Source organism: Rhizobium leguminosarum bv. viciae (assembly GCF_012276115.1).
Lineage (GTDB): Bacteria > Pseudomonadota > Alphaproteobacteria > Rhizobiales > Rhizobiaceae > Rhizobium > Rhizobium leguminosarum_T.
Window position 1 is genome coordinate 54,476 of record NZ_WIEU01000012.1, and the last position, 112,714, is coordinate 167,189.

At 60.7% G+C, this 112,714-nt stretch carries 108 protein-coding genes, 2 tRNA genes and 5 pseudogenes (2 of these 115 cut by a window edge); 54 read left to right on the top strand and 61 right to left on the bottom strand.

The genetic code is table 11. The features are described 5' to 3' along the window. From GFM02_RS20760 to GFM02_RS20820, 13 genes are all read right to left on the bottom strand, one after another. Positions 1-494, bottom strand: partial view of a M23 family metallopeptidase gene (locus GFM02_RS20760; RefSeq protein ID WP_168322623.1) — the start only. Its footprint begins 1,108 nt before the window's first position; only the first 494 of its 1,602 coding nucleotides appear in the window; its start codon is at positions 492-494; its stop codon lies beyond the left edge, outside the window. Positions 495-736: 242 nt separating this feature from the next. Next, on the bottom strand, positions 737-1,390 hold the full coding sequence (locus GFM02_RS20765; protein ID WP_168322624.1) for a protein-L-isoaspartate(D-aspartate) O-methyltransferase: 654 nt from the start codon (positions 1,388-1,390) through the stop codon (positions 737-739). After that, positions 1,387-2,160 (bottom strand): 5'/3'-nucleotidase SurE, encoded by a 774-nt coding sequence (surE, locus tag GFM02_RS20770; protein ID WP_017991200.1) that lies wholly within the window; start codon positions 2,158-2,160, stop codon positions 1,387-1,389. The genes GFM02_RS20765 and surE overlap by 4 nt, the downstream gene beginning before the upstream one ends. A 4-nt stretch (positions 2,161-2,164) precedes the next feature. Then, positions 2,165-3,448: a serine--tRNA ligase gene (serS, locus tag GFM02_RS20775; protein ID WP_168322625.1), complete on the bottom strand. Its 1,284-nt coding sequence runs from the start codon at positions 3,446-3,448 to the stop codon at positions 2,165-2,167. 101 nt (positions 3,449-3,549) lie between these two features. After that, positions 3,550-4,377 carry a twin-arginine translocase subunit TatC gene (gene tatC / locus GFM02_RS20780; protein WP_168322626.1) on the bottom strand — a complete coding sequence of 276 codons (828 nt, stop codon included), beginning with the start codon at positions 4,375-4,377 and terminating at the stop codon, positions 3,550-3,552. After that, the gene (tatB, locus tag GFM02_RS20785) at positions 4,374-4,985 is read right to left on the bottom strand and encodes a Sec-independent protein translocase protein TatB (RefSeq protein ID WP_168270814.1); all 612 of its coding nucleotides are present in this window, start codon (positions 4,983-4,985) and stop codon (positions 4,374-4,376) included. Before tatB ends, tatC begins: the two co-directional genes overlap by 4 nt. Before the next feature lie 51 nt (positions 4,986-5,036). Beyond that, a complete protein-coding gene (locus GFM02_RS20790; protein WP_003538990.1) occupies positions 5,037-5,228 on the bottom strand; it encodes a twin-arginine translocase TatA/TatE family subunit in 192 nt (63 codons plus the stop codon). Between the two features lie 183 nt (positions 5,229-5,411). Further along, on the bottom strand, positions 5,412-6,128 hold the full coding sequence (gene scpB / locus GFM02_RS20795) for an SMC-Scp complex subunit ScpB (RefSeq protein WP_168322627.1): 717 nt from the start codon (positions 6,126-6,128) through the stop codon (positions 5,412-5,414). After that, a complete protein-coding gene (locus GFM02_RS20800) occupies positions 6,125-6,982 on the bottom strand; it encodes a segregation/condensation protein A (protein WP_168322628.1) in 858 nt (285 codons plus the stop codon). Before GFM02_RS20800 ends, scpB begins: the two co-directional genes overlap by 4 nt. A gap of 18 nt (positions 6,983-7,000) precedes the next feature. Next, the gene (nagZ, locus tag GFM02_RS20805) at positions 7,001-8,014 is read right to left on the bottom strand and encodes a beta-N-acetylhexosaminidase (RefSeq protein WP_168322629.1); all 1,014 of its coding nucleotides are present in this window, start codon (positions 8,012-8,014) and stop codon (positions 7,001-7,003) included. A gap of 109 nt (positions 8,015-8,123) precedes the next feature. Then, on the bottom strand, positions 8,124-11,381 hold the full coding sequence (locus tag GFM02_RS20810; protein WP_246792318.1) for an SPOR domain-containing protein: 3,258 nt from the start codon (positions 11,379-11,381) through the stop codon (positions 8,124-8,126). A gap of 62 nt (positions 11,382-11,443) precedes the next feature. After that, complete coding sequence (gene argS / locus GFM02_RS20815; protein WP_020049687.1) at positions 11,444-13,201, bottom strand: arginine--tRNA ligase; 1,758 nt, start codon at positions 13,199-13,201, stop codon at positions 11,444-11,446. 65 nt (positions 13,202-13,266) lie between these two features. Further along, entirely contained in the window at positions 13,267-14,484 is a 1,218-nt protein-coding gene (locus GFM02_RS20820) for a deoxyguanosinetriphosphate triphosphohydrolase (protein WP_168322631.1), read from the bottom strand. A 222-nt stretch (positions 14,485-14,706) separates the two neighbouring features. Between GFM02_RS20820 and erpA the strand changes: the two genes are divergently transcribed. Together erpA and xth are read left to right on the top strand one after the other, a co-directional pair. Then, complete coding sequence (gene erpA / locus GFM02_RS20825; RefSeq protein ID WP_003558866.1) at positions 14,707-15,039, top strand: iron-sulfur cluster insertion protein ErpA; 333 nt, start codon at positions 14,707-14,709, stop codon at positions 15,037-15,039. A gap of 122 nt (positions 15,040-15,161) precedes the next feature. Beyond that, positions 15,162-15,953 carry an exodeoxyribonuclease III gene (gene xth, locus GFM02_RS20830; protein WP_020049685.1) on the top strand — a complete coding sequence of 264 codons (792 nt, stop codon included), beginning with the start codon at positions 15,162-15,164 and terminating at the stop codon, positions 15,951-15,953. Between the two features lie 16 nt (positions 15,954-15,969). Here xth and exoR read toward each other — a convergent pair whose 3' ends face one another. From exoR to GFM02_RS20860, 6 genes are all read right to left on the bottom strand, one after another. Further along, the gene (gene exoR, locus GFM02_RS20835) at positions 15,970-16,767 is read right to left on the bottom strand and encodes an exopolysaccharide production regulator ExoR (RefSeq protein ID WP_131663877.1); all 798 of its coding nucleotides are present in this window, start codon (positions 16,765-16,767) and stop codon (positions 15,970-15,972) included. Positions 16,768-16,786: 19 nt separating this feature from the next. Beyond that, complete coding sequence (locus GFM02_RS20840; protein ID WP_168322632.1) at positions 16,787-17,257, bottom strand: hypothetical protein; 471 nt, start codon at positions 17,255-17,257, stop codon at positions 16,787-16,789. Between the two features lie 229 nt (positions 17,258-17,486). After that, entirely contained in the window at positions 17,487-18,767 is a 1,281-nt protein-coding gene (locus GFM02_RS20845) for an OmpP1/FadL family transporter (protein ID WP_168322633.1), read from the bottom strand. A gap of 397 nt (positions 18,768-19,164) precedes the next feature. Further along, on the bottom strand, positions 19,165-22,008 hold the full coding sequence (locus tag GFM02_RS20850; protein WP_168322634.1) for a valine--tRNA ligase: 2,844 nt from the start codon (positions 22,006-22,008) through the stop codon (positions 19,165-19,167). A gap of 115 nt (positions 22,009-22,123) precedes the next feature. Further along, a complete protein-coding gene (locus GFM02_RS20855; protein ID WP_168322635.1) occupies positions 22,124-22,993 on the bottom strand; it encodes a PopZ family protein in 870 nt (289 codons plus the stop codon). A gap of 332 nt (positions 22,994-23,325) precedes the next feature. Then, positions 23,326-23,991, bottom strand: coding sequence for a protein-L-isoaspartate O-methyltransferase family protein (locus GFM02_RS20860; protein ID WP_205930405.1), 666 nt, complete (start codon positions 23,989-23,991; stop codon positions 23,326-23,328). A 207-nt stretch (positions 23,992-24,198) separates the two neighbouring features. On the opposite strand from GFM02_RS20860, the gene GFM02_RS20865 reads away from it, so the two are divergent. Both GFM02_RS20865 and GFM02_RS35605 read left to right on the top strand, forming a co-directional pair. Next, entirely contained in the window at positions 24,199-24,339 is a 141-nt protein-coding gene (locus tag GFM02_RS20865) for a hypothetical protein (RefSeq protein WP_168322637.1), read from the top strand. A 203-nt stretch (positions 24,340-24,542) separates the two neighbouring features. Then, positions 24,543-24,737 (top strand): annotated as a pseudogene (locus GFM02_RS35605) (hypothetical protein); the annotation flags it as partial. A gap of 71 nt (positions 24,738-24,808) precedes the next feature. Here GFM02_RS35605 and GFM02_RS20875 read toward each other — a convergent pair. Then, a tRNA-Cys gene (locus GFM02_RS20875) sits at positions 24,809-24,882 on the bottom strand. A gap of 305 nt (positions 24,883-25,187) precedes the next feature. Between GFM02_RS20875 and GFM02_RS35195 the strand changes: the two genes are divergently transcribed. Continuing rightward, positions 25,188-25,505, top strand: coding sequence for a hypothetical protein (locus tag GFM02_RS35195; RefSeq protein ID WP_246792320.1), 318 nt, complete (start codon positions 25,188-25,190; stop codon positions 25,503-25,505). On the opposite strand, the pseudogene GFM02_RS20880 reads toward GFM02_RS35195, so the two are convergent. Both GFM02_RS20880 and GFM02_RS35200 read right to left on the bottom strand, forming a co-directional pair. Continuing rightward, positions 25,492-26,275: pseudogene (locus tag GFM02_RS20880) on the bottom strand (non-homologous end-joining DNA ligase). The gene GFM02_RS35195 and the pseudogene GFM02_RS20880 overlap by 14 nt on opposite strands. Then, positions 26,197-26,508 (bottom strand): putative metallopeptidase, encoded by a 312-nt coding sequence (locus GFM02_RS35200; RefSeq protein ID WP_306667931.1) that lies wholly within the window; start codon positions 26,506-26,508, stop codon positions 26,197-26,199. Before GFM02_RS35200 ends, GFM02_RS20880 begins: the two are co-directional and overlap by 79 nt. Before the next feature lie 913 nt (positions 26,509-27,421). On the opposite strand from GFM02_RS35200, the gene GFM02_RS20885 reads away from it, so the two are divergent. Together GFM02_RS20885 and GFM02_RS20890 are read left to right on the top strand one after the other, a co-directional pair. Next, positions 27,422-27,976: a hypothetical protein gene (locus GFM02_RS20885; protein ID WP_168322638.1), complete on the top strand. Its 555-nt coding sequence runs from the start codon at positions 27,422-27,424 to the stop codon at positions 27,974-27,976. A 387-nt stretch (positions 27,977-28,363) separates the two neighbouring features. Beyond that, entirely contained in the window at positions 28,364-28,702 is a 339-nt protein-coding gene (locus GFM02_RS20890) for a KTSC domain-containing protein (protein ID WP_131663871.1), read from the top strand. On the opposite strand, the gene GFM02_RS20895 is transcribed toward GFM02_RS20890, so the two are convergent. Next, entirely contained in the window at positions 28,699-29,079 is a 381-nt protein-coding gene (locus tag GFM02_RS20895) for a hypothetical protein (RefSeq protein WP_168281957.1), read from the bottom strand. The genes GFM02_RS20890 and GFM02_RS20895 overlap by 4 nt on opposite strands. 99 nt (positions 29,080-29,178) lie before the next feature. Beyond that, positions 29,179-29,496: a hypothetical protein gene (locus tag GFM02_RS20900; protein ID WP_168281731.1), complete on the bottom strand. Its 318-nt coding sequence runs from the start codon at positions 29,494-29,496 to the stop codon at positions 29,179-29,181. Between the two features lie 117 nt (positions 29,497-29,613). On the opposite strand from GFM02_RS20900, the gene GFM02_RS20905 reads away from it, so the two are divergent. Then, positions 29,614-29,688 (top strand) — tRNA-Asn (locus GFM02_RS20905). Between the two features lie 538 nt (positions 29,689-30,226). Here the strand turns inward: GFM02_RS20905 and GFM02_RS20910 are convergent. Beyond that, positions 30,227-30,541 carry a hypothetical protein gene (locus GFM02_RS20910; protein WP_077981185.1) on the bottom strand — a complete coding sequence of 105 codons (315 nt, stop codon included), beginning with the start codon at positions 30,539-30,541 and terminating at the stop codon, positions 30,227-30,229. A gap of 125 nt (positions 30,542-30,666) precedes the next feature. Here GFM02_RS20910 and GFM02_RS20915 point away from each other — a divergent pair, with 125 nt between their 5' ends. Continuing rightward, positions 30,667-30,918, top strand: coding sequence for a hypothetical protein (locus GFM02_RS20915; protein ID WP_168322639.1), 252 nt, complete (start codon positions 30,667-30,669; stop codon positions 30,916-30,918). A gap of 164 nt (positions 30,919-31,082) precedes the next feature. Here GFM02_RS20915 and GFM02_RS20920 read toward each other — a convergent pair whose 3' ends face one another. After that, positions 31,083-33,020, bottom strand: a complete 1,938-nt coding sequence (locus tag GFM02_RS20920; RefSeq protein WP_168322640.1) for a DUF4396 domain-containing protein — start codon at positions 33,018-33,020, stop codon at positions 31,083-31,085. Between the two features lie 256 nt (positions 33,021-33,276). On the opposite strand from GFM02_RS20920, the gene GFM02_RS20925 reads away from it, so the two are divergent. Together GFM02_RS20925 and GFM02_RS20930 are read left to right on the top strand one after the other, a co-directional pair. After that, on the top strand, positions 33,277-34,446 hold the full coding sequence (locus GFM02_RS20925) for an FAD-dependent monooxygenase (RefSeq protein WP_168322641.1): 1,170 nt from the start codon (positions 33,277-33,279) through the stop codon (positions 34,444-34,446). Positions 34,447-34,623: 177 nt separating this feature from the next. Continuing rightward, a complete protein-coding gene (locus GFM02_RS20930; protein WP_131663866.1) occupies positions 34,624-34,827 on the top strand; it encodes a hypothetical protein in 204 nt (67 codons plus the stop codon). Between the two features lie 220 nt (positions 34,828-35,047). Here the strand turns inward: GFM02_RS20930 and GFM02_RS35205 are convergent, their stop codons facing one another. Beyond that, on the bottom strand, positions 35,048-35,227 hold the full coding sequence (locus GFM02_RS35205) for a hypothetical protein (RefSeq protein ID WP_168322642.1): 180 nt from the start codon (positions 35,225-35,227) through the stop codon (positions 35,048-35,050). A gap of 310 nt (positions 35,228-35,537) precedes the next feature. Between GFM02_RS35205 and GFM02_RS20940 the strand changes: the two genes are divergently transcribed. The 5 genes and pseudogenes from GFM02_RS20940 (at position 35,538) to GFM02_RS20960 (ending at position 40,189) form a co-directional block, all read left to right on the top strand. Then, the gene (locus GFM02_RS20940; protein ID WP_168322643.1) at positions 35,538-35,774 is read left to right on the top strand and encodes a hypothetical protein; all 237 of its coding nucleotides are present in this window, start codon (positions 35,538-35,540) and stop codon (positions 35,772-35,774) included. Continuing rightward, entirely contained in the window at positions 35,771-36,040 is a 270-nt protein-coding gene (locus GFM02_RS20945) for a hypothetical protein (protein WP_020049665.1), read from the top strand. The genes GFM02_RS20940 and GFM02_RS20945 overlap by 4 nt, the downstream gene beginning before the upstream one ends. 88 nt (positions 36,041-36,128) lie before the next feature. After that, a pseudogene (locus GFM02_RS20950) lies at positions 36,129-36,557 on the top strand (hypothetical protein); the annotation flags it as partial. A 157-nt stretch (positions 36,558-36,714) separates the two neighbouring features. Next, positions 36,715-38,832 (top strand): catalase, encoded by a 2,118-nt coding sequence (locus tag GFM02_RS20955; protein WP_168322644.1) that lies wholly within the window; start codon positions 36,715-36,717, stop codon positions 38,830-38,832. A gap of 265 nt (positions 38,833-39,097) precedes the next feature. Further along, positions 39,098-40,189, top strand: a complete 1,092-nt coding sequence (locus tag GFM02_RS20960; RefSeq protein WP_168322716.1) for an extracellular catalytic domain type 1 short-chain-length polyhydroxyalkanoate depolymerase — start codon at positions 39,098-39,100, stop codon at positions 40,187-40,189. Between the two features lie 45 nt (positions 40,190-40,234). Here the strand turns inward: GFM02_RS20960 and GFM02_RS20965 are convergent, their stop codons facing one another. Both GFM02_RS20965 and GFM02_RS20970 read right to left on the bottom strand, forming a co-directional pair. Further along, the gene (locus GFM02_RS20965; protein ID WP_020049661.1) at positions 40,235-40,534 is read right to left on the bottom strand and encodes a DUF6074 family protein; all 300 of its coding nucleotides are present in this window, start codon (positions 40,532-40,534) and stop codon (positions 40,235-40,237) included. A gap of 109 nt (positions 40,535-40,643) precedes the next feature. Next, a complete protein-coding gene (locus tag GFM02_RS20970; protein WP_168322645.1) occupies positions 40,644-42,662 on the bottom strand; it encodes an adenine deaminase in 2,019 nt (672 codons plus the stop codon). Between the two features lie 73 nt (positions 42,663-42,735). Here GFM02_RS20970 and GFM02_RS20975 point away from each other — a divergent pair, with 73 nt between their 5' ends. From GFM02_RS20975 to GFM02_RS21000, 6 genes are all read left to right on the top strand, one after another. Next, a complete protein-coding gene (locus GFM02_RS20975; RefSeq protein ID WP_130815281.1) occupies positions 42,736-43,776 on the top strand; it encodes an ABC transporter substrate-binding protein in 1,041 nt (346 codons plus the stop codon). Between the two features lie 115 nt (positions 43,777-43,891). Continuing rightward, positions 43,892-44,716 carry an ABC transporter permease gene (locus GFM02_RS20980; RefSeq protein ID WP_168322646.1) on the top strand — a complete coding sequence of 275 codons (825 nt, stop codon included), beginning with the start codon at positions 43,892-43,894 and terminating at the stop codon, positions 44,714-44,716. Beyond that, positions 44,713-45,504, top strand: coding sequence for an ABC transporter permease subunit (locus GFM02_RS20985; RefSeq protein WP_168322647.1), 792 nt, complete (start codon positions 44,713-44,715; stop codon positions 45,502-45,504). The genes GFM02_RS20980 and GFM02_RS20985 overlap by 4 nt, the downstream gene beginning before the upstream one ends. Before the next feature lie 7 nt (positions 45,505-45,511). Continuing rightward, complete coding sequence (locus tag GFM02_RS20990) at positions 45,512-46,570, top strand: ABC transporter ATP-binding protein (protein ID WP_168322648.1); 1,059 nt, start codon at positions 45,512-45,514, stop codon at positions 46,568-46,570. A gap of 17 nt (positions 46,571-46,587) precedes the next feature. Further along, a complete protein-coding gene (locus GFM02_RS20995) occupies positions 46,588-47,985 on the top strand; it encodes a dipeptidase (RefSeq protein ID WP_168322649.1) in 1,398 nt (465 codons plus the stop codon). 139 nt (positions 47,986-48,124) lie between these two features. Beyond that, on the top strand, positions 48,125-49,390 hold the full coding sequence (locus GFM02_RS21000; RefSeq protein ID WP_168322650.1) for a glycerate kinase type-2 family protein: 1,266 nt from the start codon (positions 48,125-48,127) through the stop codon (positions 49,388-49,390). Positions 49,391-49,420: 30 nt separating this feature from the next. Here the strand turns inward: GFM02_RS21000 and GFM02_RS21005 are convergent, their stop codons facing one another. Together GFM02_RS21005 and GFM02_RS21010 are read right to left on the bottom strand one after the other, a co-directional pair. Continuing rightward, on the bottom strand, positions 49,421-50,377 hold the full coding sequence (locus GFM02_RS21005; protein ID WP_205930407.1) for an NAD-dependent epimerase/dehydratase family protein: 957 nt from the start codon (positions 50,375-50,377) through the stop codon (positions 49,421-49,423). 91 nt (positions 50,378-50,468) lie between these two features. Continuing rightward, positions 50,469-51,452 carry a lytic transglycosylase domain-containing protein gene (locus GFM02_RS21010; protein ID WP_205930408.1) on the bottom strand — a complete coding sequence of 328 codons (984 nt, stop codon included), beginning with the start codon at positions 51,450-51,452 and terminating at the stop codon, positions 50,469-50,471. Positions 51,453-51,648: 196 nt separating this feature from the next. On the opposite strand from GFM02_RS21010, the gene GFM02_RS21015 reads away from it, so the two are divergent. Beyond that, positions 51,649-52,371, top strand: a complete 723-nt coding sequence (locus GFM02_RS21015) for a glutathione binding-like protein (protein ID WP_168322653.1) — start codon at positions 51,649-51,651, stop codon at positions 52,369-52,371. 245 nt (positions 52,372-52,616) lie between these two features. After that, complete coding sequence (locus GFM02_RS21020; RefSeq protein WP_168322654.1) at positions 52,617-53,387, top strand: gamma-glutamyl-gamma-aminobutyrate hydrolase family protein; 771 nt, start codon at positions 52,617-52,619, stop codon at positions 53,385-53,387. Positions 53,388-53,454: 67 nt separating this feature from the next. Here the strand turns inward: GFM02_RS21020 and GFM02_RS21025 are convergent, their stop codons facing one another. The 9 genes and pseudogenes from GFM02_RS21025 to GFM02_RS21060 form a co-directional block, all read right to left on the bottom strand. Further along, entirely contained in the window at positions 53,455-54,114 is a 660-nt protein-coding gene (locus GFM02_RS21025; RefSeq protein WP_020049649.1) for a peroxiredoxin, read from the bottom strand. Continuing rightward, on the bottom strand, positions 54,111-54,365 hold the full coding sequence (locus GFM02_RS21030; RefSeq protein ID WP_246764365.1) for a hypothetical protein: 255 nt from the start codon (positions 54,363-54,365) through the stop codon (positions 54,111-54,113). Before GFM02_RS21030 ends, GFM02_RS21025 begins: the two co-directional genes overlap by 4 nt. Before the next feature lie 42 nt (positions 54,366-54,407). After that, on the bottom strand, positions 54,408-55,406 hold the full coding sequence (locus tag GFM02_RS21035; protein ID WP_168322655.1) for a TRAP transporter substrate-binding protein: 999 nt from the start codon (positions 55,404-55,406) through the stop codon (positions 54,408-54,410). Positions 55,407-55,419: 13 nt separating this feature from the next. Next, on the bottom strand, positions 55,420-57,252 hold the full coding sequence (locus tag GFM02_RS21040) for a TRAP transporter large permease subunit (protein WP_168322656.1): 1,833 nt from the start codon (positions 57,250-57,252) through the stop codon (positions 55,420-55,422). After that, positions 57,183-57,367, bottom strand: a pseudogene (locus tag GFM02_RS35735) (hypothetical protein); the annotation flags it as partial. The gene GFM02_RS21040 and the pseudogene GFM02_RS35735, both read right to left, overlap by 70 nt. 3 nt (positions 57,368-57,370) lie before the next feature. Beyond that, on the bottom strand, positions 57,371-58,354 hold the full coding sequence (locus tag GFM02_RS21045) for an ABC transporter permease (protein WP_094086163.1): 984 nt from the start codon (positions 58,352-58,354) through the stop codon (positions 57,371-57,373). After that, positions 58,351-59,346, bottom strand: a complete 996-nt coding sequence (locus GFM02_RS21050) for an ABC transporter permease (protein ID WP_168322657.1) — start codon at positions 59,344-59,346, stop codon at positions 58,351-58,353. The genes GFM02_RS21045 and GFM02_RS21050 overlap by 4 nt, the downstream gene beginning before the upstream one ends. After that, positions 59,343-60,881: a sugar ABC transporter ATP-binding protein gene (locus GFM02_RS21055; protein WP_168322658.1), complete on the bottom strand. Its 1,539-nt coding sequence runs from the start codon at positions 60,879-60,881 to the stop codon at positions 59,343-59,345. Before GFM02_RS21055 ends, GFM02_RS21050 begins: the two co-directional genes overlap by 4 nt. Before the next feature lie 77 nt (positions 60,882-60,958). Then, a complete protein-coding gene (locus tag GFM02_RS21060; protein WP_168322659.1) occupies positions 60,959-62,098 on the bottom strand; it encodes a sugar ABC transporter substrate-binding protein in 1,140 nt (379 codons plus the stop codon). Between the two features lie 229 nt (positions 62,099-62,327). Between GFM02_RS21060 and GFM02_RS21065 the strand changes: the two genes are divergently transcribed. The 7 genes from GFM02_RS21065 to GFM02_RS21095 all read left to right on the top strand — a co-directional run bounded on the left by GFM02_RS21065 (position 62,328) and on the right by GFM02_RS21095 (position 72,537). Beyond that, positions 62,328-63,332 carry a LacI family DNA-binding transcriptional regulator gene (locus tag GFM02_RS21065; protein WP_168322660.1) on the top strand — a complete coding sequence of 335 codons (1,005 nt, stop codon included), beginning with the start codon at positions 62,328-62,330 and terminating at the stop codon, positions 63,330-63,332. An 85-nt stretch (positions 63,333-63,417) separates the two neighbouring features. Beyond that, entirely contained in the window at positions 63,418-64,005 is a 588-nt protein-coding gene (locus tag GFM02_RS21070; protein WP_018241751.1) for an ANTAR domain-containing response regulator, read from the top strand. Between the two features lie 34 nt (positions 64,006-64,039). Further along, a complete protein-coding gene (locus GFM02_RS21075) occupies positions 64,040-65,320 on the top strand; it encodes a CmpA/NrtA family ABC transporter substrate-binding protein (protein ID WP_348643983.1) in 1,281 nt (426 codons plus the stop codon). A 482-nt stretch (positions 65,321-65,802) separates the two neighbouring features. Beyond that, positions 65,803-67,071, top strand: coding sequence for an MFS transporter (locus tag GFM02_RS21080; RefSeq protein ID WP_168322661.1), 1,269 nt, complete (start codon positions 65,803-65,805; stop codon positions 67,069-67,071). Positions 67,072-67,088: 17 nt separating this feature from the next. Further along, positions 67,089-69,539, top strand: a complete 2,451-nt coding sequence (gene nirB / locus GFM02_RS21085; protein ID WP_131629451.1) for a nitrite reductase large subunit NirB — start codon at positions 67,089-67,091, stop codon at positions 69,537-69,539. Between the two features lie 4 nt (positions 69,540-69,543). Then, positions 69,544-69,879 carry a nitrite reductase small subunit NirD gene (nirD, locus tag GFM02_RS21090; RefSeq protein WP_017960132.1) on the top strand — a complete coding sequence of 112 codons (336 nt, stop codon included), beginning with the start codon at positions 69,544-69,546 and terminating at the stop codon, positions 69,877-69,879. Beyond that, a complete protein-coding gene (locus GFM02_RS21095) occupies positions 69,880-72,537 on the top strand; it encodes a nitrate reductase (RefSeq protein ID WP_168322662.1) in 2,658 nt (885 codons plus the stop codon). 37 nt (positions 72,538-72,574) lie between these two features. Here GFM02_RS21095 and GFM02_RS21100 read toward each other — a convergent pair whose 3' ends face one another. Together GFM02_RS21100 and GFM02_RS21105 are read right to left on the bottom strand one after the other, a co-directional pair. After that, complete coding sequence (locus tag GFM02_RS21100) at positions 72,575-73,252, bottom strand: HAD family hydrolase (RefSeq protein ID WP_168322663.1); 678 nt, start codon at positions 73,250-73,252, stop codon at positions 72,575-72,577. A gap of 119 nt (positions 73,253-73,371) precedes the next feature. Beyond that, positions 73,372-73,791, bottom strand: coding sequence for a DUF2000 domain-containing protein (locus GFM02_RS21105; protein WP_168256542.1), 420 nt, complete (start codon positions 73,789-73,791; stop codon positions 73,372-73,374). Positions 73,792-73,927: 136 nt separating this feature from the next. On the opposite strand from GFM02_RS21105, the gene GFM02_RS21110 reads away from it, so the two are divergent. Then, the gene (locus tag GFM02_RS21110) at positions 73,928-74,413 is read left to right on the top strand and encodes an Lrp/AsnC family transcriptional regulator (RefSeq protein WP_020049637.1); all 486 of its coding nucleotides are present in this window, start codon (positions 73,928-73,930) and stop codon (positions 74,411-74,413) included. Positions 74,414-74,465: 52 nt separating this feature from the next. On the opposite strand, the gene GFM02_RS21115 is transcribed toward GFM02_RS21110, so the two are convergent. Then, positions 74,466-74,783, bottom strand: a complete 318-nt coding sequence (locus GFM02_RS21115) for a hypothetical protein (protein ID WP_020049636.1) — start codon at positions 74,781-74,783, stop codon at positions 74,466-74,468. Positions 74,784-74,994: 211 nt separating this feature from the next. Between GFM02_RS21115 and GFM02_RS21120 the strand changes: the two genes are divergently transcribed. From GFM02_RS21120 to GFM02_RS21130, 3 genes and pseudogenes are all read left to right on the top strand, one after another. Further along, positions 74,995-75,321 carry a hypothetical protein gene (locus GFM02_RS21120; protein ID WP_168322664.1) on the top strand — a complete coding sequence of 109 codons (327 nt, stop codon included), beginning with the start codon at positions 74,995-74,997 and terminating at the stop codon, positions 75,319-75,321. A gap of 153 nt (positions 75,322-75,474) precedes the next feature. Then, positions 75,475-75,585: pseudogene (locus GFM02_RS21125) on the top strand (deoxyribodipyrimidine photo-lyase); the annotation flags it as partial. 296 nt (positions 75,586-75,881) lie between these two features. Then, entirely contained in the window at positions 75,882-77,141 is a 1,260-nt protein-coding gene (locus GFM02_RS21130; RefSeq protein ID WP_168322665.1) for an SAM-dependent methyltransferase, read from the top strand. Here GFM02_RS21130 and GFM02_RS21135 read toward each other — a convergent pair whose 3' ends face one another. Both GFM02_RS21135 and GFM02_RS21140 read right to left on the bottom strand, forming a co-directional pair. Next, the gene (locus tag GFM02_RS21135; RefSeq protein WP_020049633.1) at positions 77,142-77,975 is read right to left on the bottom strand and encodes an SDR family NAD(P)-dependent oxidoreductase; all 834 of its coding nucleotides are present in this window, start codon (positions 77,973-77,975) and stop codon (positions 77,142-77,144) included. Between the two features lie 99 nt (positions 77,976-78,074). Further along, positions 78,075-78,734: a ChrR family anti-sigma-E factor gene (locus GFM02_RS21140; RefSeq protein WP_348643984.1), complete on the bottom strand. Its 660-nt coding sequence runs from the start codon at positions 78,732-78,734 to the stop codon at positions 78,075-78,077. A gap of 226 nt (positions 78,735-78,960) precedes the next feature. On the opposite strand from GFM02_RS21140, the gene GFM02_RS21145 reads away from it, so the two are divergent. Genes GFM02_RS21145 through GFM02_RS21160 form a run of 4 tightly spaced genes read left to right on the top strand, consistent with a single transcriptional unit; the run spans position 78,961 to position 82,196 of the window. Next, positions 78,961-79,998, top strand: coding sequence for a cysteine synthase A (locus GFM02_RS21145; RefSeq protein WP_168302831.1), 1,038 nt, complete (start codon positions 78,961-78,963; stop codon positions 79,996-79,998). Between the two features lie 6 nt (positions 79,999-80,004). Next, positions 80,005-80,742, top strand: coding sequence for an alanyl-tRNA editing protein (locus GFM02_RS21150; RefSeq protein ID WP_168322666.1), 738 nt, complete (start codon positions 80,005-80,007; stop codon positions 80,740-80,742). Positions 80,743-80,760: 18 nt separating this feature from the next. Continuing rightward, positions 80,761-81,630 (top strand): 3-mercaptopyruvate sulfurtransferase, encoded by an 870-nt coding sequence (sseA, locus tag GFM02_RS21155; protein WP_168322667.1) that lies wholly within the window; start codon positions 80,761-80,763, stop codon positions 81,628-81,630. A gap of 5 nt (positions 81,631-81,635) precedes the next feature. Continuing rightward, entirely contained in the window at positions 81,636-82,196 is a 561-nt protein-coding gene (locus tag GFM02_RS21160; protein ID WP_020049628.1) for a GNAT family N-acetyltransferase, read from the top strand. Between the two features lie 30 nt (positions 82,197-82,226). Here GFM02_RS21160 and GFM02_RS21165 read toward each other — a convergent pair whose 3' ends face one another. Then, positions 82,227-82,463, bottom strand: coding sequence for a hypothetical protein (locus GFM02_RS21165; RefSeq protein WP_168322668.1), 237 nt, complete (start codon positions 82,461-82,463; stop codon positions 82,227-82,229). Between the two features lie 78 nt (positions 82,464-82,541). On the opposite strand from GFM02_RS21165, the gene GFM02_RS21170 reads away from it, so the two are divergent. After that, complete coding sequence (locus tag GFM02_RS21170) at positions 82,542-83,045, top strand: DUF1203 domain-containing protein (protein ID WP_168322669.1); 504 nt, start codon at positions 82,542-82,544, stop codon at positions 83,043-83,045. Positions 83,046-83,061: 16 nt separating this feature from the next. On the opposite strand, the gene ald is transcribed toward GFM02_RS21170, so the two are convergent. Beyond that, entirely contained in the window at positions 83,062-84,180 is a 1,119-nt protein-coding gene (gene ald, locus GFM02_RS21175; RefSeq protein ID WP_018481271.1) for an alanine dehydrogenase, read from the bottom strand. 156 nt (positions 84,181-84,336) lie between these two features. Between ald and GFM02_RS21180 the strand changes: the two genes are divergently transcribed. The 3 genes from GFM02_RS21180 (at position 84,337) to GFM02_RS21190 (ending at position 86,348) form a co-directional block, all read left to right on the top strand. Further along, positions 84,337-84,798, top strand: a complete 462-nt coding sequence (locus tag GFM02_RS21180) for an Lrp/AsnC family transcriptional regulator (RefSeq protein WP_003538804.1) — start codon at positions 84,337-84,339, stop codon at positions 84,796-84,798. 179 nt (positions 84,799-84,977) lie between these two features. Next, on the top strand, positions 84,978-85,859 hold the full coding sequence (locus GFM02_RS21185) for a DMT family transporter (RefSeq protein WP_020049624.1): 882 nt from the start codon (positions 84,978-84,980) through the stop codon (positions 85,857-85,859). Positions 85,860-85,943: 84 nt separating this feature from the next. Next, complete coding sequence (locus GFM02_RS21190) at positions 85,944-86,348, top strand: PilZ domain-containing protein (protein ID WP_168270765.1); 405 nt, start codon at positions 85,944-85,946, stop codon at positions 86,346-86,348. Here the strand turns inward: GFM02_RS21190 and GFM02_RS21195 are convergent. After that, a complete protein-coding gene (locus tag GFM02_RS21195) occupies positions 86,318-87,040 on the bottom strand; it encodes a hypothetical protein (protein ID WP_168322670.1) in 723 nt (240 codons plus the stop codon). The two genes, GFM02_RS21190 and GFM02_RS21195, sit on opposite strands and share 31 nt — an antisense overlap. A gap of 176 nt (positions 87,041-87,216) precedes the next feature. Here GFM02_RS21195 and GFM02_RS21200 point away from each other — a divergent pair, with 176 nt between their 5' ends. Beyond that, on the top strand, positions 87,217-89,205 hold the full coding sequence (locus GFM02_RS21200; RefSeq protein ID WP_168322671.1) for a bifunctional 2',3'-cyclic-nucleotide 2'-phosphodiesterase/3'-nucleotidase: 1,989 nt from the start codon (positions 87,217-87,219) through the stop codon (positions 89,203-89,205). A 42-nt stretch (positions 89,206-89,247) separates the two neighbouring features. Here GFM02_RS21200 and GFM02_RS21205 read toward each other — a convergent pair whose 3' ends face one another. Beyond that, a complete protein-coding gene (locus tag GFM02_RS21205) occupies positions 89,248-90,216 on the bottom strand; it encodes a LysR family transcriptional regulator (RefSeq protein WP_168322672.1) in 969 nt (322 codons plus the stop codon). Between the two features lie 139 nt (positions 90,217-90,355). On the opposite strand from GFM02_RS21205, the gene GFM02_RS21210 reads away from it, so the two are divergent. Continuing rightward, entirely contained in the window at positions 90,356-90,970 is a 615-nt protein-coding gene (locus GFM02_RS21210) for an FMN-dependent NADH-azoreductase (protein WP_168322673.1), read from the top strand. Positions 90,971-91,018: 48 nt separating this feature from the next. Here the strand turns inward: GFM02_RS21210 and GFM02_RS21215 are convergent, their stop codons facing one another. Beyond that, positions 91,019-91,594, bottom strand: coding sequence for a TetR/AcrR family transcriptional regulator (locus GFM02_RS21215; protein ID WP_168322674.1), 576 nt, complete (start codon positions 91,592-91,594; stop codon positions 91,019-91,021). A 162-nt stretch (positions 91,595-91,756) separates the two neighbouring features. Between GFM02_RS21215 and GFM02_RS21220 the strand changes: the two genes are divergently transcribed. Beyond that, entirely contained in the window at positions 91,757-92,533 is a 777-nt protein-coding gene (locus GFM02_RS21220; RefSeq protein ID WP_020049619.1) for an SDR family oxidoreductase, read from the top strand. Positions 92,534-92,540: 7 nt separating this feature from the next. Here GFM02_RS21220 and GFM02_RS21225 read toward each other — a convergent pair whose 3' ends face one another. From GFM02_RS21225 to ilvA, 3 genes are all read right to left on the bottom strand, one after another. Beyond that, entirely contained in the window at positions 92,541-93,812 is a 1,272-nt protein-coding gene (locus GFM02_RS21225; RefSeq protein WP_168322675.1) for a GGDEF domain-containing protein, read from the bottom strand. A gap of 236 nt (positions 93,813-94,048) precedes the next feature. Further along, positions 94,049-94,375, bottom strand: a complete 327-nt coding sequence (locus tag GFM02_RS21230) for an HlyU family transcriptional regulator (protein ID WP_168322676.1) — start codon at positions 94,373-94,375, stop codon at positions 94,049-94,051. 37 nt (positions 94,376-94,412) lie between these two features. After that, positions 94,413-95,663, bottom strand: a complete 1,251-nt coding sequence (gene ilvA / locus GFM02_RS21235; RefSeq protein ID WP_168322677.1) for a threonine ammonia-lyase — start codon at positions 95,661-95,663, stop codon at positions 94,413-94,415. 183 nt (positions 95,664-95,846) lie between these two features. Here ilvA and GFM02_RS21240 point away from each other — a divergent pair, with 183 nt between their 5' ends. Next, complete coding sequence (locus tag GFM02_RS21240; protein WP_065279668.1) at positions 95,847-96,221, top strand: VanZ family protein; 375 nt, start codon at positions 95,847-95,849, stop codon at positions 96,219-96,221. Positions 96,222-96,762: 541 nt separating this feature from the next. Here the strand turns inward: GFM02_RS21240 and GFM02_RS21245 are convergent. The 3 genes from GFM02_RS21245 to wrbA form a co-directional block, all read right to left on the bottom strand. Further along, positions 96,763-97,089: a type II toxin-antitoxin system RelE/ParE family toxin gene (locus GFM02_RS21245; protein WP_168322678.1), complete on the bottom strand. Its 327-nt coding sequence runs from the start codon at positions 97,087-97,089 to the stop codon at positions 96,763-96,765. Then, positions 97,076-97,366, bottom strand: coding sequence for a ribbon-helix-helix domain-containing protein (locus GFM02_RS21250; RefSeq protein ID WP_026265193.1), 291 nt, complete (start codon positions 97,364-97,366; stop codon positions 97,076-97,078). Before GFM02_RS21250 ends, GFM02_RS21245 begins: the two co-directional genes overlap by 14 nt. 669 nt (positions 97,367-98,035) lie before the next feature. Continuing rightward, positions 98,036-98,632 carry an NAD(P)H:quinone oxidoreductase type IV gene (wrbA, locus tag GFM02_RS21255; protein ID WP_168322679.1) on the bottom strand — a complete coding sequence of 199 codons (597 nt, stop codon included), beginning with the start codon at positions 98,630-98,632 and terminating at the stop codon, positions 98,036-98,038. Between the two features lie 285 nt (positions 98,633-98,917). Between wrbA and GFM02_RS21260 the strand changes: the two genes are divergently transcribed. The 4 genes from GFM02_RS21260 (at position 98,918) to GFM02_RS21275 (ending at position 102,106) form a co-directional block, all read left to right on the top strand. Beyond that, complete coding sequence (locus GFM02_RS21260) at positions 98,918-99,694, top strand: competence/damage-inducible protein A (RefSeq protein WP_168322680.1); 777 nt, start codon at positions 98,918-98,920, stop codon at positions 99,692-99,694. 108 nt (positions 99,695-99,802) lie between these two features. Further along, positions 99,803-100,645 (top strand): universal stress protein, encoded by an 843-nt coding sequence (locus tag GFM02_RS21265; RefSeq protein WP_168302822.1) that lies wholly within the window; start codon positions 99,803-99,805, stop codon positions 100,643-100,645. 181 nt (positions 100,646-100,826) lie between these two features. After that, positions 100,827-101,321, top strand: a complete 495-nt coding sequence (gene gpt, locus GFM02_RS21270; RefSeq protein ID WP_011651569.1) for a xanthine phosphoribosyltransferase — start codon at positions 100,827-100,829, stop codon at positions 101,319-101,321. 194 nt (positions 101,322-101,515) lie between these two features. Further along, positions 101,516-102,106 (top strand): hypothetical protein, encoded by a 591-nt coding sequence (locus GFM02_RS21275; protein ID WP_168322681.1) that lies wholly within the window; start codon positions 101,516-101,518, stop codon positions 102,104-102,106. A gap of 235 nt (positions 102,107-102,341) precedes the next feature. Here the strand turns inward: GFM02_RS21275 and GFM02_RS21280 are convergent, their stop codons facing one another. Then, positions 102,342-102,623 carry a hypothetical protein gene (locus GFM02_RS21280; protein ID WP_168302820.1) on the bottom strand — a complete coding sequence of 94 codons (282 nt, stop codon included), beginning with the start codon at positions 102,621-102,623 and terminating at the stop codon, positions 102,342-102,344. 122 nt (positions 102,624-102,745) lie between these two features. Between GFM02_RS21280 and GFM02_RS21285 the strand changes: the two genes are divergently transcribed. Then, entirely contained in the window at positions 102,746-106,561 is a 3,816-nt protein-coding gene (locus GFM02_RS21285; protein WP_168322682.1) for a vitamin B12-dependent ribonucleotide reductase, read from the top strand. 279 nt (positions 106,562-106,840) lie between these two features. On the opposite strand, the gene GFM02_RS21290 is transcribed toward GFM02_RS21285, so the two are convergent. Further along, a complete protein-coding gene (locus GFM02_RS21290) occupies positions 106,841-107,506 on the bottom strand; it encodes a YceI family protein (RefSeq protein WP_246792325.1) in 666 nt (221 codons plus the stop codon). Continuing rightward, the gene (locus GFM02_RS21295) at positions 107,503-109,044 is read right to left on the bottom strand and encodes a flavin-containing monooxygenase (protein WP_168322683.1); all 1,542 of its coding nucleotides are present in this window, start codon (positions 109,042-109,044) and stop codon (positions 107,503-107,505) included. Before GFM02_RS21295 ends, GFM02_RS21290 begins: the two co-directional genes overlap by 4 nt. A 134-nt stretch (positions 109,045-109,178) precedes the next feature. Here GFM02_RS21295 and GFM02_RS21300 point away from each other — a divergent pair, with 134 nt between their 5' ends. Together GFM02_RS21300 and GFM02_RS21305 are read left to right on the top strand one after the other, a co-directional pair. Beyond that, positions 109,179-109,649 (top strand): pyridoxamine 5'-phosphate oxidase family protein, encoded by a 471-nt coding sequence (locus GFM02_RS21300; protein WP_168271701.1) that lies wholly within the window; start codon positions 109,179-109,181, stop codon positions 109,647-109,649. Positions 109,650-109,663: 14 nt separating this feature from the next. After that, a complete protein-coding gene (locus tag GFM02_RS21305; RefSeq protein WP_168322684.1) occupies positions 109,664-110,995 on the top strand; it encodes a GAF domain-containing protein in 1,332 nt (443 codons plus the stop codon). A gap of 354 nt (positions 110,996-111,349) precedes the next feature. Here GFM02_RS21305 and maiA read toward each other — a convergent pair whose 3' ends face one another. Together maiA and GFM02_RS21315 are read right to left on the bottom strand one after the other, a co-directional pair. Continuing rightward, positions 111,350-111,982, bottom strand: coding sequence for a maleylacetoacetate isomerase (gene maiA / locus GFM02_RS21310; protein ID WP_168271703.1), 633 nt, complete (start codon positions 111,980-111,982; stop codon positions 111,350-111,352). After that, a protein-coding gene (locus tag GFM02_RS21315; protein ID WP_168322685.1) for a fumarylacetoacetate hydrolase family protein crosses the window boundary here: on the bottom strand, positions 111,979-112,714 show its 3' portion. 290 nt of this gene lie beyond the right edge of the window; 736 of the gene's 1,026 nt are visible here — the last part of the coding sequence; its start codon lies off the right edge, out of view; the stop codon is at positions 111,979-111,981. Before GFM02_RS21315 ends, maiA begins: the two co-directional genes overlap by 4 nt.

Here is a 112,714-nt window from a genome sequence, read left to right on the forward strand (position 1 = left end):
GTCACCTTGGGTGCCGCCGGCGCCACCAATCGGGGCCTTTCGGCCTGCGGCGCAGTTGGGAAAGGCTGGGCGAGCGCAACTTCCTTTTCCCGCTGCCGGGAGGGTGCCGCCGCCGTCGGCGCGGCCAACTCTGAACGCTGCACCGAGACCGGCGCGGAAGCGAGACGTGCGCTCGAGCTCGACGTGCGGGTCGGATCGTAACCCGGGCTTGCCGGATAAGGCTGATTCTGTGCGTCATTGCCGCCGCCATAGCCTGACTGGCCGACAACGGCCGAACTGCTAAGATCGGCGCGCGGCACCGGATCGCCCTGAGAGCCGCTCATATTCCTGCGCGGCACTGAACCGGTAGTGATCTGGTCCTGCCCGGAGGAGGAAAACAAGCCGCCAAACCGTGTCACATCGGAACTGCAGCCCGTTGCGGCACTTGCCAGCAGGCTAACAACCAGAAGATTACCGGCCGACTTCCCGAACTTTGGCGAAAGACTGAAACGCATGACTCGACCCACTGAGAACACAACCATTTGTGAGTCTATTAAAACGCGTTAGTATTACCACGCAGTTAAGATGCTGGAATCAGTGCGATTTTTTTGAGAAGTTGATAACCATAGCTTACGGGTGAAAAATCGCAGTGTGCTGAGCGTGATGCCGAAAAGTCTCAGCGGTTCTCGGACGAGATCATGCGCGCTCTTTTCTGATGGTCAAATCTCAGGCCTATCCGGCCTGAAATCATCCACGTCTACAGCAGCGAGGCAAGACGCGGAACGATCGGCAGATAAGGCGCCTCGAATAATTCCTCGCGTTCGAAACGGCTGCCGGTTTTCGTCAGCCGCACCATGCGACACTCATTCTCGGAAATCATCAGCGGCGCGATCATCGAGCCACCGGAAACGAGCTGGTCTGTATAAAAGCGCGGCATCGCGTTGAACGCCGCCGTCACCAGGATGCGGTCGAAGGTGCCCTCACCCTGCATGCCGGCGCTGCCGTCGGCCTGACGGATGACGACACTGCGCAGACCAAGCGATTCAATGCGCCGCTGCGCGGCTGATGTCAGCGTCTTGTAGCGGTCGATGGACAGAACACGCTCGGCCAGGCGGCCCATCACGGCGGTGGAAAAGCCGCTTCCAGTGCCGATCTCCAGGACGCGCTGGCCGGGCTTGAGCTTCAGGTGATGCAGGATGCGGACGGCAAAATCGATGCCTTCGAGGAAGGAACCGCATTCGATCGGGATCGTCCGGCTCGAATAGGCGTCGTCGGCGAATTGCGGCGGCACGAACAACGAACGCTGCGTCTGCTCGACCGCCGTCAGCAGATCGAGGTCCGAGATGCCTTCGGCACGCAATCTGAGGACGAGCGCCGCAAAGCCCTCCTTCTCCGCCAGTCTTGCCGTCAAACTTGTGCTCCGTATCCCAAGGCCCGCGCCACGCGGTCCGTCACGGAATAATCGGTCAGATCCAGTTTCAAAGGCGTTACCGAAATCTTATTATGCTTCAGGGCGTGAATATCGGTGCCTTCAACGAAGGCGCCGGCGCGTTCGCCAAACTTCAGCCAGTAGTAAGGAAAGCCCCGGCCGTCGGAGCGGGCGTCGACCTGCAGATTGAAGGCGAGCTTGCCCTGCATCGTCACCTCGGCGCCGTCGACTTCGTCGGGCCGGCAGTTCGGGAAGTTGAGATTGAGGAACGTGCCCTCCGGCAGGTCCAAGACCATCAGCTTTTCCAGAAGAGCCGGGGCATGCGTCTCACAGACCTCCCAAGGCACGATGCGCGCGCCGTCCTCATAGAGATAGGCCTGGCTCAGCGCGAAGGAGCGCACGCCCTGCATGGTGCCCTCGATGGCGCCGGCAATCGTGCCGGAATAGGTCACGTCGTCGGCAACGTTCGAGCCTGAATTGACGCCGGACAGGACAAGGTCCGGCTTGATGTCCATCACCTGCCTGATGCCCATGATGACGCAATCGGTCGGCGTGCCGCGCAGGGCGAAATGCTTGTCGGAAATCTTGCGCAGCCGCAGAGGTTCGGAGAGGCTCAGCGAATGGGCCAGGCCGCTCTGGTCGGTCTCGGGCGCCACGATCCAGACATCGTCGGACAGCGTGCGCGCGATCCGCTCCAGCGCGGCAAGACCTTCGGCGTGAATGCCGTCGTCATTCGTAAGCAGGATGCGCATCGCCTCAAGCCGCCCGTTCGATTTTAGTCAATCCGCCCATATAAGGCAGCAAAACGTCCGGAATCGTGACCGAACCGTCCTCATTCAGATAATTTTCAAGGACGGCGATCAGGCAGCGGCCGACGGCCGTGCCGGAACCGTTCAGCGTGTGGACGAACCTGTTGCTCTTGTCTTCCTTGCCGCGATACCGCGCGTTCATTCGGCGGCCCTGAAAATCGCCGCAGACCGAGCAGGAGGAGATTTCACGGAAGGCATTCTGTCCCGGCAGCCAGACTTCGAGATCGTAGGTCTTGCGCGAGCCGAAGCCCATGTCGCCGGTGCAAAGCGTCATGGTGCGGAAATGCAGGCCGAGGCGCTTCAGCACTTCCTCGGCGCAGGCGGTCATCCGTTCATGCTCAGCAACGGCGTTCTCGGCATCGGTGATCGAGACGAGCTCGCATTTCCAGAACTGATGCTGGCGCAGCATGCCGCGCGTATCGCGGCCGGCAGAGCCTGCTTCCGAGCGGAAGGACGGCGTCAGCGCGGTGAAGCGGAGCGGCAGCTTTTCGTGATCGAGGATTTCCTCGCGCACCAGATTGGTCAGCGTCACTTCGGCCGTCGGAATCAACCAGCGTCCATCCGTCGTCCTGAAGAGATCTTCGGCGAATTTCGGCAGCTGGGCGGTGCCATAGACGGCCTCGTCGCGCACCATCAAGGGCGAGCTGACTTCGGTATAACCGTGCTCGCTGGTGTGGAGATCGATCATGAACTGGCCGAGCGCGCGCTCGAGCCTGGCGAGCGGCCCGGTCAGAACCGTGAAGCGCGAGCCGGAGAGCTTGGCAGCGCGCTCGAAATCCATATAGCCGAGCGCCTCGCCGATTTCGAAGTGCTCCTTCGGTGCGTGGTTCCAGCGCGGCTTTTCGCCGACGGTGCGGGTGACGACATTGTCATGCTCGTCCTTGCCGACCGGGACGTCGTCGAAGGGGATGTTCGGGATGCGCGAGAGCGCGTCGTTGAGTTCGGCCGTCAGTTGCCGGTCTTCTTCCTCGATCGCCGGCAGCAGGGTCTTGAGTTCAGAGACCTCCGCCTTCAGCTTCTCGGCAAGCTCGCCATTCTTCTGGGCCATCGCCGCGCCGATCTCCTTGGAGGCGAGGTTGCGGCGGGACAGCAAGTCCTGGGCCTTCTGCACGGCAGTGCGGCGCTTTTCATCGAGGGCGACGAGACTTTGGGCAAGAGGCTCGGCACCCCGCTTAGCGAGGGCGGCATCGAGCGCTTCGGGATTCTCACGGATCCATTTGATATCGAGCATCGTCGTTCCAGGTCGTTGCAACAGAAATGACCCGGCCAAAGCCTGATCGGGCCTCGACCGGATGTGAAACGGCGTTCACAAAGGGGGATTGGGATCGCCGCTCAGACGCTGTCCGTCTTGGCAACGTCCGCGGATCCGGTGTCCTTTTCGACCGCCTGCCGGGCACGCTGGCGCTCCACGAGTCGCGCCGCATAGATGGAAATCTCGTAGAGAAGGATCGTCGGTATCGCAAGGCCGATCTGGGACATCGGGTCCGGCGGCGTCAGCACGGCGGCGACGACGAAGGCAAGGACGATGGCAAACTTGCGCTTTTCGGCGAGCCATTGCGACGTCAGAAGACCGACACGGGCGAGCAGCGTGGTGATGACAGGCAGCTGGAAGACGAGGCCGAAGGAGAAGACCAGCGTCATGATCAGGCTCAGATATTCCGAGACCTTCGGCATCAGCGAGATCGCTATCTCGTCATGACCCGGCGCCTGCTGCATCGACAGGAAGAACCACATGACCATCGGTGTGAAGAAGAAATAGACGAGCGCGCCGCCCATCAGGAACAGGACCGGCGAGGCGATCAGGAACGGCAGGAAAGCCTGACGCTCGTTCTTGTAGAGGCCGGGCGCCACGAACTTGTAGACCTGGGCGGCGATGATCGGGAAAGCGACCACAAGGCCGCCGAACATCGCGACCTTGACCTGGGTGAAGAAGAATTCCTGCGGCGCGGTGTAGATGAGCTGGGCCTTCTCGACGTCGAGATTAGCCCATTGGACCGCTGTCTTGTATGGGATGACCAGATAATTGAAGAGATCCTTGGCAAAAAAGAAGCATGCGATGAAGGCGACGAAAAACGCGCCGATCGACCACATCAGCCGCGTGCGCAGCTCCATCAGGTGCTCGATCAACGGCTGCGGCTTGTCTTCGATATCACCGCTCATGCGTCGTCCTTCTTTGTCTGCGCAGGCTTCTTCGGCGTTGCAGGCTTCCTGACTGCCGTCGTGCGTTTCGGTTTTTCCACAGGCACGGCAACGGCGGACGCAGCATCGACCTTGTCGGCAGGCTTGACGCGCGGCTTGCGCACGGCCTTCGGCTTGGCGGCAACCGTATCGGCTTGCACAATCGCTGCGGCGACCGGTTCCGACGGCGCAGGTGTCGCCACCAACGGCGGCGTTTCCGGCAGGCTCATCGACGGCGTCGGGGCTGCGACAGCATCGGGCGGCACCTCGGTCTTGTTCTCCGTGACCGTTGTCGATTTCTGCAGGTCGGCCTTGATCTCGTTGCCCATCTGCCGGAGCGGGTTCATCGCCTCGCGCAGGCTGTTGACCGGGTTGAGCTTCTGGGCGTCGCTGATCGTCTGGCGGACATCGTCAAGCTCGGCTTCGCGCAACGCCTCATCGAACTGCGCACGGAAATCACCCGCCACCTTGCGGGCACGCTGCGTCATCTTGCCGAAAGCGCGCAGCATCGGCGGCAAATCCTTGGGACCGACGACCACGATCAGTACGACCGCGATGACCAAAAGCTCGGTCCAGCCAATATCGAACATGCAAGGCTCCTGGACGGGAAGCGCGGGGGCTGCGCTTTTTCCCGGACTTGGTTACTTCGTTTCGTCGGCCTTGTGATCGACGGTCTTTGCCGTATCCGGCGCGTCTTCGTCCGTCATGCCCTTCTTGAAGCTCTTGATGCCCTTGGCAACGTCGCCCATCAGTTCCGGGATCTTGCCGCGACCGAACAACAACAGCACGATGACCAGAACGATCAGCCAGTGCCACATGCTAAAAGAACCCATTACGCTAACTCCCTGTTTCTATGTTCCCACGATGTAAGGATTTCCCACACCGTTTCCAACACCAAGCCCTTTGGATTGAGCTTAATGTCACGGTATCGCCCTTTGTGACAAGCCGTTGACCCATCGAAAAGTGGTGGCCACCATTGTTTTCGCCATGCATGGCAAAAGCAAGACGCAGGCCCCTCAATCTTCGGAGGTGCCACGTGGCGCCAGCAACCCCAGTTCCTCGAGGTCCATCTGGGTGATCGGGTCTTCGTCCTCAGTCAGTTCGTCGTTCATCAACGGCGAGGGAATGTTGAAGTTCGCCGGAATGCGGCCCGACAGCAAGCCCGCTCCCTTCAACTCTTCGAGACCGGGCAGGTCACGCAGCTCTTCGAGACCGAAATGATCGAGGAAATCGCGTGTCGTGCCCAATGTCACCGGCCGGCCCGGCGTGCGCCGGCGGCCACGAAACCGAACCCAGCCAGCTTCCATCAGCACGTCAAGCGTGCCGCGCGAGGTCTGGACGCCGCGGATATCCTCGATTTCGGCGCGCGTCACCGGCTGGTGATAGGCGATGATCGCCAGCACCTCCAGTGCTGCGCGCGAAAGCTTCTTCACCTCATTGTCATCACGGCGGATGACGAAGGACAGGTCGGCGGCGGTGCGGAAGGCCCAGGCGCCTTCGACCTGCACGAGATTGACGCCGCGCGGCGCATATTGCTCCTTCAGGCGGAGCATGACCGCGTGCACGTCGGTCTTCTCAGGCAGGCGCTCGGCGAGGAAGCCTTCGGAGACCGGTTGCGAGGAGGCGAAGACCAGCGCCTCGGCGATGCGCTCGGCCTCGATCTCGGCCTGCAGCTCGCGGCTCCTGTCTTCGAAATTGCCTTCGAAATCCTCTTCGCCCTTCAGATCGATCAAGCCGGCCGCTCCTGTTCGACCACCTGCAGCGTGGCATGTTTCGGACCGCGGCGCATGTATATCGGCTGAAAGGCGCCGTCCTGGCGGATTTCGAGCTTGCCCTCGCGCACCAGCTCCAACGAGGCGGCAAAGGCGCTGGCGATTGCCGTGACGCGCTCTTCGGGCGCTGCGAGATAACGCAGCAGATAATGTTCCATCGCTGTCCAGTCGGCGACCTCGCCGATCATCTGGGTCAGCAGCTCACGGGCATCTGTCAGCGACCAGACGGTGCGCCGCTCGATCGTCACCTGGGTGACGGCATGGCGCTGGCGCAGCGCCGCATAGGCGGTCAGGAGATCATAAAGGCTCGCCGCATAAGCGGATTGCTGGCGATCGGGAATATGCTCGGGCGCGCCGCGCACGAAGATATCGCGGCCGAGGCGATTGCGGTTGACGAGGCCGTCTGCCGCCTGGCGCATGGCTTCGAGGCGTTTCAGGCGGAAGGCGAGCGTTGCCGCCAGTTCCTCGCCGGAAGGGCCGTCATCCTTGACCTGCTGGGGAATGAGCAGCTTCGATTTGAGATAGGCAAGCCAGGCCGCCATGACGAGGTAATCCGCGGCAAGCTCGATGCGGATACGCCGGGCGCTTTCGATGAACAACAGATATTGCTCGGCGAGCGCCAGCACCGAAATGCGCGACAGGTCGACCTTCTGGTTGCGGGCGAGATAGAGCAACAGGTCGAGCGGGCCTTCGAAGCCGGCGACGTCGATCACCAGCGCCGGCTCGTGGCTGGCGCGCTCGGCACCGTTATCCTGCCACAGCTTGTCCATCGGCGTTGCCGCCTGCGGACCTTCCGTGCCCTTGACCGTGTTCACCTAGCTGCTCCCTTACGATCAGACCGTCGCAAACATCGCCTCGAATTCCGCCCTCAATTCCGCTTCATCGGCGGTATCCGGCGCCGCGAAGCCCGCTTCCACCGCTTTTGCGCGGGCAAGCGATATGCCGGCGAGCGGCGGAACATTTGCCACAACCTCCCGCATCTCGTCCATATTGCCATTGCAATGCAGCACGATATCGCATCCGCCTGCAATGATATTCGCCGCGCGTTCACCGATCGTGCCGGAAAGAGCGTTCATCGAGCTGTCGTCGGAGAGCAGCAGACCGTTAAAGCCGATGTGCTCGCGGATGATGCCGTCGATCACCTTGCGCGAGGTCGTCGCCGGATTGTCCGGGTCGATGGCAGCGAAAACGACGTGGCAGGTCATGGCCATCAACTCGTCCTTCATCGCGACAAAGGGCGGGAAATCATGGAGCTCCAGCTCATCGCGCGGGACGGTGACGACAGGCAGTTCCAGATGTGAATCGGCAAAGCCGCGACCGTGGCCGGGCATATGCTTCATGACAGGCAACAGGCCACCGGCCTTCAGCCCCTCGGCAGCCGCCCGGCCCATCGCGATGACGGTCTGCGGCTCGCCGCCATAGGCGCGGTCGCCGATGACGTTGCTGCTGCCCGCGACCGGCACATCGAGCACCGGCAGGCAATCGACATCGATGCCGAGGCTCGAAAGATCGAACGCGTGCAGCCGCGACATCAGCCAGGCGGCGCGCAGGCCGAGTGCTGGGTCGCGGCGATAGAGATCGCCGAGCGCCTGGCCGGAAGGATAACGCGTGAGAATGGGAGGGCGAATGCGCTGGACGCGGCCGCCCTCCTGGTCGATCAGCACCGGCGCATGCCAGCCGACGCTGTCGCGCAGTTCGGCGACGAGATCGGCGATCTGCCGTGCTTCGGAGATGTTGCGCCCGAAGAGGATGAAGCCCCAGGGTCGTTCGCTCCGGTAAAAGGCTTTCTCTTCGGATGTGAGGGCAAGGCCGCTACAGCCAAGGATCATCGCTTTTGATTCGGTCATGCAAGAATCATAGACGGCGCCCGGCCAAATGCGAGCAAGGTCGGGCTCGATGCACAAAAAAGAGCGGCGGGCCGATCCGGCCCGCCGCTCTTATATTCAAGACGTGATCTTACCTGGAGATCAGGCAGCTTCCACCCGCCGCGCGATACTGTTCGCAGAGTGCTGCGGCCTCATCCTTGGAACCGGCCGGTATGCGGACACGGTAGAAAGTGCCCTTGCCGGCGATATCGGCCCTGCGGATCTCGTGGCTGCGGCCGCCAAGCACGCCGGCGAATTTCTTCGACAGGTTGGCATAGGATTTGGTCGCCTCGTCTTCCGAAGGCAGCGAGGCGATCTGGATGCCGTAGCCGCCGGGGGATGCGGCCTGTTGCGGCTTTGCAGCGACTGGTGCTGCGGCCGCGACCTCGGTCGTCTTCGGCTGCTGTGCGGTCGGGCGGACATTGCCCTTCTCGGTGACAGTGCCGACGACGTTGACGGGCTGGTCGGCCGGACGCGCTGTCGGAATGGGAGCGGTATCGGCAATCCCCGAGGTCTTGACAGGGCGCACCGGCGAAGCGACCGGAGCCGGGTTTGCGGCCTGCGCGTCGGCACTGCCGGCGAGCGGCGGCTGTACCGGCGCGGTTTCGACAGGGGCTGCAGAACGCGCATCGGCGGAAGCAACCTCGGCGCTTGCCGGGAAGCTTGCGGCCGTTCCACCGACGGGAGGTACAGGCGGGGTCGATTGCGCGGACGGGGTCGACGGAGCCGTCAACGCCGGCTGAGCAGGCGGCATCGGCTGGGCAGACGGCGTCGCCTGGGCAGACTGTGTCGCCCGGGCAGACGGCGTCGCCTGGGCAGACGGCGTCGGCTCGTCGACGGGCGCCGGTTCCTCGCGGGCGACCAACGTACCGTCAGGCTTGACGATCATCGTGCGGACCTTGCGCGGCGAAACGGATGGCGTCTTGTCAGTGTTGGTCGCCGAAGCGTTGTCGGCGTTGTCCTGGGTTGGCAGCAGACGCGGATCTTCCGTCTCACCGACCGCAGTCGGCGTGACCTGATCGTCGACGCTGGCGTTCTCGTCGTCCTCGGGCAGCGCTTCCGGTGTCAGCGTGCGCTGGACCACATCGACGGGCGCCTCATCGGAAGAAACGAGCGCCTTCTGCTTCGGCTCTTCGGCAGAACCCGCAACGCGGTCGTAGACGGCCTTATCCTGGTTCGGCACGGTCTTGCCGCCAGGATTTTCCGGAACGACCTTGACCGGTTCCTTGTCGGCGGTGATCACGCGCGGCTCGCCGATTGCTACAATGCCGAGCCCCTCGCCGTTCCAGACGGAGGAATAGACGCCATAACCGACGCCGGCAAAGACCACGAGCACGACGGCCCCGGCAAGCAGCTGGCGCATCGATCGGGCGCGGCTGAAATCAGCGGCGTGGCTTGCCGATTCGATACGGACCTCCGAGGTCTCGCGGCGCTCGACCGGCTCGCGCACGCTGCGGCGGAAATCTTCCTCCAGCGCCCGTTCGAAATCATCGAGGCCATCGGCGATGGTGGGCTTCACCGGCTGTGCAGCGGCGGCGGCCGTATCCCGGACCGGCGTCGGCGTCTGCCGCGGTTTGGCCGGTTCAAAGAAGCTGGCGATCTCGGCGTCGAGATCGAAATCGAAATCCGCAGATTTCGCGACCGGCGCGGGCTGCTCGACCGGCGGCAGCGCCGGCACGTGCATGTCGTCGACGGCCTCGGGGCGATCCTCCGGATCGGAGATCATCGCCGGATCGAATGGCAGATCTTCGGTCGATTCGGAGACAGGCGTCCAGTTGAAAGCCGGAGCCGGAGCCGGAGCTTGAGCTCGAGCCTGCGGCTCGGGAACGAAGGCCGGAGCGGACCGTGCAGGAGCGGCAGCAGCCTGCTCAAAAGCAGGAGCCGGCCGCTCAGGAGCAAAAACCGGAGCTGGGCGAGGAGCGACGGCAGCGGCCTGCTGGGGAGCAGGGGCTGGCGGCTCAGGCTGCGGTGCGGGCTCGGACGGCTCGGAGAAATCGAGATCGGTCAGTTCCAGCTCGATGCCGGCAAGATCCAGCTCGAAATCATGGCCGGCGAAGGGGTCGTCGGCTTCCGGTGCCGGCTGCGGCGTCGGCGAATATGCCGCTGCGGCAGGCTGAGGCGTACCGACCTCGGCAAGCTGCGGCGCGATCGGTCTTGCGGCTTCGGCCGCATAGACCGGAGCCGGCTCGACCGGAGCAGACCGGACGGTTGCTGCGGCGAGCGGTGCGGGCGCGATCACCTCGGACTGAACAGGTGCGGCGGCCACGGGAGCGGCCGCTGCCTCGATCGATGCGGGTTGCGGCGAGACGGGCGCCGGATTGGCACGTTGCGGGACCGGATAACGCGAGACGTCGGCGAGCAGATCGTCGAGATCGAATGTGCCGGCGGTGTGCGGAACATCAGGCACGACCTCGGTCAGCGCGGCATCGGCCTGGATCTCGCCTTCGACGGCGGCGGCGATGAGATCGAAACCGGCGTCGGACCCGAAATCCTCCAGCTCTTCCTCTACTTCGACGAATTCTTCGGCCTCGGCGGTCTCTTCCGGCGCGATCACCTCATCATGGCGATCGAGTTCGGCGGGAAAGCCAAGTGACGGAGAAGCGGATTCGAATTCTTCGGAAGGTTCGACAGCGGAGACAAGCGCCGACGGCTCGATGACAGGTTGAGGCTCGATCACAGGAAGATCGGCGGATGGCGCTTCAGCAACCGGTGCGGCGACCGTTTCGGCCACAGGCTCCGGCAAAACAACCGGTTCTTCGCGCCTCGGGGCATGGAAATTGGCAAGCGGCAGCCTGATGCTGGCAGCCGACCATTGCGGCGCCTTGGTGGGCTGCACCAGCGAAGAGACCGGTGCTGCGCCGATCGACAGTTCAAGCTCCTCGATCAGGTCGCGCGCCCCGCCGAAGGCCGATTGCACCGACGCGTCGGGCTCGGGAGAAAGCTGCTCCGCCCAGTCGGCGACAGATGCGTCCCCATTTCCTGCGGCGGGCAAAGCTTCGTCGGCCTCAACGGCAGCGACGGAAACCGGCTCAGGAGCCTCCGCATGTTCGGCAGCGGAAGAAACATCGAGAACGGGCTCGACGTAATCTTCAGGCGTGAGGTCATCAGAGATCGGTTCGGCGGGCCGGTCGAGCTCTGCAAGCGGACGTGGCGAATCGTAGCGGTCGAACTCGCGCCCAAGCTCGTCCTCGAGATCGAGGGCAGGCTCGCGGCGTGCGGTCTCCGTCACCGTATTCGCTGCAACACGCGGCTCGAAGCCGACGATACGGGCCAGTTCAGCCAACGGATCATCGTCGGCAAACAGATCGTTTTTTCCGCGCGTATCATACGCAAGTTGTTTATCAGCCATGCCTATTCCCACTCGCAAACGCCAACGCTCAAATGCCAGCGCATTGTGGGGAAATGGTGACGTTATCGCATTTCGTCCGGTGCGGCAGTGCCTGTAATGGCAAGTCCCGACTTCAAAACCGACGCGACGGCGTACACCAGCCCAAGTCTGGCAATACTTGATTCTCGGTTTTTATCATTAACAAATCGTAATTCCGGCTGATCTTTACCTTTGTTCCAGTGCGCGTGGAAGGAACTGGCGAGGTCGTAGAGGTAAAAAGCGATACGATGCGGCTCCTGCGACTGGGCCGCCGCCTCGACGATACGCGGGAATTCAGCAAGCTTGGCGACAAGCTGCAATTCGGCCGGATCGCCAATGCCTGCAACGGTTTTCGCCAGTTTCTCGTGGGAGACGTCGAGGTCGGGAAAAGCCTCCCTCGCCTGCCGGAAGACCGACATGCAGCGAGCATGCGCATACTGCACATAAAAAACAGGATTATCTTTCGACTGTTCGGTCACTTTGGCGAAATCGAAGTCGAGCGGCTCGGAATTCTTGCGGTAAAGCATCATAAACCGGACCGAATCACGGCCGACTTCTTCGACGACGTCCCGAAGCGTGACGAAATCGCCCGAGCGTTTCGACATCTTCACCGGCTCGCCGTTGCGATAGAGCTTGACGAGCTGGCAGAGCAGTACCGTCAGCTTCGCCTTACCATCCGAAACACCGCGTGCAACCGCTTCCAGGCGCTTGACGTAGCCGCCGTGGTCGGCGCCGAGCACATAGATCATCTCATCGAAACCGCGGTCGAACTTGTTCTTGAAGTAAGCGACGTCGGCGGCGAAATAGGTGTAGGAACCGTCCGACTTGATCAGCGGCCGGTCGATATCGTCACCCACCTCGGTCGAACGGAACAATGTCTGTTCGCGATCTTCCCAGTCCTCGGGAAGCTGGCCCTTCGGTGGCGGCAGCGTGCCCTTGTAGACATAGCCCTTGAAGGTCAGGTCGTTGATCGCCGTGCGGATCGCAGCTGCAACATTGGCATGCAGGGTGCGTTCGGAGAAGAAGACGTCGTGATGGACGTTCAGAGCTGCCAGATCCTCACGGATCATCACCATCATCGCATCGATGGTGCGATCCTTGACGATCGGCATCCATTGGTCTTCCGGCATGTTGTGCAGCCGCACGCCGTAATCGGCGGCGAGCGACTGGCCGACGGGCACGAGATAGTCGCCGGGATAGAGACCCGAGGGGATTTCGCCGATCTTTTCGCCGAGCGCTTCGCGATAGCGCAGGAAGACGGAACGGGCGAGCACGTCAATCTGCGAGCCGGCATCGTTGATGTAATATTCCTTCTCGACGCCGTAACCGGCAAAAGCGAGCAGGTTGGCGAGCGCGTCGCCGACGACGGCACCCCGGCAATGGCCGACATGCATAGGGCCGGTCGGATTGGCCGAGACATATTCGACATTGACCTTCTTGCCCTCGCCGAGCGTCGAGCGGCCGTAATCGGTGCCGTCGCCGATCATCGAGGCGAGCAACCGCTGCCAGTAACCGACGGCGAGACGGATGTTGATGAAGCCGGGACCCGCGACCGAGACATCGGCGACGTCGGCATCCTCCTTGAGCTTGGCGATGATGACGTCGGCCAGCGCGCGCGGATTGGTTCCGAGCGGTTTTGCCAGCACCATTGCGGCATTGGTCGCGACATCGCCATGGCTCGCGTCACGCGGCGGCTCGACGGTGATGCGGCCGAAATCGAGCTCGGATCGCTTTTCCCTGACCAGATCGATCTGTTCAAGGGCGGTTTTGATCCTGGCTTCGAAGTCGGTAAAAAGGTTCATCGCACTCTTCCATGCATAGGCTGTGCCAAAGGCTCAAATCGGCCCTCGGCGTGGGCGACCGCTGCCTATCGCAAATCCGGAGTGTGGTCAAACAACCGCCTGTGGGCGCTGATCGCATATGTGTCGGTCATGCCGGCGAGATAATCGCCGACATGGCGGGCCTTCGGCGCATCGGACAGGCCGGCGATATGATCGACCCAGTAATGGCTTTGCATCTCCTTGGGGTTGGCCATGTAGGCGGCAAAGAGATCGGTGACGATCTGGGCGGCACCGGCGCGGATGCGCATGATATCGGGATTGCGGTAGATGCGCTTGAAGAGCATCGCCTTGATCTGCCTGTCAGTCTCGGCCATTCCCTTGGAAAAGGTGGCGATAACCTGGTCGGCAGCGCGGATGTCGGCCGCATTCTCAGGGCGGAGCAGCGACAGGCGCTGCTGCGCCACGCCGATCACGTCTTCGACCATGCGGGTAATCTGGCGGCGCATGATCTCATGGGTGAAGCGGCTCGGCTCCAGATGCGGATATCGCGCCCTCACCTCGGCCATCAGCCCGGCAAGAAACGGGATTTCCTCCAGCATGTCGAAAGTCAGGTAACCGGAGCGCAGGCCGTCGTCGATATCGTGGGTATTATAGGCGATGTCGTCGGCAATCGCCGCGACCTGGGCCTCGAGGCTGGCATAGGTTGCAAGCTCGAGATCGTGCAGCTCGCAATAATCAAGGATCGGCTGCGGAACCGGACCGCGGGTACCGACACCATCAGCCGTCAGAAGCGGGCCATTGTGCTTGACGAGACCTTCGAGGCTTTCCCAGGTCAGGTTGATGCCGTCAAATTCGGCATAACGCCTCTCCAGTTTGGTCACGATGCGCAGCGATTGGGCATTGTGATCGAAGCCGCCATAGGGCAGCAGCACCTCGTGCAGCGCGTCCTCGCCGGTATGACCGAACGGCGTATGGCCGAAATCGTGCACGAGCGCCACGCCTTCGGCCAGATCCTCGTCGAGCATCAGGGCGCGGGCAAGTGCGCGGGCGATCTGGGCCACCTCGATCGTATGCGTCAGCCGGGTGCGGTAATGATCGCCGTCCTGGGCGATGAAGACCTGGGTCTTGTGCTTCAGCCGGCGGAAGGCGGTGGTGTGGACGATGCGGTCGCGGTCGCGCTGGAAATCGGAGCGCGTCGGGCTTCCGTCCTCCTGATAGAGCCGCCCGCGCGTCGTCCAGGGGTCGGCCGCATAGACCGCCCTATCGCTGCTGCCGAAACCCAAAGCGCGCGTATCGATCGTCATTCTTCACCGTCATCCTGCATGTTGCCGCATCTGCCCATTGACGCCGCCTAACGCTCTTCATACCTATAGCCCGATGAAACGGCAAAGAGGCGCTTTCCTAATCGCTTCAGCGCATCATCGCCTTTTCGCGAATATCATGGTAAGTTTCTTTGATATCAGGCATTTGAACATTCAAGTGTCAAAACCCATTCTCTCCGGAACTTGACCCCGGCAGGAGGAAACATGACGAATACGAGTGTAACCCTTTCAGATGCTGCGGCAAAGCGTATCGCTGCGATCGTCGGCGCCGAAGCCGGCAAGAGCGCTTTGCGCGTTTCCGTCGAAGGCGGCGGCTGTTCGGGCTTTTCCTACAAGTTCGATCTTGCCGACAGCGCTGACGACGACGACATCATCGTCGAAAAGAACGATGCCAAGGTGCTGATCGACAGCCTTTCCCTCGTCTATATGGCGGGCTCGGAAATCGACTTCGTCGACAATCTGCTTGGCCAATCCTTCCAGATCAAGAACCCGAATGCGGTGGCAAGCTGCGGTTGCGGCACCAGTTTCTCGATCTGAACGTCTAAACGCACATACTTCCCATCAAACCGGCCGAAGAATTCCTTCCGGCCGGTTTATCGTCTTGTCCGGCGGCGAAAGACCGCGATAAAAGAAGCGCACGAAGCGAACAGGGCGAAGAGATGAAGATCGCGACTTGGAACATCAACGGCGTCAAGGCGCGTATCGACAATCTCACGCAATGGCTGAAGGATTCCGATCCGGATATCGTCTGCCTGCAGGAGATCAAGACGGTTGACGAGGGTTTTCCGCGGCTGGAGATCGAGGCGCTCGGCTATCACGTCGAGACACACGGCCAGAAGGGCTTCAACGGCGTGGCGATCCTTTCCAAGAGTTCACCTTTCGAAGTGAACCGCGGCCTGCCCGGCGATCCGCTGGACGAACAGGCGCGTTTCCTCGAAGCGGCGTTCACGCTGTCCGACACGCGCATCCTACGCGTCTGCTGCATCTACCTGCCGAACGGCAATCCCGTCGAAACGGAGAAATATCCCTACAAGCTCGCCTGGATGGAGCGCCTACGGACGTTCGCCGCCGAACGGCTGGCCTATGAGGAAATGCTGGTCCTTGCCGGCGATTACAACGTCATCCCGGAACCGCACGACTGCTTCGATCCCAAGGTCTGGGAAAACGACGCGCTTTTTCTGCCGCAGACGCGGGAGGCTTTCCGCCGGCTTGAAAATCTCGGGCTGACGGATGCGGTGCGCGCCACGACGGACGCGACGCAGTTCTATTCCTTCTGGGATTATCAGGCCGGCGCCTGGCCGAAGAACAACGGCATCCGCATCGACCATCTGCTGCTGTCGCCGGAAGCTGCCGACCGGATGACGTCGGCTGCGATCGAAAAACACGTGCGGGCCTGGGAAAAACCGTCCGACCACGTGCCTGTCATCGCCTATTTCGATTTCGCGGGCTGAGGCCTTCCGCCCAGCCTCAGTCGTCGGAACCGCTCGCGATCGTGTGCGACAGCGATACCGCTGTGCGGCGGTCGGACTCGTTTGCAACCGAGAAGGCCTGCTCCTGCAGCGCTTCCATCCAGCCGCAATCCTTGGGCTTGCAGCGGTCGAGTGCTGCCGTCATCAGCGCCAGACCACGGGCCGTCTGGCCTTCATCGAAAAGAATATTGCCGAAGACCGCCATGGCGCCGGGATGGCCGCTCTTGCGGGCCTGGTTCAGCCATTTCTTCGCCTGCTGCGGGCTGGACTTGCCGCCCTCGCCGGCCAGCATCATCTGCGCCAGCTGGAACTGCGCCTCGGGCACGCCAAAGGTGGAAGCCACCTGAAAATAAAGCTGGCGCGCCTGGCTGAGGTCGGTCCTGACCGGACTGCCGGCGATGCCGTGCTTGTAATAGTTGGCGAGCGAGAGCAGCGCGTTGACGAAGAAGCCGGTATCTTCCGAGCCGGGTTCGACGCCCTGCTGGGCGATCTCGCTGTAGATCTTGAAGGCTTCGAAATCATCCTGCGTGACACCGTCGCCATCGGCATACATGTTGGCGAGCGCCCAGCGCGAGCCGGTATGCCCTTTTTCGGCGGCGTATTTATAGGCTTCGACCGCCTCTTCCTTCTGGCCGTTCTTATAGGCCTTGAAGCCGAACTTGAAGAGATCGAAGGGTCCGGATTCCTTGCTGACGCCACCTTTGATGTCGAATGCGCGGCACGGACCGGACAGCGCCAGCGCTATAGACATGCCCACCAGCATGAATTTGAACAGTTTGAACTCGGACGTCACCATTTCAACCGATTTCTTTCGTTCATCCCAGGCAGGCGGCAACGGCGCTCATGCCGTGCATCCCGCGGATGTATTTCTTCGAGGCGAGCGATCCCGCGGCGAGCTCCATGGCTCCTTTACCCGCGTCGCATTCAGCCCACTGGCCTTTTCTCAAAGGCGATATTCTCAGCCCATCCTTCAGAACCACCCGGCTCCCGGCATGGCTCGACTGCAATCTCTGTGGCTCTCTTTCGGCCGGTGCGGCATCCGCCTTCCCGCCTTTATCGCATTCGTAAACGGCAAATGTGACGAAAGCGGTATCGACATTTCCGGCAAAGCCGGGCTGCTCAGCTGAGCGGGTCGAAAATAACCACAATGCATGAACCGACGACCTCATCGCGAGGCCGGATCGGCGGCCGGAACGGCCTTGTTCGGAAAGCGAAACGACCGCAATCAAACGATTATCGCCAATCGCGCCGTACGACCTGATGTTAGCGGAAAAAAATCGACCCATACTACTATTTACACGCACCGTATGCCTGCCATTCCTCACCCGCAAATATCGCTGCGCCCTCTTTGTGGCGGGAAATGGACAAATTCGCGCCACCACGACCATACGCCAAACGTCGTAAAAATGTGTTGCTGAATCGTCACAAAACGGGACGGGGAAATGGCATGATTAACGGACGCGAATAAAGAAGAGCCCAGCACTGCCGGGCTCCTTAATTCTTCAGATCAGTGAATTAGAACTTGACCTTTAGGCTCGTCGACAGCGCGGCGACCAGATCGTTGCCAAAAGAATAGGAGACATCATCTCCAAACGTGACGCCGTTCTTGGTCACGACGCCGGACGAACCGCTCGTCAACACGCCCACGGCACCGGCGACGCGCCATTCGATATGTTCGGTCGGCGTGAAGGCTGCACCGAGCCCCAGCGTCCAGCTATCGGTCTGCGCGCCATAGCCCTGGCTGGTGCCGCGGTCCCAGGTGAGGCTGACTGCACCTGCCCACTGTTCGTTGAACTTGTGGCCGACACCACCGGAGATCGTCCAACCGTCCTGGTAAAGAAGATCGAGCGAGGTCAGCTCCGTCGCACCGCCGGAGGTGCAGGCGATTAAGCCTTTGGTCGACTTTGGGCAGAAAGGCACGGACTGCAGGACACTCCAGTTCGTCCACTTTACCGATCCGAATGCGAGCCAATCCGGAGCGATACCGCTTTGCAACTTAAGCTCAAGCGAATCCGGCGCTTCGGCAGAGCCGAAGACGTCGGTAACCCTTCCATAAGGAGCGCCATTTAGCGGTGCGAATGGTGCAGTCACCTGCGTCAGATCCACCGTACCGGTCAGATTGTCATATTTTACGCGGCTGTTATAGACGAGGCTCGCTCGCATTGCATATTCCGGAATCTCGTAGGCGAGACCGGCGCGCCAGCCCCAGCCACTATCTTCGAGATCGAGGCGGCCGACGCCGTTGCCGGTACCGACCAGAAGCGGAACCGTTGAAACCAGACGCTCCTTGAAGCCTTCGACTTCCTGATAGAAAGCGCCGCCGATGAAGCGAAGCTGCCCAGGGCCGACATCAAAGCGATAGGAACAGGTGCCGCCATAGTTGCGGGTTTTGATCTCTGTCTCAATGTTATTGTTGGCGCCGGCCCAGTTGAGACCGGGGTCGGTATGCCCGCCGAAGGGCTCCGAATAGTCGACCAGGCAGTCGATTGCATCGCCAAAACCAGCCTTAAAGCCAATATAGGGGATGGTGTAATTTGAGGTATCGTCAGCGGTGTTTGGACGGCTGTTCAGATTGCCACCGCCTGGAGATGTCGACGTGTCCGTGTCACGGACGTCCTTCAGTTTGCGCTGCGGCGTGACGTAGGTGACGCCCGATTGAAACGAGAAAGGCGACGTATCGAACAGCTGATCGATATTGTATCCGCCGCGCTCCAGACCGCCGGCGAAGGACGGTGATGCAAGCGACGAAAGAAGAACGAGCGATGTTATGCCCTTGGAAAACCTACGAGATGCCATTGTGTCTCCCCCACTCCAGCAATTGATGTGACCCCACTCTAGTAAGTGTTCGCGTGACATGGCAACGCGCGCCACGGCAGCGTTCCCAGGCATTGCAGCGGCTAACTTACGTAAAGAGATTGACGGACACGTCAAAAAACCTGGTTAATAAAATTTTATTCCAGACTTATCGAATTTCAGCTGGTCTTTTGGGTTTTCATTCCAACATTGTAGAAGCTGTATCAATCCGACAACAGTGGCGGTTTTCGCCCACTGGATGCCTGTTCAACCACAATCCACAGGCTCCGCGCCTGGAACCAGCCGTTTTCAGGGCCGAATCGCATGCGCCCAGAACGACAAAAAGACGCGCCGGCAGAGGCGCGTCTTTGAAATAACTTACCAAATGGGCCGGTGAAACTTACCCGGCTTCGCTCACCCTGGAAAGAGCGATCCTCAAGCTCGCAATCTGACCTTTCAGTTCCTCGAGGCGATCGCGCTCGGCATCGACGACTTCGGGATTGGCGTTGGCGACGAACTTCTCGTTGGAGAGCTTGCCGTCGATGCGGGAGATCTCGCTCTCCATCTTGGCAATCGCTTTTTCCAGACGAGCCTTTTCGGCGGAAAGGTCGATCAGATTGCCGAGCGGCAGGCAGATGGTGGCCTCGGCGATGACGATCTGAGCGGCACCCTTGGGCGCATCGTCAGCCAGCGATATCGCCTCGACGCGCGCAAGGCGCTTGATGGCGGCGTCGTGGCGGAACAGCCGTTCACGCGTCAGGTTGTTGGCCTTGACGACGACAAGCGGAGCTGTCGCCGATGGCGGCACATTCATTTCAGCGCGCACCGAGCGGATGCCGGAAACGAGGTCGATCAGCCAGTTGATTTCGTCGGCGGCCCCGTCATCGGCATAGGACGGCGCCGGCCATTCGGCGTGGCAGACCAATGTGTCGCGCTCTTTGCCTTCGCCTGCGGTATGGGCCCAAAGCTCTTCGGTCATGAAGGGCATGAAGGGATGCAGCAGCTTGTAGATCTCTTCGAGAATATAGGCGCTGCAGGCCTGGGCTTCCGCCTTGGCGCCCTCGTCCTCACCATTGAAGACCGGCTTCAACAGTTCGAGATACCAGTCGCAGACCTCGTTCCAGACGAAGCGGTAGAGCGCGCCGGCGGCATCGTTGAAGCGGAAGGCTTCGAGTGCTTCCGTAACGTCACGTTCCGTACGGGCAAGTTCCGTCAGGATCCAGCGATTGATGGTGAGCTCGGCGGCTTCGGGCACGAAATGCGGGTCGCTTTTTGCGCCGTTCATTTCGCCGAAGCGCGTGGCGTTCCAGAGCTTGGTGCCAAAATTGCGGTAGCCGGCGATGCGGGCCGGATCGAGCTTCACGTCGCGGCCCTGCGCCGCCATGATCGCCAGGGTAAACCGCAGCGCGTCGGCACCGTATTCGTCGATCAGTTCGAGGGGATCGATGACGTTGCCCTTCGATTTCGACATCTTCTGCCCATTCTTGTCGCGCACCAGCGCGTGGACATAGACGGTCTGGAAGGGCTCGACGGGTTCGCCGTCCTCATCCTTCATGAAGTGCAGGCCCATCATCATCATGCGGGCAACCCAGAAGAAGATGATATCGAAGCCGGTGACGAGAACGTTGGTTGGGTAATAACGCGCCAGTTCGGGCGTCTCGTCCGGCCAGCCGAGCGTCGAGAAAGGCCAGAGCGCTGAGGAGAACCACGTGTCGAGCACGTCCTCGTCACGCGTCAGGATCTCGCCCGGCTTGAAGTTTTCAAGCAGGTCCTCGACATAGGCCTTCATCGGCCCCTCGTGCGAAAGGTAATGCTGGATCGCCGCCTGCAGCGCCTCTTCCTCGGTCTTTTCGACGAAGACCTGGCCGTCCGGGCCGTACCAGGCGGGGATCTGATGACCCCACCAGAGCTGACGGGAGACACACCAAGGCTGGATGTTTTCCATCCATTCGTAATAGGTCTTGTCCCAGCTCTTCGGCACCATCCTGGTGCGACCTTCGCGGACCGATGCGATCGCCGGTTCGGCGAGCGTTTTTGCATCGACATACCATTGTTCGGTCAGCCGCGGTTCGATCGGCACGCCGCCGCGGTCGCCGTGCGGGACCATGTGCTTGTGCGGCTCGATCTTGTCGACGAGGCCCGCCTCTTCGAAAATCTCGACGATCACCTTGCGCGCATAGAAGCGGTCCTGCCCTTCCAGGCGGTCCCAGGCGCCGTGCAGCGCCGCCGGATTGTCGAGACCTTCAAGAAAGTCCTCATTGTCCTTGATGGTGATCGTGCCGTCGCCGTTCATGATATTGACGACGCGAAGACCTGCGCGCTTGCCGACGTCGAAGTCGTTGAAATCGTGCGCGGGCGTTATCTTCACCGCGCCGGTGCCGGCAGCCGGATCGGCATAATCGTCAGCAACGATCGGAATTCTGCGGCCGACGATCGGCAGAATGACATGCTTGCCGACAATGCCCTGATAGCGTTCGTCCTTCGGATTGACGGCAACACCGGTATCGCCCAGCATGGTCTCCGGTCGTGTCGTTGCGACGACCACATAATCGCGCGTCTCGAATTCGGTCGGCTTGCCTTCCTCATCGAATGCAATCGGGTATTGGTAGGTTACGCCCTTTTCCAGCGGATAGCGCAGGTGCCAGAGATTGCCCTTGACCTCGTGCTGCTCGACTTCGATATCTGAAATCGCCGTCAGCAGCTTCGGATCCCAATTGACCAGGCGCTTGTCCTTGTAGATCAGGCCTTCCTTGTAGAGGGTGACGAAAACCTCGAGAACCGCCTTCGACAGGCCTTCGTCCATGGTGAAACGTTCACGCGACCAGTCGCATGACGCACCAAGGCGCTTCAGCTGGTTGAAGATCAGGCCACCCGATTCCGCCTTCCACTCCCAAATCTTGTCGATGAAGGCTTCGCGGCCCATGTCGCGGCGGCCCGGCAGCTGCTGTTCCATCAGCTTGCGCTCGACGACCATCTGCGTGGCGATGCCGGCGTGGTCCATGCCCGGCTGCCAGAGCACGTCCTTGCCACGCATGCGCTCGAAGCGCACCAGGATGTCCTGCAGCGTGTTGTTCAGCGCGTGGCCCATGTGCAGCGAACCCGTGACATTCGGCGGCGGGATCACGATGGTGAAGGTCTCGGCTCCGGGCCTGGCGTTCGCGCCGGCGCGGAAAGCGTCCGCCTCATCCCATATCGCGGCGATTTTCGGTTCGACGGCAGCGGAATCATAGGTCTTGTCGAGCATTTTCTGACCAATTTCGAGGTTCGAGGGTGGCGTTTGTAAATAGGATGGTCACGGCCAAGTCAATAAAAAAGCCGCCCCGGAGACCGGAGCGGCTTTTCAGGAAAAAGCAATCCGATCAGCGGCGCGGGCCGCGTGCCACGCGCTCGATTTCTTCGCGCACCAATCGCTCGACCAGTGTCGGCAGATTATCATCGAGCCACTCACGCAGCATCGGGCGCAGCATGTCTTCTGCGATCTCGTCCAGCGAGCGGCGCTCGGCACCGTCGATCGCAGCGGCGAGCTCCTCGAAGGAGCGGCTGATCTGCAGGCCGGCATCCTCCGAAAGCAGCGTCGGCTGGACCTCATCTATAACACTCGGCAGGAAACGCTCGGTCGACGACTGAGCAGGATCCATGGCCGGCAGCGCTGTTTCGACGGCAGGCGCAGGCTCGGCGACGGCAACCCTTTGCGTTTCCGTAAACGCCGGCTCGGCCGGCTGCTGGATCGCAACATGCTGAATGGGCGCTGCGGCATCCGGGAAAACAGGCTGTGCCGGCTGCGGCTGCGGTGCCGCGGCGCGCGGCGGTTCCGGCGTTACAGCCGGCTGCGGTTCGGGCTGACGGAAGCCGCTCGGAATTTCGCGCAGAGCCTGACCGGCCTGCACGGCGCTGCGCTCGGAGGCGGCGCGCACGCGGGCGGCGACATCGGCAAGCGACAGAGCGCGGGCCGGAACTTCTGCTTCGGGGGCGGAGCCGGCCGAATTGGCGGCGACGAAACGCGGATCGGAGGAGCGCATGACCGGTTCGGGGAATTCCACGCCGGCATAGGTATCGTCGACCGTCAGGTGAATTTCGGAGCCGTTATCATCCTCGTCGGCACCGTAGACCGGCGGCAGGGATGCGGAAATCGCCTTGCCGGCGCCGGGCTCATTGCTTTCGATGATCTGGCGGATGGACGCCAGAATTTCTTCCATGGACGGTTCACGCGCTACACTTGGCTGAGCCATATCTATCCCCGTTATTCCAAAACAACGACCGGATGGTGTGGAGCGTTCATCCGAATCACCGCGACCTTAGAATACCCCAGACGTGAAAAAAATCATCGCGAATCAAATGAATGCGGCCATGCACAGTTTTGTTACCTGATGTTTGCCACCCGCAAAGCCTGTCGCGATTTTGCGGCGGAACATCCTATGAAACAGCAGTTGAAGCGCATCAAATCCATCCGGTCCGGCGTCGCGACGTCAGGGTAGATGATGTTTGTGAAGGCTTTCCAGCGGCGTTGACAAAAACGGCGCCAATGGCGCCCGGTCGCTGAATGTCATCGACAAGAACGATGTCAGAAAACGAATTCGCGCGCCTTGGCGAAGCCCGGCAGCGGCTTGACCGAGGCGTTGAAAAAGACGTTTTCCGAAATGGCGCCGCGCTCGGCGACGAAGACCTTGGCGCGGGCGGCATTGCCGTAACCTTCGACCGTGATCAGACGGCCACCATCGCGCAATTGACCGAGAAGGGCCGCCGGGACCTCTTCGACTGCGCCGTTGATGAAGATCAGATCATAGGGAGCGCCGGCAGCGTAACCCTGTTCCAGCGGGCCGGTCACCACCTCGACCTTGGCGTAGCCGGCAAGCTGCGCCTTCGCTTCAGTGGCCAGCGTCTCGTCGCATTCGAGCGCGATGACGGAGCCGGCAATGATCGACAAGAGCGCCGAGGTATAACCCGTACCGCAGCCAACCTCGAGCACGAAGTCGTCTTTGGTGACCGCTGCCAACTGCAGCAGCTTGGCAAGCGGCGACGCTTCCATCAGGAAGCGGGCGGGCTTTCCCGGAGCGGCTGCGGAGATCTCGACGTCATTGTCGATATAAGCCAGCAGCTTCGCCTTCTCCGGCACGAAAGCCTCACGCGGCACCGTGAGAAACGCCGTCAGCACGGAATGCGAGGTAACGTCCGTCGTGCGAACCTGGGTATCGACCATCTTTGCGCGCGCTGCTTCGAAATCCATCATGTCCTCTGGCTCTTGAAAAGCGGTTCCTGTCCCTCGTCTCTTAATCCCCGCCACGGATGCTTTCAAGGCTTGGCAGGCGCCGACGAAAAGAATCCGGCAGGCGCCTCTTCCGCGCCACAGGGGCAGGATGGACGCTGCAACTCAAGCGTGGAATCTTATGCCCCTTCATGTTATGATCTGCAGTGGAGGAAATAGGAGGAGCAGGCTATGTCTGCGATTTTCGCGTATTTCACGCTGTTCGATTTGTTGATCGCCGCAGCGCTGATCGGCATATTCTGCTGCGGGCTGCTGGACGGCGAAACGACCTGGAGGCGGGCGCCGAAGCGCACTCGGAGATATCCCGCATGACGTCTGCGGCAATCCCATGTCGGCGGACGCAATTTTAAGATGCGCTCCCTTCCCATGAAATAGCGGGGCGTCCGCAAGCGGTGCGCATTTTGCCAACAGCGGCGCGCACGTCCAGCCCTTGCTAGCCGCATGCGCATTAACGTTACGTCAACCATTTTGTTGCGGCGCCCTCACCACTATGGGTGTGCGCATGCAAACCATTTCGCAGCTTCACCGGCATTTCGCCGCAGGGTATGCGGCGGCGGCTTGGCGCCGGCCCCGGAATCGATGACGGGCCTGAATTGAGCGATCTGGAATATCAGGCTGAAATTCGCAAGGGCGGCCTGAAGGCGCTCTACCGCCTCACGGGAATCAATCCGTCACAATTCGATTTTTCGCCCGGCCAGCGGGTCTGGTAGCATCGAAAATGCCGATGCTGCATCGCTGATGCCTGCAGCATTTCGCACAGATTCTGTCATGTGGAAGATGTTGGAGGCCTCGCCCGGAATTGAACCGGGGTACAAGGATTTGCAGTCCTCTGCGTCACCACTCCGCCACGAGGCCTCACCTGTGACCGACATCGAAAAATATCGTGTGGTGGCCGCGATTTAGACCAGGTCTAGAATGAGCGCAAGACTTTTCATTCTGAATGCGGTCCTTTTTTATTCTGAATAGCCGTTTGCTGAACGTTCCGGAACCGCCCTGCCCGATCTCGTAAACTGCCGCGTTGTCGGACGCGGCAGCGGGCCTTTGCCGGTCGACTGTTGAACAACCGAACGCTTGGTAACCATTGTCACAAAAGTCCAGAAATAGTGCTTGCGTAATTACTCGCGTGAGCTGTAGCTAATTACTTAGGGTGGGGAACATTCATGAACATAATAAATCACGCGGGCATGGCCCCGGCGGCTGCTTTAGCGTCGCCGGACGAGGAAGTTATTCAGCTTCTGTATATGACAGCGAAGGAAGCTGATCTCTGCTGTCTCATGACTGACGGGGAATGGGAAGATTACGACAAAACCGTTGTAAATCGCGCATGCGATCTCGGTCTCGTCAGTATTCATAGCCCTGGTGGCGGGTGGAGTTACGTGACCGGCTGGCGGCTTACAGAACTCGGCAAGCGGACAGTCGGGATCCCGGTAAAGTCTGGCATCCTATCCCGTCTACTGGCCTTCCTCATCCAGCCTTGAGCGCTAAGTCGACTGCGTAAACGGCCGCGGTATCCTGCTCCTCCCGCAGCCCCTTATAAGACACGTGCCGGAGCTTCCCGTCATGCGTCCAGGCTCGATATTCGATCTCAGCAACAAGCTCCGGGCGGACGAAGACGGCATTTCGCTTCCTTCCTGTGTCGATGGCGGGCTTGGCGATGATCAGCTTGTCCATCTGCTCCCGCAGATCAGCGGCGGATCGTTCGTTAAACCCGGTCCCCACTCCCCCAACATAGACGAGTTCATCTCCCTTGCGCGCGGCGAGCAGAAGGCGCCCGATGCCTCCGAACGATGCCGTTGACTTCTCATAGCCGACAATCGCGAAGCCGTCGCTCTGGATGCACTTGATCTTCAGCCATTCGCCGCCGCGACCGCTGCGATAGGTGCTATTCCGGTCTTTCGCGATGATCCCTTCGAGCCCATGCTCGCAGGCGATACGCAACAGCACGTCACCATCAGCCTCGATCTCCTCGGATAGCCGGATGGCTTCTTCGCCGCCGGCGGGTACCAAGCCCTCGAGGAGATGGCGCCGGGCGCCAAGCTCGGTTCCGGTAAGGTCGCGGCCGTCAAAATAAAGCAGGTCGAATGCCATCAGGACCGCCTCGCGCGACATCCCTCTTTACCGCCGCGGCTGCCAAGCGACTGCTGACGGCCAGGCGATAGGCGTCCCACTTCACCTCGAAGGCCCACTGCGACCCTTTGGGCGGCTTCGGCTTGAGGAGAGCGAGACAGGGATCGATGCGATCCGGCATTGACCGATGATCCGGCGGCCTGCCCTGCCATTGGGGACGTTTGTCCAGAGGACGCCGATCGATGCGAAGCGGAGATGAGCGTGATCCTCGTTTACGAGGTCAGCCGCCTCATCGATGAAGGATGACCGCGCCCATTCGAGAAGATCAGGCGCCGGCTCGAACCGGATGCTGGTGTCATCGATCATGTCTTCGGGGGGCATCGGCCGCTGCTGAATAGCCGGTCCACCACGCATCTTTTTATTTCCGCTTTGATTAAATTCAATTTTCTGTGGAACCTATGCATCCACCTCTCGCCCCCGGCTCACCTTATCGGATGTGCCGGATCACTCCGCCTTGTCGAAGGTCAGTCGGTAGACGCCGCCGATCTCGAACTGCTCGATGGCTTCCGGGTTAATCACGGTCATCGAAAGTTCGCCTTGGGGCGCTCTCACAAGGTGGTTGCGCTGGCGACCGCGGGCGGTATTGCATCTACCTCGGTCCTAAAAGCTGCATGAGCCGTCGCCCTTGGCCTGGAAGCCGTCCGTGCAGCCGAGGTTCAAAGGCTCGTTCATCGAGCGCGCCCCCGGCCCTCCGGGGCTACATGACGAAATGATAGCGGCGAGCAAGAGGAAAGCGATAGCTGCGATTGTCTTGTGCGCGCGGATCATGGGACTTCTCCAAATTGAGACCGGAAAGAGCCTGACCGGCGAAACCTTCCGACTCCAACTAAATCGGTGTTTGTTCCATGGTCGGACCTGCTGAAACAGCTAAGCGGCGTAAGCATCTCTGTCCCCAATAGGCAATGTTATCAAAGCGACGCGCAAAAAGGTCTAGGGACAGCCAAGGACATCATGAACCTGTACTCGCCTTTTGGAAAGAGGAGAGGCAGGAATACATGTTCTGAAGACTTCTTCTTGTTGTGAAGGTTGTGGAGGCTTGCAGACCTCCGCCTCTCGCTCGCGCCCCGAGAGCTTACAGCGGGCTTGGTTGCTCTGGTGCCTCGCGCTTGCAGTTGGCTTTCCGCTGCACTTCCTTCCGGCTTCATGGCGCACCGGCGATCGGCTCTTGGAAACGGGGCCAGGCACTTTGTGCCACCTTTGCCACGGAAGCGACCGGCCATCAGCCGGCTTGCCCTTGGCCCCTCTGGGAACTGGTTGCGGAGGGAGGATGCCGCACCATCCCCGACGCGAATGGCTCATGCGCCCATCATCGATCGGCGCCGGCTACGCGCCTTGGACCGGGTACCGTGCCTCCGACCACCCCGATAAGATTCGCCTGAAGCACCGCAAAAACGACGAGCTCGCCTTGCATCCGCTTGAATATACCGAGGTCGACGAGGAGACCGGCGAGGAAGTGCTGGTCAAGCTATACGAGGATGCCGAGAAGATCCTTGCCCAAACACCTCGGTACGGAACATCGATAGTCTGCAAAAAGAGCGGGGTGCTCTTTGGGGATGGGACATTCCTGGCCCACGAGGTCCGCGAGATGGCGGACAAGATCAGAAAAACCGATAAGAGGGTTCCCGAGGGCTTCAGTCTGGACAAGTGCAGGCATGGCGGCATGACGGAATTGGAGGAAAGCGGGCTCACCGAAGGACAGGGTCGATCGCTGTCGAAGCACAAGACGGCTTCGGCCTATCGGGGCTACGCGAAGGAGACGGAAAAGCGCGTCTTGGAGGCCACGAAGAAGCGCTTCGGCCGTTCTGAACAGCAGAAAATATGAATGAAATCAAGGGCAGAAAAATAGTAAAAAAGGCCTGAATTCGCGTTCTTATTCAGAACGCCCATTGATTTTGCTCATCTTGCGGGGATTTGCAGTCCTCTGCGTCACCACTCCGCCACGAGGCCTCACGCGCTCGTTATCTGAGCCGTGGCGAGCGTTTAGAATGAGCGTAAGGAAATCGCAAGGGGGCATTTCGGAAAAACGCTATTCCGCAGCTGCCGAAACGACCATTTTTCCATCCCATAACGGCACCCGCGCAGACAGGAATTTCCGTGGCCATGACGATGCCCCATTTCCTGCCAATGATTGCAATTGAAACAAATTCTTGACTTGACTTCGATCCTCGTCCGGGCCTCAATTATCCTCGGGAGGGTATAGGAGCTTGCGATGGATTGGGCTGCCCTCAAATCGAAGCACGTGCACGCGGCATACGATGCTGAAACCCGGGATCTTTATGTAAAATTTCCCGGTTCTGCGCCGGTGAAACATGCGGATATTCCGCCGCATGTCTACCAGAACCTGCTGGAAACGAATGATCCGCACTTCTACTACAAATATTATATAGCGCCGTGTCGCGTATCACCGGGCCATCGACAGCCGGTCTCCGCGGCGTCCTACGCAGTGAAGCTTGTGCTGCTCCTTGCCGCCTGCAGCCTGTTGATGGCGACAGGTCTCGATCAGGACCGTGGCGGAATTTACGAGGAAAGCGAGCTGAGAGCGAATTAGGTCTGAAGCGCACACTGCATTCCCGTCATGGGCGCGCTACGCGTTGACGACGTTGAACGCAACGATCCTTCGACGATCGTGGCTGCGACCAGGCGGCTGGTGGTGTCATCGAGATTGTCGCTCCTGTTCTGATGACGAAAGCGGCGATCGTCTCGGCCGCGGTCGTTCCTGTCGTCGCGGTCATTCCGGCCGTTGAAATTGCGATAGTTGCGAGGCCCGTTGTAGCTGCCGCCCTGACCGTGGTCGACCACGCAGCCTTCGGGACGGCGACAGATGCCGCGAGCGTCGAAACCGCGGCTGTCGATGGCTTGGGCCTCGGCGGAAATGCCTGAGAGAAGCGCCGCTGCCGACAGGACGACAACAAAGGATACCTTCATTTCCTCACCTGGACCATTGTGACGCAATTTTTTTGCGTTTTACATTCCATAAACCACCAATGCGAAAAGCGATCCACGGTTCCACGCCCTCCTTGCCGATCAGTCAGCCGGTTTCCGCCGCCTGTGCCACCAGACCGCAAGCCGCCGCCGAAGCCGGCGCGCGAACGGCAAATCGTGCGAGAGCACGAGGAAACCGAGCGGCAGCATCCAGAAACCCAGGATGGGCAGGAAACCCAACACACCGCAGAAAATGAGGGCCATGCCGAGCGCCATCCGCGCGATGCGCGAGCGCGGCATGCCGATGCTGAAAGAGCCGAGCACAAGCCTGCCGTTTGCATGATCGATGCCGAAGCGCACTGCCCGTGGCTTGCGCTTCTCACCGCCTCCGGTCTCCTCGCGATCATTCAAATTTGTCATTCCCCAGAGATGGTCGCAGGCATCCCAAATACAAGTTCATTTCATTTTTTTGAAAAAACCGCTTGGCAAATCGGGAAAGCGTTTGTATTAGCCCACTCACACCGCGCCAAGCAGTGATCCCTGGTAGCTCAGCGGTAGAGCATTCGACTGTTAATCGACAGGTCGCCGGTTCGAATCCGGCCCGGGGAGCCATTTTTCAAAGTTAAGCGCCTGTTTCGTTGATAACTCCGAATGCAGGCGCTTTCTTCCTCACTTTCCCTCCCGCTTTTGAAATGCGCCTGGAGCGCAAGCATATGCGATCAAAACTGATGGCAGCGGAGGTCAGCGTTTCGTTTTTTTTGGAAGGACGGGACCGAAGGGGTCAACGGAACATTCCCGTTGGTGCATCGAACCACATTTGAGAAAGCAGTCGATATAGGAAAAATATGACACTAAGGTTTTGCGGTCGCCCGATGATCGACTGGACGGATCAGCCAAGCAACTATCGCCCTCAGAGCGCGTGTCGTACTTCTCGTCGTACGGTGGTAATTGCGCCTCCCTCACCTAGCCCTAAATCAGCACCCCCTAATCCTTGCGAAAATTCACGGGGCGCATAAATTCAATCTATCAGATGGCTTTTGCTGGTGACCACGGATGTACTGGCACCCTGCTGATGCAATCAAAGAAGGGTCGGCGCGAGCATTCGCCCGACCTTTCTTGTTATCCAAGACCGTTCTGTCGCTACTGCCGGCTAAAAATCGAAATACACGGTCACACCTGACCGACGACGATAGGGTTGATAGTCGCGATAGCCGTAATAGTCGCGACTGCCGTAATACCGCGGACGATAGCACGAGCCGTAATACCGGCAGTCGCGGTAAGCGTACCGGTGTTTCTTCCAGTGGCCATACGCGTGTCCATTACCGTGGCGACGGTGTTTGACCTGCTCGACGTCGAGGGTATGCATATGTACTGCATTCGGCACGACGATCGGCGTGGCGTTTAGCGGCAGGGCGAAAGATGCAGACAAGATCATGGCTGCAAGTGAGGAAAAAAGCATCTTCATCGGCGCATCCTTTCAGGCTGCGATTCTGGGTTAATGAGGATTAACCTCCGATGAACGGCTGCCAGCATCTACGACAGGTAGGCATTCGCTGGCCAACCAACCGCCGGCGGTGTACAGCAAACACCATGGCTCTCGATCCCGAAAAAGCATTTTTAGATTACAGTGCGGCAGACTGCAGCGTGCAGTTCTGGACCGCCAAGGCACCGGCCGTGCAATTCACCTCTTTGGAAGCCGCGGTCAGGTTCGCAAAAGACCATGGCGGCAGGTGGGAAGAGATTGAGATAACAGTCCATCTGCCGCGCGAGGACATCGTATTCGCCACCGGAAAAGTGCATCAACTCATCGACGCTTTGCCAGGTGACCGGAAAAAGCGGTAGCGGGATGGATTGGCAGTCAAATAATAGCCGGCCGGGCTCGCTGCCGGTAGTGGCCGCAGGAGGACGATCGGGATCGATCTAGCCGGCGCCCGCCGGATCGCGGCGGAAGGGGAAGGTTGACATCCTGACCGCTGCAGCACCGGCGGGTCGATGCGGCGGTGTTTTCAGGCCTCGACCTCGATGACCATCATCAGGCCGCCGCCCCCTTCGCTTTCGGTATTGTTGTTGGTCGTGTGGTGCCCGATGTGGCAGTGAATGAGCCATTTACCGGGATTGAGCGCCGTCCAGATAACATCGTAGCGCTGTCCTGGGCCGACATTGACGGTGTCGGCCTCAAAGCGCGCCGTTGGCGAGAGGTTGATGCCGTCACGGGCAACGACGGTGAACGGTCCACCATGAATGTGCATCGGATGGATGAAGCCATTGTTCGACCCGACAAAGCGCACCTTCAGGGTTTCGCCGACCTTTATTTTGATGATGTCGGTTTCGGGATAGGCACGGCCGTTGATGGTAAAGTAGTTGGGCTGCCCGCCATCCATCGGCATGGCTGGATAGGTGAGGCCCTCGCGCTTCAGCCATTCCTGCAAGAGAATGACATATTCGCGGTCTGCCATCGTGGTCGGATCGGCTTGCGCCGGATCGATCATCAGCGCGCCATAGAGGCCCAGAGCCTGCTGCCGGTCGACGTGGTCGTGCGAGTGATAGAAATATGAACCCGACTGCCCGGCAGTAAATTCGTAGGCGTAGGTCTCGCCCGGATCGATCGGCGGTTGGGTGATTTCTGCCGGTCCGTCCATCTCATTGGGAAGGACCAAGCCGTGCCAATGCACTGACGTGCTTTCGGGCAAGCTGTTTTTCACGTTGATGCGGACGCGATCACCCTCATGGATCTGAAGCCGTGGACCGGGTAGCTGGCCATTGAAGGTGTAGGCATCGACGGTGATCCCGGGCAGAATCGTCCAGCGAACGACCTTAGTCTCCATATTGAAGACCTTGACGCCATCCTCGATGCGCGGTTCGAGCACACGGTCGCCGCGCGTGTCGAGGCCATAGGTAGCAGTGATATAGCGCGGATGGATCGCCGCCATATCCAGCATTGCCTCGGCCGGCGTGTCGCGATCCATGATCATGCCCGGCGGCATGATGGCGCCCCCTACATCGCGCGCACTCAAAGTCATATTGACCCAGTTGGCAGGGGCGACCATCCCGATCAGCAACAACATCAGCGAAACGCCGCCAACGGCGGCGAGTTGTGGCACAGGCGCATCCGGGACCATGTCGTGGTCGGAACCGTGGCCACTGTGATGGGGAGCGGTGCCGCGGCGCGGCGACCGCGGAGCTTCCATCGCCGCGTGTTGATGGTTTTCCTTGGGCTCATGCGCTGGTACGGCGGGCTCCGAACGGTTTTCGCGCGCATGCTCGGCATCATCCGAATCGCCGCGATCGGTCATCAGACCGTGCTTGAGACCACGGGCGACCATCCAGACATTGGATGGGTAGGCGAAGGCGAACCCGGCCATGACGCCCAACGACATGACGCCCCAGAATAGGAGTTCGGTCGGTTCCATGGCGCGCATATCGCGGCCCATCATCAGGAAGCTCATGACGGGCGCCATGCCGGCCATCATGAAATTCATGGAGATGAACTCAGGCAGGAAGGACTTTCGTACGTTCTCCCAGTAGGTGCCGCCCATCATGTTCTTCATGAAGAGGGCCTGGAAGATCAAGAGGCCGACCGCGAACCCGGCGATGTACTCGACGATCAGGTCGAGCCACATTGGCAGACCCAGTAGCGCGACGATCACTGCGGCGATGATGATACCGGTGGCATCTCCCGCCACACAGTGGATCGTGGAGCCGATGCCCTGCTTCCACAACGGTTTGACGAAGTCCTCGTGCGTGCCTGGCCGTGGCTCCTTGTCGGCGAGCACATAGATCAGCAACCCGAAGGGACCGAGGTAGAGCGTGACGAGGATGAAGCCCCACTTCATCACCACCGGTTCGGGATTGTTGGCGTACTGGTCCCAGGCAACGTACAAGGTGGACGCAAGGGCAAGTGCAAACCAAACAAGCAGAAAGTAATCAACTGGCTGAATGAGCATCGTTCCGCCTTTGATAACATTGGCACTTGATTTGGAGCGGGCGCCGCCGCCGGCAAGGGCGACGCCGTCAAGACAAACGCTTCAAATAGAAATTCGCGCCGTGTAGCCGAGGTCGTTCACGGTATCGGCAAACCGGGCTGCCGGTCGCTCGCTCTTCGCCGTTGAGTTACTTGATCGATTTCTCGGGTCGGTGGAACGCTCCAGGAACGTTAGGCGTTCGGTCTCAACAGCAACTCACGGCATGGGGAGCGACATCATGCGCATCGTCATCGTCGGCGCCGGCATTGCAGGTTTGGCTATGGCAAGGGGTCTTAGCCTCATCGGCCACGAGGTCGAAATCTATGAACAGGCGCCGGAGTTAAATCCGATCGGCGCGGGCCTGAGCCTCAGCGCCAATGCGTTGCGCGCCTTGCGCACGCTCGGTCTTTATGATGCCGTGCTGGCCGAGGCGCAGCGTATTGACCGCATCGCTTTGTTGGATCACAGCGGTGACGTGCTGCAGACGACGGACTTGGCTGCCCTCAGCCAGCGCCATGGCCATCTCAGCATGGTGGTGCTTCATCGCGGCGGCTTGCACCACGCCCTTCTATCGGCGTTGCCTCAATCAGCCATTCGCCTCGGCATGGAATGCGTGAGTGCACGAACGCCTGAGGCCTGTGCCGTACTGACCTTTGCAAATGGCCATACTATCGAAGCCGACCTCGTGCTTGCCTGCGATGGCGTCCATTCCGCCATACGCAAGGCGGTATTCCCCAAAGCACGTGAGCGTTTCGCGCGCTATACGTGCTGGCGCGCAATCTCGCCTGGAATACCGGCGGGATTTGATCCGACCCGCCTCTCGGAGAGTTGGGGCGCTGCCGGCAAACGTATCGGCCTGGGCGCCATTCCGGGCGAACGGATCTACTGGTTCGCGTGCTGCGGCGCCCGCAGAATCAAGGATCCTGACTTGGCCAAGATTGGGCTCACCGAACTCCAGGCCATGTTTGCCGAATTCCACGATCCTGTTCCGGAGGTGCTCGCCAGGACCTCTTCAGACGCCGTGATCTGGACTGACATCGAGGATCTCGACCCCATGCCGTCCTTCACGCATGGCAGAATTGTCCTGCTCGGCGATGCTGCTCATGCCGTGACGCCCGATCTCGGACAGGGTGCGGGCTTGTCGATAGAGGATGCAGCGGTACTCGCATCGCTTCTCGGCCGCCTTCCGATCGATGAGACCCTGCACGAATACGATGCCCGGCGCGTCGGTCGCGCGCATCGCCTCGCCTCCGGGTCCCGCCTCTACGCAAAGGTGGCCCAGTGGCAAAATCCACTCGTTGTTCCACTTCGCAATCGCGTGGTGAAGAGTATCCCGGAGCGCTTCATGGACCGCCAACTCGACGCGGTCCTCGACATCGATTTCGAGCCGGTGCAGGCTGCGGCCTAAACAGATCGCACAACGGTGCGCAAGGTATTGCGACAACGACAGGCTGGTCTGGAGGCGATCAGCCGCCCCTGGGTGTTCTGATTAAGACACCCAATATGCCCCGCTTAATTCCGTTTTCACCGGAACTCTCGCAGCCGGTTGCTGTTTTGCATCCAGGCAACGAAACGGAGGAAAATCATGACTTCCAAACATCCCAAGTCAACTCGCCCTACCGACGCAGATCTCGAGCGAGATCCGGGTATCGGACAGTCGAAGGGGCTGCATCGTGACACGGGCGCGGACGATATTGCCGGGCAGAACACTGAAGAAGGCGATGTGGCCAACGACACCAACCGATTTGGCGGCATAAACCCCAAACAGCGCGGTCGCACAAACAAGTAGAAAAGATCCATGACGGAGAATTCCGCCATCGCGCACCGAACAAGCCACGAGAGCAGGCATGCTCGATAAAATCACCGGCTGGCGCGCTTATGTTGCGGGCCGCCAGCCGGCGAAATAGCCTGCCGGTGCCTCGCGGGCGACGCCGGTTTCGCGCTCCCGGAACCTGAGCGCTGAAGCGTCCAGCCACCGCCTGCTTGTACCGACAAAGAGACCCCCCCCTCTAGTAGCTGCATGAACGGCCGTCGCCGGGTCGGAATCCATCCGCACAGGCCGGGTTCATTGAATCGCCCGGCTGATATCCTGATGCCGAGCCATATGAATTCGGTGGTGTCGAGCAAGCTGAGGTCATGGCGGCAAGGGTGATTGCCGCGGCTGCAACAAATGCCTGAAATCTGTTCATCTATGCTTCTCCAGTTTACGACGCGATGAGAGCCTCTCCCCTTCGGAATGCCGGGAGAAATTTTCCCAGAACTCATCTGCTCCCAGATCATCTTGAGCCTCAACATATAGGCGCACTCCTCGGTTGGCGTTAGCTCCGAACGCGCAAGATTCTCTTGCGATCTCCGTAAGCTCTGCAACGTCAACCAAGGCTATCGAGATTGTTTCCGTTCGAAAGCTACGGAAACTCCGCTTCGGCCTCTCTTGACTCGCAAACCGAACGGAACATAATAGGAACATTGGCGTAGCGTCGCCAAAATCCGAAACTTGCGGTGGAAACTCTGAAGGAGAGCGAAGTCGTGCGTCCGCAGATAGCTGAAAAGCTGGCAGAAGAAGCGCTGAGAGGAGAAGTCGACGCAGTTGTCGCCTTTCACGATGGGGACATCCGCGCCGCCATTACGACATTGCTGTTGGATTGCCGTCACCTGCGGCTTCAGCTTGCTCTTGCGGAAACAGGGATGAGCTGCGGCATGACACGTGGATGGACACCGACTGTCGAACGGGCATGAAACATCGCCGCAGTATTGAACTCGCACCCCCCGACAGCCATGCAGTCGAAATCGAAAAGGAAACGCTCTCGACCTTGCCGCGGTGGTATATCATCCATGCTCGTTGCCGCAGATGCCGTCACGAAACAGCTATCGACCGGCAGGAAATTGCCCGGCGCTACGGCCATGACCTGTCTCTCGCCAAGCTCGCCAGGCGCCTCAAATGTCAAGGATGCGGCAACCGGTCCGACAATGTGCTGTTACTTCAGAAGCTGCCGCGCGATTGAAGGAGATTGCGCACCAGATCGTGTCGGTTTCGGCTGAATCCCCGCGGAAGAAGCCGGCCCGCGCGAGCGGCTCAGCCCGCCGATCGCCGCACGAGCTGTGGGTTCGACCGCCACTGCCGCCGGTACGACAGCAGCATCGTCGACAGCGTCGCCGATGGATCTGCCCACTGCCTATTTTACCGACGCGTTACTGCGTCCTGATCAGGCTTGCGCGGCGGCAACGTCGAATGATGCCGCGGCAACGGCGGAAGTATCCCGCATCCTCCTCAACGGCGCTGCTGAGGGCCAAATTCCCGATGACGATAAGGCCTATCTTGCCACCATCGTCTCTGCTCGCACCGGTCTTTCCGAGGCCGATGCACGCACCCGCGTCGACACTGTGCTGAAGCGCATCGACGACGCCAAAGTCGCCGCTCAGAAAGCTGCCGATGAGGCACGCAAGGCTGCCGCCGCCGCAGCGTTCAGCGGGTCGCAACGCGACGAAGAGGAAGATCTCATCGTTACGCCCCGGATCTAAGGCCCGAGGCTCAGGGTCGGGGCCATCCCAGGCTCTGCTGCGGTTGGATGATCGTCCGCTGCAAGCGTTTTTCTCAATGGCGGTTTATTTCGCGTCGGGCGGAACATGTCGCCGTTGGGGAGCTTCGGTTAGGTCAAACCTTTTCCGGAGAATGTAGATGGCCAAGAAGACCTCCCAAACCTCGCCTGCGGACAACGCAACGATCCACGATCAGAAACTGCACCGGGGTGCAGGCGGCGAGCTTCATCAGTTTGCCGAAGACGGCAAGCCGGTGCTGACCACAGCCCCGGGCGGACCCGTCTCAGACGATCAGAATACGCTTCGTCTCGGTGCCCGCGGCCCTGCCCTCATCGATGATTTCCATTTTCGCGAGAAGATCTTTCATTTCGATCACGAGCGCATCCCCGAGCGGGTCGTCCATGCGCGCGGTTACGGCGCCCATGGTTACTTCGAAACATATGAATCGCTGGCCGCCTACACCCGGGCCGATCTTTTCCAGCGGCCGGGCGAAAAGACGCCGGCCTTCGTTCGGTTTTCGACCGTCGCCGGCAGCAAGGGTTCCTTCGATCTGGCGCGAGACGTGCGTGGTTTCGCGGTCAAGATCTATACGCAGCAGGGGAATTGGGACCTGGTCGGCAACAACATCCCGGTCTTCTTCATTCAGGACGCGATCAAGTTTCCCGACGTCATCCATTCCGTAAAGCCGGAGCCCGACAAGGAATTTCCGCAGGCGCAGTCGGCGCATGACAATTTCTGGGATTTCATCAGCCTCACGCCCGAAAGCATGCACATGATCATGTGGGTGATGTCGGACCGCGCCATTCCGCGGTCGTTCCGTTTCATGGAGGGTTTCGGCGTTCACACCTTCCGCTTCGTCAATGCAGCGGATCAATCGACCTTCGTCAAATTTCACTGGAAACCGAAACTCGGCCTGCAATCCGTCGCCTGGAACGAGGCGGTCAAGATCAATGGTGCGGATCCGGATTTCCATCGCCGCGACCTCTGGCAGGCGATACAGTCGGGAAACTTCCCGGAATGGGAACTCTGCGTGCAGCTTTTCGATCAGGATTTCGCCGACACGTTCGACTACGACATCCTCGATCCGACGAAGATCATCCCCGAGGAGATCCTTCCGGTCAAACCGATCGGCCGTCTCGTGCTCGACCGAATGCCCGACAACTTTTTTGCAGAGACCGAGCAGGTCGCCTTCATGACGCAGAATGTTCCTCCCGGCATCGACTTCAGCAACGATCCCCTTCTGCAGGGACGAAACTTCTCCTATCTCGACACGCAGCTGAAACGTCTGGGCGGTCCGAATTTCACGCATCTGCCGATCAACGCGCCGAAGTGTCCCTTCCACAATTTTCAGCAGGATGGCCATATGGCGATGCGCAATCCCGTCGGCCGCGTCAATTACCAACCGAACTCGTGGAATGAGGGGCCGCGGGAATCGCCGGTCCAGGGCTATCGTCATTTCCCCGCCGAGGAACAGGGTACCAAGGTTCGGCTGCGGCCGGAAAGCTTTGCCGATCATTACAGCCAGGCCCGGCAATTCTACGTCAGCCAGACTCCGCCGGAGCAACGCCACATCGCTGCGGCACTGATCTTCGAATTGAGCAAGGTCGAAACGCCGGTCATTCGTGAGCGCATGGTCTCGCATCTCTTTAACATCGATGAGACGCTGGCCAGCAAGGTCGGCCACGCACTCGGCTTCAAATCAATGCCGAAGCCTGCCGATGCGGCCATGCCGACGCGGCAGGATCTCGAGCCGTCGCCGGCGCTCAGCATCATAGAGCGCGGTCCGAAGCGGTTCGAAGGACGCAAGCTCGGCATTCTTGTCAGCGATGGCACCGATGCCGCTATCTTCAAGGCGCTGCTTGCCGAGATCACCGAGCAGAAGGCGGCCTTCGAAGTGATCGCACCAAAGATCGGCGGCGTGACGCTCTCGGACGGGAATTGGATCGAGGCGCATCAGATGATCGACGGCGGACCTTCGGTGCTTTACGACGCCGTCGCCCTCCTCCCCTCAGCCGAGGGAACCGGCGATCTGCTGAAGGAGGCGACGGCCCGCGACTTCGTGGCGGACGCCTTCGTACACTGCAAGTTCATCGGCTATGTGGAAACAGCGCTGCCGCTGATGCAGAAGGCTGGAATTACCGATTCACTGGATGAGGGCGTGATAGCGCTCGGAGCGGCGAAGGATGTTACGGCTTTTATCAAGGCGCTTGGCAAACTGCGTGTCTGGGGTCGAGAGCCATCGGTCAAATTGAATTGACCGTCCTATCGCCATATCCGTGAGAGAATGGCTCATCGCAAAGGATAAAACCCGCGGAATGCGGGTTTTATGTCGTTCGCAGCACACTGTTATTGAGCCGGCGCCATGGAAGCTGCTCCGAGCCGCTTCGTCGCGGGAGCCGGCGTCTGATGACGTAGCTCCCGCGCGTTTGGAGAAAATATTGTGCACCGCAGCAACCTTTTGTTCCCTGACGCGTTTAGGTAAGCATCACCGCCATCCCGGCTGCTGATTGGCGGAGACTTTCATGAGATCTATGTCAGATACCCTCGCACGCCTTGCTGCGCTGCGAGGAATCCTTCGCGCCCAACCTGAGCAGGACAACCCCAACCTCGTCGCCTTGGAGACGTTTGGCTTTAACCCGGGCGCCTTGGGGGGCTACACCTATTTGCCCTCGAAGCGCGGGAAAAACATGGCCCTGGTCGTCGTCCTGCACGGCTGCACCCAGACTGCCGCCGGCTATGATATCGGGTCCGGGTGGTCGCGATTGGCCGAGGACTACGGCTTCGCACTGCTGTTTCCCGAGCAACGGCGGGCAAACAATCCAAACCTCTGCTTCAATTGGTTTAACCCGGAGGACATAAGCCGGGACCACGGCGAGGTCTCTTCCATTCGCCAGATGACCGCAAAGGTCGTTGCGGAACACGGCATCGACGGCAGGCGCGTGTTCGTGACCGGACTTTCGGCCGGCGGTGCGATGGCCGCCGCCATGCTCGCCACCTATCCCGAGGTCTTTGCCGGCGGCGCAATCATTGCAGGCCTGCCATATGCAAGTGCAGCAACCATTCCCGAGGCGTTCGACCGAATGCGCGGCCACGGCGGTCCGACCGGCAAAGAGCTTCAACAGCGGTTGAGAAATGCTTCAGAGCACAAAGGACCGTGGCCGACATTGTCGATCTGGCAGGGAAGCGCAGACAGAACCGTCGTGCCATCCAACGCAAATATGATCGTGGAGCAATGGAGACATGTCCACGGCGTCGACATATCGCCGGGGCGCGTCGAAGATATCGGACGACACCAGCGAAAGGTCTGGACCGATGCTCACGGTGTCGACGTGATCGAGCTCTATACGATTGCCGGGATGGATCACGGCACGCCGCTCGATGTCGGCACCGGCTACGGGACAAGCGGCCCCTTCATGCTTGACGTCGGAATTTCATCGATCGTCGAAATTGCCAGGTCCTGGGGTTTGGTTCCCTCATTTGAAAAACGGCGCAACGCGAAACCCTCGGCTGCGCTACCGGAAAACGTCGCAGGTCCATTCGACACGGGCAGCGGCCGTGGTGGCATTCAGAAGGTCATCGAAGATGCCCTCCGGTCCGCTGGGCTGATGCGGTAATCGCAAGGACAATACGCCGACCCGCTGGATGCCGCGCGACCGGCGCTATCGGTTTTGAGACTTGGGCAGCGGTCCGTTTTGGTGGCTGAAGACCAGTTCGCTCTGGACATCTTGCTGAAACTGCAGCACCCGCTGACCGACTTCGCTCTCCGGCATCCCTGCCGCCAGAAGCTGATCGGCAAGCCTGCGGCATTCGGCCTTCCAGAATTCTATTGCATCTGCGCCGTGCCGCCGGCCGAGTTCGCGAGCGCAACGCTCGACATTGGCAGTTCCGGTTCCAGCGGGAAAGGCAATAATCTTGCCTTCATTGGCGCCGGCAGGCCGGCGGGTCATTTCAGTAGCCATCGAACACAGGTTCCTTTGATCCTGTTCGTTGTCTACGGGACTATGGTTAATGCTTTCTATTTGCTGCAGTAAGAAGATCAATCAGGTGGAAATTTAGCGGGCGGCAGTGTCACCAGACAATCGGATGGGTTTTGCCGGTGAGCACGTTCACGAACCCCTCCGGCGCCAGCTCCGACGGCGCGACCAGGACCCAGCGCCAAGGCGAACAGGTCAGCGTCGCAAACGACAGGCGCTCGGGAAAGCCCGGCCACCAGCGGGGTGAAAAGGTCGGCTCATACATCCAGTCGATCCCGGCGCCGGCCGCATAAAGAGCCTGCATCTCTGCATCGAGCACTTCGGCCGAACGCGCCGTCATCAGGCCGCCGACCTCGTAGCGGACGCGGGCGAGAATCTTGCCGGCGGATACCAGCACCCAGCCGCCCTGCTGCTCGTTCAACGCATTGACTGATATCGCCATCGCCTCATCCGATGAGCCGACCGTCCAGATATTGTGCTTGTCGTGCCCGAGCGTGGAGGCGAGCGCCGTCTCCGGCGTGCGCGGCCCGGTGCCCAGCCAGAACATCCTGGAGACCTTGGCCTCCCCGGAGAACCGGTCGACAATCGAGAATTTGGTGACATTGCGCGCGGGATCCCGCTGCACGGCGCCCTCTTCCACCGGCAATTCCATGGTGATGAAATCGTCGTGCCAGTGAAACGGCCGCAAAAGTGCAGCGTTGACGGTCGTCCGGTTCGGCGGCGCCTCGATGCGGAAATCGTCAGCCGTGACCGTCCTGTCTATTTTCACGGTGCGCGTCGCCCATTGCGGCCAGTCGATTTCAGGCTGCGCGCCAATGAACGTCGCACCATCGGAAACAGGACGCCCGTCCGCCCACACGTTGTCGATCGACAGGCTGTCGACGTCGCTGAGAAGAACAATATCGGCGAAGCGGCCCGGCGCGATCGATCCGACCCAGGGCGTCAGCCGCATATGGCGTGCCGGATTGAGGGTGACGCACTGGATGGCGATCTCCGGCGCAAGGCCGTTTTCAATGGCGAGCCGGACATTGTGGTCGGTCGCGCCGATTTTCAGTGTGTCCGAGGCGCTGCGGTCGTCGGTCACCAGAGCGATCTGCGACCAGTCCGTCAGTCCCTTGTCGATCAGTCCGCGGATGACCTCCGGCAGGGAATGCGGCCTGAGCTCGATGAAAAGGCCGTGGAGGAGCTTCTGCCAGATCTCATCGAGAAACCAGCCTTCGTGATCGGAGGCGAGGCCTGCCGCGGCAAAGGCATTGATCGAGGCTATGTCGCGCAGTCCGGCACCGTGGCCTTCGACCACACCGCGCTGCTCGAAGGTCGCGCCAATCATGCCCCACAGCCGATCGTAGGAAGGATTGCCGGGATCGGATATGGACGGCCAGTCCATGACCTCGTCGAGCCCGGCGACCATCAGGCTTTCGGAAAGGAAGGCCTTCTGTTCGTCATAGCCGAACCAGCCGCCACCCCATTCATAGGCGGTCGGCGGGACGGCGGAGCCAGGCAGGGGAAAGATTTTCATCGGCGATCCGCGCCGGCGCGCTTCCAGCCAGAATTCCAGATTGCGGGCGCCGTTGACGTTGGAAAATTCGTGGCTCGCCTCGCATGTCCAAGTCACGCCATGCGGCATCACCAGAGCCGTCTCCCATTCCGGCGTCAGATGGGAGCTTTCGATATGTTTGTGTGCCTCGCCGAAGCCCGGCACGGCCGCAAGATCGGGCTCCGAGAACCACTCGCTCACTTCGCCTTCGTAACTGCCGGCGGGGCCGACATAGGCGATGCGGCGGCCCTTGATGACGATCTCCTGATCGTCGAGCCATGTCCTCGAATGGACGTCGAGCAACCTGCCCACGCGCAACAGCTTGTCGGCGGGCCGGCGTCCGAGCGCCGTCAGCACGAGATCCTGCCGCGTCAGAACCTCGTCGGACGCGTTGATCAGCAGATCGTCGGGAAGAGCAGTGCGCGATGTGGCCATGAATGGAATGCCCGTGAGAAGCTGGAACCGCCGGACCGTAAAGACCACACGCCGATGTGTAAAGCGATGCTCCGGTCTTGGAAAATTCCTCGCACAAGAGCGTATTTGCTCAATTATTGAGCTTGCGACCCGATCGATCAAAAAATAGTATCCCTCAAATCCTGGGGGTATCATCCCGATTGCCAACGCCGTTTTTCACAGAAGGACATTGCTCATGAAGGCCAGACGTTTTGCCCGAATCCTGTCTCTCGCGCTGCTTGCCGCCGTCGGCAGCACCGCTGCGGCACATGCGCAATCGAAGACGCTGACCATCTCCTGGTGGGGCTATAACGGCGAGAAGATGAATGCGAACATCATCACGCCGTTCAAGAAGATCTGCGGCTGCGAGATCGTGTTCGAAACCGGCAACAATGCCGACCGGCTCAACAAGCTGAAATTGCGCGATGGCAAGGGCGTCGATGTCATCTATCTCACCGACAGCTTCTCGCAGCTCGGCATCGAACAGGGATTGTTCCAGGAGATCGATGCGTCGAAGATCCCCAACCTCGCGGACAGCTACGAGTTGGGCAAGGCGCCTCAGGGCAAATACGGCCCCGCCTATACGATCGGTCGCGTCGGCATCGTCTATGATTCCGCCAAGGTCAACCCGCCGATCACCGCCTGGGGCGACCTGTGGCGCGACGATCTGAAAAGCTCCGTCTCCTTGCCCGGCATCACCACCACGGCCGGCCCGCTGGTCGTTCTGGAAGCCGGCAAGCATGGTGGCGCAGATGCCTATGAAGACACCGATAAGGCCTTCTCGGAAATCGAGGCACTCAAGCCCAATGTCGTCAAGAACTACAACACCGGCTCGGAGCTGGTGAACCTGATATCAACAGGCGAAGTGCGCGTTGCGCTGGCCCAGGACTTTACCTTGGCATCGATGCAGGCGGCCGTTCCGACGATGACATGGGCCAAGCTTACGGACGGCGATATCGCCACGCTGAACACCGTGAACATCCCGAAGGGTTCGGAAAATGTCGAACTCGCCCATCAGTTCATCAACTTCATCCTGTCAAAGGACGTCCAGCAGGCTGAAGCCGAACAAGGCGTCGATGCGCCGATTTCGACGAAGGTCAGCCTGACGCCGGACCAGGCGAAGATCTGGACCTATGGCCCGGATATGGTGGCAGGCCTCACCCGCATCGACTATGCCAAAATGAATGCCGCCAAGGCCGATTGGATCGACCGCTGGAACGAAGTCTTCGGTCAGTAAGCCGCGCGATATCCCGGCCTGACCTGAGGCCGGTTGATTGCCAGACCTGGAAGCGCCGCACATTCGAATCCGAGATGCGGCGCTCCTGAGATCAGGACATGCCACGAGTTTTAAGATGAAGCATTTTGCCAGATGGGGATTGACGATGCCGGCGACGATTGCCGTCGTTGTGCTTCTCATCGTTCCCGTCGCCATCACCATCGCTGCGACGTTTGCCGAGCCGAAGGGCGTGTTTGCGCCCTATGTGACATTCTTCAGCAGCGGCTTTCGGCGGGCGGTTCTTTATCGGACGCTGGAGATCGCCCTGATCACGACAGCGATTTCGCTCACCGTCGGTTTCATCACCGCCTATGTGATCGCGCAGATGCCCGGTCGCGCAAAGAGCATCATGATCGTCGCAGCGGTTTTTCCGCTGCTGACGGGTGTCGTCATCCGATCCTTCGCATGGCTGATCATTCTCGGGAAGAACGGCATCCTGAACGCCATGCTGATCTCGACCGGCATGCTCAGCGAGCCGCTTTCGATGCTCTATACCGAAGGTGCGGTGATCGTCGCCATGGTTTATCTCTTCGTTCCCCTGATGATCCTGACACTCGTCGGGGTGCTTGAAGGCATCCCGCGCGATCTGATCGACGCCTCTGCCTCGCTCGGCGCGAAACCGCTGATGACATTCTTTCAAGTGATCCTGCCGCTCGCGACACCTGGCCTCATCGTCGGCGCGGTCCTGGTCTTCACCGGCAGCTTCACCTCCTATGCGACACCGCAATTGCTCGGCGGAGAAAAGCAGATGATGATGGGGACCTTCCTCTACCAGCGTGCCATGGTGACTTTCGACTGGGTTGGCGCATCGACGATTGCCGCCATCATGGTGGTGCTGACGCTCGGCGTTGTCCTCATCATGAGCCGCATCGCACGCCGGCTCAATCCGATGGCGGTGTGATGGACAGGCGCGTTCACCCGATCCTCGCCGCCTTTGCGGCCTGCGTTTTCTTCTTCCTGCTCGCACCGCTCGCCATCATCATCGGTGCGGCCGTCAGCGACACGACCTATCTGACCTTCCCGCCGCAGGGCCTGACATTGCGCTGGTTCGTCAATATCTTCGAAATCGAGGCCTTCCGCACGACCGCGATCACCAGCCTGCAGGTCGCCTTTCTCGGCACGGCGCTCTCTCTGCTGATCGGCGTCCCGGCCGCCTATGCGATCAACCGCTATCGGGTGGAATTGCCGCGCTGGCTGTCCACCATCTTCGTGCTGCCGATCCTGGTGCCGGAGATCGTCTTCGGATTTTCGCTGATGAAATCCGTCACGATCGGCCTCGGGCTGCCAATCTTCATCAGCCTGCTGGTCGGCCATGCCTTGCTGATCCTGCCCTATTCGGTGCGTGTCGTCGGCGCCAGCCTGGCGGCCTTCGATTTTTCCGTCGAAGAGGCGGCGATCAGCCTCGGCTGCCCGCCATTGAAGACCTTCCTGACCGTGGTCCTGCCGAATATCCGCGCCGGGGTCATTGCCGCCTTCATCCTCGCCTTCATCACCTCGATCAACGACGTGTCGGTTTCGGTCTTCCTGACAGGGCCTGGCATCTCGACGCTGCCGATCCAGATCCTTGCGCATATGGAGCAGTTCTTCGATCCGACGATCGCATCGGTGTCGGTGCTGCTGATGTTCGTGACAGTCGGCGTCATGGCCGTCGTCGAGGCCACGCTCGGCCTCACCTTCCTGACAAAGTAGAACGCTCTTGACCGTATCCCTCACCATCGATTCCATCTCCGCCCATTACGGCAGCACCCAAGTGCTCAAGGACCTGTCGATCTCGGTCATGGCCGGGGAACTGGTCTCGCTACTCGGCTCCAGCGGCTGCGGCAAGACGACGACATTGCGCCTCGTGGCCGGCTTTCTGCAGCCGAGCAGCGGCAGCATCAAGCTCGGCGAGCGCAACCTGACCGGACTTCCCGCGCATGCGCGCGACATCGGTCTGGTCTTTCAGAACTACGCGCTTTTTCCGCATCTGAGCGTGCAGGACAATGTCGCGTTCGGCCTGAGGCAGCGTCGTATTCCTCAGCCGGAACGGACGAAAAGAACGATGGCCATGCTGGACCGCGTCGGCCTTTCGGCCTTCGCCGACCGGCTGCCGTCGGCGCTGTCAGGCGGCCAGAAACAGCGTGTGGCGCTCGCCCGGGCCCTGGTCATCGAGCCACCACTTCTGATGTTCGACGAGCCGCTTTCCAATCTGGATGCAAAGCTCAGGATCGACATGCGCGTCGAAATCAGGCAGCTCCAGCGCGCCAACGGCACGACATCGCTTTACGTCACCCACGACCAGGAGGAGGCATTCTCGATCTCCGACAGGGTGGCGATCATGAATGCCGGGCGCATCATGCAGCTCGACGCGCCGGAGGTGCTGTATCGCAAGCCGGCCAACGCCTTCGTCGCCCGTTTTGTGGGTTTCGAGAACCTGATCCGCATGAAGGTGACCGCGCGCAACGGCGCGCTTGTGACCACCGAAACAACGGGCGGAGCCCGCCTGCAGCTGTCCCAGGAAACATTCGGGCCGATCAAGGACGACTTCGTGCTGGCTTGCCGCGCAGACGGCCTTGCCGTCAGCCGTGACGGTGATGGCATCGCGACGGTGCTCGGCACGCGCACCTATCTCGGCCGGGCCTATCAGTACAAATGCATGACATCAGCGGGAGAGATTACCGCCAATGGGGCGCTGTCCGATACGCTGGAAACAGGGGCGTCCGCCGTATTGAAACCGCTCGCCGAGCAATGCTGTATTCTCGACCCGGAAGATTGAAACGCTGAGGAGAGACGATGACTAGTGCCATGGACCAAGATATCGATGCCGTTCTTGCCCATGTGGACAAAAGCCTCGATGGCAGCCTGGCGCGGCTTTTCGAGCTGATCCGCATTCCGAGCATCTCGACCGACCCGGCCTATCGTGATCACTGCCGCACTGCTGCCGAATGGCTGAGCCGGGATCTGGCTGCCATCGGCTTCGAAGCATCGGTGCGCAAAACGACCGGCCATCCGATGGTCGTCGCCCATGAAAAGGCCGCGTCCGGACCGCATCTGCTGTTTTACGGCCATTACGATGTCCAGCCGGTCGATCCGCTGGCGCTTTGGACAAGCGATCCGTTCGAGCCGCGCATGGAAGCCTTGCCGAATGGCGATACCGCGATCGTGGCGCGCGGCGCTTCCGACGACAAGGGACAGTTGATGACCTTCGTCGAAGCCTGCCGCGCCTGGAAGAGCGTCACCGGGAAACTGCCGGTGCAGGTGAGTATGCTGTTCGAAGGCGAGGAAGAGGCCGGCAGCCCGAGCCTCGCGCCCTTTCTGGATGCCACGGCGGACGAATTGAAAGCCGATGCGGTTTTCGTCTGCGACACGGATATGTGGGATCGCGAAACGCCTGCCGTGACGACGATGCTGCGCGGTATCTTCAGTACGGAAATCGAGGTCACCTGCGCCGATCAAGACCTGCATTCCGGCATGTTCGGCAATGCCGCGCGCAATCCGCTGCAGGTGCTGTCAGACGTCGTTTCGAGCCTGCGGCGAGCGGATGGCGGCGTCGCGGTCGAGGGTTTTTATGATGGCGTGAAAGAGCTCCCCGACGCCATCAAGGCGCTGTGGAAAAGGCTGCCCTTCGATGAGGAGGCCTTTCTCGGCGATATCGGCCTGAGAAATCCGGCCGGCGAGGCAGGCCGTTCCGTCCTCGAACAGATCTGGGCGCGGCCGAGCTGCGAGATCAACGGCATGAGCGGCGGTTATACAGGCGAAGGCTTCAAGACGGTCATTCCGGCGAAGGCAAGCGCCAAGATTTCGTTTCGCCTGGTGGAAGGACAGGATCCCCAGGCAATCCGCGATGCCTTCCAGCGGCACGTGCGCGCACGTATCCCTCAGGATTGTTCGGTCAGCTTCAGGGATTACGGGCTTTCGCCGGCAACCGTCATGCCGATCGACAGTCCGTTTCTCACCAGGACGCTTCAGGCGCTTTCGACAGAATGGCAATGCGAAGCAGCCCTTGCCGGCACGGGAGGCTCGATCCCGATCATCGGCGAATTCAAACGCCGACTCGGATGCGATGCCCTCCTGGTCGGCTTCGCCCGCTTTGACAACCGCGTCCACAGCCCGAACGAAAAATACGATCTCTCCAGCTTTCATAAAGGCATACGATCCTGGGTCCGCATCCTGGCCGCCCTCGCCGACTGACGCGAGTGTACCGCGCCGCGCGGCTTTTCGAGAGCCGCAAAGGACGCTGTAACACTTTGAATTGCTGCATTATGCAGTAGGCTATGGTGCATCAAGCGCCCCCACATCACCATCGACACCGAGGCAGCAGAGACCACCGATGACGACAACCGCCCCCCGTGATTTCCTGAAAAGCCTGTTCGACGCAGCGGTTCGCGCTGCCGATCCTGTGACCGGCATCAAGGCGCATCTGCCTGAAAGGCCGAAGGGAAGGACCCTGGTGATCGGCGCCGGCAAGGGCGCGGCGCAGATGGCGCGGGCGCTCGAAAGCGTCTGGGACCGACCGCTGGAAGGTGTGGTGGTCACCCGTTACGGCTATGGCTGCGAGACACGCGGCATAGAGATCCTCGAGGCAGCGCATCCGGTGCCGGATGTGGCTGGCCTTGCCGCCGCAAAGCGGCTGACGGAGACGGTGAACGGGCTGACGGAAGACGATCTGGTGATCGCGCTGATCTGCGGCGGCGGCTCGGCGCTGCTGCCCGCCCCGCCGGACGGGCTGACCCTCGAAGACGAGATTGCGCTCAACGAAATGCTGCTTGCCTCGGGCGCGCCGATTTCGGCGATGAATGTCGTGCGCAAGCATCTCTCCACCATCAAGGGCGGCAGACTTGCGGCAGTGACCGAAGCGAGGGTCGTCAGCCTGATCGTCTCCGACATTCCCGGCGACAACCCGGCTCATGTCGCCTCCGGGCCGACAGTGCCTGATGGTTCGACACGGCACGATGCGCTCGAGATCATCAGGCAATACGGATTGCAGCTGCCGCAGGCCGCACTCGACCATCTGAACTCGCCGAAAGCCGATGCACCGCGGCCGGACGATCCGGTGTTTTTGCGGCACGCGCATCACATCATCGCCTCCGCCGGCGTTTCGCTGGAGGCGGCTGCCGCCCTGGCGAAGTCGCAGGGGATCGAGCCGGCGATCCTTTCCGATGCGATCGAGGGAGAATCGCGCGACGTGGCGCTGGTGCATGCGGCCATCGCCCGCGAAGTGTCGGGCCGGAACAGGCCGTTTCCGAAGCCGGTCGTCATCCTTTCCGGCGGCGAGACTACGGTGACGCTGAGAACCAAGGGTGGCAAGGGCGGACGCAACGGCGAATTCGCGCTCGCCATGGCGCTTGCGATCGACGGACAGGAGGGCATTCATGTCCTCGCTGCCGATACCGACGGGATCGACGGCTCGCAGGATAATGCCGGCGCCTTTGCCGATGGCGGCACGGTGAGGCGCCTGCGCGCCGCCGGACTCGATCCGCGTCGGCTGCTCGACGGCAATAACAGCTATTCGGGCTTTGCGGCGACCAGCGATCTCTTCGAAACCGGCCCGACCGGAACCAACGTCAATGATTTCAGGGCTATCCTGATCCGTTAAGCAGCGGCCGCTACGCGCGGCGCTGGCGGATCAGGTCTCGATCCGCCCCTGCTCGACCAGCCAGCCGACCGATTCCTGCACCGCCTGCAGGGAGGTGTATCTCGGGGTGTAACCTAGCAGGCGTTTGGCTTTGGCGATCGAGCAATTCGGGCTGCGGGCAATATGTTCCCAGGTCGCCTTCGCATCCTCAGCCGTCTGACTTTCGGCCCAGGCGTCGAATGGGGCGAAGCTGAGCTTCGGCTCGTGCCCGAACCAGCGAGACATGGATTCAGCATAACCGCGAAGGGTCAATGCCTGCTCCGAAACCGCGTGGAAACTTTCGCCGGTCGACGCATTCCAGTTGGCGATCGCATTCATGAACATCGCCGCCACGTCATCGGCATGGACGTGATGAACGGTCTCCAGGCCGAAATGGGGCAGCGCCAGGATCTCTCCGCGGGCAAGGGTTGAAAAGACCTGCAGGTTGAAATTGCCGGCCGGATTGAGCGGCGTCCAGCCGGGACCGACAATGTGCCCGGGATGGATGATGGTTGCCGGAAATCCGCGAAGCCTTGCCTGCTGCAGCAGATAGGTTTCGATCGCCGCCTTCTGCGTCCCGTAATCGCCGAAGGGAGATTTCGGCGCCTCCTCCAGCGTCGGCACGGCAGTCGAATGGCCATGCGTCCAGATCGTGCCGGTATGCAGGAAGTGACCGACATGCCCCGACAGGGCCGTCACCAGATGCTCGGCACTTTCCAGCGTGAAGCAGATCATGTCGATGACGATGTCGGCTTTCAATGCACGTACGGCCGGGCCGAAATCACCCGTCAGTTCCATGGCTGCCCGATCCATCTGACGCTGATCGACGGCAGCCCAGGCGTGGTTTGCCGTATAGGGCTTTGCCGTGCCGCGGCTGATCGTGACGACGTCGTGACCGGCTTCCACCAGACGGGGAACGAGATAGGTTCCGACATGGCCCGTTGCTCCGATTACCAAAACCCGCATCATCGTTCCTCCTTTTGCATTTCCATGTCGAATATGCTGCGCTCTGGTGATCCTGCAAGCAGACTTCTCGTGATCAAGGGCTGGACCAGGCCCGCTATCGATTCCTGAAAACCAGACAGGTGCCGCCGTGTTTGCGGATCTGGTTGCACAGGTCGTTGGCTTCCGTGCGCGTTTGCCGGCCGATGCGGACAGCATAACGCGGCCGAAAACCGAAGCTGCGATCGCGCTGGCGCAGGATCAGCGGCTGCTCCGCATTCAGGGGCGCGGGCAGATCCTGCACAGCATCGAGAAACATGCGCCGGGCCACCGCGACATTCGCATTCGCCGCAAGCTGGACGCCCCAGGGCGCCCATTCACCCTCCTGACGCCAGGGTATGTCCTTCAACGTCCGTCTCTCCGCAAGCGCCACGCAACCATCGAGGAAGGACTTGTCCTTGTCGAGCGGGGCGGCCGCATCTTCCGGTGGGTTATCCTTCCATTCCTCGACTGTATGGGCGGTGATCGCCATGACGTAGCCACGCGTCTCGTAAGGTAATCTGCCTGACGCAAGGTAAGTGGCAAGTCCGTTTTCACCGGCATTATAGGCGGCGGCGGCAAGGCCGAGATTGCCGAAACGATTGCGCAACTCGTCGAGATACTGCGCCGATTTCCGCAGCGCTTCCAACACCTGGTAGCTGTCTTCGAGACCGCGCAGTTTCGCCGTTCCGGGCATGAACTGCGCAATTCCCTGGGCTCCCTTGAAGCTGACTGCATCGGGGCGAAAGGTGCTTTCTCGCCAGATGAGACGGGCGAAATAATCCGCTGGCAATTGATTGGCGCTGGCGAAATGCTCGATCGCGACGCAAAGGTCGTAGTTGAAACTGTCTTTCCGAATGCAGAGCGTCTCACCCGATCCCGCCGCCGAAGGTCCCGAATACAAGCAGGCCGGCGACCCGGCGCTCCCCTCAGGCTGGGCCTTTACTGTGTCCACGGCGGGAACCAGAAGACAGAGCGAAAGCATGGCCTTCGTCGATCTCCTCCCCATGTCGGACTGACGCTTTCGGCGTATCATCGGATCTCGGCGGGTTCGAACTTCCATCGCGACGCTGGATTCTAGATACCATCGATAAAGGCATGACGCTTCCCCCAATTTCCATATCTGCACCCGAATTGGCGCCAGGAACGCTCACAGGTTTTTAATTTCGCCATCGATTTTGGAACAAACATATTCGGCCTGCCATGGTCGCAGCGCTATTCTGCTCATCAGGAATGCTTAAGCGAATGAGGATAAGCAGATGATTGATCTCCACTACTGGCCGACGCCGAACGGCAAGAAGGTTTCGATCTTCCTGGAGGAAACGGGCACGCCCTATCGGCTGGTGCCGGTCAATATCGGCCGTGGCGACCAGTTCAAGCCTGATTATCTCAGACTCAACCCCAATCACCGCATGCCTGCCATCGTCGATCACGCGCCTGCCGATGGCGGCGGTCCGTTGAGCGTCTTCGAATCCGGCGCGATCCTCTTCTACCTTGCCGAGAAGACCGGAAAATTCTGGCCGCAGGATCTGCGCGGCAAATACGAGGTCACGCAATGGGTGATCTGGCAGATGGCGAACCAGGGGCCGAAACTCGGCGAGGCCGGTCATTTCCGTCGCCTTGGCGATCGCGAAGGCGATCAGTCCTATGCGGTGCGGCGCTTCACCGACGAAGCCAACCGCCTCTACGGCGTTATCAACATGCGGCTTCGCGACCGGCGCTATCTGGCCGGTGACGAATTCACCATCGCCGACATCGTCAGCTATCCCTGGACCGTCAACTGGCAGGCACAGGGTCAGGACATCGACGAGTTCAAGCATTTCAAGCGATGGTTCGAGGAGGTCGGCGCAAGGCCCGGCGTCCAGCGCGGTCTTGCGGTCGGCGCCGATCTTAGCACCGACAACAGCAAGCTCTCCGAAGAGGAACAGGCGCGCATCCGCAAGATTCTCTACAACCAGCGCGCCCTTCCCGTTCCGGATTGAGCACCGACCCGGCCAAGGAAATTCGTTCCCTCCGAGCTTCGCCTTGTTCAGGCTTTTAAGGGACCTGCCTTGGCGGTCGCAAAAGCTCTTGCACCGGCATCGCGACCAAGGATAACCATATAGTGAGAACCGAGCCGGCAGTTAGCCCGAGGCCGGTTCCGGTTTCGCGGCGTTGCAAAATCAGCTGCCCGAGGGGCTAGGCGGCTTGGTAGCAGTTGGCGTTGCGACTTGGGGTGCGACAAGCAATGGCAAGACCTGTAATCGGCATCATCGGGAACGCCCGCATCGTCGAAAGCCGCTTCTCGACCCAGCTTGTCGGAGAAAACAATTTGCGAGCCGTGGCCGATGTCGCCGAAGCGTTGCCGCTGATGTTTGCCGGCAATCCTAAACTGGCCGATATCGCGGATCTGCTGGCTGTCGTCGACGGCATTCTGCTGACGGGTGCCAGAGCCAATGTCCATCCCAGCCGATTCAATATGGTGCCGGATCCCAAGCATGAGCCTTATGATGAGGATCGTGACGGGCTGGCGCTGCCATTGATCGAAGCCTGTGTTGCGCAAGGCGTTCCTGTTTTCGGCATATGCCGCGGTTTTCAGGAAATGAATGTCGCCGCCGGGGGCTCGCTGCATCCCGAAATCCGGGAATTGCCCGGACGCATGAACCACCGAATGCCGCGCCTTGAGACCGGCGAGATCCATCCCGACCCCGCCATCGTTTTCGGCGATCGTCACGATGTTCGACTTATAGAGGACGGGATGTTTGCGCGCATCCTCGGCCGGGAGACGATCCGGGTGAACTCCCTGCATGGACAGGGCATCCTCGAACTTGGTGAGAGGGTCGTTGCCGAAGGCATTGCCGAGGACGGGACGATCGAGGCGATACGGTTCAAGGACGCGCCGGGATTTGCTCTCGGTGTGCAATGGCATGCCGAATACGATCCGCAAACCAACCCTGTGAACCGTGCGCTGTTTCAGGCATTCGGAGATGCGGTAAGAGCCCGTAAAGCCATCGCTTAGTCCGATCAGTAAAAAGCCGCCGCGAAGTGCTTTCGCGGCGGCTTTTGGAATGGCTTGAAAGCAGTAGTCAGGCCGTCGGCTGCTTGGTCTTCCTGAGATAGGGCAGAACCGTATCGAAGGAGCCGAAACGCGTGATCGCGTCTTCGTTTGAAACCGCAGCGGTGATGATGACGTCCTCCCCCTGGTTCCAGTTCGCCGGTGTGGCCACCTGGTGCTTGGCCGTCAGCTGGATGGAATCGATGGCGCGCAGGATCTCATTGAAATTGCGGCCCGTTGTCATCGGATAGGTCAGGATCAGCTTGATCTTCTTATCGGGACCGATGATGAAGACCGAACGCACCGTCGCATTGTCTGCAGGCGTGCGGCCTTCCGAGCTCTCGCCGGCGCCGGCCGGCAGCATATCGTAGAGCTTGGCGACCTTGAGGTCTTTGTCACCGATCAGCGGATATTCGACGTCGAAGCCGGTGGCGGTCTTGATGTCGTTCTTCCACTTGGCATGGCTTTCCACAGGATCGACGGAGATGCCGATGATCTTGGCGCCACGCTTGGAAAATTCCCCGGCCAAGCCGGCCATGGCGCCGAGTTCGGTCGTGCACACAGGCGTGAAATTCTTCGGATGCGAGAACAGGACGGCCCAGCCGCTGCCGATCCAATCATGGAAACTGATCGGTCCCTGCGTGGTGTCGGCGGTGAAATCGGGGGCAATATCGTTGATACGTAAGCTCATGGTCGGCCCTCCAAAGCCTTGTGTTCAATGTTGTTTATTTCAAATCGAGGCCATGGGATCCGTCCGCCGGAAGCGGTCGCGAGATTGCGGTCAACAAGATCGCACCGGCCGAAGGTAAAAACCTCCCATTCCAGGATTTTAAGTAAGTTATATACCACGATCACCAAAGGCATGCTCTTTCGATTTCCGGCCTGCTCCGGCATTATTTTTCCGGCAAGTGCGTGCGATGAAGAGACCGATGGTTTTTCCATCGGTCCCCGTTCAAAGCTGCAGGAGAACCGTCCGCCGCTTGCTCAGGCGGCCTGGATCGATTTGATCCTGTCGATGCCGCCGACAACAGGCGCGAAATCGCCCCACACGCCCTGGGCGCCCTTCTGCCATTCGTCGAAGACTTCCGGCTTCAAGAGCTTTCCACCGTTGGCAAGTGCTGTCTCGACGGATTTGGATTCGTCGTCGACGATCAGCTGGTTGAAATAGGCAGCCCCCTCGCTGGAGGCCTGCTGGAACACCGCCTTCTGCTCGTCATTGAGGCCGGCCCAGAAGGTCGAGGCATAATAGATGACGCCGGATGCCCAGATGTGGCCGGTCTCGGTCATATCGGGCACGACCTCATAGAGCTTGAAGCCGGCATAGGCCGACTTGGTCAGGTCCATCGCGTCGGCGACGCCGGTTGCGAGCGCATTATAGGTCTCGGTGATCGGAATGCCGATCGGCGTCGTGCCGAATGCGCTCCAGAGCTTGGTGTGCAGCGGGCTCTGGATGACACGGATGCGCTTGCCCTTGAGCTGCTCCGGCCGCGTCACCGGTTCCTTGGTCAGGAGATGGCGGGCGCCGTAATTGATGAAATCGCCGACGACGAAATTCTGCGCCTGCAGTTTCTGCCTGAGATCGGCGCCGACATCGCCGGCGACGGTCCTGCGAACATGGTCGGCATCGCGGAAGAGGAAGGGCAGATCGAGGATCTGCAGTTCCGGCGCCCAGCCGGAAAGCGACGAGACCGTCGAGAGGCTCGCCTGGATGGAACCGAGACGCACGCCTTCGGCCACTTCCTTCTCGCCGCCGAGCGCACCGTTCCCGACGATATTGAACTTGAACTGGCCGGGGAGTTTCGCTTCGACCAATTCGCCGATCTTCACCCAGATCTTCGTTTCCGGCTTGTCGTCGCCAAGCAGCGAGGCGATCGTGATCGTCGTCGTGCGGGCGGCGGCGGTGCGAACGAAGGCGGGCGCTGCAAGCGCCGTTCCGGCGAGAGCTGCGGTCTTCAGGAAATTGCGGCGGTTGAAATTGTCCATGGGGTTGTCCTGTTTACGAGAAGATGATGGCCCAGGCGCAGAGGATTGCGAGCGAGACCAGGAGAGCCAGCAGATAGGGAACCACCGCCCGAAAGAGCTCCGAGGCGGGAATGCGCGTGACGCCGCTGACGACGAAGATCAGCATGCCGAGCGGCGGTGTCAGTCCGTGGATCATCAGGTTGACGACGATGATCACCCCGAACTGAATGGGATCGATGCCGGCGGCGACCGCCGCCGGCAGCAGGATCGGGCCGAGGAGCAGGATCGCCGCGCCGATATCGAGAATGAGGCCGATCACCAGCAGGATGACGTTCGACAGCAGGATGACCGCAAGCGCGCTGCCGCCGAGCACCGTCGTCATGTGCGAGATCAGTCCGGACACGTCGTCGACCGCCAGCAGGAAGGCGAAGGGGCCGGCCGTGCCGATGAGGAGGCCGATCGCCGCCGCTTCAACGGCTGCCTGACGGAAGGCGGTATAGAGTGAAACAATGCCGAGCCGCGCGCCGATGCCGAGCAGCAACGTGTAGAAAGCAGCAAGTGCTGCGGCTTCCGTGGTGGTGACGATACCGATGCGGATGCCGACGACAACGATGACGCCGAGCCCGAAGGCCGGGATTGCCTGGACCGCCGATCGCCAGCGTTGTCTCGCATTTGCGCGCGGCAAAGGCACCTGCTCACGCACGGTCAGATGGATGGCGACCGCCAGGCATATGGCCATCACCCCCCCGGCAAAGAAGCCGCCGACGAGCAGCGAGCCGACGGAAAGATTGGTGGCCGTCGCAAGGATGAGAAAGGCGATCGACGGCGGGACGACATTGTCGAGAACCGATGTCGAGGCGATGATCGCCGCTGCCTGCGCCGGCCGGTAGCCGTGCTTGACCAGCTCGGGCTGGAAGGTCGATGCGCCGAAGGCGGCATTTGCGACCGACGAGCCGGAAGCACCGGAAAAGAGAACACTGGTCAACAGCGTCGTCTGCGCCAGCCCGGCCCGGCGATGACCGACCATGGCGGCGGCGAAGCGTACGAGCTGGTTGGCGACACCGGAGGCCGTCAGCAGGCCGCCTGCGAGCAGGAAGAAGGGAATGGCGAGCAGCAGGAATTTCGAGATGCCGGTGACGGTTGCGGAAACGATCGCGGGCTCCGGCAGGCTGCTGCCGAAGGCGATGACGACATAGGCTGCGGCAAGAAAGGCGTGCGGCAAGGGCGCAGCAAGCACGAGGCCGACCGCGGCGATCAGTCCGAGAGAAATGCTCGGCGGCCAGTCGAGATCGAGCGAGACATGCGGAATGCCGGCATAGAGCGCGACACCGACGGCAAGCGAGAGCAAAACCGGCAGGATCTTGCCTTCGGCGATGCGCTGTAGAAGCAGCACGACGAGGATCAGCGCGCCGCCGACGCCGAGGAAACCGAAGCGGATCCATTCCGGCACGCCGAGCGTCGGCGAGATGCCGCCAAGCATCGTCATGATCTCGCTGCCGCCGAAGCTCAGGACCAGCGCCGAAAGCACGGTGAAGACATCGGCGCCGATCGGCGTGACCTTCTGCAGGCTCTCCGGCAGCATCTTGACGAAGACGTCGAGGCGCATGGCAAGCGCGCTGTTGAGGCTGAGCGGCGCGCCGAGCGCGATCAGGCCCACATGCAGCCAGATGCCGAGATCCTCGGCACCAATGAAGCCGGCGCTGAAGAAATAACGCAGACAGACTGTGGCGAGCACCATGGAGAGCAGCACGGCGAGAACGAGTGCCGCCGCAATGCCGAGAACCGCTTCGACCGCCCTCAAGGCGCGCGCCGCAGGTCCATCATCCAGAGCGGTCCGTTCGATCGAATGAAATTCGCTGGTGGCCACAAAACGTACCTTCTGACTTCCCTGCTGACATCGAGCCGCGGCAGCTCCTTTTCGCCGAAACGATAGGTTTCCTCAAGCAGCGGATGCTGGAAAAGATGAAAGTATCGACAGCGGCCGATCAGGCCGGCTTCTGGCGGCCGTAGAGCAGGAGCATGCCGATGATGACGGCGCCGTAGATGAGCTGGCGGCCGGCTTCCTCGATCTGCATCACCGAGAGGATGGATTGCAGCAGGGTGATCAGGATGACGCCCGCCACCGTTCCGAGGTAGGAACCCTTGCCGCCGAGCACATGCGTGCCGCCGAGAACAACGGCCGCGATCGACGGCAGCAGATAGGCGTCGCCCATGGATTGCGACGCCTTTGACGCGTAACCCGCCAGCAGAACGCCGCCGAGCGCGCTGAGCCCTCCCGAAATAACAAAAGCCAGAAGCGTAATGCGACGAGTATTGATGCCGGACATGTAGGCGGCGCGCTCCCGGTTTCCGATGGCGTAGAGCGACCGGCCGAACGTCGTCCGCGTCAGCATGAAAACCGCGGCCAAACCCACGCATAGCCAGACGAGAACCCCGTTAGGGAGTCCCGGGATTGTGTAGCCGGTTGCCAGGAACCGCATGGCCGGCGTGGCCGAATCCTGCGGGGAGAAGCCGCCGGTGTAGACGACCATCAGTCCTTGCGCGACGGCATTGGTCGCCAGCGTGATGATCATCGAGGGAATGCGGAGATAGGCGACCGCCAGGCCGTTGACGAGACCGATCGCAGCGCCGCAGAAAATGCCGAAGGGGATCGCCAGAACCGAGCCGGTCGTACCGTAAGCGGTCGCGGCGCAGGCCATCATCGCACCTGTCGTCACGACCCATGGCACCGAAAGGTCGATCTGGCCGAGCAGGATGACCGCCATCATGCCGGTGGCGATGACGCCGAGGAACGAGGCCACCTTCAACTGCTGCAGCAGATAATCCGGCGACAGGAAATTCGGCGAATAGATCGATCCGGCGAACAGAAGCAGGATGATGCATCCGAAGGCGGTCGCCACCGCCGGATCGATACCGCGCAGGCGTGTGGGCACTCGAAGCTGCCGCATGAGAGACGCTTCCTCGCTCATTGAAACCACTCCAGCCGATTGCGGACCCTGGCAAGCCCGATGCAGCCGATACTGATCGCCAGCATCAACACCACGCCCTGGAACAGCGGCTGCCAAAGCGGATCGAAATCGAAGACGAAGAGCAGGTCGCCGATCGTGCGAAAGGCCAGGGCTCCGAAGACAGCGCCGACGGCGCTTCCCTTGCCCCCCGCAAGGGAAACGCCGCCGAGCACCACCGCCGCGATCGAATAGAGCGTGTAGGCGTTGCCGCTCGCAAACGCCGCTTCGCCGGTATAGGAGAAAAAGGTGAGATAGAGCCCGCCGATCGCCGAAAGCAGTCCCGCCAATGCATAGGCTGTCAATTTCGCCCGCTTGACCGGCATTGCCGACATATAGGCGGCGCTCTCGGCCGAACCCACCGCATAGGCCGCCCTGCCGATCGCCGAGCGGCTGAACGGAACCCAGATGACGACAATGACGGCGAGGAGAACCACGAGGCTTGCCGGAACGATCCCAAAGAGCTTCGAGGTGAAGGCATCGGCCAGATCCTCGTTGACCGAGCCGCCGGGCGTCGGTCGCAGCAACAGCGCCAGCCCGTAGAAGATCGCGCTGGTCGCGATCGTCGCCACGATCGGCTGCAGCCGGCCGAAGATGATGATGAGCCCGTTCAGCATGCCGCAGCCCAGCCCGGCGAGCAGCACCACGACGATGCCAGTTCCCGTCTGCAGCGGCGTGCCGACGACCAGCCAGGAGGCGAGGCAATTGCAGAGGACCAGAACCATGCCGGCCGAGAGATCGATGCCGGCGGTGATGACGACCAGGCATTGCGCCATGGCGACGAAGGCAAGCAGCGTCGCCTTGTTCGAAGCCGTCTGCACGACGTTGGGCGTGAAGCCCGCCGGGTGGTTCGAGACATAGAGGGCGAACATGGCGACGAAGAGGAGTGCGGCAAACAGCGTTCCCTTCTGCTGCGCATACCAGAACCGCCGGTCGCCGGAAGCATGCTTGTTCATGGGGCAATCCTTTGCGCTAGGCGGTCGCCGGCGATGTTGAGAGCTGCGCCGATCAGTTCGTGCTCGTTGATCTCGGCGCCTTCGAGCTCGCGGATGATGCGGCCGTCATACATGACGAGCACGCGGTCGCAGCAGCCGATCAGTTCATCGTAGTCGGTGGAATAGAAGATGATCGCCGCGCCCGCATCGGCAAGCTTGTGCAGCAGCAGATAGATTTCCTGCTTGGTGCCGACGTCGATGCCGCGCGTCGGATCGTTGAGCAGGATGATACGCGGCCGGTTCATCAGCCATTTGGCGATAACCACCTTCTGCTGATTACCGCCGGATAGTGCGGCAACGGGCATGTCGATCGTCGCGGCCTTGATCGCCAACAGCTTGAACAGATCGTCGATCTCGCGTCGTTCGGCCGCCCGATCGATGACGCCGTTGCGCGAGACGCGGTCGAGGGCTGCAATCGACAGGTTCTCGCGCACGGTCATCGGCAGCATCAGCCCTTCGCTCTTCCGATCCTCGGGGATCAGCGCCATGGATATGCCGCCGGACTTGGCATCACGGGGGCTTTTCAGCGTCACCGGCCTGCCGTCGATTACGACTTCGCCCTTCACATCGCGGAGCACGCCGAAGAGGGCCAGCAGCAATTCGCGCTGTCCCTGCCCGTCCAGGCCGCCGACGCCGATGATCTCGCCGGGCTTGATATCGAAGGTGATGCCGGAAAGCCTATCGCCCCAGGAAAGGTCGCGGCAGGAAAGGACCGGCTTTACCTCTCCGCGATGCGCCGGTTTCGGCGGAAAGACATTGCTGTATTCGCGGCCAATCATCAGCTCCACCACCTGTTGGTCGGTCTTCGTGCCGGCCGGATAGGATTCGATGCTGCGGCCGTTGCGGAAGACCGTGCACTCATCCGCCAGCTGGGCGATCTCGTGCATGCGGTGGGAGATGTAGATTAGGGCCATTCCCTCGGCGCGCAGGCGCTTCAGCACGGCAAAGACCTTTTCGACATCCGACTGCGTCAGCGCCGAGGTCGCCTCGTCGAGGATCATCAGCCGCGGCTTGCGGGCAAGCGCCTTGGCGATCTCGACCATTTGCCGCCGGGACAGGGGTAGATCCTTGACCAAGGCGGACGGATGAATGTCGGAGGCGCCGGCGCGCGCTAACGCTTCCTCGGCGATCCGCCGCTGCCTGCGCCGGTCTATCATGCCGAATTTCAGCGGTGGATTGCTGATGACGATGTTGTCGGCGACCGAGAGGTCGGGAATCAGCGAAAGCTCCTGGAAAACGCAGACGATGCCCGCCGCATTGGCGGCGGCCGGCGAGGCGAAGGCGATCTCCTTACCGTCGAGCAGCATGCGTCCTTCATCAGGCGCCACGACGCCCGCCATGATCTTGATCAGCGTTGATTTGCCGGCGCCGTTCTCGCCGAGGACGGCATGGATCGCACCCGGCCGGATGGCGATATCGGCATCCTTAAGCGCGACGGCACCGCCATAGCGTTTCGATATGCCTTCCATGCGGAAAAGCGGTTCGGGCAAGGTCATGCATCCAGCCTCCATTCGGTCTATCACCTTCGAGATTGCGGGTGCGAACACCCGCAATCAGATCCGGAGGACGGCTGCTATTGGTTCTCTTTGGACTGCCCCATGATTTCCTGAGCGCTGAAATTAATGCCGCAGGTGGGGAAGGAATTCCCGACGAAGAAGTTGTCGGACTGGGTGGGATAATAATCCTCGCCTTCCTTGAAATCAGGATCCGAAACAATCGCGGTCGGCAGTTTGACGGCCTGCGGCACGACCTGACCCTCAAGGGCTGCAATCGCCGTCTTGATGGCGACGGCGACCTGGGCCGGGCCGGTGCCGGCGGACGAGCACTTCAGGCCGTCGGCGGCATGGGCAGCGCAGAATTTGCGGAAGCCATTTTCCGTCTCACCGCCGAAGGGCACGAAGGGATGTTTGGCATCAATCATCGCCTGCACGACTCCGGTATCGCCGCCCTGGGCAGTGATGCCGTCGAACGGGCCGTTGGTGGCGATCGCGTCAGCGGTTGCCTTCTGGGCAACGCCGTCGTCCCATTTTCCGACGACCTCGGTTACCGTGAACTTCTTGCCTGAGGCGTCCAGGGTTTCGTGGATGCCGTTGTGGCGATCCGTATCGACCGAGGTGCCGGCGACGCCACGCACTTCCAGCACCTTGCCGCCGTTCGGCAGATGCTTCACCAGCCAGTCGGCCCAGAGGACACCGAGCCCCTTCTGGTCGACGTTGACATTGATAGCGTCCTTGGTGTCCAGGATATTGTCGAAAGCGACGAGGACGACCCCGGCCTCCTTGGCGCGCTTGATCACCGGCCCGAAGGCGGTCGGGTTCTGCGCGTTGACGACGATGGCATCATAACCGGCATCGATGAAGTTGTTGATGGCGGAAATCTGTGCCGGCACATCCTCGCCTGTCGAGACGACCTTGAACTCCTTCAGCTTGGCCGCGACGTCGGGCTGGGCGGCATAGGCCTTGGCTGTCTGCACCATCTGGATTCGCCAAGTATTGGCGATGTAACCGTTGGCGAGCGCGATGCGATAGGGGCCGTCCTTCTTCGGATATTGCAGGAACTGTGTGTCGGCTGACCACGGCACCATGCAGCCGGGCTCGGCGGCCGGGCCGGACACGACCTTCGGTTCCGCGCTGGCCGCGCCGCAGAGCAGGGCAAGCGCGGACACGGAAAACGCGGCAATGCGAGCCAATTTGGCTTCTTTCACCTTAAACATGAATGTTCTCCTCCTCAGGCGGACCGAGCCGCCTCTCCTATGCTTTTGATTTGCATACTTGGTCCCGGAAGGCTCCACCCCGTCCCTTTCCGGTACAATTTTAGGTTAACATAGTTGACAGCGCTGTCAAATCGTATCTGCTAGCGCTGTCAACTACAGCAATGAGCAAATATTCTCTATTTTCAGAGAATATGAGAATCAATATTCTGGCACGAATGGCGGGACTTGCATGCGGCGGATAACACTTGATGACGTGGCAAATCTTGCCGGCGTCAGCCCGATCACGGTTTCGAGGGTGCTGCGCAAGCCCGATGCGGTCTCGCCAGGCCTGCGGCTGCGCGTCGATGCTGCCGTCAAGGAACTCGGCTATGTGCCGAATATTGCCGCGAGTCGCCTCGCCTCCTCGCGCACGCATGCGATCGGCGTCATCGTTCCGACCCTCTACAACGTTATTTTCGCGGAATATCTGTTTGCGCTTCACGAGGTGCTGGTCGCCGCCGGCTTCCAGGTGATCGTCGTCAACAGCCGCTATTCCGAGATCGAGGAGGAAAACGCCATCAAGGCATTACTCGGGCAAAGGGTGGAGGCGATCATCATCGCCGGCACTCATCACACGCCGCTCTCGCGTCAGCTTCTCGCCCAGGCTCGTCTGCCCGTTGTCGAGACCTTCGAGCTTTCTCCAAACCCGATCGACCTCAACATCGGCATGTCGCAGGAGCATGCCGGGCAGACGGCGACGCAGCACCTGATCGAACGGGGTTTCCGCCGGATCGCCTTCCTGACCGGCAATCTCGACCACCGCGCCCAGTCGCGTTTCGACGGCTACCGGCTGGCGATGCAGGAGGCGGAGCTGCCGAATCTGGAGATCATCGCCGAGAGGCCACGCCATAGCTCCGTGGCACTCGGCTCCGACCTCTTCGCCATGACGCATGAACGTGGTGACGTGCCCGAGGCGATCTTCTGCACTGACGACAATCTGGCGCTCGGCGCCATGCAGGAATGCCGCAAACGCGGCATCCGTGTGCCCGATGACATCTCGATCATCGGATTTCACGACCTGGAATTCGCCGCCTGCGCCGCACCCTCCCTCTCCTCGATCGCGACTCGGCGTTTCGAAACCGGAAAACTCGCGGCCGAAAGGGTGCTTGCCGCGTTGGATTCCTCTGTGGTATTGAGGGCCGAGCAGATCGACCTCGGCTTTGTCTTGATTCCGCGCGAAAGCACGGCAATTTGATCATATTTTGTGCATACTTAGTTTTTGCACACTTTTCAGGCTGGCGCGCTTGCCAAAATTGCTGCGGTGCGTCATGAGTATAGCAATGACGCATCTCGATCTGACAATTCTGGTGATCGACGAAAATGCCATTCGCGCCTCCATCATCGAAGAAGGCCTGCGCGAGGCAGGGCATGTGCGCGTCACTGTGGTGCATGAGGTCAACGGCATCGCGCGAATCATTGAAACGCTGATGCCCGACGTGATCATCATCGATATCGAAAATCCCAACCGCGACATGATGGAGCACCTGTTCCAGCTGACGCGCACGGTCAGCCGCCCGATCGCCATGTTCGTCGATCGGTCCGATACCGCCTCGATCGAGGCTGCCGTCGATGCCGGCGTCTCAGCCTATATCGTCGACGGATTGAAGAAGGAACGCGTCAAACCGATCCTCGACATGGCCGTCAGCCGCTTCAATGCCTTCAACCGGCTACGGCGAGAGCTTGCCGATGCCCGCTCCGCACTGGAGGAACGCAAGCTGGTCGAGCGCGCCAAGGGCATATTGATGAAGATGCGCGGCCTCTCCGAGGAAGAGGCTTTCGCCCTGCTGCGCCAGACAGCGATGAACGAAAAGAAGAAGATGTCGGAAATCGCCCAGAGCGTCGTCACTGCCGCGGGGCTGTTGATGTAATGGCCGACCTGATGAATTTCCGGAGGAAACCGGAGTGGATATGATGACAACGACCTCCAACGCCGGCGGCGAGCTGCCCTCACCCGTGCGGATGAACAACGAAGGACCGAAAGTGCTGCGGGCCGGTTTCATTCCGCTCGTCGATGCATCGGTGCTGATTGCGGCGGCGGAATTCGGCTTCGCGCGGAAGGAAGGCCTGACGCTCGATCTCGTCAAGGACGTCTCCTGGGCGAATGTGCGCGACCGCCTGGCATTCCGCCAATTCGACATCGCCCACATGCTGTCGCCGATGCCCGTCGCCTCCATGCTTGGCCTCGGCTCCAATCCCTCGCCGACGATCGCGCCGTTTTCGCTGGGGCGCGGCGGCAACGCGATCACGCTGTCGACACGGCTCTTCGACAGGATGCGGAATGACGCGGGATTGCCGGAAACGGCAAGCGCACTCGACAATGCCGGCGCCCTGGCAAAAACATTGGCGGTAATGAAGGCCCGCGGCGAGCCGCTGCCGACTTTCGGGGTCACCTACCCCTTCTCCTCGCATAATTACGAATTCCGCTACTGGCTGGCAGCCGGCGGCATCGATCCCGACAAGGATGTCAAGCTCGTGGTCGTGCCACCGCCCATGACTTCGGATGCGCTGGCAGCCGGTGCGATCGACGGTTTCTGCGTCGGCGCGCCGTGGAACATGGTCGCTTCGGAGCGCGGCGTCGGCCGCATCGTCGCCGCCAAACAGGATATCTGGCCGTCGGCACCGGAAAAGGTGATCGGCATGCGGCCGGACTGGGCGGAAAGCCATCCGGAAACCGTTTCCCGGCTGATCGTGGCGCTCGATGCGGCAGCCCAGTGGTGCGACCGGCCGGAAAATCACGACGCGCTGGCGGCAGCTCTTGCCGACCCGCGCTATATCGCTGCCCCCGTCGAAATCATTCGCCGTGTGCTTGCCGGCGAATTCAGCCTCGACGCAAAGGGTAACCGCCGCATCATCACCGACTATTTCATGTTCCATTCCGGCTTCGCCAACTATCCCCGGCCAAGCCATGCGCTGTGGATTTACAGCCAGATGATCCGCTGGGGACAGGCCGAGGTCAGCCTCAACATGGCAAGGGCCGCAGCATCCGCCTACCGCCCGGATCTCTATCGCACGGCTCTCGGTGACGACAACGCACCCGAAGATGCCGATATCCGCATCGAAGGCAGTGACGAGGGCGACCGTTTCATGGACGGCCACGTCTTCGATCCGGCGAGGCTGCCGGACTATGTCGCAGGTTTTGCAGTCAAAAGCGCCCTACCCTTCATTTCTGACGACGAGGTCTAACCGATACCGGCCTGCACAAAACACCAGCAAGCATCTGCCCGCCTCATGTCAAGCGCACAAAATATTTGCATAAGCCGGTGGCGGCCCGAAAAACAAGCAGGCAGCGCGTTCCATAAAATGTCATTTGCATTCAGTGACTTGAACGCAGACCACCAAACTGGCACGCAGTTTGCATCGGCTTTAATAGCACCGGTCAATGACGATCAGCGCAGAATGAGCGCGCGATAGACGCTCACGGAAGACACAGAGATTGCTCTTCAGATTGAAGAGGTAGGTTTTAGCTTGAGCAATCCGGCCAACGGATTGCCTTCAGGCAAATGGGCCAGAAGGCCTAGGAATTCGGCGTCCAACGGCGGGCGCCACCAGCAAAGCCGCTGATCAGGATATTTCGCGCACCTCGTGTATGCGCGTCCTGACCAGCGGCTTTTTGTTTTAACCCTCAGCGATGGATCGGCACGACCTTGTCGGGCCTCGGAGAAGTTATGTCTGTCATCGAGAAATCACAGCCCATGTCCGCCGGCGAACCAGCCAAGGCATTGTGGATCTCCACTGTAGCCTTCACCCTCTGTTTTGCGGTGTGGACGATCTTCGCGATCATCGGCATTCGCATCAAGCAGGATCTCGGCCTGAACGAGGCCGAGTTCGGATTGCTGGTCGGCACCCCCGTGCTCACCGGTTCGCTTGTGCGCATCGTTCTTGGCATCTGGACGGGGCGTTACGGCGGCCGTCTCGTTTACACCCTCACCATGCTGGCCGCTGCATTGGCGACCTTTCTGCTCTCTTACGCCCAGACCTATACGCAGATGCTGATCGCCGGCCTCGGCGTCGGCCTCGCCGGCGGCTCCTTCGCAGTCGGCGTCGCCTATGTCTCGCCTTTCTTCCCGGCGGAGAAGCAGGGAACCGCGCTCGGCATCTTCGGTGCCGGCAATGTCGGCGCGGCCGTAACCAAATTCGCAGCCCCCTTCGTGCTGATCGCATGGGGCTGGCAGGCGGTTGCGGAGATCTGGGCCGTCGGCCTGGCGCTGATGGCAATCGTCTTCTGGTTCACCACGACCGATGATCCGGCCTTCCGTCTCCGCCGCGAACGCAGCGTTGCCACCAAGAGTTTCGTCGAGGAGTTCGCGCCGCTTCAGAACGTTCAGGTCTGGCGCTTCTCGCTTTACTATTTCTTTGCCTTCGGAGGCTTCGTCGCCCTGTCGCTGTGGCTGCCGCGCTACCTAGTCGGCGTCTACGGCTTCAACCTGGAAACCGCCGGGATGATCGCGGCGGCCTACTCCATCCCGGGCAGTATCTTCCGCGCCTTCGGCGGCGTGCTGTCGGACAAGAAGGGCGCGCGCAGCGTGATGTATACGATGTTTGCCGTGTCGGCCGTCGCCACCCTCATCCTCTCGCTGCCGGCCGCCGACGCGTCCGGGACGGGTCCGGCGTTTGGTATCACCCCCTTCATCTTCATCGTCGTCATCTTCGTGCTCGGCTTCTTCATGAGCCTCGGCAAGGCTGCGGTCTACAAGCACATCCCGGCCTATTACCCCGAAAACGTCGGCGCCGTCGGCGGCGTCGTCGGGATGATGGGCGGCCTTGGCGGCTTCATCCTTCCGATTGCCTTTGGCCTTCTCAAGGACATGACCGGCCTTTGGTCCAGCTGTTTCCTGCTGCTCTTTGCGATCGTCGTAATCTCTCTCATCTGGATGCACCTGTCCGTAAAGCAACTGTCGCGCCAAGGGCACTCGGCGCCCGTGGCTGCAACCTGATCTAAGGACCTGGAAATATGACCGAAAAACTTGTCATCATCGGCAATGGCATGGCGCCCGGGCGCATGCTGGAGCACCTCTTCGAGCAGGCGCCCGGACGCTATGAAGTTACGATCTTCAATGCCGAGCCGCGCGTCAATTACGACCGCATCATGCTGTCGCCGGTTCTCTCCGGAGAAAAGGACTACGAGCAGATCATCATTCACGGTGACGGCTGGTATATCAAGCACGGCATCATGCTCTACAAGGGCCACAAGATCGTCAATATCGATCGCGCCGCCAAGACCGTCACCTCCGACCACGGCGTCACCGAAAGCTACGACAAGCTGGTGATCGCAACTGGGTCCGTGCCCTTCATCATCCCGGTTCCCGGCAAGGATCTGCCCGGCGTCATCACCTATCGCGATCTCGACGACGTGCAGGCGATGCTGCTTGCCGCCCAGTCGCGCGAAAAGGCCGTCGTCATCGGCGGCGGCCTGCTTGGCCTCGAAGCAGCGGCCGGTCTTGCCCAGCGCGGCATGGACGTCACCGTACTGCACGTCATGCCGACGCTGATGGAGCGCCAGCTCGACCCCGCCGCCGGTTACCTGCTGCAGAAGGCAGTTGAGGAACGCGGCATCAAGGTCATCTGCAAGGCCAATACCAAGGCGATCGTCGGCAATGGCAAGGTCGAGGGCATCGAGCTTGACGACGGCCGTATCATCCCGGCAACGTTGGTCGTGATGGCCGTCGGCATCCGTCCGAGTGTGGGCTTGGCGAAGGACGCCGGCATTGCGGTCAATCGCGGCATCGTCGTCGATGCCGGCATGCAGACCTCGGATGGCGATATTCTCGCGCTCGGCGAATGCGCCGAGGTGGGCGGCATGGTCTATGGCCTCGTTGCGCCGCTCTATGAAATGGCCCGTATCGCCGCCTCGCATCTTTCCGGCGATCGCTCGCCCGCCTTCGTTCATGCGGATACGCCGACCAAGCTCAAGGTCACCGGCATCGAGCTTTATTCACTCGGCGATTTCGCCGACGGCGACGACCGCGAGGAGATCGTGCTGCGCGATGCCAGCGCCGGCGTCTACAAGCGTCTGGTGCTCAAGGACAATAAGATTATCGGCACTGTGCTTTACGGCGAAACCGCCGATGGTGCCTGGTTCAATGACCTGAAGAAGAAGGCAACCGATATTTCGGAGATGCGCGAGACGCTGATCTTCGGACAGGCCTATCAGGGAGGGTCGCCGCTGGACCCTATGGCGGCCGTTGCAGCCTTGCCGGATGACGCGGAGATTTGTGGCTGCAACGGCGTATGCAAGGGCAAGATCACTTCGACGATTTCAGGCAAGGGGCTGACGTCGCTCGACGACGTACGCGCCCACACGAAGGCATCCGCCTCGTGCGGTTCCTGCACCGGCCTCGTCGAACAACTCATGGCGCTGACGCTCGGCGACAGCTACAATCCGACTGCGGTCCAGCCAATGTGCACCTGCACCGAACTCGGCCATGACGACGTTCGCCGGCTGATCAAGGCCAAGGGCCTGAAGAGCATCCCTGCCGTCATGCAGGAGCTCGAGTGGAAGACTTCCTGCGGCTGCGCCAAATGTCGCCCGGCGCTCAACTATTACCTCGTCTGCGACTGGCCGGACGAATATGCCGACGACTACCAGTCGCGTTTCATCAATGAACGCGTGCATGCCAACATCCAGAAGGACGGCACCTACTCCGTCGTTCCGCGCATGTGGGGCGGCGTCACCAATTCGAACGAGCTGCGCGCCATCGCCGATGTCGTCGACAAGTTCGAGATCCCGATGGTGAAGGTCACCGGCGGCCAGCGCATCGACCTTCTCGGCATCGAGAAGGAAGACTTGCCCGCCGTCTGGGCCGATCTCGGCAAGGCCGGCTTCGTCTCCGGCCAGGCTTATGCCAAGGGCCTGCGCACCGTGAAGACCTGTGTGGGGTCGGACTGGTGTCGCTTCGGCACGCAAGATTCAACCGGCCTCGGCATCCGGATCGAAAGGTTCATGTGGGGCTCCTGGACGCCGGCCAAGTTGAAGATGGCCGTCTCCGGCTGCCCGCGCAACTGCGCGGAAGCAACCTGCAAGGACATCGGCGTGATCTGCGTGGATTCCGGTTTCGAGATCCATTTCGCCGGTGCGGCCGGTCTCGACATCAAGGGCACGGAGGTTCTAGGGCTTGTGCGGACCGAGGACGAGGCACTGGAGCATATCGTGGCCCTGACGCAGATGTACCGCGAGCAGGCCCGTTACCTCGAGCGCATCTACAAATGGGCCAAGCGCGTCGGCCTGGAGGAAATCCGCCGCCAGATCATGGGTGACGCCGAAAAGCGCAAAGCCTATTACGAACGCTTCGTCTTCTCCCAGAAATTTGCCCAGGTCGACCCCTGGTCGGAGCGTGTTTCCGGCAAGGACAAGCATGAGTTCAAGCCGATGGCGACGATCGGCTATCCGCAGGCTGCAGAGTAAGGAGATGGACATGAACTGGATCGCAATCGGTGACATCTCCGACATCCCGTTGCGCGGGGCGCGCTGCGTGAAAACGCCGCAAGGCAAGATCGCCGTCTTCCGCACGGCCGAAAACGAGGTCTTCGCCATCGAAGATCACTGCCCGCACAAGGGCGGCCCGCTCTCCCAGGGCATCGTCCACGCCAAGTCAGTCACCTGCCCGCTGCACAACTGGGTTATCTCGCTGGAAACAGGCAAGGCGCTCGGCGCCGACGAAGGCGAGGTCCGGACGATACAGGTGCTGAACGAAGACGGCAGGCTGTTCATCGCCCTGGAAAGCCTGATGATGGCGGCGGAATAGATGGCGGTTGAGGTCAAGACCACCTGTCCCTATTGCGGTGTCGGCTGCGGCGTTCTCGCCACGGTCGACGAGGCAGGCGCAGTCAGCGTCAAAGGAGATCCCGAGCATCCGTCGAATTTCGGCCGGCTCTGCTCGAAGGGTTCAGCCCTTGCCGAAACCATCGATCTCGATGGCCGGCTTCTCTATCCCGAGATCGAAGGCGAACGGAGCGGCTGGGACGAGGCGCTTGACCTGGTCGCCCGCCGTTTTTCTGAAACGATCGCCGAACACGGGCCTGACGCCGTTGCCTTCTACGTCTCCGGCCAGCTGCTGACCGAGGATTACTATGTTGCCAACAAGCTGATGAAGGGCTTCATCGGCTCCGGCAATATCGACACCAATTCAAGGCTCTGCATGTCGTCTTCCGTGGCGGGGCATCGCCGCGCCTTCGGTGCCGATACGGTTCCCGGGACCTATGAGGACATCGAACTTGCGGATCTGGTGGTCCTGACCGGCTCCAACCTCGCCTGGTGTCATCCCGTCATCTACCAACGCCTTGCCGCCGCAAAGACAGCGCGGCCAAACATGCGGATCGTCGTCATCGATCCGCGCCGGACGATGACCTGCGACATCGCCGACCTGCATCTCGCCATCCGTCCTGATGGCGACGTTGCGCTGTTCATGGGATTGCTTGCCCATCTCGCGACCAGTCCGGCAATCGACCAGAATTATATCGGCGCCCATACCGAAGGTTTCGGCGACGCTTTTGCGGCTGCAGCCGCGCTCGATTTCAACGATCTCCTGGAACGGACCGGCCTGCCGGCCATGCAGATCAGGGAGTTCTTCCGCCTGTTCGAGACGACGCCGAAGGTCGTGACCTGCTACAGCCAGGGCGTCAACCAATCCTCCTCCGGCACCGACAAGGTCAATGCCATCCTCAACTGCCACCTGGCGACCGGCCGCATCGGCCGCCCCGGCATGGGACCGTTTTCGCTGACCGGCCAGCCGAACGCCATGGGCGGGCGTGAGGTCGGCGGCCTCGCCAACATGCTTGCCGCCCATATGGCGATCGAGAATGCCGAAGACCGAGACCGCGTGCAGCGCTTCTGGAACTCGCCCGTTATCGCCGCAAAGCCCGGCCTGAAGGCGGTCGACATGTTCCAAGCCGTGGCCGACGGGCGCATCAAGGCGCTCTGGATCATGGCCACCAATCCCGTCGTCTCGATGCCGGATGCCGACAGCGTCGAAAGCGCGATCGCCGCCTGTCCCTTCGTCGTCGTCTCGGACATCCTCAAAGAGACGGATACGACCCGGCACGCAAATGTGCTTTTGCCCTCGCTCGGCTGGGGCGAGAAGGACGGCACCGTCACCAATTCCGAACGGCGCATTTCAAGGCAACGACCGTTTCTCGACATCCCCGGCGATGCAGGGGCCGACTGGTGGCAGCTCGCGGAGGTTGGACGCCGCATGGGATTTGCCGCCGCCTTCGATTTTGATGCGCCGGCCGCGATCTTCGACGAGCACGCGGCGCTTTCCGCCTTCGAGAATAACGGCAGCCGCGACTTCGACATCGGCGCTCGCGCCGGCATGAGCGGCGGGGCCTATGACGAACTGTCGCCCTTCCAGTGGCCGCAGGCGGCAGGGACAGAACCGAGCATCACCCGCTTCTTCGCCGAGGGCGGTTTCTTCCATCCCGATCGCAAGGCGCGCTTCGTCGCGGTCAAACCGCCCGCAACCGATCGCACCAATGCCGAGTACCCCTTCACGCTGAATACCGGGCGCATCCGCGACCAGTGGCACACGATGACGCGAACAGGAAAGAGCGCGCGGCTTTCCGCCCATATCGCCGAACCCTTTGCCGAAATCCATCCGCGCGACGCGATCGAGACCGGTATATCAAGCGCCGGCCTCGTCGAGATCAACAGCCCGCACGGCAAGGCAATCGTCAGGGCGCTGGTGACCGATCGCCAGGCGCGCGGCGGCATCTTTGCGCCGATGCACTGGAACGACCAGTTCGCCGCAAGAGCGCGAATCGACGCCGTGGTCGCGCCGGTAACCGACCCCATTTCCGGTCAACCGGCGTCGAAGAACGTTGCCGTCGCCGTCCGGCCCTTCCGCGCCACCCATTACGGTTTCGCCGTCTCCACCACAAAACCCGCCACGCCTGACGCCGCCTATTGGGCGCTGGCGAAAGCCGCCGGCGGCTGGCGGCTGGAGCTTGCCTTCGCCGAAACCGTCGAAGACTGGACGGCCTGGTGCCGGGCGGTTTTCGCCATTCCGGCCGAGATCGAACCGCTTGGTTATGCCGACCGGCAATCCGGCGACCTCAGGCTCGCCTTCTTCGATGGCGAGGTCCTGCTTGCCGCGCTGTTTTTGGCACGCGAGCCCGTCGCTGTCGCGCGCAACTGGGCGATCTCGCAGCTCTCCGCCTCGCATGGCGACCTCAGGAAACGCTTTGCGCTCGTTGCGGGTCGTCCCGGCGCAGGCAGGCCGGATCCAGGCGCTACCGTCTGCTCCTGCTTCAGTGTCGGGGTCAACCAGATCGCCGCTGCCGTGCGCGGCGGATGTCACAGCGTCGAGGCGGTCGGCAAGGAAACCAGCGCTGGAACCAATTGCGGCTCCTGCCGCAGCGAAATCGGCAGCATCATCGATCGCTGTCTTGCCGCAGCCGCGGAGTGAACCGCGCAAAAGCAAGCAGGACGCAGCCGGAGCACTGTCAGGCCGCGTTCGGGACGATCAGCATCCTGTGATCGGAGGAGATGCGGACCGAGATCTCATCATAGGATGAAAGCGTCGGGTGCGGCGTCTCCATCTTTTGCTGATGTGTTGCCGTGATGACCATGACATCGGCACCCGCCGCCTCGCCGGCGGTAATGCCGGCTGCGACATCCTCGAACACCAGGCAATCCTGCGTGCTGACGCCGAGGCGCTCGGCGCCGAGAATATAACATTGCGGGTCGGGTTTTCCGACCTTCACGTCCTCCGCCGTCACCATGAATCTCGGCACCGGCAAGCCTGCAGCCTCCAGCCGCCGGTGAGCAAGGCGTAATGGCGAGGAGGTGACGATCGCCCAGCGATCCGGGGGCAGTGAACTCAGAAAGGTCGCGGCGCCGGGAATGGCCACAACGTCGCTGACATCGGCGATCTCGGCCTCGGTCACCAGCTTCGATTCATGTTCGGGATCGACTCCAGGCAGGTTCAGCCGGGTGATCGTGTCAATGCCGCGCGATCCATGCATCTTCGGTAAAAAGGTGGCGACATCGAGCCCCTGACGCCTCGCCCAGTCGCTCCATACACGCTCGGCCGCACGGATCGAATTGAGGATGGTGCCGTCCATATCGAACAGGAAGGCGGCATAGGGCTTCTCGAAGCCGCGGGGCATCGGCAGGGACAAAGGCGGATCCTTTTAAGGAGGAGTGTCGAATGGTCGTCGTGTCGTTCGATCAAACGGCAAATCATGGCCTTTTGCAAGCTTTCCCAGGACGAGCCTATCCGCACGCCCGACCAAACGGATCAACGAAGCAGCTTTAGCGAGCCGGTCAGCGAGCGGATCCATTTCGTCGGGCCGGCGAGCCCGACGCCGTCGATAATTTCCGAAGAAAGGTCGCGTTCGGGCATCGAAGCCTCGTAATCGGCATAAAAGTGCAGCGCGCGGGCAAAACGCGGGAATGGCACGACCAGCGCACCTTCAGGGGCCGGCAGCGCCTTCAGCAAAAGTGATCTCAAATCGGTCGCCGCGGCCTGCAGCACCGGAACCGGCTTATTAGCACTGACATGAAATGCCCGACCGGCATGATCGGTCAGCCGCGCACCGGCAAGCGCGGGTGCCGCAGCACCAAGGCCGATCGACAGCACCGCAACAGTATTGGCGAGTTCGCCAACTGGCAGCCCCGGTTCGACAATCACCGCGACACGCCAATCCTCAACCATCATCCGTCCGCTCCTTCTCTGTTCGAAGTCCTCAACCTATCGAAAGGCAGAGAAATGTCCTGCCTATTCCTGACGTCTCGCTTCCAAATCAGGTAAGATCTTCCCGTTAATCGATAAAACTCGAAAGGACATACCTATGATGGAATTCGAGCCGGGAGATATCCGCATATTGAAGGCGCTGCAGGGCGATGGGCGGCTCACCAATCAGGAGCTTGCCGAACGCGTGGGAATGTCGACCTCGCCTTGCTGGCGCAGGGTAAAAAAGCTGGAAGAGGCAGGCGTCATCCGCGGCTATCAGGCTGTCGTCGATCGCCGCGCCGTCGGCCTCGGCGTCCTGGCTTTCGTGCGTGTCCAGATCGACACGCATTCGCATGACCAAGCCGAGCGGTTCGAGCGCGAGGTCGGTGAACTGGAGGCGGTCATCGCCTGCTATTCCGTCGCCGGCGAGGCTGATTTCCTGCTGCAGGTGGTCGCGGCTGATCTCGACAGCTACGCCGAATTCGCCATGACGGTAATCCGCCGTCTGCCCGGCATCAAAGAGATGCATACGATGTTTGTGCTGAAGGACATCAAAGCATCGACGATCCTGCCTGTTCAGGCATCGGCCGCCAGCCTTTCGCGCTGAAGTAACCGCCTGCCCCTTTCCCTCCGTCTGCGGCCTCCGGATAGGCCACCGGCTAGAAGGCCGTGCTGGCAGTGGTGGTGATCAGGTCGCAGGAGAGCCGGAGACCGATCGGATCGTGGCACAGATCATTCTCGGTGCCGGCGAGTTCCAGCCCGGCTGGAGCGTCGGCACGCAGGTAGGTCTGCGTGGTGACCTCGACGCGCACGGGAGCGGCGGTCCAGAGCGAGGGGCGGCTGACGTCAATCGCGGAGATACGGCCCTTCTCGCCGCTCAGTGCAGAGGATGCGATCGCCATCCCGCTTGCCGTCAAGGCGAGTGCGAGCGCAATCTGAAGACCGAGATCTGCGGCCTCGCGAGGGGAAACGAACATAGCGGCCTCATGCTGCGGGTTTTTAGCGTTTCATCATGCAACTACGGCAGGTGAGCGCGTCGATCCAGCGGCTTCGACCGTTAAGGTTTATGCGTAACCACGCGGGACAGCCGCAGGGTCCCGCCAAGTTTTTTTGCAAATTTCGGAACAATGATTCCATCAGGCGGTTACCCGAGGGTCATCCAAGATGAAAATCAAAGGAGGATATCCTATGACTAAATCCCTCATTGCCGCTTCGCTGCTTGCCATGGGCATGGCGTCGTCGGCCTTTGCCCAATCGAACCCCGATCCGATCGGGCCAACGAATGGCGGTTCGACCGACCCGAGTTCCGGCAATTATTCGTCCGATTACACCAATGGTGACAACGGCATTCGTCCGGTCCCTGTCTCGCCGGTCGATCCGACGACGACACAGAGCATCGGCCGACCGCAGACGATGGAATGCCCCGGCATGCCTCGGCAGATGTCCGGCGTCGACACGCGCGGCGGTCAGAGCGGCGCATCGATCAGCGAAGCCTGCCGCGAGTACGACAACTAAGCAGGCGGTTCCCCGCTCCTGGATAAGGCCGGTTCACCCCGGCCTTATCCATGTCGTGGCAGCGATGAACGCTTTTCCTTTGCAATGAAATTTTTGATCCGGGCGTTCCGTACATCCGTAGCAGGTTGAAGAACACAGTCAGGGAACGCTTCATTGGCAAGGGACGCGGCAAAACCGGTTATCCTTTGGTTTCGCAAGGATTTGCGCCTTGACGACAACGAGGCTCTCAACGCAGCCCATCTCTCCGGGCGGCCGATCATCCCGTGAATTGCGGCTGAAAGCTCACGCCACGTCAGGCGTCCGGCGCCTCCGCCTGAAGTCGGCGTCCGGCCGCCCCGCCCGCTTGCAGACGTGGCGGAATGACATATCAGCACGCGCGTTTTTCACACGCGCAAAGCGCGTTGCAGCACTTTCAACTGCTGCAAAATCTTATCCTCAAATCGGTTCCGATTTCAGGAATTATGCGGTAGCCTTTCATGCAATGGCCGGAGGCCGCCCGAGTACATCGTCGCGGATGTATCGTCGTCCCGAACCGGCAAAAAAATGCTGGAGGAGGAGAGATGAGCAAGGCGCAGGACTGGAATCTGCTGGCCCGTGACGCGGTGACGCTGACGGGGGAAAACATATCTCGTCTGGCGAAGGGGTTGCCCCTCAAGGCGAAGCTGGCGTTGCGCGGACTTCTGCGCATGCAGCACGGTTCGCTCGCCGTCACCCTTCCCGACGGCCGCAGGCTGCTGATCGAGGGCAAGCAGCCCGGGCCGAAGGCGGCGCTCAGCCTCAACAATTGGAACCTTGCCTATCGGGCGCTGACGAGCGGCACGATCGGGGTCGCGGAAACCTATATGGACGGCGATTGGGACAGCCCCGACATCACCGCCTTCCTTGAACTCTTCCTCGTCAACGGCGAGGCCGCGCACAGCTATGCGCATGGCAAGGGCGGCGTCGGCCGCCTCTTCGAACGCGTCCGCCATTGGATGAACGCCAATACCAAGACGGGCTCGAAGCGAAATATTTCCGCCCATTACGATCTCGGCAACGATTTCTACAGGGAGTGGCTCGATCCGAGCATGACCTACTCCTCAGCACTCTATTCGACCGGCGCCAACGATCTGCACTCGGCCCAGAACGCTAAATACCGGGCGCTTGCCGAGGCGACCGGCATCGGGCCTGGCGATCATGTGCTGGAGATCGGCTGCGGCTGGGGCGGTTTTGCCGAATTTGCCGCAAGCGAGCTGAACTGCAAGGTGACGGGGCTGACGATCAGCCGTGAGCAGCTCGCCTTTGCCGAGGCGCGCATTCACAAGGCCGGCCTCGATGACCGCGTGGAATTCCGTTTCCAGGATTACCGCGATGAAGCAGGGCTCTACGACCGGATCGTCTCGATCGAGATGTTCGAAGCGGTCGGCGAAAAATACTGGCCGTCCTATTTCTCCAAGCTCCGGCAATGTCTGAAGCCGGGCGGCAAGGCTGGGCTGCAGATTATCACCATCCGGCCGGAATCCTTCGACCAGTATCGCAGCAACCCCGACTTCATCCAGAAATACGTCTTTCCCGGCGGCATGCTGCCGACGCGCAATCATCTCGCCGAACTTGCCGGCAAGGTCGATCTGTCGCTGGTCAAGGATTTCGGCTTCGGGCTCGACTACGCCCGCACGCTCGCCGAATGGCGCGAGCGTTTCTGGTCGGTCTGGGAACGCATCCGCCCGATGGGCTTCGACGAGCGCTTCAAGCGGCTCTGGGAATTCTATCTGTTCTATTGCGAGGCCGGCTTCCGTGCCCGCAATATCGATGTGCGCCAGGTCGTGTTCTCGCGCCGTTGATCATTCCGCCGCATGCGGTGTCACCGGGTGGCGACCAGCCGACTGCGGCCGCTCCCGCCAGCCGGTCACGCGGTTCACCAGTGTGAAATAAACGCTATAGGGGAGCAGGCGCGCGAGCTTCAGCATGGTGGTGAAGCGCTTCGGAAACGTGATCTCGAAGGCCTGCGATTTCAACCCGGCGGCAATCTCCCGGGCGGCCTCCTCGACCGACACCAGAGCCGGCATCGGAAAGGCATTCTTCCTCGTCGCCGGCGTATCGACGAAGCCCGGGCAGACGAGCTGGATGCGGATGCCCATCTTGTCGAGATCGAATTTCAGGCTTTCGGCCATATTGATCAGCGCCGCCTTGGTGGCGCCATAGGCAGCTCCCGTCGGCAGGCCGCCATAGCCGGTGACGGAGGAAACGATGGCGATCTGTCCCTGCCCCTTCGCCTTCATATGGCGGATCGCCGGCAGCAGACAGTTGACCACGCCGGAAAGATTGACGGCAAAGCTCTTCTCGAAATCGGTGCGGTTCAGGTCCTCGGCATGGACCGGCAGGTAGACGCCGGCATTGAGGATCGCCATGGCGAGCGTGCCGTGCTCATATTCGATGGAGGCCATGACATGTTCCATGTCCTCGGCATCGGTGACGTCGCCGTCGAGCACAATGATGCTGCCCGAGAGGCCATTGGCTTCGGCTTGCAGTTCGACCAGCTTTTCGTGGCTTCTGGCCGTCACGGCGACCTTGTATCCTTCGCCGGCGAGCCTCAGTGCAAGCGCCCGGCCGATGCCCGAGCTCGCACCCGAAATCCAGACGATTCCATGTTCGGGATGGGCAATGAAATCACGCATGACATGTTCCTCCGGGCTGCCTGATCAAATGCGAAAACAGGTCCGGAAGTTCCTCAACCCCTCCGGATTTACGGCTCTATCACATTATTGTGGCTGCTTTCAGCCGATCAGGTCGCCGATCATCTGGCGGAAGGATCCGGTGAGCTTGACCGGTCCGTCCGAGACGGCAAAGGCGATGCAAGGCCTGTCCTTTTCGGCGACCGGCCGGTGGTCGACCGTCTCGTCGGCAATGGAGATGTCGCCGGGGCCGAAACGGCCGCGTTCATCGTTGAAGGCGCCGTCGAGAATGAGGATCAGTTCCATGCCTTTATGGGTGTGCGCCGGCAAGGCGCGGCCAGGCCGGATCCACATCAGGCTGACCTCGCAGCCGTCCATGTCGAGCGAATATTCCTTAAAACCGGGCAACCGCCGGCGCCAGGGCACATCCTCGGCCTCGAAACCCAAGAGGGCGCGCAACGCTTGCGGAAACAGCGCGTTTTCCGGTCGCGTGACCGTCCGTGGCGCCGGGATGGGAGAGGCAGAGGAAAAGATTGCCGCAAGCCGCCCGTCGCGATCGGCAATGGCGGCTTCAGGCGCGTTTTCCAGAGCTTCGCCTGCCAGCAGATCGAGGCTGTTCACCAGGCTGCGATTGTCCGGTTTCATTTCGAGATGAGACTGGACCAGCACACGCGCCGGCTCGGGCAAGGAGCCGGCAACATAATGCGCCATCAATGCATCGATCGTGTCGATCTGCTCGTGAACCATGTCGGTTTCGGTCACGCCCTGTTGCCGCGTTCCGTTTTCGCTTTGTCGTCATCCGTACGGGGAAAGTCAATCTTCGGATCACCCCTCACACGGCGGGATTGCGGGCCATGCGTCATTTCAGGGAAAGGAAAGCAAATTTTATCGTGTCCGACAGAGGCGTGGAATAGCATTTCTTGCCAACTCAGCCTTGTGAAGGGAAAAGACCGTTCCTAAAGTAAGAGTTCGAATAGAGGCAGATTCCATGACCTTCCACCCCTCCGTCCTCGAAGCCATCGGCAACACGCCCCTGATCAAACTCAAGGGCGCCTCAGAAATGACCGGCTGCACCATTCTCGGCAAGGCGGAGTTCCTGAACCCCGGCCAGTCGGTCAAGGATCGCGCCGCGCTCTACATCATCCGCGACGCAGAGCGGAAGGGGTTGCTTCGCCCGGGCGGCGTCATCGTCGAGGGTACGGCCGGCAATACCGGCATCGGCTTGACGCTGGTCGCCAAGGCGCTCGGTTATCGCACCGTCATCGTCATCCCGGAAACGCAGAGCCAGGAAAAGAAAGACGCGCTGAAGCTGCTCGGCGCCGAACTCGTCGAAGTGCCCGCCGTTCCCTACAAGAACCCGAACAACTACGTGAAGGTGTCCGGGCGGCTGGCAGAGCAGCTGGCGAAGACCGAGCCGAACGGGGCGATCTGGGCAAACCAGTTCGACAACGTCGCCAACCGCCAGGCGCATGTCGAAACGACGGCAAAAGAAATATGGCAAGACACCGACGGCAAAGTCGACGGCTTTATCTGCTCGGTCGGCTCCGGCGGCACGCTGGCAGGCGTGGCTGCCGGCCTCAAGGCTTTCAAGGCAGACGTCAAGATCGGCATCGCCGATCCCGACGGCGCCGCACTCTATGAATTCTACCAGAACGGCGCGCTGAAATCCGAGGGATCCTCGATCACCGAGGGCATCGGCCAGGGCCGCATCACCGCCAATCTCGAGGGCTTCACGCCTGACTATGCCTATCGGATCCCCGATGCCGAAGCGCTTCCTTATCTCTTCGACCTCGTCGAGAACGAGGGCCTCTGCCTCGGCGGATCGACGGCGATCAACATTGCCGGCGCGGTCAACCTCGCCCGGGATCTCGGACCTGGTCACACTGTGGTGACGATTCTCTGCGATTACGGCAACCGCTATCAGTCAAAACTCTTCAACCCGGATTTCCTAACGTCGAAGGGACTGCCCGTTCCGGGCTGGATGGCCAAGTCGCCCGATATCCACGTTCCCTACGAGCCCGTGTGAGACCCCATGCCCGTCAATGCCCTCTATCGTGACGACTTCTATCTCTCGACGTGCGAGGCGGTCGTCACCGCCGTTCACGAAGACGGGGGCATCGAACTGGACCAGACCTGCTTCTATGCGACATCAGGCGGCCAACCTGGTGACACCGGCCTGCTCGAACGCGCCGACGGCAGCAAGATCGCGCTCGGCCAGACGAAACATGGTCCGAGCAAGGATGTCATCATCCACGTGCCGCTCGAAGGTGCGCCACGGCCCGTGGTCGGCGAGACGCTGGTGCTGCATGTCGACTGGCCGCGCCGCTACAGGCTGATGCGCATGCACACGGCCTGCCACCTGCTTTCCGTCGTCTGCTCCTATCCGATTACCGGGGCTGCGGTCGGCGAGGAGGAAAGCCGCGTCGACTTCGACATGATCGAGACGATCGACAAGGACGCGGTGACGGCCAAGCTGATGGAACTGGTCGAGCAGAACCATCCGGTCACTCTGCAATGGATCACCGACGAGGAGCTTGTGGCCAATCCCGATATCGTCAAATCGAAGAACGTGCGCCCACCGATGGGCCTTGGGCGCGTCAGCCTCGTCTGCATCGGCGAGAACTCCTCGATTGACAGCCAGCCCTGCGGCGGCACACATGTCTCCGAGACTCAGGAAGTCGGCCGGATCCATATCGCCAAGATCGAGAAGAAGGGCAAAGAGAACCGGCGCTTCCGCATCCGCTTCGGCACGCCCGGCGACGAAGCCTGACCATCAAGGGAGACCATAATGAGTGAGACCAAGAGCCGTTTCGTCGTTTCGGCCGACTGGCTGCAGTCCGAGCTCGGCAAAGCTGACCTGCGCGTGGTGGACGCCTCCTTCTATCTGCCGGCGCAGAAGCGCGATGCCGATGCCGAATATGCAGCCGGCCATATTCCCGGCGCTATCCGCTTCGATCAGGACAAGATCGCCGACCATTCGACGTCGCTGCCGCACACGATCCCCTCGCCCGATTATTTCGCCGCCGAAGTCGGCCGGCTCGGCATCAGCGAGAATGATCGGATCGTCGTCTATGACGGTATCGGCCTGTTCGCCTCGCCGCGCGTATGGTGGCTGTTCCGGGTGATGGGCGCGAAAAATGTCTTCGTGCTCGATGGCGGTCTCGACGGCTGGAAGGCCGAAGGCCGTCCGCTTGAAACCGAAGCGCCCAATCCTGCGCCGGCGACCTTCACGCCTGACTTCGACGAGAGCCGCGTGGTGAGGCTCGATACGATGCGCGACATCGTCTCCAGCGGTGCGATGCAGATTGCCGATGCCCGCAGCGCCGGCCGCTTCGCCGCCGTCGAGCCCGAACCGCGCGCCGGCATGCGCTCCGGCCATATGCCTGGTGCCCGCAGCCTGCCCTCCGGCGTCTTTGCCAACCAGGGCCGGTTCAAGTCGCTGCCCGAACTCAGGCAGACGGTCGAGGATGCCGGCATCGATCTGTCCAAGCCTGTCGTCACCTCCTGCGGCTCGGGAATTACCGCCGCGATCATCACGCTGGCGCTGGAATCGCTCGGCCACAACGACAACAAGCTTTATGACGGCTCTTGGAGCGAATGGGGCAGCCGTGACGATACGCCCATCGTCACCGGTCCGCCGACGCCGGTCAAAGCCTGACCGCCATGGGGAAGACGCCCGCTTCGCTGAAAGCTCACATCACCCGGCTCGAAATGACGGCGCCGCCGAAGGCGAGCATGCCGGTGCCCGTCAATATCCAGACGGCGATCATGCGCGCGCCCGAGATCCCATTGCCCTTCTACCGCTATCTCTACCGGCAGGTGGGCGCGCGCTGGCAATGGGTGGACCGGTTGCGCATGAGCGACGAGCAGCTTGCCGAAACGCTGAACGACAAGCGCAACAATATCAGCGTTCTCTATGTGAACGGCGCGCCCGCCGGCTTCTACGAATATTTCTGCGAAGACGAGGATATGATCGAGCTCAGCCATTTCGGCCTGATCGAACATGCACTTGGTCTCGGCATCGGCAAATGGTTCCTGCTGCAGGCGCTCTATGCTATCTGGTCGCTCAATCCGAAGCGGGTCACCACCACCACCAATAATCTCGACCATCCGCGTGCGCTGCAGCTCTACCAGATGTACGGCTTCTCCCCCGTTTCGACCGGCACCGGCATCGTCCGGCCGCTCAGCGACAAGGAGCTTCTGGAGCTTGCGCGGAAAAGCTGACGGATGCCTTCCTGACGTGGGCAGAGCTGGTTAACGTCGCGTCAGACTGTTCGGACGGCGCGGGTCGTTGCGGCGCTTGAAATCGAGCGTGCGGCCCGATTGTTCCTTCAGTTCCGCCACTTCCTTGCGCAGAGCCTTAAGCTCTTCCAGTATTTCCACATTCTGTTGCGCCAGCAGCGCGAGATCAACGTCGGCCAAGGGTTTTTCCTTTCGCCTTACAGAGTACGGACAGAAGATAGGCCGCTTTTCGCTCTTCGGCGATCTCATATCCAGATGCAGGCAAGAAACGGGTGGCTTGCGCGTTCGTCCAGGTGCAATTCATGGCAATCACAAAGGAGATTTGCCATGACCGCCATTCGTTTTGTCGCCATGCCGACGACCGACGCCGAATACCTCTGGAACGGCGGCCGCGACGCCTATGACAGGCTGCCCGAGACGATCGTTTCCGATGGTCCCGGTCATCCCTGCCGCCATTGCCTCGAAAATATCGATGCCGGCGAGGCGTTGCTGGTCTTCGCCTACCGGCCCTTCCCCGAGCTGCAGCCCTATGCCGAAACCGGCCCGGTCTTCCTGCACAAGCAGCGTTGCGCACGCTATGCCGCCGAAGAGATCATGCCGCCGGTGCTGACGACGAGCCGTGACTTCATCGTCCGCGGCTATAGCGAGAACAACCGCATCGTCTACGGCACCGGTGCGGTGACTGCCATCGCCGATATCCCGGCCTATGGCGAGAAGCTGCTGGAACGGCCCGATATCGCCTATGTGCATGTACGCTCAGCGCGCAACAACTGCTTCCAATGCCGGATCGACAAGGTAAAAGCGCCGGCCCTGATGGAGACCGGCGCCTAACCATGAGTAAGCTAGCTTACGCTACGTTCAGCACGCTTTCCGGCGCGAAGGCTTCGTAGCCCAGCGCGTCGGCGACCGGCTTGCTGGTGATGCGGCCCTTGTGCACGTTGAGGCCGTTCCTCAGATGCCTGTCTTCGGCGATGGCGCGCAGGCCGCGATCGGCAAGCGCCAGGCCATGAACCAATGTGGCATTGTTCAGCGCGTGCGCCGAGGTGACCGGCACGGCGCCCGGCATGTTGGCAACGCAATAATGCACGACGCCGTCGACTTCATAGGTCGGATCGGAATGGGTCGTCGCATGCGAGGTCTCGAAGCAGCCGCCCTGGTCGATGGCGACGTCAACGATGACGGAGCCCTTCTTCATGCCGGACAGCATCTCGCGGGTGACGAGCTTCGGAGCGGCTGCACCCGGGATCAGTACGGCGCCGATAATGAGATCGGCCGAGAAGACTTCCTCCTCCAGCGCCTGGATGCTGGAATAACGCGTGTGGATGCGGCCTGCGAAGATATCGTCGAGCTGGCGCAGGCGCGGCAGCGACTTGTCGAGGATGCTGACATCGGCGCCAAGGCCGGCAGCCATCCTGGCAGCATGCAGGCCGACGACGCCGCCGCCGATGACCGCGACCTTGGCCGGCAGCACGCCGGGCACGCCGCCGAGCAGGACGCCGAGGCCGCCATTGGCCTTCTGCAGGGCGGTCGCTCCTGCCTGGATCGACAGGCGTCCGGCGACCTCCGACATCGGCGCCAGCAACGGCAGGCCACCGCGTTCGTCGGTCACCGTCTCATAGGCGATCGCGGTGACGCCGGAGGCGATGAGGCCTTTGGTCTGTTCGGGATCCGGCGCCAGGTGCAGATAGGTGTAGAGAAGCTGGCCGTCACGGAGCTGCGCCCATTCGGCGGGCTGCGGCTCCTTCACCTTGACGATCATGTCGCACTTTTCGAAGATATCCTTGGCGGAGGCGGCGATCTTGGCGCCGGCCGCGGCATAGGCGGCATCATCAGCGCCGATACCGACGCCCGCTTTGGTCTCCACCCAGACCTCGTGGCCGTGGGCAACATATTCGCGCACCGAAGCCGGCGTCAGGCCGACGCGATATTCATGATTCTTGATTTCCTTCGGGCAACCGACACGCATGCGCGTTCCTCTCATTTTATCTCCGCGGCCGCGGATTTTTTCAGATGAGGAATCCAACCATCAAGGCAGTGAAATGTCCTTGCAAAGACGATTTGCGAAGACGCGATTTTTCGGTGATTATTGTGCCTTTCCTATTTTTCTTCGAAGGTTCTTCGAATGGCTGATCTCGATACCATCGATCTTGCGATTCTCCGGGCATTGCAGGCCAATGCCCGCATCACCAATGCCGAACTTGCCGAAAGGATCGGATTGTCGCCTTCGGCCTGTTCGCGCCGGCTCGACATCTTGGAAAGAAGCGGCGTCATCGGCGGCTACCATGCGCGGCTTTCACACAAGGCGCTCGACTACAAGATGATCGCCATCGTGCATATCTCGCTCTCCGGCCAGTTCGCCAAGACGCTGGCGGAATTCGAGGCAGCGGTGAAGCTCTGCCCGAACGTGCTTGTCTGCTACCTGATGTCGGGCGAATACGACTATATCTTGCGCGTCGCCGCCCGCGACCTGGAGGACTATGAGCGGATCCACCGCGACTGGCTGTCGGCTCTGCCCCACGTCGTCAAGATCAATTCGAGCTTCGCGCTTAGAGAAATCATCGACAAGCCGAATGTCGGCCTTTGAGGCCTTGCATCTTTGCCGAAAGCCTGCCCAGACTTTCGTCGCGCGCACGCGTTTCCCCACTACAGCGCTGCGCGTCTTTTCAGACGCGCAGAGGACGCTGTAACACCTTAGACTTCTGTGTAATTTCACCCTTAAATCGAAATCGATTTAAGGGTGAAATTACACAGTAATGGCAAATCATGACATCGAAGACCCAAGGCTATATTTTCGCGCTGCTGGCGATCACCATCTTCTCCCTGCAGGATGCCATCTCGAAACATCTGGCGACGGCTTATCCGCCAATCTTCGTGACGATGATCCGCTACTGGGCCTTTGCGCTTTTCACGATCATCCTCGCTTCGAAGATGCGCGGCGGCATCAAGGCGACGGCCCGCACCAAACGCCCTCTCCTGCAGGTGACCCGCGGCGTGCTGCTTGCGGTTCAGGTGGTACTGGCCATCACCTGTTTTGCGATGATCGGTCTTGCCCGTTCACAGGCGATCTTTTCCGCGACGCCGATCCTGATCGCGCTGCTGGCGATGCCGATCCTCGGCGAGCGGGTCGGCTGGCGGCGGTGGGCGGCGATCGGCGCCGGACTTTTCGGGGTGCTGCTGATCCTGAAGCCGGAAGGCGAATTTTTCGACGTGAAACTGCTTCTCGCCGTCATTTCCTGCTTCAACTTCGCCTTCTACGTTATCGCCACCCGTCTGGTCAGCCGCGACGATTCGTCGATGACCAGCTTCTTCTATACCGGCGTCGTCGGCGGCGTCACCATGACGCTCATCGGACCCTTCTACTGGAGCTGGATGTCGCCGGGCGACTGGGGCTGGATGGCGCTCGTCTGCGTCACCAGCATTTCCAGCCATTATTTCCTGATCCGCGCCTATGATGTTCTCGATGCCGCCGCCGTCCAGCCGCTGACCTATCTGTCACTTGTCTACGCCTCGGTCATCGGCATGGCGGTCTATGACGAAACGCTCAGTCTCAACACGATCATCGGTTCGATCATCGTGGTTGCCGCCGGCATTTTCACGGTCTGGCGCGAGCACGTGGTCGGAAGCAGGGCCACTGCTGCCAATTGACGTTTCACTGCAATTTTAGCCAAGCCCCTAAAACCATTTCAATTTTCCCGCACTATGCTCCCTCGCTATACCAAGGGAGACAGTATGACCCGCAACTTGAAAATCACGGCCCGGAAGACTGATCGGAAAAACTGCCGCGTTTTCGGCCATGTCAAATATCTGAACAGCCAGGTGGATGCCCGCATCCTCGACCTATCGCCAACCGGTGCCGCCCTGGAGATGAAGGGGCCGCTCCATGCCGCCTCAGGCAGCAAGGTGCGCATCGAGGCCGAAAACCTCGGGCTGCTCGAAGGCATCATCCGCTGGAAGCATAATGGCCGCGTCGGCATCCAGTTCGACGTGAATTCGAACGCGCGGGCGCAGATCTCCTCCTATTTCCGCTTTTTCCACAAGGAGATGCGACCGGTGCTGGCGGTACGCCAACTGGCCAAAGCCGCCGCCAATGTCGAGCGGATGCCTCATTTGGCAACGTCGACGCTGAAATCGTAAGGCTGCACGGCCTTGGCGCCGAACGACCGGCTGAGATCGTTCCAGTAGCTGCGATTAACGTTGACGTCGAGCGTGACTGAACCTTGCGTCTGCGGCAGCCTGGCGCCGAGGTTCCTGACGTCGACGGTGGCGGTATTGGCGTTGGCGCCGGACAGCAGGATCGTTTCCGTGCCGAGCGGCACGTTGACCGCGCCGGGCGCCTGGCTGCTGGAGAGCGGCTCGCTTGATATGATCTGGCCGTCTCCACCGAGGAACTTGATATCGCAGGTCTGGCATTCGCCCTGCGTCCAGCCAGGATTGACCTTCAACTCGACCCGCGGCGGCAGGGAGCGAGTGCCGTCCTGAGCACGGGCGACGCCGACGATGCCGAACAGGCTGACGGCCGAGCTGACCTCGATCGGCCTCGGGTTGGCTGCACTCCCCTGTGCAGCGGCCATGATCAGAGCCGGTGCGCCGATGCCAAGAAGAAGCGCCTTCTGCAACTGCTGTTCGCGATAGATCAGCGCGATAGCGCCGCCGATAATGAAGAAGACGACGATGGCGGCAAGCGCGCAGGCAACTGAGATCCAAGGGTTTGCCGTCGTCGTCAGCCATTTCTCCACATCGCCGCTGTAGAGCGCCTGCGCCTTGTCGACCAGACTGGGTGCGATGCCTCCGAAACCTCCGACCAAAGCGATAACGACCTTGTTCATATCCCATCTCCCCAATGGTTCCAGCCGCTACCACTGTACCATAAATTGTATTTCACGACCACGAGGCTTTCCCGTTGGATTGTTTTGCCGTTCTGTCATTTTCGCAGTGTACTCGTCGTCAATTCGTCCTAATTCTGACGGGCCGGACGATGCGTGATCTTTGAAGGAGAGTTTCCATGTCTTCCATTTTCGATGTTGGTGTAATGAGCCGCCGTTCCCTGCTCGGCGGCCTTGCCGCCACTTCCGCCCTGGTGCTGCTGCACCCTTTCAGCGCGCGCGCCAGCGCCAACCAGGCGCATCTCAGGCTGATGGAAACGACCGACATTCACGTCAACGTCTTCCCCTATGACTATTATGCCGACAAGCCGAACGACACGATGGGCCTGTCGCGCACCGGGACGATCATCGACGCGATCCGCGCAGAGGCCGTCAACTCGCTGCTGATCGACAATGGCGACGTGCTGCAGGGCAATCCGATGGGCGACTACATGGCCTATCAGCACGGCATGAAGGACGGCGACGTCCATCCGGTGATCAAGGCGATGAACACGCTCGGCTATACGGTCGGCACGCTCGGCAATCACGAGTTCAACTACGGCCTCGACTTCATGTTCAAGGTCCTAGCTGGCGCAAACTTCCCGTTCGTCTGCGCCAACCTGACCAAGGGCCAGCTCGCCTCGGACCCGAAGCAGGACGATCTCTTCTTCAAGCCCTACATCATCTTGGAAAAACAGATCAAGGATGGCGCCGGTAACGAGAGCCCCGTCAAGATCGGCTTCATCGGCTTCGTACCGCCGCAGATCATGCTCTGGGACATCAAGAACCTCGAAGGCAAGGCGCAGACGCGCGACATCGTCGAGGCCGCCAAGGCCTGGGTTCCCGCCATGAAGGAAGCCGGCGCCGATATCGTCATTGCGCTCTCGCATTCCGGCATCGACGGCAGCGCACCGTCCGAAAAGATGGAAAACGCCTCGCTGCATCTCGCCGCCGTCGACGGGATCGACGCGATCTTCACCGGCCACCAGCATCTCGTCTTCCCTGGCCCGAAGAGCTGGGACAGTGTGGCCAATGCCGACCCCGTCAAGGGCACGCTGCACAGCAAGCCGGCCGTGATGGCCGGCTTCTGGGGCTCACATCTCGGCCTTATCGACCTGCTGCTCGAAAAGGACGGCAATAGCTGGAAGATCGTCGATTTCACCTCGGAAGCACGGCCGATCTATCACCGCGACGACAAGAAGAAGGTGGTTGCCGACTACGCCGACAAGAAGGATGTGGTGGAGGCCGCCAAGGCCGAGCATGAGGCGACGCTTGCCTATGTCCGCACCCCGGTCGGCAAAACATCCGCGCCGCTCTATTCCTACTTCGCGCTGGTTGCCGACGATCCCTCGGTGCAGGTCGTCAGCCAAGCCCAGGCCTGGTACATCAAGCAGATGCTCGCCGACACCCAGTTCAAGGATCTGCCGGTGCTTTCGGCGGCTGCCCCCTTCAAGGCTGGCGGTCGCGGCGGTGCCGACTATTATACCGATGTTCCGGCCGGCGATATCGCTATCAAGAACGTCGCCGACCTCTATCTCTACCCGAACACGGTGCAGGCCGTTGCTATCACTGGCGCACAAGTGAAGAACTGGCTCGAAATGTCGGCCGGCATGTTCAATCACATCGAGGCCGGCTCGAAGGATGCGGCGCTGCTCAACAATGATTTTCCGTCCTACAATTTCGACGTGATCGACGGCGTCACCTACCAGATCGACCTGTCGCAGCCGCCGAAATATGAGTCGTCCGGCAAGCCGATCAATCCGGACGCCAACCGCATCCAGAACCTTGCCTTCAACGGCAAGCCGATCGACCCGGCTCAGAAATTCATCGTTGTCTCAAACAACTACCGCGCCGGCGGCGGCGGCAATTTCCCTGAGATCACCGCGGACAAGGTGATCTTCCAGGCGCCGGATACCAACCGCGACGTCATCGTCCGCTATATCCATGATCAGGGCACGATCAATCCGTCGGCCGACGCAAACTGGACCTTCAAGCCGCTCCCGGGCACGACCGCGACCTTCGAAAGCGGCCCGAAGGCGAAACAGTTCCTTGCCGAGGTCAAGAGCGTCAAGATCGAGGATGCCGGCGAAGGGGCCGACGGTTTCTCGAAGTTCAGGCTGGTTCTTTAGACGGAAGACAATATCAGCGAAGGCGCGGCACCCGCGCCTTCGTCATTCGGCCGCGAGCGGCGTACCGGCGTCCTGCAGTTCCGCTATCTGAGCATGGAAATCGACTTGGCTCGGGCAGGCGGAAAGCCGCGTGCGGAACGCGTCGATCATCCAGGTGGCGGCAGGTCCCGGCGGGTTGGCGAGCTGACGGACCGAATATATCGGATACTCTCCCTGTTCGTAGGCATCCAGATCGAGATGGACGAGCCTGCCGCTCGTCAGATCGTCATGAATCACGGAAGCCGGAAGGCCGCCCCAACCAAGGCCGGCCCTGATGAGCTGGTGCTTTGTCGCAATATCGCTGACGCGCCATGTCTTGTAGGAGAGAACGTTGAAATCGCGTCCCTTCGTCCGTCCCGACGCATCGGTGACGACGAGCTGCACTTCCTCGCGCACGTCGCCGAGCATGAGCGGCCGGTTGATCGCAGCGAGCGGGTGGTTACGCGCGGCAACCGGCAACATGAAGGAGTGACCGATACGCTCCGTGACGATCGAATCGTCCTGCTTGACGACCGCGCCGCCAATCCCGATCGTTGCCTTGCCGCTGAGGACGAGATCCATGACCATTCCGAGCTCACCGACATTGAGGCTTAACGAAACGGAAGGAAACATCTCGCGGAATTCGCGGAGGACGTCCACCAGGGCTCGCGAAGGCACCATGACGCTGATGGCGACGGAAACCTCAGCTTCGAGCCCTTCCCTCAGGCCCTTGACGCGCGCGCGCATAACTTGCAGGTCGCCCAGAATGCGCCGCGCATCCTCCAGCATCGCCTTGCCCGCCTCCGTCAGCTTTGGCTGACGCGCGCCGGAGCGCTCGAAAAGCGCGACTTCGAGCTGTGCCTCCAGATTGGCGATCGTATAGCTCACGACCGATTGGGCACGGTTCAGCGCTCGCGAAGCGGCCGAGAAGCTGCCGGTCTCGGCAACGGTCAGAAACACCTGCAATTGGTCCAGAGTGGGGTTCGGCAGCATCTTCTATCCATTCCATCGATAGTTTCGATCTACATTATCACCGTTTTTTCGATAGCAGGCCACACCTATTTTCTTCATCGAGACTGCGGCTCACCTCCCAGCAACGGGCCGTCAAATTCCATTCGAAAGGAAATGCACCATGTCGTCCATCCTGCTTCTGACGTCCAGCCCGCGTGCCGATTCTCTCTCGACGCCGATCGCCGTCGATCTCGCTGAAAAACTGAAGAGCCAGAATGCGGGCAGCGTCGTCGTTCGCCGCGACCTTGCCGCCAGCCCGCTGCCGCACATCGATGACCTCTTCACCGGCGCAATTAGCAAGCCGGCCGAGGCCCGCACCGCTGAGGAAGCCGCGGCCGTCAAGACCTCCGACGAGCTTGTCAACGAACTGCTCGCCGCCGACACGATCGTCATCAGCACCGGCCTCATCAACTTCAACATCTATTCGTCGCTGAAGACCTGGATCGACAACGTCGCCCGCGCCGGCCTGACCTTCAAGTACACGGAAAGCGGCCCGGTTGGGCTGGCAACCGGCAAGAAGGTCTATGTGGTGCTCGCCTCGGGTGGCGTCTACTCGCAGGGACCGGCCGCCGCCTTGAACCATGCCGTGCCGTACCTGAAGTCGGTTCTCGGCTTCCTCGGCATCAGCGATATCGAGACCATCTATGTCGAAGGCCTGGCGTTTGGTCCGGAAGCTGCCGAAAAGGCGATCGGCGCCGCCAAGTCGCGCGTCCAGGAAATCGCACTGGCTGCCTGATCGGCTCCCAAATGCTTTGCGGAACGGCCGGCCTTTGCCGGCCGTTTTTCATTTGTCGATATCGGCGACAAAATCCCGGACTGTCGCCAAGATTTCGGCCGAGAGTTCTTCATCGGACGAAATCCTGGCAAGGCCGATGCCACCGGCCATCATCGCGAAGGCCATGATCGCCTTGCGCCGCCTTTCCCCTTCGTCCGCTCCCGCAGCCTTGCTCGCCAATGACGCGAAATTACGCTTGAGCCCGTCCGTCGCGATCCCCCGCGCCTTCTCGCCGCTGCGTGATATATCGGAGGTCAGCGCGGCAAAAGGGCAGCCCTCGCCGGGATTGTCACGATGATAGGCGCTGACATAGCGATCGGCGACATCGGCAGCCGTCATCTGCGCCGGGTTCACCCCCTCGGCCTCCAGCTTGCGTCCCCATGAATCGAAAGCGGACTGGATCGCCTCGGCGACCAGATCAGCGCGCGAGGCGAAATGCTTGTAGAAGCCGCCGACGGTCAGTCCGGCCTCCTTCATCAGGTCGGCGACGCCAATACCTTCGAGCCCCTCCTCGCGCAGCCGCTTCGACGCAATCTCGACAATCTTCTCGTGCGTCTTCTGTTTTTCCAATTGCGAACGACCCATCGGACATCTCCCCGGCACCAATCGAATGAGCATGATGTCGGCCGAAAACCGCTTACACTTTTCGGAATCATGCTTCTCTTGACTTAAATGGATTATCATCATAATCCTTATAGATAACGATCATAATCCAGATCGTTGCCAATTCCAAGAGGAGCATGAATCATGCGTCTAAGAAACAAGGTCGCCCTGATCACCGGCGGAAACAGCGGCATCGGTCTTGCCACCGCCAAGGTCTTCATCGACGAGGGTGCCAAGGTGGTGATCACCGGCCGCAACCCGGACACGCTCGCGGCTGCCGAAAAGGCGCTCGGTGCCGGCGTGCTGGCGCTGAAGGTCGATGTCACCGATGCCGCCGCAACCGAGAGGGCCTTTGCGGAAGCCGCCGGAAAGGTCGGCAAGTTCGACATCGTCTTCGCCAATGCCGGCATCGGCGGCGCGACGCCGCTCGGCGAGACATCACTGGCGCAGTTCAACCAGATCATCAGCACCAATCTCACGGCAGTTTTCTTCACGGTGCAATCGGCCCTGCCGCATCTCAATGACGGCGCTTCGGTGATCCTCAACGGTTCGGTGCATGCCGTGCTCGGCGCTCCCGGCTGGTCGGCCTATGCGGCGACCAAGGCGGCGGTCCGCGCAATGACGCGCAATATGGCATCCGAGCTCGCGCCGCGCGGCATCCGCGTCAATCAGGTAACGCCCGGCGGCACCAAGACGCCGATCTGGTCGCCGATGGCCCAGACGGAGGACGCCATGTCGGCGCTCGAAGCCCGCATCGGCGGCATGAGCCCGCTCGGCCGCATGAGCGAAGCCGACGAAATCGCCAAGGCGGCGCTCTATCTGGCCTCGGATGATTCGGCCAATGTCACCGGCATCGAGATCACCGTCGACGGCGGCATGACGAGCGCGCCATCCGGCGCCAAGATCTTCCGCGCCGCCTGAATGAGTTTCAGCTGAGTTTCACCACGCCGGAGCGGCCGACGACGCAGTTGCGGCCGCTCTTCTTGGCTGCGTAGAGCCTGCCGTCGGCAGCCGTCAGCACGGCGGTGAAATCGACGCCGTCCTCGTCGGCAGTCGCAACGCCGATGCTGACCGTGATCGGCCTGTCATCCGGCGTCTTGACGCTGGTTGCGATCGTCCAGCGCAGGCGCTCGGCAAGCAGCAGACCTTCCTCGTGGTCGGTACCTGGACAGACGGCAACGAATTCCTCGCCGCCGAAGCGGAAGACGCGATCGCTCGAACGCAACGTCGTGCCCAATCGGGCGGCGATCGCCTTCAGCACCTCGTCGCCCTGGAGGTGGCCGTAGCCGTCATTGACATCCTTGAAGTGATCGGCATCGATAATGAGGACGGTGGCGAATGACCCCTGCTTCAGTGCCTCTAGCAGCATCAGCGGCGCTTCCATTTCCATGCGCGTCCGATCATAGACGCCAGTGAGCATATCGCGGCCGGTGCGCTCCAGAAGATCGTTGTAGCGCTCGCGGAACGTCAGGTCGCCGAACACGTCGCTGATGGAGCGTGCGGATCCGCCCGCACCGACGCGGCGAATACGATATTCATAGAATGCGAACATTGCCGCGTAGAGGCAGACGGCAAGCATTTTCGCCTTCCATCCGCCCCAGAATGCGGCGATCGGCACATCCAGAAAATAATGCAGCGCGGCGAAGAAACCGATCTGGTCGAAGGTCAGCAGCACGAAGCCAGAAATCAGGAAACGCAGGACGACGCGGCGGCGGAAGAAATCGCCGAGTTTTTCGTAAAGCAGGATGATGCCGAGCGAATCGACATAGAGCAGCGCCGTGCCCCAGACCATCAGCCAGCCCATCTCCTTGAGGAAATCGACGTCGGGCGTGTGGTTGGGCGACATCTGCAGCGGCTGGTGCAGCTGCAGCACCCAGGCAATACCGACGGTGAGCAGGTTGCCGAGGAAAAGACCATAGATCGGCTGGCGCACCGTCGCGGCATCTTCCTGCAGGTAAAGCATCAGGATCATCATCAGCTTGCCGGAGAAGAAGATGGATGAGCCCGGCGACACATCCCCGAACGGCAGCGAGACATAGAAGACCGCCGCCAGATAGGTCTCCATGAAATGCATGACGCCGAGCGCCGTCAGGAAAACCCCGAGACCAAGCCGATGACGGAAATGCAGAAGCGTCACCATCAGCACGAAATAGGCGATGGCTTCGACGACGAAGAGAAGGAGGTTGAGTGTCTCCATCATGAGACCTCGGCTCCGAACGTTCGGCCTTCTGCTGGCGCGGCGATCACGACAGCGAATCCTTTGGTCAATTGTCCGAAACAGTCAAACACGAGGGGTGTCCTGCAAATTCTGCAGGCGATACCTTTCACCGCAATCCTTTAAGATTGCGTGAGTGAGAACGCACTCGCTGAAGGGCGCCCGGATCACACACAGGAATAATTGCAGCCGGTATCAAGGACCTATGCCCGGATCCCGATTCAGACCTGACGAAGCTTCTCGCCGTCGCCAAAGAGCGACGAACCATGCTGATCGATGATCTGCTGCGCTTTGCGCACCGTGCATTCGATCGCGTCATCGGAGGAGGAAAACAGATCGGCGCGGATGAAATTGCGCACCAGCACCTCGTCGCCGACTTTCTTTTCGATGCGGCCGGCAAGGCGATACTGGCCGCCTTCCTTGCGCGGCTCGGCATAGATCGTGCAATCGCCGTAAAGCTGCGGTTCGCCGGAAGGGTCTGCCGCCTCCGAAGCCGGTTTGCCGCCGCCGGAGAACATCGAAAAGATATTTGAAATGAACGAAGCCATGCTCCGCCTTTAGCACGGCGATATCGCTGTCGCCAAGTCAAATGATCAGATTGGCGAGGATCTCGTTTTCGGTGATATCCTCGTAACCCATGCCGGCTGCTTCGAAATTTCCGATCAGCCGGGCGAAATTCTCAGGCGCCTTGGTTTCGATGCCAATCAGGATCGAGCCGAAGTTGCGCGCCGATTTCTTCAAATATTCGAAACGGGCGATATCATCGTCGGGGCCGAGCAGATTGAGGAAATCCCGGAGCGCACCGGGGCGCTGGGCGAGCCGCAGGATGAAGTATTTCTTCAGCCCTGCGTAACGCATGGCTCTTTCCTTTACGTCAGGCAGACGCTCGAAATCGAAATTGCCGCCGGAGACGACGGCAACGATGGTCTTGCCGCGGATCGCTTGGCCGTCCATCGCGGCGATCGCCGTCAGCGACAATGCGCCGGCCGGCTCCAGCACGACGCCCTCGACATTCAGCATTTCCTGAATGGTGACGCAAATGGCGTTCTCCGGCATCAGTTGCACTTGGCTTGCCGGGAAGTCGCGAAGGGCGGCGAAATTCAGGTCGCCGATGCGGGCGACTGCAGCCCCATCGACGAAATTGTCGACCTTGGCAAGCGTCGTGACCTTACCTGCCTCGATGCTGCGCTTGAGACTCGGCGCGCCGGCTGGTTCGGTGAAGACGAAAGCCGATTTCGGCACGATGCCGTCGAGATAACCGGTGATGCCGGCGGCCAGTCCGCCGCCGCCAACCGGCAGGACGACCATGTCAGGCAACGTTCCTTCCGGCAGTTGCTGCATGATTTCGGCGGCGACGGTTGCCTGGCCTTCGATAATGTCGGCGTGGTCGAAGGGCGGCACCATAACGCCGCCGACCGCCTCCACATGTTCGCGGGCGGCTTGGTAGCACTGGTCGAAGAAGTCGCCGAACAGGCGGATGGTGATGAATTCAGCGCCGAACATGCGGGTCTTGTCGATCTTCTGTTGCGGTGTCGTCACCGGCATGAAGACGACGCCCGGAACGCCGAAATGGCGGCAGACGAAGGCAAAGCCCTGGGCGTGATTGCCGGCCGAGGCGCAGACGAAGGTCTTGCCGGCGGCACCCTGCCCGATCGCCTTGCGGAAGAAATTGAAGGCGCCGCGGATCTTGTAGGAGCGCACCGGCGACAGGTCCTCGCGCTTCAGCCAGATATCGGCACCGTAGCGAGCCGACAGATGATCGTTGAGCTGCAGCGGCGTTGCCGGAAATAGGCTGCGCATTGCCTCTTCGGCGCTTTCGACATCAAGTCTCGTCACGGGCGTGGTCCATTCTCATGAGTAGCCGCTGCCGCTATGGCACAGGCCAACCGGCAAAAGAAAGCCCGTTTCGGCCATTTCCGGTTCTCTCCCGGGAAAGCCTTTCTTAAGCCAATCGCGAAATCGGCGGCAGATGAACTGATTTTAACTGTCAATGAAAAGCCAAGCCACTAATATGAAACCATGATGATCTTCAAATTTGCAAGGCCGCTCGCCTGGCTGCTGCTCGCCCTCATCCTCTTCGTCACGGTTTCACCGATCGGGCTGAGGCCGGAAACGGTCACGACGGTCGATACCGACCGCGGCGGCGCCTATGTTCTCGTTGGCCTCGCCTTCGCTCTCGCCTATCCCAAACAGTGGAAGATGGTGGCGGTGCTGCTGATTGCCGGTGCAGTCGCCATCGAATATCTGCAATATCTCACACCAACCCGCCATCCACGCCTGCACGACGCCGGCATCAAGGCCGCGGGCGCAGCCCTCGGACTGCTGGCTGGCTGGCTGATCAACAGGTGGCGCGAGACCAAAGCGCCAAACGCGCTTCCGCTCACAGAGCGATGATCACTATCAGCACAGACCACACATAATCCCGAAAATCGAATTCGGGATCTGTCCAGATCGAAAGTAATAGAGCGTCCTTAGCGCGTCTTCTTAGACGCGCTAAGGACGCTCTAGAAACCCTGCAAGTGCATTGCCCAGTAGAACAGCGGTATCGCGGCTATCGTAGCCCCCAGAACAAGTGCGACACTGGTCTTGAAGATGCGGATGCGCCGAACCTTAGTCCCACTCCAATCGTAAACCATCGTCTTACTCCCACAAGACAACCCTTACTCAACTGTCGCGGCGCCATCGTTACGCCAGAAATTCGTTTGTCAAGCGATAACTTACTTCTGTGCACAATATACAAGCAGATTCAATACAGGCATATTCAAACAGGATTATGAAGGTGGTGCGGGCGACCGGGGGCGAACCCGTACAGCCAAGGCCGAAATTTTAAAGCCACCGCCACTACCGCATCGTGCAGGGGCAACCTTTCGACTTCTCGGATACCGACGCCAAGGCGCTGGAAGAATGGCTCGAGCCGAGATCGTTCCAAAGCCCGCTACGAGTCCTCCTCGTCATCGCCCGCCCGAAACAGGGCCTCGTAGTCTCTGCCGCCATAGAACACATTGACGATCTCAACCGCGTCGGTGACGTGATAGGCAATCACGGCGGAATGCTCAAACGGCACCGTTCGCAAGCCAGGCGCCAGATCATCCCGAGGACGACCGCCGTTCGGCGCATCACCGATCTTGCGGCACCTGGTCATGATGCGTTTCACGAAGCCATTGGCAATGATGTGGCTCCGGCTCATGTCGGCAATGTCGATATAGATGTGGCGCAGGTCGTTCAGCGCCTCGGGCCGATAGATGACCTTAGCGCGCCGCATTGCGGGACGCTTTTTCCTGACCTTTCATGAAGCGGTCCATTTCCACTTCCGCCTCTTCTGCTGTCAAACTCGGGCGCGGATCATCAAGGGAACGGCGAATACGAGCTCGCATCGCGTTGAGGCGTTCGGCATCCTCGAGCCGCTGGCGTTGCCACACCCGCACAGCATCACGCATCGCCTCACTCGTGGTCGCAAATTCACCGGCCTCGACCGTATCGCGAACGCTCCGCAGCATATCGGCCGTGAGGGTAATGGTCACCTTTTCCGCATTTCGCATCGTCGTACACTTTCCTTGGCTTCTTATAAAGTATGATAAAATCATATTTTATACCAGAAAAATTGCGATGCCATCCGCATCAGAAGCGATGGTGACGAATACACCCGGGACCTACGGCAATTTGCGTGATGGGCTGTGCCGAGATCGTTGGACGGGCTACTTCCCTGATCATGCCGTAAATACCTCCGACAACCGATGGATATCAGTTGAGAATACCGTCTCTCTTTGTTAGCAGAGGGAACCACGCGGACGTGGTGGAATCGGTAGACACAAGGGACTTAAAACAAAATTGAGTGCACCGGCGGAAACGCCGGCTGTAGAACTGCTCAAAGTCGGGGAAACCTGTCAAATGGCAATCCCGAGCCAAGCCCCGCCAGGGGAAGGTGTAGAGACTAGACGGGCAGCACCTAAGGCAAAGCTAGGGTGAAGGTATAGTCCAGACCACAAACGCCGGAAGGCGGCGGTGAAAGCCGTAGCGGTAAGAAAATCCCTCGGCCTAGGCTATGCGGGTTCGACCCCCGCCGTCCGCACCATTTTCCCCGTAACCCGGCAGGAATTTCAATTATCCCCTTGTCGCCTGCCCGCGCCTCTGAGTCTGTTGCGGGAAAAAGCAGAAAAGGCGCGGCGAGCCCCATGCCCGCCGCGCCTTTATCATTTCAGTATCGAAGATCAGGCGAGCTTGGCAGCAAGCTTGGCAACGTGGGCGCCCTGGTATTTTGCGCCTTCCAGCTCAATCTCGGAAGGCTGGCGCGAGCCGTCGCCGTTGGTGATGGTGGAGGCGCCATAAGGCGAGCCGCCCTTGACTTCCTCGGTGCCCATCTGGCCCTGGAAGGCATAAGGCAGGCCGGCAACGACCATGCCCTGGTGCAGGAAGGTCGGGATGAAGCCGAGGATTGTCGATTCCTGGCCGCCATGCTGGGTGGCCGAAGAGGTGAAGACCGAACCGAGCTTGCCGACGAGTTTGCCGGCGAACCAGAGGCCGCCCGTCTGATCCCAGAAATTGCGCATCTGCGAGGCGACTGTGCCGAAGCGGGTGCCGGCGCCGACGATGATCGCGTCATAGTCCGCCAGTTCGTCGACGGTGGCAATCGCAGCCGCCTGGTCGACCTTGTAATAGGAAGCCTTGGCGACGTCTTCCGGAACCAGTTCCGGAACGCGCTTGACGGTGACCTCGGCACCGGCCGACTTCGCGCCTTCGGCAACCGCATAGGCCATGGTTTCGATATGGCCGTAAGCCGAATAATAAAGGACGAGAACCTTCGCCATCTTCTATCTTCCTTGAAACATCGGGTTGAATTTCCTGACCGAGAGGATTTCTATCAGCACGTCTGGGCGAACACAGCCCTGCCCTCAAGAACTCAGTGTTCACCACCCGGAGACGAAAATTCGCTTGCGGTTTTCATTTCGGCAAAATGACGCATCGCCCGAATTAAAGAGTTAGCGCATGATGTCGTCCGAAAACCGCCTGCACTTTTCGGCATCATGCTCTGGTGTTTGCAAAGCGAGCGAACGGCGCTACCTATTCCCCAGCCTCACATCACGGAACATCCCATGAGCCAAGACATCGTCGTCACCGCCGCCATGCTCGCCATCGGCGACGAACTTCTCTCCGGCCGCACCAAGGATAAAAATATCGGCCACCTCGCCGATTTGCTGACGCTTTCCGGCATCGACCTCAAGGAAGTGCGCATCGTCGCCGACGACGAGGACGCGATTGTCGAGGCACTGAACGCGCTTCGCGGCAAGTATGACTACGTCTTCACCTCGGGCGGCATCGGGCCGACGCATGACGACATCACCGCCGATGCCATCTCCAAGGCGTTCGGCGTGCCCTGCGAATACGACGAAACAGCAATGACGCTGCTTGCCGAGATGTACCGGCGCCGCGAGATGGAATTCACCGAGGCGCGCCAGCGCATGGCGCGCATGCCGCGAGGGGCTGCGCATATCGCCAATCCGGTCTCGACGGCGCCTGGCTTCATCATCGGCAATGTCTATGTGATGGCCGGCGTGCCGCAGGTCTTCCAGGCGATGGTCGACAACGTGCTGCCGACGCTTCGAACCGGCACGCCGGTGCTCTCGCTCGCTATCGCCTGCCCTTACGGCGAAGGAGAGATCGGCACGCCGCTGACCGCGATCCAGAAAGCACATCCGGAAACCAGCATCGGTTCCTACCCGCGCTATATCGGCCAGAAATTTTCGACCGAGATCGTCGTACGCGGCCGCTCCCAGGCAGTTATCGATGCGGCCGGCGGCGAGGTGCAGGCGATGATCGACGCCATCCGCCAAAGGAAGGACATCGCCGAAAACCATTCCGCCGAGGCTTGAGGGCAACGCCGGAACTCAAGGCCATCCTTGATCCCGATCAAGGAACAGGAGAACGGTCCGGCGCATTCCTTCCCTCGCGCAAGTCATTTCAGCGCAAGGAGAATTGATATGTCTTACAAAACCATTCTCGCCATTCTCGATACATCGGACAATAGCGGGGCGGTTGCCGATTTCGCCTTTGCCATCGCTGCTGAAAGCGGCGCCCATGTGATCGGCCTGCATGCCGAAATCATCTCCGCCGTGCCGCTGGTGGCGCCGATGGAAATCCCCGACCCCGTTGCCGTGCAGGCGCTGCAGGATATGGCGCATAGCGAAACGATTGCCGTCGAGCGCATCTTCAGGGCGAAAGCGGCGGCGGCTGGCGCCTCCTTCGAATGGCGCAGCTTTGCCACATCAACCGGATACGGCTCCGCACCGCTGATCGAAAGTGCGCGCAGCGCCGACCTCCTGATCGCCTCGCAGGCCGACCCGGCCAGACCTTCCGACAGCCACGTCGACGTCGACAGTTTCCTTTTCGAAACCGGCCGGCCGGTGCTGATGATCCCCTATATCATTCGCCAGCCGAAGCCGATCAAGCGCGTGCTGATCGCCTGGAACGGATCGAAAGAGGCGGCGCGCGCGACCTTCGACGCGCTGCCGATTCTGAAGGCGGCTGACGAGGTGGAGATCTTTTCGGTCGATCCGGCCGACACGGCGCTGCAATCGCCGCTGACCGCCGGCGCCGACATCGCCGCGACGCTCGCGCGTCATGGCGTGAAGACGACGCTTTCGACGGCGCAAAGTGTGGACAAGAGCGCATCCCATGTCATCGAGAACAGGCTTTCGGACAACAGCATCGATCTTCTCGTCATGGGCGCCTATACGCATTCCTGGCTCTGGCAGATGATCTTCGGCGGCACGACCAAGACCCTGCTGCAATCGATGACGGCGCTGACGCTGTTGTCGCGTTGATTGGCTGCTCTTGCCTTTTGCCGGCAAATCCCGCTAATTGCGGCGACCGATGACAGCTTCGAGCCTCGGCCCATCTCGCGCAGTTCCGGCTGCGCGATTTGCGTTTTGCCAATCGCCGCTTCAAGCCCCATCCGGTCGCCGGCAAACGGCGTGTCGTTTTTTCATGCCGCGGAGCAGCCCGATGTCCCTTCCCGATAAAGCCTTTCCCGTTTCCTGGGATCAGTTCCACCGCGATGCGCGCGCTCTTGCCTGGCGGCTTGCCGGCTTGAATCAGACGTTCAAGGCGATCGTCTGCATCACCCGCGGCGGCCTCGTTCCGGCCGCGATCATCTCGCGCGAACTGAACATCCGGCTGATCGAGACCGTCTGCGTCGCGTCCTATCACGACTATGTGAACCAGGGCGACATGGTGCTGCTCAAGGGAATAGCGCCCGAACTTATGGAGAATGGTGGCGAAACCGTGCTGGTCGTCGACGATCTGACAGATACCGGCAAGACCGCCGCACAGGTGCGCACCATGCTGCCGAGGGCACATTTCGCCTGCGTCTACGCCAAGCCGAAAGGCGTGCCGACCGTCGACACCTTTATCACCGAGGTCAGCCAGGATACCTGGATCTACTTCCCCTGGGACATGGGCTTCACCTATCAGGAGCCGATCGCCAAGGGCGCGGGCTGATCGCCACCGATCGCAGCGCGCAACCATCGTATTTACTACTTGAAATTGTTCCAGATTTTGTCAGCGAGCTTGCCTGAATCCGCTATCGGGATCTGCACATCTATTTTATCTTGTCCTAATAGACTTGGCGACGTGCGAATCATCTCAGGTTGCGCTTAAAGCGTGCAACGAACGATGTGATATAAGGAAGCAAGATGGCGCGGTGGGGGCATAGTGGAACGGTTGTAACCGTCTGGCTGGCGGCATGTCTGTTTCCCCTGACACCCGTCCGCGCCGAGCCTGCCTATATTCCTCTCGTGCGCGATTATGTCGAGAAGCGAATCCGGCCTATCGTGGAAACGCCATTGGTGCTGAAAGCCATTGCTGAGCAGAACGCCGAATTCGGCGATGTCAGCGAAATGGATATGCGGGTGCTCGATGAGACCTACCGGTCGGAGATCAATCAGCACCACCTGCAGATAGTCAAGCTGCTGCTCGACAAATCCCTATCGCATTACCTCAAAGCCAAGCAGGACGCCTCGCAGGGCGCGATTCTCGAATTTTTCGTCACGGACTCGCATGGGCTGAATGTAGGACAGAGCACCATCACCGCCGACTACTGGCAGGGCGACGAGGAGAAATATCTCAGAACCTTCACCAACGGCTCCCGCGAGATCTTCATCGACCGGGCGGAACGCAATGAATCCAGCCAAAATCTCGAGACGCAAGCGAGCTTCGTCGTCATGGACAAAGAGAACAGGCCGATCGGCGTCGCCATCGTCACCATCGCCATCGATGCGCTCTAACGGCATGTCGCGCAAAAGTTTGCGGTTTTGCGATAACGACGCGCTTTAGGAGCGCTGATTTCACCGGCGAATCGGCATGCCCATTTGCGCCGGAAATGCCATCACAAGATTCGCCGCAGGATGCTTTTTTGCCATTCTGAGGTTTTCCTTAGCCGGCAACGCCTGCAAGCCATTGTAATATCAGCGCTCCCCGGCTTTCCCCAATCTCCACAGGCGCATCCACAACATGTTGTGGTTAGCAATCAATTAAAAGCCAGCCCTTGACGGAATCACCTGTTTCAAACTTTACTGCTTCTGATGTTGCGGCGGCGACAGGACCGGAGGTAACGAGCCCGGTTCCCTTTTGAAAATTAGGACGCGGAATCAGGGCGATGGACCGGAAACGGTTCAGGCCCGACAGGATTTCTGCGCGGTTTTCAGCCTCCAAAAAAAGTGACATTGGGACTGGCGATAATAAGCTGTTAATACTATATTTAGCGTTTGCAGCCACCATCACCACAAGATACAGGAAGGACATCTCCGGATGACACCCCTGTCACGATACGGAAACGAGACTGGCTGCACGGCGACAAAGTGCCGCCGGATAGGAATTTTGCGCCTGAGGTCGTGGGGACCGGGCGCCAACGCGAGGTCAAGACTATGCGCATCGAACGTCGTTTCACGAAGGCCGGCCAAGGCGCCTATGCGGATATCGAATTTCGCAAGGCGACGAGCGAGATCAAGAACCCCGATGGTTCGGTCGTGTTCCGCCTCGAGAATATCGATGTTCCCGCGCAGTTCTCCCAGGTCGCGACCGACGTGCTGGCGCAGAAGTATTTCCGCAAGGCCGGCGTTCCCACACGGCTGAAGAAGGTCGAGGAAAACGATGTTCCTTCCTTCCTGTGGCGCTCCGTTCCCGACGATGCTGCGCTGAAGAACCTGCCGAAGGACGAGCAGACCGGCTCGGAAATCGATGCGCGCCAGGTCTTCGACCGTCTTGCCGGCACCTGGACCTATTGGGGCTGGAAGGGCGGCTATTTCTCCTCCGAGGAAGATGCCTCGGCCTTCAAGGACGAGCTTGCCTATATGCTCGCCACCCAGCGTGTCGCCCCGAACTCGCCGCAATGGTTCAACACCGGCCTGCACTGGGCCTATGGCATTGACGGCCCCGGCCAGGGCCATTTCTATGTCGATCCTTTCACCGGCAAGCTGACCAAGTCCAAATCGGCCTATGAACACCCGCAGCCGCACGCCTGCTTCATCCAGTCCGTCGAGGACGATCTCGTCAATGAAGGCGGCATCATGGACCTCTGGGTGCGTGAGGCGCGCCTCTTCAAATACGGCTCCGGCACCGGCTCCAACTTCTCGATGCTGCGCGGCGAAGGCGAAAAGCTTTCCGGCGGCGGCCGTTCCTCCGGCCTGATGAGCTTCCTGAAGATCGGCGACCGTGCGGCCGGCGCCATCAAATCGGGCGGCACGACGCGCCGCGCCGCCAAGATGGTGGTCGTCGACATCGACCATCCGGATATCGAGGAATACATCAACTGGAAGGTCAAGGAAGAGCAGAAGGTCGCGGCTCTCGTGACCGGCTCCAAGGTCGTCGCCAAGCATCTGAAGGCGATCATGAAGGCCTGCTTCAACTGCGAAGGCGGCGATAACGGCGATTGCTACGACCCCAATAAGAACCCTGCCCTGAAGCGCGAAATCCGCGCTGCCAAGAAGGACCAGGTTCCCGAGAACTACGTCCAGCGCGTCATCCAGTTTGCCCGCCAGGGCTACAAGGATCTCCAATTCAAGACCTACGACACGGATTGGGATTCGGAAGCTTACCTCACGGTATCCGGCCAGAACTCCAACAACTCCGTCTCGATCAAGGACGACTTCCTGCGCGCCGTCGAGAATGATGGCGAATGGAACCTGACCGCCCGCAAGGACGGCCGGGTGATGAAGACGCTGAAGGCCCGCGATCTCTGGGAAACCATTTCCTACGCTGCCTGGGCCTCGGCCGATCCCGGCATCCACTTCAACACGACGATGAACGACTGGCACACTTCGCCGGCCGGCGGCCCGATCCGCGGCTCGAACCCGTGCTCTGAATACATGTTCCTCGACGACACCGCCTGCAACCTTGCCTCGCTGAACCTGCTGCAGTTCAAGGACAAGGCTACCAAGCGCATCAACATCGCCGATTACGAACACGCGGTTCGCCTGTGGACCGTCGTGCTCGAAGTCTCGGTGATGATGGCGCAGTTCCCGTCGAAGCGCATCGCCGAACTCTCCTACGAATACCGCACGCTCGGCCTCGGCTACGCCAATATCGGCGGCCTGCTGATGTCATCGGGCATTCCCTACGACTCCGCTGAAGCCCGCGCCATTGCGGGTTCGCTGACCGCGATCATGACCGGCATCTGCTATGCGACCTCGGCCGAAATGGCCGCCGAGCTTGGGCCCTTCCCGAATTTCGCGCCGAACCGCGAGAGCATGCTCAAGGTCATTCGCAACCATCGCCGTGCGGCGCATGGCGAGAGCTCCGGCTATGAGGCGCTGTCGATCAACCCGGTCGCGCTGATCCATTCGGAAAACCCGGACCAGGATCTCGTCGCCCACGCCAAATCGGCCTGGGACAAGGCGCTCGAGCTTGGTGAACAGCATGGCTATCGCAATGCCCAGGTCTCGGTCATCGCGCCCACCGGCACGATCGGTCTCGTCATGGATTGCGACACGACAGGCATCGAGCCCGACTTCGCCCTCGTCAAATTCAAGAAGCTCGCCGGCGGCGGCTACTTCAAAATCATCAACCGTGCGGTGCCGGACGCGCTGCGCACGCTCGGCTATTCGGAAAGCCAGATCGCCGAGATCGAGGCCTATGCCGTCGGCCACGGCAACCTGAACCAGGCGCCGGCTGTCAATCCGTCGACGCTGAAGACCAAGGGCTTCACCGACGAGAAGGTGGAAGCCGTCAACGCCGCGCTGAAGAGCGCCTTCGACATCAAGTTCGTCTTCAACCAGTGGACGCTCGGCGCCGACTTCCTGAAGGAAACGCTGAAGGTTTCCGACGAACAGCTGGCCGACATGAGCTTCAGCCTGCTTGACCATATCGGCTTCTCGAAGAAGGACATCGAAGCTGCCAACATCCATGTCTGCGGTGCGATGACGCTGGAAGGCGCGCCCTTCCTGAAAAACGAGCATCTGCCGGTCTTCGATTGCGCCAATCCCTGCGGCAAGATCGGCAAGCGCTACCTCTCGGTGGAAAGCCATATCCGCATGATGGCGGCTGCCCAGCCGTTCATCTCCGGCGCGATTTCCAAGACGATCAACATGCCGAACGAGGCGACCGTCGAGGATTGCAAGAACGCCTACATGCTCTCCTGGAAGCTTGGCCTCAAGGCCAACGCGCTCTATCGCGACGGCTCGAAGCTGTCGCAGCCGCTCAATTCCTCGCTGATCGAAGACGAGGACGACGAGGATGCGCTGGAGGAACTGCTGCAGGCGCCGCTGGCCGCCCAGGCGGTTACCGTCACCGAGAAGATCATCGAGCGGGTGATCGAACGAGTTTCGCGCGAACGCGAGAAGCTGCCGAACCGCCGCCAGGGCTATACCCAGAAGGCCGCCGTCGGCGGACATAAGGTCTATCTGCGCACCGGCGAATTCGGCGACGGCCGCATCGGCGAGATCTTCATCGACATGCACAAGGAAGGCGCTGCCTTCCGCGCGATGATGAACAATTTCGCCATCGCCATCTCGCTTGGCCTGCAATATGGCGTGCCGCTCGAGGAATATGTCGAGGCCTTCACCTTCACCAAGTTCGAGCCGGCCGGCATGGTCATCGGCAATGACGCGATCAAGAACGCCACCTCGATCCTCGACTATGTCTTCCGCGAGCTTGCCGTCTCCTATCTCGGCCGCCACGACCTGGCGCATGTCGATACGTCGGACTTCTCGAACACGGCACTCGGCAAGGGCATCCAGGAAGGCAAGACCAACCTGCTCTCCACCGGCTGGACCCGCGGCTACAAGCCGACGCTGGTGTCCGGCACCGGCGGCGAACGCCAGGCAGGCGAACCCAAGGGTGCGGCCACCGCCGCCCCTGCCCGCGCCGCTTCCACCGGCACCGTGACCGCCTTTGCAGGCGCGGCTGCCCGCAAGCTGGAGCCGACGGTCGCCATCGCCACCTCCGAAATCGTCGCCTTCAAGCGCGATTACGAGGAGCGCGCCAAGGAATTGGCGGAAGAGATCGCCGAAGAGGTGACCGAGGAACTCACCAGCGACGCAACGGCCTTGTTCTCCGACAAGGCGGCAGCCGACGCGGCAACGGCAAAATCGGAGGCCAAGAAGCGGGAAGCCGAACGCCGCCAACGCTCGATCATGCAAGGCTATACCGGCAACATGTGCTCGGAGTGCCAGAACTTCACGATGGTGCGGAATGGGACTTGCGAGAAGTGCGACACGTGCGGTGCCACGAGCGGGTGCAGCTGAGTAGGCTTCTTATCGTTCGACTGCGTCCGCTGAAGCATTTCAGGGCCAATTGATTGGATTCTTCCGTTCAAACCCTATGAGACGCACAAAATTAAGTTTCAGGCGCGCAGGCGCCTGAAAATAACAGGAAGAACAGAACAGGACTAGCAATTCAGTCTTGTTCAGAAAGTCTCCAGGCGGACGCAGATTCAGCCCTCACCATGAGGGGCAGGCGCACGGTGCAGAAGCTGCGGCTATCGATGAAACGGCACCGGCCAGCGGCGGCGCCATCTTCTCGGTTCAGTTCGTCGCCTTCCGCGGCGCGAGTTCCGTCTCGATCACGATCGTCACCTCGTCGCTAACTGCCGGCACATAAAGGCTGAGGCCCCATTCGCTGCGTTTGATCTTGGCAATGGCAGAAAAGCCAAGCTTCGGCGCCTTGTCCATAGGGTGTTCAGCCATCGAGCCGTTGAACGTGACGTCGATCGTCACTGGACGTGTCTGGCCGCGAAATGTGAGGTCGCCCGTCACCTGTCCCCTGTTCTCAGCAGTCAACTTGACCTCGGTCGAGCTGAAACTGATCGGCTGCGCCGCGAAAAAGTTCCCATCATGGCCAATCTTTTTGTCGAAGTCCTCGACCTCCGGAAATGGGAAATCGGTGCGTACCGAGGTCGGATCGATACTGGCCGACACTCTTGAAGCCGCCGGATTCTCCGCATCCCAGATGAGTTCAGCGTTCATCTTGGTGAAGCGAGCCGTATAGTTCGACAGCCCGAAATGACCAACTTTCCAGGTGACGCTCGAATGGGCAGGGTCGGATACATAGGCGCCCGAAGGCGCCGGCGACGGCTTGCTCTGGGGGAAGGCAGACGTGGCGAACAGCGCCCAAAGCGTCAGAAGATACAGGCATCTCATAAACATAGCCTTTCTGGTAAATTTGCATGGGCCGATGATTGAAGTGTTCAAGCCGCCGTCTGAACCGGGTGGAGCTTGAGGAGCTGGCGTATGCCCTCTTCTTCTGCGGTGAAATCGTCGGTTGTGATCGCCCCGAAGGCGGCGGCCGCAGCCTTTGTCTTCGCCGGCGCATGCGGCAAGAGGTCCGGCCCTTGCAGACGGAAGGAGATCGGCGACAGCGGCCCGAAGAGCAGCGCCCGTTCGAGGTCCGGCCAAATTGTTAGGTCCGGCTCTACACCGGCATTGCGGGCGAAAGTGAGCGCCGCCACATGCATCGGTAGATTGATCGGCCCCGAGCGTGTGGCGCGGCTGCGTTCAACCCCGACAAGCATCGCTGCCCGTGCCGGGAGTGACTGGCTGCTTGCGAAGCACTGGGCTACCCAGCGCGCCTGCAGTTCGAGAACTGGGAAGGCCGGCCCAATCAGATCGAACAGGCCAAGGAAGGCAAGCCCTGGCAGATCAGGATGGAAGGTATGATCGTGAAGATCGGCGCCATAACTATCGAGCCGGATCGTCCGGATGATATCCTCCGAAAGCCAAGGCATCGACAGGCGGTAACCGGTGCCGAAGAGGATGGCGTCAACATTGGAGCTCGTCCCGTCGCGGAACCAGACGGTGTGACCATCGACCCGCTCGATCCAGGGCTTCACAGCGATGCGCCCCTCCGCCACCGCCGGCAGAAAACCCTGCGATTGGGAGATACCAGCCACAAAGGCGTTGCCTTCCGGCCTCGGAGCGCCGAACTGGTCGGGGGAGCCGGCCACTTTGAGGACCTTCGTAGTCAGTCCTTCGGCCAGCAAATCCGGCGGCAGCACGCTTTCCATCAGCACGGCAGCACGACTGAACATCACGTGATCTGTGGGCACCCCGGCGATGACTTTCGGCAGGATATAGCGCTGCCGGCGGTTACTGGAGACCACCTGGACCGCACCGCCGAGCGCGATATCGGAGGCGATCTCCAACGCACTGATCGAGCAGCCGGCCACAAGCACCTTACGGCCGCGATAACGCTCCGAACCGTTATACTGGGCAGTGTGGACGGCACCTAGAGCTCCGGCGAAACCATCGAGGCCAGGTACTGCTGGCAGGTCGGGCAGGTTCTGCCGTCCCGTCGCGACGACCACCCGCTGGAAAACTTCCGAACGCACCTCCCTGTCTTCGGCCGAACGGATCAACCAGCCATTGTCAGCCCGCTCGAGCCGCTCGACCCGCGTCTTCAGTCTCAGATGCGGCAGCAGGCCCAAGGTGAAGGCATAACGTTCGAGGTAATCAAGCATCTCCTCCTGCCGCGGGTAGGCGGCGCTTTCGGAGGTGTGGTCGAGATCGGAAAAAGCCGTCATCACGCGGCTGGTATTGGTGCGCATGCCGGGCCAGATGGCGCTGGCTGCCGAGGCGGAATTCCATTGGCCACCGAGGCGGGACGAGGCCTCGAAAATGATGGGCATCAGCCCGCGGGCGATGAGGTAACGCGCGGCGACGAGGCCGGCGGGACCGGCGCCAATCACGGCGACCGCATTATCAGGCATGTTGACATGGTTCTTGGTGGACATCAGCTTGCTCCTTGTTCGATGGAAGCGCTTTAGCCGGTTCGGGAAATATCGTTTCCTAAAAGCTCATTAAGTTGCGGCGCGGGAATCTTAAAACCTGCCTAACTGCGCTATGAACTGTCCGAGGGGGACGCTTGATGTTCGGGGACAAAATCGCAGGCTTCATAGAGAGCCCGGTGATGCAGATCATTGGTAGTTCGAACGCCGCACGCCGGCCCGAGATCGGCCGAGCCGTGGGCGCATGGATTTCCGCCGAAAGCGACACGATCGACCTCGTGACCTCCGCCTGGCAATGGCCCGAAACCGTCGCCAATCTGCTCGAGAACGGGAGAATTGCCGTCACTTTTGCCCGGCCGGCGGATTACGTCTCCTATCAGCTAAAGGGACAGGCCACTATAAGACCCGCGGAATCGCACGAGGTGGAGCGCTCTTCGCAATACATCGTCGCGATCGTTTCGACACAGATGAGACTTGGCCTGCTGCCGGAACTGATCATGCCGGTGCTTTCCAACCGGGACCCGATGCTGATCACGATGCGCGTCGCCTCAGTCTTCGTCCAGACGCCGGGCTCGCACGCCGGCGAGCGTATCTGGAGCACGACCCCATGACCCGGATGTCCAGTATGCTGACCTTGGCTGATCTCGAAGCCTGTTTCGAAGGCGTCATTCCCTCGATCATCTCGACGGCGGATGCCGACGGTCTGCCGAACATTTCCTATCTCTCACATGTCGCAATGGTCGACGATCGGCATGTGGCGCTTTCCAATCAGTTCTTCGCCAAGACTGCCGCCAACATCCGCCTGAACCCACACGCGATGTTGCTTCTGGTGGATGCCCGCAATTCTGCACAATTCCGGTTGCAACTGGTTTTTGCCCACACCCTTGAGGCAGGGCCGCTGTTCGAGCACATCTCGCTGCAGATCGACGCAAGCAGCGCTCAGGTCGGCATGGCGGGCATCATGAAGCTGCGCAATCTCGATGTCTTTCGCGTCGTGAGCATCGAAGCGATACCCTCCCAGGTCGAGACAGCCGAACCCCTAGGGCTGAAACGGAACCGGTTGATCGCCGCGGCCAAGATTGCCGAGGCGATCGCCGCGGAAGCGGACGCGGACGGCATAATCGACGCTATGCTGGAAGGTCTTCGCAGAGAGTTCGGTTTCGAGCACGGCTTGTTGCTGCAACTTGATGAAGGGCGCAATCAGCTCATCACCATCGGCAGCATCGGCTATGCCCCGTCCGGCATTGGATCGGATATTCCTGTCGACGAAGGCGTGATCGGCGCCGCTGCCGCCGGTGGGCGCCTCGTCAAGCTCAGTGACATGAGTCGCATCCGCCGCTTCGGTGCGGCTGTGCGCGACTCCTCTGCCGACGAGAACCGCACGCGGGCGATCCCGCTCCCTGGCATGGCGGACGCGATGAGCCAGATCGCCGTCCCGCTGATCGCCGCGGGATCGATACGCGGCGTCCTCTTCCTCGAAAGCCGCGACCGCATCGCATTCACAGGCGAGGATGAGGCGGCACTTTCGGTACTTGCTAGACAGGCGGCCATGGCACTGGCCCTAAGCGAGAAACTTTCGCTCGAAACCGAACCGCAGCAATTGGTCCGGGCGGAACTTCCGACGTCCGAGAAGACGGTACAGGTTGTCCATCATCGTTTCGACGACAGCATTTTTGTTGATGGCGATTACGTCATCAAGGGGGTCGCGGGCAGACTGCTCGCCTCGATGCTGGAACAGTACCAGGAAAGTGGTCGCGTGGAATTCACCAACCGCGAGATTCGGCTCGACGCGGCGCTGAAACTGCCCGACTTCAAGGACAACTTGGAAACACGGCTACTGCTTCTCCGCCGACGGCTTGACGAGAAACGGCTTCCGATCCGGCTGAGCCGCCTTGGCCGCGGCCGGATAGGCCTTCTCATTGAAGGCGCTCTACGGCTCAGCAAGGACGTCGTGTGAGGGGCTGAGCGGCTAATGACGATGCGTGTGTTCAACTGTTCCTGGCTGATCATGGAAGTCTGTGCAATGAGTCCTTGAGCCTCAATGCGACGAAGCCCGTGGCAATCACGGGCGCGACGATCGACAGCTTTGACGAGAACATTTCATCCCTACCCCAACGCATCTGATCAATGCACAAGGGGCAATCTTCTGGCAAGCGGCACAATCAGAAGTGATGATACAAGGTAAACGCGGGTTCCTCACCGTGATCATGAGATCCCAGTCCACGCGATCCAATACATGTCGGCCATTGATGCGAGAGCCGCAGGAGAAGGGGACGCTTCTTCGGATTTCGTCCTGGATTCCGCTCCGCCGTTACGGCTTCACACGGTCTGGATGCGCCGCCTGGAAGGCCGGCAGGTCTGCGCATCTGGCGTCGATATCGACGATGCGCTTGAAAGTGGTCATATCAACGCCCCAGCGGTGGGCGTTGTAGACCTGGGGAACGAGACAGAGGTCCGCCATCGTCGGCACATCCCCAAAGCTGAACGCGCCATCGCCTTCGCCGATCATGGCTTCCAATTTGCGAAGTCCGTCGCTGATGAAATGCTTCATCCATTGCTCGCGGGCGTCGGACTTATCCGTCATGCTCATCAGATGCGACACGACATGCAGGTTGCAGATCGGATGGATGTCCATGGCGACCGCATATGCAAGGGCGCGGACTTTTTGGCGATCGGCGATATCCGATGGCAGCAATCCGCATTCCGGCCGAGTTTCGGCCAGATATTCGATGATTGCCAGCGACTGGGTCAGTGTCTTCCCGTCGATCACCAATGTCGGCACCAGTCCCTGCGGATTGAGGGCCAAATATTCCGGCGTCTTGTGCGCGCCGTCCAAAAGGTTGATGGGCACGGTTTTGTAGTCGACGCCCAGGAGATTGAGCGCGATGCGGACGCGATAGCTCGCCGATGATCGCCAGTAGTCGTAAAGAACGACCTCGTTCATTGCGGCCCGGCCCCTTTGTATTTTTCGACCGTCTGTTCGATCGCCCCGAAGATCGAATGGCCGGCCTTATCCTTCATCTCGATGCGGACCTGATCCCCGAACTTCATGAACGGGGTCTTCGGCGATCCGGTCTCGATCGCCTCGATCATTCGCAGTTCGGCGATGCAGGAGTAGCCGTCTCCTCCCTCTTCCACCGGTTTGCCCGGGCCGCCGTCCAGCTTGTTGGACACCGTTCCCGAGCCGATGATCGTACCGGCCAGGAGGTTACGGGTTTTGGCGGCATGGGCGATCAGTTGGCCAAAATCGAACGTCATGTCGATGCCGGCGTTGGCTTTGCCGAATGGCTTGCCGTTCAGGCTGACGAGCAACGGGAGATGCAGCTTGCCACCGTCCCATGCGTCTCCGAGTTCGTCCGGCGCCACCGCGACCGGGGAAAATGCCGATGCCGGCTTCGACTGGAAAAAACCAAATCCCTTCGCCAACTCGTCCGGAATCAGACCGCGCAGCGACACATCGTTGACGAGCATTATCAGGCGGATGGCGTCGCGTGAGGCCTCGGGGCCGGACCCCATCGCGACGTCGCCGGTGATGATGGCGACTTCGCCCTCCATATCGATCCCATAAGCCTCGTCGGCCATCACGATTGGGTCACGCGGCGCAAGGAAAGCATCCGAACCGCCCTGATAGATCAGCGGATCGGTCCAGAAGCTCGCCGGCATCTCGGCGCCGCGT

Excerpts from the sequence above, each read along its gene's own strand:
- surE (WP_017991200.1), bottom strand. The coding sequence starts at position 2,160 with ATGCGCATCCTGCTTACGAATGACGACGGCATTCACGCCGAAGGTCTT.
- serS (WP_168322625.1), bottom strand. The coding sequence starts at position 3,448 with ATGCTCGATATCAAATGGATCCGTGAGAATCCCGAAGCGCTCGATGCC.
- tatC (WP_168322626.1), bottom strand. The coding sequence starts at position 4,377 with ATGAGCGGTGATATCGAAGACAAGCCGCAGCCGTTGATCGAGCACCTG.
- tatB (WP_168270814.1), bottom strand. The coding sequence starts at position 4,985 with ATGTTCGATATTGGCTGGACCGAGCTTTTGGTCATCGCGGTCGTACTG.
- GFM02_RS20790 (WP_003538990.1), bottom strand. The coding sequence starts at position 5,228 with ATGGGTTCTTTTAGCATGTGGCACTGGCTGATCGTTCTGGTCATCGTG.
- nagZ (WP_168322629.1), bottom strand. The coding sequence starts at position 8,014 with ATGACCGAATCAAAAGCGATGATCCTTGGCTGTAGCGGCCTTGCCCTC.
- GFM02_RS20810 (WP_246792318.1), bottom strand. The coding sequence starts at position 11,381 with ATGGCTGATAAACAACTTGCGTATGATACGCGCGGAAAAAACGATCTG.
- argS (WP_020049687.1), bottom strand. The coding sequence starts at position 13,201 with ATGAACCTTTTTACCGACTTCGAAGCCAGGATCAAAACCGCCCTTGAA.
- GFM02_RS20820 (WP_168322631.1), bottom strand. The coding sequence starts at position 14,484 with ATGACGATCGATACGCGCGCTTTGGGTTTCGGCAGCAGCGATAGGGCG.
- erpA (WP_003558866.1), top strand. The coding sequence starts at position 14,707 with ATGACGAATACGAGTGTAACCCTTTCAGATGCTGCGGCAAAGCGTATC.
- xth (WP_020049685.1), top strand. The coding sequence starts at position 15,162 with ATGAAGATCGCGACTTGGAACATCAACGGCGTCAAGGCGCGTATCGAC.
- exoR (WP_131663877.1), bottom strand. The coding sequence starts at position 16,767 with ATGGTGACGTCCGAGTTCAAACTGTTCAAATTCATGCTGGTGGGCATG.
- GFM02_RS20840 (WP_168322632.1), bottom strand. The coding sequence starts at position 17,257 with ATGGGTCGATTTTTTTCCGCTAACATCAGGTCGTACGGCGCGATTGGC.
- GFM02_RS20845 (WP_168322633.1), bottom strand. The coding sequence starts at position 18,767 with ATGGCATCTCGTAGGTTTTCCAAGGGCATAACATCGCTCGTTCTTCTT.
- GFM02_RS20850 (WP_168322634.1), bottom strand. The coding sequence starts at position 22,008 with ATGCTCGACAAGACCTATGATTCCGCTGCCGTCGAACCGAAAATCGCC.
- GFM02_RS20855 (WP_168322635.1), bottom strand. The coding sequence starts at position 22,993 with ATGGCTCAGCCAAGTGTAGCGCGTGAACCGTCCATGGAAGAAATTCTG.
- GFM02_RS20860 (WP_205930405.1), bottom strand. The coding sequence starts at position 23,991 with ATGATGGATTTCGAAGCAGCGCGCGCAAAGATGGTCGATACCCAGGTT.
- GFM02_RS20865 (WP_168322637.1), top strand. The coding sequence starts at position 24,199 with ATGTCTGCGATTTTCGCGTATTTCACGCTGTTCGATTTGTTGATCGCC.
- GFM02_RS35195 (WP_246792320.1), top strand. The coding sequence starts at position 25,188 with ATGAACATAATAAATCACGCGGGCATGGCCCCGGCGGCTGCTTTAGCG.
- GFM02_RS35200 (WP_306667931.1), bottom strand. The coding sequence starts at position 26,508 with ATGCGTGGTGGACCGGCTATTCAGCAGCGGCCGATGCCCCCCGAAGAC.
- GFM02_RS20885 (WP_168322638.1), top strand. The coding sequence starts at position 27,422 with ATGCCGCACCATCCCCGACGCGAATGGCTCATGCGCCCATCATCGATC.
- GFM02_RS20890 (WP_131663871.1), top strand. The coding sequence starts at position 28,364 with ATGGATTGGGCTGCCCTCAAATCGAAGCACGTGCACGCGGCATACGAT.
- GFM02_RS20895 (WP_168281957.1), bottom strand. The coding sequence starts at position 29,079 with ATGAAGGTATCCTTTGTTGTCGTCCTGTCGGCAGCGGCGCTTCTCTCA.
- GFM02_RS20900 (WP_168281731.1), bottom strand. The coding sequence starts at position 29,496 with ATGACAAATTTGAATGATCGCGAGGAGACCGGAGGCGGTGAGAAGCGC.
- GFM02_RS20910 (WP_077981185.1), bottom strand. The coding sequence starts at position 30,541 with ATGAAGATGCTTTTTTCCTCACTTGCAGCCATGATCTTGTCTGCATCT.
- GFM02_RS20915 (WP_168322639.1), top strand. The coding sequence starts at position 30,667 with ATGGCTCTCGATCCCGAAAAAGCATTTTTAGATTACAGTGCGGCAGAC.
- GFM02_RS20920 (WP_168322640.1), bottom strand. The coding sequence starts at position 33,020 with ATGCTCATTCAGCCAGTTGATTACTTTCTGCTTGTTTGGTTTGCACTT.
- GFM02_RS20925 (WP_168322641.1), top strand. The coding sequence starts at position 33,277 with ATGCGCATCGTCATCGTCGGCGCCGGCATTGCAGGTTTGGCTATGGCA.
- GFM02_RS20930 (WP_131663866.1), top strand. The coding sequence starts at position 34,624 with ATGACTTCCAAACATCCCAAGTCAACTCGCCCTACCGACGCAGATCTC.
- GFM02_RS35205 (WP_168322642.1), bottom strand. The coding sequence starts at position 35,227 with ATGAACAGATTTCAGGCATTTGTTGCAGCCGCGGCAATCACCCTTGCC.
- GFM02_RS20945 (WP_020049665.1), top strand. The coding sequence starts at position 35,771 with ATGAAACATCGCCGCAGTATTGAACTCGCACCCCCCGACAGCCATGCA.
- GFM02_RS20955 (WP_168322644.1), top strand. The coding sequence starts at position 36,715 with ATGGCCAAGAAGACCTCCCAAACCTCGCCTGCGGACAACGCAACGATC.
- GFM02_RS20960 (WP_168322716.1), top strand. The coding sequence starts at position 39,098 with ATGAGATCTATGTCAGATACCCTCGCACGCCTTGCTGCGCTGCGAGGA.
- GFM02_RS20965 (WP_020049661.1), bottom strand. The coding sequence starts at position 40,534 with ATGGCTACTGAAATGACCCGCCGGCCTGCCGGCGCCAATGAAGGCAAG.
- GFM02_RS20975 (WP_130815281.1), top strand. The coding sequence starts at position 42,736 with ATGAAGGCCAGACGTTTTGCCCGAATCCTGTCTCTCGCGCTGCTTGCC.
- GFM02_RS20980 (WP_168322646.1), top strand. The coding sequence starts at position 43,892 with ATGAAGCATTTTGCCAGATGGGGATTGACGATGCCGGCGACGATTGCC.
- GFM02_RS20995 (WP_168322649.1), top strand. The coding sequence starts at position 46,588 with ATGACTAGTGCCATGGACCAAGATATCGATGCCGTTCTTGCCCATGTG.
- GFM02_RS21000 (WP_168322650.1), top strand. The coding sequence starts at position 48,125 with ATGACGACAACCGCCCCCCGTGATTTCCTGAAAAGCCTGTTCGACGCA.
- GFM02_RS21005 (WP_205930407.1), bottom strand. The coding sequence starts at position 50,377 with ATGATGCGGGTTTTGGTAATCGGAGCAACGGGCCATGTCGGAACCTAT.
- GFM02_RS21010 (WP_205930408.1), bottom strand. The coding sequence starts at position 51,452 with ATGGAAGTTCGAACCCGCCGAGATCCGATGATACGCCGAAAGCGTCAG.
- GFM02_RS21015 (WP_168322653.1), top strand. The coding sequence starts at position 51,649 with ATGATTGATCTCCACTACTGGCCGACGCCGAACGGCAAGAAGGTTTCG.
- GFM02_RS21020 (WP_168322654.1), top strand. The coding sequence starts at position 52,617 with ATGGCAAGACCTGTAATCGGCATCATCGGGAACGCCCGCATCGTCGAA.
- GFM02_RS21025 (WP_020049649.1), bottom strand. The coding sequence starts at position 54,114 with ATGAGCTTACGTATCAACGATATTGCCCCCGATTTCACCGCCGACACC.
- GFM02_RS21030 (WP_246764365.1), bottom strand. The coding sequence starts at position 54,365 with ATGGAAAAACCATCGGTCTCTTCATCGCACGCACTTGCCGGAAAAATA.
- GFM02_RS21035 (WP_168322655.1), bottom strand. The coding sequence starts at position 55,406 with ATGGACAATTTCAACCGCCGCAATTTCCTGAAGACCGCAGCTCTCGCC.
- GFM02_RS21045 (WP_094086163.1), bottom strand. The coding sequence starts at position 58,354 with ATGAGCGAGGAAGCGTCTCTCATGCGGCAGCTTCGAGTGCCCACACGC.
- GFM02_RS21050 (WP_168322657.1), bottom strand. The coding sequence starts at position 59,346 with ATGAACAAGCATGCTTCCGGCGACCGGCGGTTCTGGTATGCGCAGCAG.
- GFM02_RS21055 (WP_168322658.1), bottom strand. The coding sequence starts at position 60,881 with ATGACCTTGCCCGAACCGCTTTTCCGCATGGAAGGCATATCGAAACGC.
- GFM02_RS21060 (WP_168322659.1), bottom strand. The coding sequence starts at position 62,098 with ATGTTTAAGGTGAAAGAAGCCAAATTGGCTCGCATTGCCGCGTTTTCC.
- GFM02_RS21065 (WP_168322660.1), top strand. The coding sequence starts at position 62,328 with ATGCGGCGGATAACACTTGATGACGTGGCAAATCTTGCCGGCGTCAGC.
- GFM02_RS21070 (WP_018241751.1), top strand. The coding sequence starts at position 63,418 with ATGACGCATCTCGATCTGACAATTCTGGTGATCGACGAAAATGCCATT.
- GFM02_RS21080 (WP_168322661.1), top strand. The coding sequence starts at position 65,803 with ATGTCTGTCATCGAGAAATCACAGCCCATGTCCGCCGGCGAACCAGCC.
- nirB (WP_131629451.1), top strand. The coding sequence starts at position 67,089 with ATGACCGAAAAACTTGTCATCATCGGCAATGGCATGGCGCCCGGGCGC.
- nirD (WP_017960132.1), top strand. The coding sequence starts at position 69,544 with ATGGACATGAACTGGATCGCAATCGGTGACATCTCCGACATCCCGTTG.
- GFM02_RS21095 (WP_168322662.1), top strand. The coding sequence starts at position 69,880 with ATGGCGGTTGAGGTCAAGACCACCTGTCCCTATTGCGGTGTCGGCTGC.
- GFM02_RS21105 (WP_168256542.1), bottom strand. The coding sequence starts at position 73,791 with ATGATGGTTGAGGATTGGCGTGTCGCGGTGATTGTCGAACCGGGGCTG.
- GFM02_RS21110 (WP_020049637.1), top strand. The coding sequence starts at position 73,928 with ATGGAATTCGAGCCGGGAGATATCCGCATATTGAAGGCGCTGCAGGGC.
- GFM02_RS21115 (WP_020049636.1), bottom strand. The coding sequence starts at position 74,783 with ATGTTCGTTTCCCCTCGCGAGGCCGCAGATCTCGGTCTTCAGATTGCG.
- GFM02_RS21120 (WP_168322664.1), top strand. The coding sequence starts at position 74,995 with ATGACTAAATCCCTCATTGCCGCTTCGCTGCTTGCCATGGGCATGGCG.
- GFM02_RS21130 (WP_168322665.1), top strand. The coding sequence starts at position 75,882 with ATGAGCAAGGCGCAGGACTGGAATCTGCTGGCCCGTGACGCGGTGACG.
- GFM02_RS21135 (WP_020049633.1), bottom strand. The coding sequence starts at position 77,975 with ATGCGTGATTTCATTGCCCATCCCGAACATGGAATCGTCTGGATTTCG.
- GFM02_RS21145 (WP_168302831.1), top strand. The coding sequence starts at position 78,961 with ATGACCTTCCACCCCTCCGTCCTCGAAGCCATCGGCAACACGCCCCTG.
- GFM02_RS21150 (WP_168322666.1), top strand. The coding sequence starts at position 80,005 with ATGCCCGTCAATGCCCTCTATCGTGACGACTTCTATCTCTCGACGTGC.
- sseA (WP_168322667.1), top strand. The coding sequence starts at position 80,761 with ATGAGTGAGACCAAGAGCCGTTTCGTCGTTTCGGCCGACTGGCTGCAG.
- GFM02_RS21160 (WP_020049628.1), top strand. The coding sequence starts at position 81,636 with ATGGGGAAGACGCCCGCTTCGCTGAAAGCTCACATCACCCGGCTCGAA.
- GFM02_RS21165 (WP_168322668.1), bottom strand. The coding sequence starts at position 82,463 with ATGAGATCGCCGAAGAGCGAAAAGCGGCCTATCTTCTGTCCGTACTCT.
- GFM02_RS21170 (WP_168322669.1), top strand. The coding sequence starts at position 82,542 with ATGACCGCCATTCGTTTTGTCGCCATGCCGACGACCGACGCCGAATAC.
- ald (WP_018481271.1), bottom strand. The coding sequence starts at position 84,180 with ATGCGTGTCGGTTGCCCGAAGGAAATCAAGAATCATGAATATCGCGTC.
- GFM02_RS21180 (WP_003538804.1), top strand. The coding sequence starts at position 84,337 with ATGGCTGATCTCGATACCATCGATCTTGCGATTCTCCGGGCATTGCAG.
- GFM02_RS21185 (WP_020049624.1), top strand. The coding sequence starts at position 84,978 with ATGACATCGAAGACCCAAGGCTATATTTTCGCGCTGCTGGCGATCACC.
- GFM02_RS21190 (WP_168270765.1), top strand. The coding sequence starts at position 85,944 with ATGACCCGCAACTTGAAAATCACGGCCCGGAAGACTGATCGGAAAAAC.
- GFM02_RS21195 (WP_168322670.1), bottom strand. The coding sequence starts at position 87,040 with ATGAACAAGGTCGTTATCGCTTTGGTCGGAGGTTTCGGAGGCATCGCA.
- GFM02_RS21200 (WP_168322671.1), top strand. The coding sequence starts at position 87,217 with ATGTCTTCCATTTTCGATGTTGGTGTAATGAGCCGCCGTTCCCTGCTC.
- GFM02_RS21205 (WP_168322672.1), bottom strand. The coding sequence starts at position 90,216 with ATGCTGCCGAACCCCACTCTGGACCAATTGCAGGTGTTTCTGACCGTT.
- GFM02_RS21210 (WP_168322673.1), top strand. The coding sequence starts at position 90,356 with ATGTCGTCCATCCTGCTTCTGACGTCCAGCCCGCGTGCCGATTCTCTC.
- GFM02_RS21215 (WP_168322674.1), bottom strand. The coding sequence starts at position 91,594 with ATGGGTCGTTCGCAATTGGAAAAACAGAAGACGCACGAGAAGATTGTC.
- GFM02_RS21220 (WP_020049619.1), top strand. The coding sequence starts at position 91,757 with ATGCGTCTAAGAAACAAGGTCGCCCTGATCACCGGCGGAAACAGCGGC.
- GFM02_RS21225 (WP_168322675.1), bottom strand. The coding sequence starts at position 93,812 with ATGATGGAGACACTCAACCTCCTTCTCTTCGTCGTCGAAGCCATCGCC.
- GFM02_RS21230 (WP_168322676.1), bottom strand. The coding sequence starts at position 94,375 with ATGGCTTCGTTCATTTCAAATATCTTTTCGATGTTCTCCGGCGGCGGC.
- GFM02_RS21240 (WP_065279668.1), top strand. The coding sequence starts at position 95,847 with ATGATGATCTTCAAATTTGCAAGGCCGCTCGCCTGGCTGCTGCTCGCC.
- GFM02_RS21245 (WP_168322678.1), bottom strand. The coding sequence starts at position 97,089 with ATGCGGCGCGCTAAGGTCATCTATCGGCCCGAGGCGCTGAACGACCTG.
- GFM02_RS21250 (WP_026265193.1), bottom strand. The coding sequence starts at position 97,366 with ATGCGAAATGCGGAAAAGGTGACCATTACCCTCACGGCCGATATGCTG.
- wrbA (WP_168322679.1), bottom strand. The coding sequence starts at position 98,632 with ATGGCGAAGGTTCTCGTCCTTTATTATTCGGCTTACGGCCATATCGAA.
- GFM02_RS21260 (WP_168322680.1), top strand. The coding sequence starts at position 98,918 with ATGAGCCAAGACATCGTCGTCACCGCCGCCATGCTCGCCATCGGCGAC.
- GFM02_RS21265 (WP_168302822.1), top strand. The coding sequence starts at position 99,803 with ATGTCTTACAAAACCATTCTCGCCATTCTCGATACATCGGACAATAGC.
- gpt (WP_011651569.1), top strand. The coding sequence starts at position 100,827 with ATGTCCCTTCCCGATAAAGCCTTTCCCGTTTCCTGGGATCAGTTCCAC.
- GFM02_RS21275 (WP_168322681.1), top strand. The coding sequence starts at position 101,516 with ATGGCGCGGTGGGGGCATAGTGGAACGGTTGTAACCGTCTGGCTGGCG.
- GFM02_RS21280 (WP_168302820.1), bottom strand. The coding sequence starts at position 102,623 with ATGTCCTTCCTGTATCTTGTGGTGATGGTGGCTGCAAACGCTAAATAT.
- GFM02_RS21285 (WP_168322682.1), top strand. The coding sequence starts at position 102,746 with ATGCGCATCGAACGTCGTTTCACGAAGGCCGGCCAAGGCGCCTATGCG.
- GFM02_RS21295 (WP_168322683.1), bottom strand. The coding sequence starts at position 109,044 with ATGTCCACCAAGAACCATGTCAACATGCCTGATAATGCGGTCGCCGTG.
- GFM02_RS21300 (WP_168271701.1), top strand. The coding sequence starts at position 109,179 with ATGTTCGGGGACAAAATCGCAGGCTTCATAGAGAGCCCGGTGATGCAG.
- GFM02_RS21305 (WP_168322684.1), top strand. The coding sequence starts at position 109,664 with ATGCTGACCTTGGCTGATCTCGAAGCCTGTTTCGAAGGCGTCATTCCC.
- maiA (WP_168271703.1), bottom strand. The coding sequence starts at position 111,982 with ATGAACGAGGTCGTTCTTTACGACTACTGGCGATCATCGGCGAGCTAT.